The sequence below is a fragment of the Acinetobacter legionensis genome, assembly GCF_048552295.1.
Taxonomy (GTDB): domain Bacteria; phylum Pseudomonadota; class Gammaproteobacteria; order Pseudomonadales; family Moraxellaceae; genus Acinetobacter.
In genome coordinates this window covers 1-115,343 of the sequence record NZ_JBIMCW010000011.1, presented here as the reverse complement: position 1 = coordinate 115,343, position 115,343 = coordinate 1, and the positions used below count along the sequence as shown (strand labels likewise).

Here is a 115,343-nt window from a genome sequence, read left to right as displayed (position 1 = left end):
AATGCGGTGAGATAAGGCAGATTCTCGACATGGTTGCGAATTAACCGAATCAAACCATCAGGATATTCTGAAAAGCTTTTTGCACGTTCGTCTAGACGAGTTAATGCTTGTTCCATTAAGGCGATGACCAACTCACGGCGATCTTGAAAATTTCGATAAAAGGTTGCTCGTCCAACACCAGCTTCATCAATCACAAGCTGTAATGGCGCACGAATCCCTTGTTTACGGAATATTTTCAGTGCAGCATTGAGCAAATCTTCGCGATTTTGTGCCGCTTGTTTTTGACGTATACGCATAGGGGAAATTGCATTAAATTTTATTATGATATTTAACGGACATTTTTGTCCGTTGTAAATTACTAACTCTGTGGATTTTTGTAAATAGCAGCTTTAAAGTGAATGAGATTGGTTAGAATGACTTATGGCAATGATTAATAAATCGTATAAATAGGTTTAGATTTCTAAATATTTACCCTTTAAAATAAAACAATAAGTGTGCTGAAATTGTGAAAATTTTTAAAAATATTGTTATTTCGATCTGCTGCATCGGTGTATTAGTTTTCAATGCCTGTACGCCATCTGAGAAAAAAGCAGATCAGGCCACATCTTCAAGAAAATCATCAGATCAACAGATTGAACAACAATTCAAGCTTTGGAAGGCGCAACAAGACCCCCAATTATTGGCAGATTATTATCAGTTTATGTCGCAGTATTTAAAACACCCGCCTAGTCTGATGGAGCTGACAACCAGCCGAAACTATATGCCAGAACAGTGTTACTCAAAACGTTTTGCCATTCCACCTAAAGCCTTTTGGAAAAATGTGGTGAGTAGTTTACAATTGGTAGAAAAATTAAATCGAAATGACTATTTTAAAACATATACGATTTCAGCGATCTATCGTGCCCCTGAATTAAATAAATGCATAGGTGGGGCTGAAAAAAGTAAGCATTTAAGTAATTATGCAGTTGATTTTCATGTGCTATCTCCCAAAGAAACGATTAAAAAAGATCGCGAAGTATTACTTAAAAAAATGTGTCATTTTTGGCAAGTGGAAGGCAAAAGTTATAAAATGGGTTTAGGCGTTTATGGTAATAATCGCTATCATATTGATACTCAAGGATATCGTACTTGGGGTAAGGACTTTAAATCGAAAAGTTCGCCGTGTGTAAAAAGTTAAAATTGTATTTTTTGAGCAAGAATTGAACTTGCATCTATATTAAAAAATGTTGAGATATCGGGAACGTTATTTATGTTGAAAATAATAAAGAGTTGTTTATTTGCTCTGCCTTTTTTGAGTAGCTGTTCTGCTTTTGCGCAAGCTGATACTGCTGTCGAAGTTGATTCTGAATACGAAGTATTGGGGCGTGCAGGAAAACTGAAAATTCAAAAAGAGTCGTGTACTCAGTATGGTTCTAGTTGTGACTATGTGCTCTATGATGCGAAAGGAAAGAAGCAGGTATTAATGGAAAAATGGAGTAAAACCGCAAACGTTTATCAATTTAATCCAAATTTAATGGGTTTTTTGTTGGGGGTAACAGGAAGTGAGTATAATCTCACTGTGATTAACGATAAAAACCAACAAAAAGATTATGGCAGTTTTCTTGCGATGAATGCGCAGCAAAGTTGTTTTACAACTTTTGAATCGAATTTAAAAAATATGCCAAATTCATTGGTATTTTATAGCATTCCTGATTTTCGGGTACGTTTAGTGCTCAATAACAAAGTGCCGCAATTTAAAAAACTGAACTATCCTACAACGGCGAATTTTGAGGATAATGGTGATTTTTCATTTAACTATAATATCAAGATCGGAAACGAGATGGGGGTACAGGATGTCATCATTCAAAACCCGTGTCAGTCTGATTATCGGGTGATCATGAGCTAACAATAAAATAAAGTTATTAATTTTATTAAAATTCATTATTTTTATTTTTAAATTGAGTTGTCTATTGTAGTTTTATTCAACAAGAAGGACACGATAATGACCACTCAACAGCAAGTTAATCAGTCACAATATCAAAATAAATCAGAAGCCTACTTAAATAGCCAAGTACATGCACAAGGCATTGAGTTTGAAAAAATGCAAAATTTAATCCAACAGCATCTATTAAAGCGAGTTTTGGATCTTGGCTGTGGCGGTGGGCATGTGACTTATCAGATTGCAGCATTGACTGAGCAAGTGATTGCTTATGATATTACGCCTGAAATGGTCAATCTTGTGACTGCGCAATCTCAAAACAAGGGATTCAATCATGTCATAGGGCAGGTTGGTGCGGCAGAACAATTGGACTTTCCTGTTGAGCATTTTGATTGTGTGATCAGTCGTTATTCTGCGCATCATTGGCAAAGTATCACTCAAGCGATTCATGAAATTTACCGTGTATTACGCGCTGATGGTAAAGTAATCTTGTTTGATATTATTGGTAATTCTAACCCTATTTTAGATACCTTTATTCAGACTATAGAAACCATTCGTGATCCAAGCCATGTTCGAAATTATAGTTTGGCGGAATGGGTAACAATCGTTGAACAAGCGGGCTTTAAGGTAGAAACCATTGAAAAGCAAAGTTTACAGTTAAATTTTCAAAGTTGGGTAGAGCGTATGCAAACACCCTTAGAGGGGATCAATACCATTCGCTATTTACAGTCCAAAGCCGCTGATCAAGTACAACAGTATTATCAGATTCAGCAAGATGGTACATTTACCAGTGAGGCTGTATATTTGGTATTGAGTAAAACTTGATTAGAAGTCTGATGCCAAAAAAAATAATCAATACAATATTTCCGATATTATTAAGCATGATGGCTTATACAAGCAGTAGTTATGCTGAGCAGATTCATCGCACAGTGGCGAAGATAGGACAATTTTCAGTCATTCAGCAAACATGCGATGAAGATGCAAATTATCATTGTGATTTTGTACTCTATGAAGGTGATGATTATAGATTGCCCTTGGTCATGGATTGGGAGCGTGGTTTAAATGTCGAAAACCAAACCGAGGATTTCTTGCATTTAAGCTATGGCTATACTTTTAATGTTCATCATAGTCTTTTCATTTCGAAGGTGGGGATTGTTCAGGCTTTAGACAACGTTGTTGCTGTGGATGAAAACACCGGATGTATCGCTCGATTTGAATTAAAAGATGCGCCTATGATTATTTTCCAAAAAGCATTTACCGCGAAAATTTTAAACAAAATTCAACTTCAGCCAGAGCAACACCCTAAAATTGAGTCTGTAAGTGTAGATGCTTTTCAATATTTTAGTGACATGGAGTTTGATGGAAATGGTGGCTTTCACTATCGTTACAAAAATAAAAATGGTGAAGATCAAGCTGTTTTAATGATACATTCTTGTGATGTATAGCTACTTTCTATAGATAGACACCTTTTGAAATAAAAAATAGCTGTATTTTTAATCAGAACTGTTATGCTCGAACTATAAATAAAACAAAAAATGGAGGAGATACTATGAAAAAGCTAGCCATCAGTGTGAGTGTAATACTTGCAGTATTTTTGGTTGGGTGTGAAAAGAAACCACCTACACCAACAAAAACTGAAGTTCGTTCAATCCATATTGCAGGTATGCCTGTGTATGAAAAAGATTATCGTCTCAGTGCTCGTTCAGTGGATTCACAACCTTGATTTGTATTCAAAATATAAAAACGAGTGCATGAAAAGAGGATGCACTCGTTTGGTTTTAATTCTATTTAACTCAGTTGATTTTAAATGAATTAATGAAAAACAGTTTCTAAAGCTTTTAATCCGACTTTAGGATCAAGTAATCCATTATAGATCTCAGGAATTTTACGTTCTACGCCAAAGAACTCATAAATTGCAATCATGGCACCACGAACAGAATATTCAACAGTAAAAACCACATCATCTTCAATTTCAACAAATTGGCCCAAGAATGCGAAGTTTTTTGCACCTTGTGGAATAACCTGTGGGCGGTCACCAGGCTTACGACAGGCAAATAACGCCGATGCATAAGGCATCATTGCAGTTGTTACAATGGTATTTGCTAGAACATGCTCAAGAATGTCATCAAAACCGAGTTGTAGAATTAGTTCAGTAAGTATTTCATTACCTGTTGCTTGTGACATTGGTTTTTTGATGTAGTCACCAGTTTGATCAATTTGAAAACCATAACCCCAGAGGGTAAATGTGCCTTTTGGCAAATTTGCAAAATGAGGTTGAGCAGGTACTACAATTGATAAATGCCAGCCCGATTCAAACCAAGTCATCAGTGCCCCAGTACCTGGCTGGTTGCCTGTGTAATCAATGATGCGATTTAACAGAACATCATCTTTCATGGTGAGGGTAAAAGACTCCCATTTATGTTCATCAATGTTGCCATAAAAGGTCATTGGTCGACCAAAGTCAGGTGCTTTTTTCGCAAGGGTTTCCCATAGCGTCCAACCATGATCAAGTCGATCACGAATAAGCGCTGGAACATCATCATTCCCTGCATAACGAGAATCTGCTGTAATTGAACCTAAAGTAAATATGGCTAGATCATTCTCTTGAAGGTCAATTTGCTCTGTACCTTCAGGAAGGTTGACATACAAGCGTGTTGCACGACGCTCTAGGGTTGCTTCATCGGTTTGAAAGTCTGCATCTGTCACATAATTGCTAAAACGAACGTCTACGCCTTGTGCAATCAACCAACGTTGTAGCGGCAAAATCATTGAATCATATTGGTTGTATTTAGTTCTTTTTACTCCAGCTAGGGTATGAATGCGTGGTAACTCTTGGATAAAACGTAAGAAATAGCGACGAAGTTCTGCAGCACTGTGCCATTTTTGGAAGGCAAATGTAGTGCGCCACATACGCCAAAAGTTCGTTTCAAAGAAGGTCTCATCAAAAAACTCATCAATACGACGACTGCCAATTTTTTCTTCTTTCGCTGCCAATAAGCGTAGCATCTGCGCACGATGGCGTGTATTTAAACCCAGTTTAGCGGCGTCTGAAATCACATGTTGCGCATCAATTAAACGGGCTTGTGCATGAGTTTTGACTTGTTCATTGAACTCACGACATTCTTCACGAACAGAAATTTCAGGATTTTCTAAGGATGGAATACTCGAAAATAAGTCCCAAAGGCATAAATATGTTTCATCTGTTAGCATCCGCCCACCACGGGTAACCCATGCTTGCGCAGCATGTGGTGTATGACCGCCATCCATTGAACCACCTGAGACATCTAACTCTTCGAGAATGTGGATATTTTTAGCGGGTACTTTAGCATCACGTATGGCAAATGCGGCAGCTGCCATTCCTGCAATTCCACCACCAATGATCCATAGATGTGCTTGGTTTGCATCTAAACGATTCGTTTTGTTGTTGTGCATTTTTTACCCCTAAGTATAAATATTGATTTTGGATAATTTAAAACCATAGTTTTATTATGGTTTTTTATAGCCTATAAATACATGAAAATGGAAGTTAATTTTTGTGATTAAAATGGTCGATTTCATAATTTTTTAGGATGTTTTATATACGTTGATGATTTTATTGATATAATTAAAATATTGAAAAATAAAATTTTATTGAGTTTTTGCTCTAAAATAATTTATTTGCTCTGTGCATAATAATACACAAGTGTATTTAAATTCATGATTGAGACTTTAATGAATTTGCATTGAATAAAAGCGTGGTCGCGAAATAATAAAGATTTTTATATCTTCAAAAATCGGTTGTAGCGTAAAATATCTATTCTTAAAAATAGTTTGGGTTGGGGTGTCTCTTGGAATCATTATTGATTTTAGGTTCAATTGCATTGGCATTAATGCTAGGCGCAATTAGCCCTGGTCCTACATTTGTTTATGTGGCTAAAAATTCAATTGCGATTTCTCGTAAACATGGTCTGTTTACCGCTTTAGGGACTGGCACGGGCGCAGCTTTATTTGGTTTTTTAGCTGTAATGGGGTTACAAGCAATTTTATTGGCTGTACCTTCTGCATATTTAGCTTTAAAAATTTGTGGTGGTCTGTATTTACTTTGGCTGGCCTATAAAATCATTAAACATGCTAAAGATCCAATGGCACAAGCATCTGACTCATCCACGGTGATGAGTTATCAACAAGCGTTTCGTCTAGGTTTAATTACTCAATTAAGTAATCCTAAAATTGCGATTATTTTAGCCAGTATTTTTACTGCGCTTTTACCCAAAGAAATTCCAACGTATTTTTATTTTGTTTTGCCTATCTTGTGCTTCTTTATCGATGCAGGCTGGTATTCACTGGTTGCTGTTGCGCTTTCAGCGGAAAAACCGCGTCGTGTTTATTTAAAGTTTAAAAAAGTCTTCGATCGAATCGCGGGTGGTGTTATGACATTACTTGGTTTAAAGCTAATTTTTGGTGTGAAATGATTGTTTTTACTAACAAAAATAGTTATGCATTTTATCAGTAAATTCTATTTGTTAAAAATTAATTAATGGTATGTTTATTTTTTTATTATATATTTATTCATTATAATGGTTCAAACCTTAGAGAGATGTAATTTTGAAAAAAATATTATTGATTGCTGCCTTAAATGGCTTGGTACTTACAGCTTGTTCTACCACTGAAAGTTCTAAAACCATCCAAGCACCCCAAGTGGCTGTAGCGACTTCAGCGGTTAAATATTCAGGTGTGAAAACAGCAGTTTCGATTGGTAAGTTTGATAACCGCTCAAGTTATATGCGTGGAATTTTCTCTGATAATGTAGATCGTTTAGGCGGTCAAGCAAAAACGATTTTAGAAACACACTTGCAACAAACAGGTTATTTTTCAGTCTTAAATCGAGACAACTTATCTGAACTGCAACAAGAGGCTGGTTTTGGTAAAGCATCTCAATCAATTAAGGGCGCACGTTATGTGCTTACTGGGGATGTGTCTGAATTTGGGCGCAAAGAAGTGGGCGACCATCAATTGTTTGGGCTATTAGGGCGTGGTAAAACTCAAATTGCCTATGCAAAAGTCAATATTAATGTTGTTGATGTAAATACAGCAGAAGTTGTCCATTCTGTGCAGGGTGCAGGTGAATACGCGCTCAGTGAACGTGAAATTTTAGGTTTTGGTTCTACAGCATCTTATGACTCAACTTTAAATGGTAAGGTTCTAGATCTGGCTGTACGCGAAGCGGTTAATCACCTTGTCACAGATATTCAAACAAACAAGTGGTCCGTACAATAGGTTTGAATAAATGAAACGGGTTTTATTATTCTTAAGTTTTTTTACTACGTTAACTTTAGTTGGGTGTGCATCTGGAACACAGTCTTTATATAGTTGGGGCGGATATCCACAGCAGACTTATTTAATGCTGGCGGTTCCTGAAAAAACTTCACCTCAGCAACAAATTTTAGCGCTCGAAAAAGATGTTGAGAAAGCAAAAGCAAAAAATGCTGCAGTGCCGCCAGGTTTATATGCACATCTGGGGCTGTTAAATCTTAATATTCAAAATGGCCCACGTGCAATTCAGTATTTTGAGTTAGAGCGCCAAATTTATCCTGAGTCAACTGTATTGATGGATCGTTTATTGAAGAAAATGACCACTCAATCGACTGAGGTAAATTCCAAATGAAAAATATGAAACAATTATTCATCCTTGGTTTACTGATGATGCTTTTTACAGGTTGTGCGGTGTCACCTAAACAAAATCGTGATTTAGCAGCATATCGTGAGCATATCCCTAAGTCGATTTTGGTACTTCCTCCAATCAATGAGTCTCCTGATACCCGTGCAACCTATGGATACTGGTCAACAGTAACATTGCCTGTGGCTGAGGCTGGTTATTATGTATTTCCAATTTCGGTTGTTGATATAATGTTTAAAGAGAATGGGGTGACCAATGGATTTGATGCTCAAGCAATCCCACCTCAAAAGTTAAAAGAAATTTTCGGTGCTGATGCTGCGTTATATATTAAAGTTAAAGAGTATGGTTCTAAATATCAGGTGATTCAATCTGTAGCAGCAGTTGCAGTAGAAGCCAAACTTATAGATTTGCAAACTGGCACATTACTTTGGCAAGGTGAGCAGAGACTTCAGCAAGCCAATGATAATAGTAATGCTGGTTTGATTGGCGCATTGGTGGGTGCTTTAGTTGATCAAATATCTAATCATCTGTCAGACAAAGCCTATACTTTATCCAATACTGTAAGTTCGCAACTATATTCACCGAGTATAAATCAGCAAAAAGGTCTGTTATATGGACCACGATCTCCAAACTTTAGCCAAAATGCGGCGAAACCTTAATTACTGGTATTGTTTGTAGGTATTAAATAAAAACCCCAATTAAAAATTGGGGTTTTTATGTTTAATGCATATTGCTGATTAGTGCACCATAGAAATCTTGTCTAAGAAGAATTTGGTTCTTTCGTGACGCTCATCAGGCTTATTAAAAAAGTCATCTGTTGCACAGTCTTCCAAAATCTTACCTTGATCCATGAAAATAACCCGGCTTGAGACTTTACGGGCAAAGCCCATCTCATGAGTTACACACATCATGGTCATGCCTTCTTTTGCCAATTGACTCATTACTTCAAGCACTTCACCCACCATTTCAGGGTCTAATGCAGAAGTAGGTTCATCAAATAACATGCACACAGGATCCATACACAGACCGCGAGCAATTGCAACACGTTGTTGCTGACCACCAGACAGTTGTCCTGGGAACTTGTTTTTGTGGGCTGCCAAACCAACGCGATCTAAATATTGCAACGCTTTTTTCTCAGCCTCTGCTTTAGAACGATTTAATACCTTAAGTTGTCCAATGGTTAAATTATCCAAAACAGTCATATGAGGGAATAATTCAAAATGTTGGAAGACCATTCCCACACGAGAACGGAATTTAGCCAGATCAGTTTTTGAGTCTTTTAACGCAGTTCCATCAACGACAATATTACCTTCTTGGAATGGTTCTAATGCATTCACAGTTTTAATCAGGGTAGATTTACCCGAACCTGAAGGCCCACACACCACCACAACTTCACCCTTTTCAATTGAAGTAGTGCAATCTGTAAGAACTTGAAAATCTCCATACCATTTTGAGATATGTTGTATTTCTATCATTGGCATATTGATTCTCCAATTATCGAATTATTGCTATTTTTTGATGTAAACGCTTCACAAGTCGTGAAAGCGCAAAGGAGATACAGAAGTAAACAACGGCTACAATCAGGTAGAAAGTTGCTTTGGTTTCAGCACCGTAGGTATTTGCTAAGGTATTGGCATTACCCAAGAAGTCTGGCGCACTAATCACGTAAACTAATGATACGTCTTGGAAAAGTACGATAGATTGAGTCAGAATTACAGGGAGCATGTTTCTGAAAGCCTGCGGTAACACCACATTAGACATGGTTTGTCCATAAGTGAAACCAAGTGCATAGCCTGCATTGACTTGACCTTTAGAGACAGACTGAATGCCTGACCGGACGATTTCTGAAAAGAATGCGGCTTCAAAAATTGCAAAGGTCACCACACTTGAAAACAGTGGGCCATAATAAGTATCCGACTGAAATTCAAAAATCTTTGGCAATAAAAAATAAAAAATGAAGATGACTTGAATCAGTGGCACACCACGGAAGAAATCGACATAAACTTTAGCAAAATTACTAGCGACTTTATTGTTAGATAAACGCATCATGGCCAAAGGTGTGCCAATCAGAATTCCACCAATAATGGATAAAATCGTCACAGTAACTGTAAATTTAAACCCTGCGAGTAGCGTTTGAATGACATCTTGATTTTGTAAAATACTAAAATCCATGACTATTTACCCCCCGAGCCTAGGCCAGGAACAGCCATACGTTTTTCAACCCAAGCCATGATCAATTTAATGGTATAGGTAATGACTAAGTAAACTGGTGTCGAAAGAATAAGAATAACAATATCTTGAGATGTTTCTTCACGCATGGTTTTAGTATAAGCAAAGAAGTTCAAAACACTGAGCGCATAAAGCACCGCAGAGTTTTTGAAAATATTCATTGCTTCAGAAGTGAGCGTTGGCCAAACAATACGATAAGCGACAGGGAGAATGACATAGCGATAACTTTGGCTTTGATTTAAACCAATTGCAAAAGCTGCATTTTTTTGTCCATTTGAAACCGTATTAATGCCAGAGCGTACTTGTTCAGCAATACGTGCAGCGGTATACAGACCGAGTGCAAATACCCCAACCACTGCGGGATTGTCATTGAGAATATTTTGCCACCATCCACCATGAACCATCTCACCACTACCCGTACTTAAGCTGAGTGGGAGTAATTGCGGGAATACGAATGCCCAGAAAAACAGTTGTACGATCAAGGGAATATTTCGGAAAAGTTCGACATAGCAGGTACCAATAAATGAAAGCGGTTTATTGGGTAATGTGCGTAAAATCCCGATCAGAGAACCAAGAAGAAATGCAATGAAAAATGCAGCAATCGCGGTCCACACCATTGTCCAAACACCTGAACCTAGGAGTTGTAACCATGTTGGTGCATCTGCAACCGGGGAATAACTTTCACCACCAATTGCTTTACAGACAGATTCAGCCCATGCAGCTTTATCAAGACTATATTCATTCGAGGGGAGACAATAAGCTGTCCAGTTAAGTGAGCCTACGGACATGTGTGCTCCTTGTATTTTTAATTTTATAAAAATTTATAGACCAGACTTTAAATATAATCTGATCTATAAACCATTGTTTTAAACTACGTTTTTAGTTAATACCAGCATCCGTAGGATTCGCTTTAAGTTTTAAATATGATGAGCTCATTGGCATATTTAAATTGACATTTTTAGGTGCAATTGGTGATTGGAACCATTTTTTATATAGCGCCGCCATTTGACCATTTTTCCACATCGTCGTTACAGTTTTATCAGCAATTGCTTTATATGCTGCATCGCCTTTAGGTAACATAATGCCGTATGGTTCTGAAGAAAGTACTGGACCTACAATTTTAAAATCTTTTGGATTTGATGATTTTGCGATTAACCCTGCAAGAATATTATCATCCATCACAAATGCAGCAGCACGCCCAGAAGCCACCATTGCAAATGAGTCTGAGTGATCTTTACCATAAACATTGTTTACGTTAACTTTTTCGCCTTTCTCACCCATTTTGATATATTTGTCAGATGTTGTACCTTGTGTGGTAACTACCGCTTTACCATTTAAATCTGCAATCGTTTTAATTGGTGCACTCGCTTTAACTGCCATGCGTACTTCTGTTGCATAATAGTTTGTAGAGAAGCTTACTTGTTGTTGGCGTTGAATAGAGTTTGTCGTTGTACCACACTCCATATCAATGTTACCTGCTAACATTTCCGGAATACGCGTAGAAGAAGTGACAGCTTTATATTCAACTTTAAGATTTGGCATTTTGAGCGTTTTTTTCAGCTCATTGGCAAAGTTATTACAAATATCGACTGCATATCCCATTGGTTTACCACCAATAACATAGGAAATTGGATCAGATGACTCACGATATCCAATAATCACTTTTCCTGATTGCTTGATCTTTGCTAATGTGTCTGCTGCTTGAACCTGTGAAAAAGCACCGCCAGCCATAAGTACACCAAGCGCTGTGGTTAAAACTTTTTTTGATAGTGTTTTTGTAGATAGTGTCATTTTGAGTTCTCCATTACATGATTTTTTTGGCAGTTTAAGCCGCTCGTTTCTAAAATTAAGCAGTTATCGTGCCAAACCTTTTCCTTGAAACTACGATTCATCATATTTCTTTATATCATTATTTTTATACTCACTATTCCAATAAGTAAAGGATAAAAATAATAAATTTCAAAAACTAGAAATGTGACTGTTCTCACAAAGTGGAAACTATTTTATTTAAATATTTTGAAATAAATAGCCCTAAAGCCATTTATTTTTGCTTATAAGTTTTAAATCACTATTTATATAATTGATGACTATTTCAGCGCACCTAGAACTGATGATTTTTAAAAAAACTGAATAAAAAAACGACATAATTATAATTTATCTTTAATTGATAAATAACAAACATTTTTATGTAACGTATTCATTTTTTTTACTAGTCCTAATCTATTTCCTGTGATATAAAAAATGAGTAGGCATGAATTTTGCATTGCTTATTCACATAAGATGAAATGAAATAATACAGTGTGGGAACTATGGGTATGAAGTTATCGGTTGGATTAAAAGTTGCAAATTCGTTGTCGCTTACGCCACAACTGCAACAAGCCATTCGATTACTGCAATTATCGAGTTTGGAGCTTGAACAAGAAATTCAAATTCAACTTGATAGTAATCCTTTGCTTGAAAAGGTTGAAGAAGAGACACATGAAAGCCCTGAAAATGTAAAACAAGAACAACAAGAGTATGAACTTTCAGATTCTTTAAATGCCAATCACTTACCTGATGAGTTGCCTGTAGATACGGATTGGGATGATGTCTATACCCATCAAACAACAGCTATGGAGCGCCCTGAGTTTGAAGATCGTGAAGATAATCGTCATTCAGAAGCATCATTAAAAGAGCATATGTTAGGGCAAGTTAATTTATTGCATTTTTCTCCAGTCGATAAATTGATTGCATATTGTATTGTGGATGCTCTAGATGAAAAAGGATTTTTGGCTGCCGATATTGAAGAAATAGTGAGCTCTGTACAACATCTACTACAACAAATGGATTATGACATTGACGTTGAAGAGGATGAGGTTTTGGTGGTTTTAAAACATATCCAACGCTTAGAACCTCTTGGTATTGGTGCTCGTAGTCTTGCAGAATGTCTTTTTGTACAAATTGAGGCTTTACCTACAACTACATTGTTTAGGAAAGAAGCGCTGATGTTGTTGAAACATTATGAGCTTTTGGTGAGTAATGACTTAAATAAATTGATTAAGCAAACGGGTTTAAATGCTGAGTTATTAAAATCAGCAATTGATTTATTGAAAACACTTAAACCTTATCCGGGTGCTGAATTCGACCAAAAAGAATCAGATTATCAAATTCCAGATGTGGTTGTGTCTAAGAAAAATGACCATTGGTATGTCCAACTTAACCCTGATATTTTACCAAAACTTCGAATTAACTCATTTTATTCAGGCATGATTAAACGTGCTGATCAAAGTGATGATAATCAATATTTACGCAATCAAATGCTTGAAGCTAAAAACTTTATCAAAAGTGTCGATGAGCGTCACAAAACTTTATTAAAAGTTGCAAGTTGCATTGTGCAACATCAACGTGAGTTTTTGGAAATCGGCGCTGAAGGAATGAAACCCTTGGTATTGCGCGATGTTGCAGAAGAAGTTGAATTACATGAGTCCACGGTTTCTCGTGTCACCACAAATAAGTTTTTGTTGACACCACGTGGCTTATTTGAGCTGAAATATTTCTTTTCTAGCCATGTGGGAACAACTACTGGGGGAGAGGCATCGTCGACTGCCATTCGAGCAAAAATCAAAAAACTTGTTGCCGATGAAAACCCACGTAAGCCATTGTCAGACAATACAATTGCCAATTTATTAAAAGAAGAGGGAATTGATGTGGCAAGAAGGACAGTCGCAAAATATCGTGAATCGTTACATATTCCGTCTTCATCTGACCGAAAAGTGTTGATCTAAATTTTAAAGTGTGGCTATTCTAATTGTTCATTATGACGAAATAATGAATCGCTTTTTGTCTTTTGGAGTAACTTAAATGATTGCATGATATAGAGCAAAGTTTTCCTTAGCGAAGGCTGTCATGAGATCGTTTGGGTTATGACTTTCATATTCCTATATAAGGAGAGGGATAAAGCTATGCAAATTACAATCCGTGGACATCATTTAAGTATTACACCCGCAATAGAAGAAAACATTCGAGATCGATTTACCCAAATGACCAAGCATATTGATCAGGTGAACAGTATGCAGGTCAAACTCAGTAAAGATCATCAATTGGATAAAAGATCAAAAAAAGGCAGTGCAAATCATATTGCAGAGGCAATTGTTCGTTTGCCAGGTATAGAGCTTTTTGCTCAAGCCACAGCAGATGATATGTATAATGCGATTACAAAATTGACTGACAAATTAAAAAGGCAATTACACAAGCATCGTAAAATGCAGTTGGATTATCAACCTGTAGAGATTTTAGCGACGTAAAATTGATATTTTTAAAAAGAGGTTGCAAAGACCTCTTTTTTTTATCTATATTTTTTGTACGAGTTAATGAATTATTTCGGTGAGTTATAGTAAAATAGCCAGTTTTTACACTGTCAGTCCTATAAGAGGTCGATGCAATGAATAGTGAACAGCTCACTGAAATCTTAAAAGCAGCTTTTCCTGATGCTGAAGTTGCTGTCAGTGGACAAGCAGGTAAATTTGACCTCCGTATTGTCGACAATCAGTTTGAAGGGAAACGTCCAGTTCCTCGTCAACAAGCTGTTTATGCGCCACTTAACTCTTATATTGCCAGTGGTGAGGTACATGCGGTAACTATTCGTGCAATGACTAAAGAAGAATGGCGCAAAGCCAGTATGTTTGGAGCTTAAGCGTCAATGGATAAATTTGTCATTCAAGGTGGTGTAAAACTCGAAGGTGAAGTTCGTATTTCTGGTGCAAAAAATGCGGCTTTACCTTTATTGGCTGCAATGATTCTTGCAGATACCCCGATTACATTAAAAAATGTTCCAGATCTTAAAGACGTTCGTACTTTAGTCAAGTTGATTGGTGGTTTAGGCATCACCATGAGTTATGAGGGGGACACGGTTGTCGCAGATACATCTACACTGGATAATCAATTTGCTCCCTATGAACTGGTTAAAACCATGCGTGCATCTATTTTGGTGCTTGGTCCACTCTTGGCGCGCTATGGTAGTGCAAAAGTTTCACTTCCTGGTGGATGTGCGATTGGCTCACGCCCTGTTGATCAGCATTTAAAGGCTTTAGAGGCTTTGGGTGCACAAATTGAGGTCGAAGCAGGCTATGTACATGCCAAAGTGGATGGCCGTTTAAAAGGTGGCGAAGTCATCTTTGATATGGTGACTGTAGGTGGGACTGAAAATATTTTAACTGCAGCAGTATTGGCAGATGGTGTTACTACCATCCGCAATGCAGCCCGTGAACCTGAAATCACAGACCTTGCACTTATGCTCATTAAAATGGGTGCAAAAATTGAGGGTTTAGATACAGATACATTAGTAGTAACTGGTGTGGAAAGTCTACATGGTTGTGAATATTCTGTGGTTGCTGACCGTATTGAAACGGGCTCATATTTAGCCGCCGCAGCCATAACGGGTGGTAAGGTAAAAACCACACATACTGACCCAAATCTTCTTGAATCTGTTTTAGATAAATTTGAAGAAATGGGTGCAGAAGTCACACGTGGTGAAGACTGGATCGAATTGGATATGCTGGGGAAACGTCCGAAAGCAGTTAGCTTCCGTACCTTGCCCCATCCAGAATTCCCAACGGATATGCAAGCACAAATCATGGCGGTAAATGCCATTGGACGTGGTTTTGCAACAATTTCTGAAACGATTTTTGAAAATCGTTTTATGCATGTACCTGAGTTAGCTCGTATGGGCGCAAATATTCAGGTTGAAGGTAATGATGCTGTTGTAACAGGTGTGGAAAAACTATCTGCTGCGCCTGTTATGGCAACTGACCTACGTGCTTCGTTTTCTTTAGTTTTGGCTGCTTTAGCTGCTGAAGGGGAAACCATCATCGATCGTATTTATCATATTGATCGTGGTTATGAAGATATCGAAGCAAAGTTACAAGGTCTAGGTGCCCAAATTAAGCGAGTGAGCGAGTAAGTTAATGAGCGATATGAGAAACGATGATCCAAACTTTGACGTAATGGGCAATTTTGATCATGGTTTAACTTTGGCATTGAGTAAAGGGCGTATTTTAAAAGAAACGTTGCCTTTACTTGAAACTGCTGGAATTAACTTATTGGAAGATCCTGATAAATCTCGTAAGTTGATTTTTCCAACCACACATAAATCCGTTCGTATTTTAATCTTGCGTGCTTCTGATGTACCAACTTATGTGGAAAATGGTGCAGCGGACATAGGTGTAGCGGGCAAAGATGTGTTGATGGAACATGGCGCTCAAAATGTCTATGAACCATTGGATTTAAAGATTGCCAACTGTAAATTAATGACAGCTGGTAAAGTAGGCATGGTTCGTCCTAAAGGGCGTTTAAAAATTGCCACTAAGTATGTAAATTTAACTCGTCAATATTATGCAAGCTTAGGTGAGCAAGTTGATGTGATTAAACTTTACGGCTCAATGGAATTAGCCCCATTGGTTGGTTTGGGCGATTATATTGTTGATGTGGTGGATACTGGGAACACTTTGCGTGCCAATGGTCTAGAGCCTTTGGAAGAAATTTGTAAAGTCTCTTCACGTTTAATTGTGAATAAAGCGAGCTTTAAGCGTAAGCAAACTTTATTAAATCCAATTCTTACTCAGCTTGAAAAAGCAGTAGAAGAGCGTCAAAAAAACAATTAATCCATTCATGTTTGTTCAATAAAGATGCCGTCTAATTTTAGGCGGTTTTTTATGTAATTTATGTTAAAAAATAACCATGCATGAATCAAAAAAGAGCTTATGAAAACACCTCAACAACGCAAAGAACAGTCTATTTTAAAACTTAAAAATTATTCAATTCCTTATATTGACTGGTTACCTGTGATTGAATCTGCAGAAGATGTTCAAGCACGCAGTGCAGAACAAATTGCAAAACGCGCGATTGCTTGTTTATGGGTGATTCAGGTCGCATGTGACCTGAATAATGATCAATATGATGATGAAACAAAGATATTTATATTTGATGTTTTAAAAAAAATGCAAGTTTTTGATGCTTTAACAGAAAAAGAACAGGCAATTTTAAATCGTGATGCTTCCGCACAAGATGTCATCAATATGGTGTGGAAATATGAAGCATATTGGGTGCTGTTATGGGCTTTGGGTATTGTGGATGATTTGAGTTATCCGGTAGATATCGTTGATTGTGATTTTGCAATTCAAGCCGTTTCATCATGCGATACATTTGCTGCATTTATGGAAAAAGTCCAATTACGAGATATTGAAGAAATCTTAGATCAGGCTGATTTAATTTATCGTTATGATTGGGCATGTGTAAATGCGCGTTTAAAGCAACAGGATGCACCTGAAAATTTAAATTCATCTGTTGTTGTGGAACGGCATGGCGCCTTGAACTGGCTGATTCAGACTGATAGTGACTGGGATTATCCTGATGTGAGTACCTAAATAAAAATTTGCTATATCAAAAGTCATTTGCAATCAAACTTTCCTCTGAAAGTAAATTGAAATGTTGCGGTGATGTTGCCCACAAGATACTTAAAACAAGGTAAACTAAATCTTTCTTAAACAACCTTGTGGGTAAATTGATGCGACGTTTATCGACTCAAGAGCAGAACTTTAAACAAGTCTTTGCTGACTTGTTAGCTTTTGAAACAGTGAGTGATCCTGAGCTTTTAAAAACAGTAGACCAAATTATTGCAGATGTGCGCCTACATGGGGATGCACATGTACTTAAACTCACTCAACAGTTCGATCGACATCCAGCGCATCAATTTTCAGATTTAGAACTGACACAAGAGCAACTTAAAGTTGCATTTGAAGGTTTAACTTCAGAAGTACGTGAAGCTTTGGAAATGGCGGCCAATCGTGTTCGCTCATTCCATCAGGCTCAAAAACAAGACGGTTGGTCCTATGTGGATGAATTAGGAAATACCCTTGGTCAAAAAGTTACCCCTTTAGACCGTGTGGGTATTTACGTTCCAGGTGGTTTGGCTTCTTATCCATCCTCTGTGCTGATGAATGCTCTACCCGCGCACGTGGCTGGGGTAGCAGAAATTATTATGGTGGTGCCTGCGCCAAATGGTGATTTAAATCCTTTGGTATTGGCGGCTGCTTATTTAGCGGGTGTAAGTCGTGTGTTTACGATTGGCGGTGCGCAAGCAGTTGCCGCACTTGCTTATGGAACAGAAACGATTCCTGCGGTAGATAAAATTACAGGACCGGGTAACCGTTTCGTTGCTGCCGCAAAACGTGCTGTTTTTGGTCAAGTTGGTATTGACATGATTGCAGGACCTTCTGAAATTTTGGTTTATGCAGAAGGTCATAATGACGCTAAATGGTTGGCGATGGATGTTTTGTCACAAGCTGAACATGATACGGTTGCGCAAGCGATTTTTATTACGCCTGATGAACAGCTGTTAAATGATGTCGAGCAAGCCATTGAAGAACATTTGGCTACATTACCCAAAGCTGAAATTGCACGAACTTCGATTGCAAATCGAGGTGCTTTGGTCTTGGTTAAAGATCGCCAAGAAGCCATTGATTTGATTAATCAAGTTGCGCCTGAGCATTTGGAATTGTGCTTAGATGATGCTGAGCAGATGTCAGAAAGTATTCGCCATGCAGGTGCAATCTTTATGGGGCGCTATACACCAGAAGCGATTGGTGATTATTGTGCGGGACCTAACCATGTCCTACCTACTTCTGGTACAGCACGTTTTTCATCACCTTTAGGTGTTTATGATTTTCAAAAACGTTCAAGTTTGATCATGTGTTCTGAGCAAGGAGTTAAATCGCTTGCTAAGGCCGCAGATATTCTTGCTCAACAAGAAAATTTAGATGCGCATGCCCGATCAGCTAGATATCGTTATCAATAATTTACCAATGGCCCAGTATCCGTACAAATCCTTCTCCCTTAGGGATAAGGTGAGGATGAGGGCGTAAAAATTTAACTGACTTACGTTTGGGGATTCTATTGAAATGCCCAAACCCTCTCCTAGAGTGAGAGCGCTTATATAAAGTAAGTCATGTGAGAAAAAATACGAGATAAAAATGCCAAATATTAGCCCTGAGCAAATGCGTTTTTGGAGTCCTGAAGTACGTGAGTTAGAACCGTATGTCCCAGGTGAGCAGCCTAAAATCCAAAACTTATTAAAACTGAATACCAATGAAAACCCATATCCACCATCGCCAAAAGTGGTTGCAGCAGTTCAGTCTGTACTTATAGATTCAGCAGATGTATTGCGCCTATATCCAGATCCAGATGCATCAGCACTCAAACAAGCGATTGCTAAGCAACAGCATGTAGCAGTAAAAAATGTCTTTGTTGGTAATGGTTCGGATGAAGTTTTAGCACATATTTTTAAAGCATTTTTTGTTCAAGAAAAGCCAATTCTATACCCAGATATTACCTATAGCTTTTATCCTGTTTATAGTCAGTTTTTTGGAATTTCAACCCAAACTAAAATCTTGCCTTTAAATGAGAATTTTGAAATTGATGTGGCTGATTATAAACAGCCGAATGGTGGGATTATCATTACCAATCCCAATGCACCAACCAGTATTGCATTAGAGATATCTGCAATTGAACAAGTCTTGCAAGCCAATCCAGATTCTGTAGTTGTGATTGATGAAGCGTATGTAGATTTTGGTGCTGAGTCAGCCGTGAATCTGGTGGAAAAATACGAAAACTTAGTCGTTTGTCAAACCACTTCAAAATCTCGCTCTTTAGCTGGTTTACGAGTTGGCTTTGCAATTGCGCAGCCACATTTGATCGCCGCATTGGAAGCTGTAAAAAATAGCTTTAACTCCTATCCAATTGATCGTTTTGCAATTGCAGCAGCTGTCGCATCATTTGAAGATCAAGAATACTTTGCAGCACAATGTCAAAAAGTGATTGTAAGTCGTGACAAACTTGTTGCAGATCTAGAGTTGCTAGGATTTAAAGTATTACCATCCTCAGCCAACTTTATTTTTGCTTGTTTACCCTCAAAAGATGCTGGTGAATTGGCAAAAGCATTACGTGAACATGGCATTATTGTTCGATATTTTAATAAGCCACGGATTGATCAATTCTTACGTATCACTATTGGTACAGATGAACAAAATCAACGCCTTGTTGATACGCTAAAGCATGACATTTTAGTCTAGGATTCATTTTGAGGTTGATGCCATGTGTTGAGTAAATCTAGCATGGCAGAAACTTTATCAAAACATTCTTGATATTCTGCATTACAATCTGAAGCAATGGTGATCCCACCACCTGCCCACAATGAAACTTCATCTTGATATTTTTGAATTGAACGAATCAAAATATTCCAAGAACCAGTTCCATCAAAATTAAAATACCCCAGTGAGCCGCAATAAGCACCTCTTGGTGCACTTTCGAGTTCTTCAATAATTTGCATCGCGCGAATTTTGGGTGCGCCGGTAATTGAACCGCCTGGTAGTGCGGTGAATAAAACCTCAAATGGATTTACATCCGATTTTAAGGTCGCAGTGACTTCACTTACCATATGATGTACCTGCTTAAAAGATTCAATATTAAACAGTTTTGGGGTTTTTACTGAACCTGTTTCAGCATATACACTTAAATCATTGCGTAATAAGTCCACAATCATGACATTTTCAGCCTGATCTTTTTCAGAGTGAATCAAGGTATTTTTTGACTGCTCATCTAAAATTGGATCGTCATAACGAGGCATTGTCCCTTTAATGGGTTTGGTGGTGATTTTACGATCAGTCTCGAAATCAATAAATAACTCAGGTGAACAACTGAGTAACTCAAAATCATCAATTTTTAAATAACCTGAATAAGGGGCATCAGTGAGTTTCCAAAAATTTTCGGCTGTATCTAACAGTGAACCGTTTGCTTTTCCTATGAATTCTTGAGTTAAATTAATCTGATAACAATCACCAGCTTTAATATATTTTTGAATTTGTGCAAATGCTTGATCATATTGTGATTTTGTCCAAGTCGCACTACATTTTGATAAAAGTTTAAATTTTTGATTATTTAAGGATTGTGTTGCTAATAACTGTTGTATAAATTTAAAAAATGCTTCTGCGCAAGCTTCTAAACTATAAAAAAATAATTGCCCTTTTTCTTGTTTAATAAAGGTTTTATAAATCCCCACATAAAAATTGGGTTGAGATTTTGTATTAGCGTCAATGTGTTGCCGACTGGCATAGTTGTAATCAATAAAACCCATATATCCCCCCTGAAAAGTATGCTGTGTTTTTGGGGCAGATTGAGTTGTGAAATTAAAAAAGTGATTCAAAGAAGGATTGGTTTTGTCTTTTTGATAATGTGTAAAATGATTTCTTGAATAGCTAAAAAGTTGTTGCTGGATTGAAATGCAATATTGTTCAGGTGAAAAAGCAATAATGTCTTCACCTGAGTTTTTTAAATAGATACAACCGAATAATGAATCAAGTCGGTGTAATAAATCTGCAATGCCATTTGATGGAAAATCTAATAACTTCCGAAACATAGGGAGGTTTAACTCGAGCGCGAAAAGGGTTTGTAAAGCATTATTCTACCTGAAAATAGGACTTATAAAAGTGTTTACCGTTTATCGGTTTAATTGGCTTTTTGATAAACAGCAGTTGAACAAAAAGTAACATACAGTTAATTTAAAAGGGCAAAACGGACTACTCAAGGATTGGTGTTCTAAGTTGTAAAACAACTAAAACAACAGGGAACTACGGAGAGTGGTTAAAAATGAAAAAAAATGCTCTTGGGAGAGTACAGGTTATGAAATTATTTACTAAACTTGCTTTGGTTTCAGCTATCGCTATCAGTTCAAATGCAATGGCAATGCAAGCAATGGATGATGCAGCACTCAGTGCAACAACTGGTCAAGATGGTATTTCTATTGGAATTGGTATTTCAAAAGTTGAAATTGATAAAGTTCATGTGTTTGATGGTGATGGTTTATCTGCAACAGCTAAATTGGCGGATGGTGTAAATGGTACTACCGATGGGACAGCTATCACGGGTGGTACGGCAACAGCTGGTGCAATAACAATTAATAATATTGTATTAACTGCAAATACTGCATCTTTATTACAAAGCCATAATTTGGCAGATATTACTATTGATACTGATGGTAATGCGGGTAGTCCATTCCTAAATATTGGTGCTGCGGTTTCAGGTTTAAATATTTCTTTGGGTAAAATTGAAGTTAATGATGTAGATGCAACGACTACTACAAGCCCTTATAAAGTGGGTACTGGTACTGCAACTATTTTAAATGGTTTAACTTTGACTACGGGTAAAACTGCTGCAAATATCCAATTGGGTAACACTCCACAAGGTGCGATGATTAAATTGGCTGGTAGCATGACTGGTGGTTTAACAATTAGTAATCTTTCATTGCATGATGCATCAACTGGTGGTGGTGGTGATATTGTTCTTGGATCAATTAAATTGACAGATACAGGTTCTAATAACTTATCTACTGATGCAGCTATTGCTGTACGAGCAACAGGTGTGAGCGGTGCTACTGCAGATGGTCTTCAAATTACAGCGATGACTAAACCGACTGATATTTATATTCAAAAAATTCAACTGGGTAGTGCGTCAGCAGCTTCAATTGGTGATATTGCGATTAGTGGTTTGAAAGTTTATAACGGTAGTGCTGGTACAACTCCAGGTGCTGTGATCACAATTTCTGGTCACTAAGTTTAGTTATTAGAAAATGAAAGACGCATGCAACGCATGCGTCTTTTTTTTACAAAAAAGCTGAGTAAAAGCGACAAAAGTTGAAAAAAAAACTGTTTTTTTTTTCAAAAAACGTTATCTTCTAATCACAGGGAAGTAGAGTGTTCACTCTAAAAATAAAATCAGCACTTTAGGCAAAATATTGCCGATACTTGATAGTTAAAATTATGTTAGAAATTACTTTAGGTTCGGCATTAATGTATTATTTTGCCAACCATGCCCTAGATGTGAAACCCAAGCCAAAGGATGCAATTTACTATACTGAGCTTGCGGATTCCAGAGATAAATCGTTTACACGTAACCATCGTGAAATGGTACATGTTAAACCCGCCTTGGAAAATCAATTCCGTGGCATTGTACGTCAAGCATATGACTATAGCTGTGGTTCTGCTGCATTAACAACACTGTTAAATGGTTATGTTGGGACAAATTTAACTGAACAGCAAACCATGGAAGGCTTATTACGCTTTGGAGAATACAATCGTATTATTGAGCGTCGAAGTTTCTCATTGCTGGATATGAAGCGTTTTGTTGCTGCAATTGGATATGAGAGTGGTGGTTATAAGGGGGAGTTCACCGATTTAATCAACCAAAATCAACCCGTAATTGTTCCGATTTCTTATGCTGGTTTTAAACATTTTGTTGTATTTAAAGCATATAAAGATGGCCGAGTTTATGTCGCGGATCCTGCATTGGGGAATATTAGTTTTGATCAAGAGCGATTTAAGGACGTTTGGGAAAACAACACATTATTTGTGATCAATGCTCCTAAAGATCAACAACGGAATATGTTGGCCTTACAGGATGCCGATATGCGCCATGTGGATGATGCAACTATTAACCGCTATGCTTTAGTTGAAGCACAATATTCAACCGATTATACCAATAAATTAGCCGATAAGGCTTCTACGATGCGTAAGGTGATTGACCAAGATACCAAGTCTGCGACATACAATCAGCCAATTACATCCTATATGCGACTCTATTATAAACGTAAGTAAAGATGGATTAAAAATTACATAACTGAATTGGATTTTTGGAATAGGAATAATATGAATAATCAATGGATGAAAAGAACTTTACTTGCAATGAGTATTCAGTTTGCAATTGGAAGTTTATATGCAGCGGAGACAGATACAAGTGCTGAGGTTGCAGTAGATCAGGCTACAAGCACAGACAATAACAGTTCTGAAAACACGAGCCAAACAGTTCCTGTTACAGATGTTAAAGAAGATGTAATAATTAATAAAGATGAAACAAAATCTTTAGCACCTAAGCCTGGTACGCAAGCGGCAGAAGCATTACAGAAAAAAGAAGGCGATGCCTCACAAGAAACTAATTTACAAGAAGTTTTTACATCTAATGAGCGTCAATACTCTTTAATTAAAAAGGGTGAAATCTCAACTTTTTATGATTTAGATTATTCATACTATCGTGATTCACAGTTAAATTTAGGGATTAATGAAGGAACAGCCTACCAGCTCCGTGTTGATGAGGATGCTAGCCATACCATCAGTAATACTTTTACTGCGCAGTATGGGGTACGGGATAATTTAACCTTTACCGCATCTATCCCTTTTATTGCCAAATCAGATAGCTTGAAAGATGCCACGGCTGCAGGTTTGGGGGATATTAATTTAGGTGCTCGTTGGGAACCTTTCCCACTGAAAGCAGGACGATTACCTTTAATTTTATTTGGTAGCTTATCGACCAAAACTGGTGACAGTCCATATGAAATAAACCCTGAAAAAGACCTTTCAACAGGTAAAGGGTATTATTCAGTAGGAGTCGGTGCAAGTACCCGTAAATATATCGATCCAGTCGTACTCTTTGCCTCTGTTTCTGCTAATTATGGATTTAAAGAAACTGGCTTGAATCAAGTCCGTGGTGGAGGTAATGCTAATGGGCAAGGTGGGGATCAGACTTATCAACGCGTTTTAGAAGAGTTTGATCCTGGTATGACAGGTGGTTTCTCTTTTGGTTTTGCATATTCATTTAACTATGATGTTTCGATGACTATGTCATACCAACAATCATTTAATATGAATACTTCATTTAAATATAAACCAACAGAGGGACTTGCAGATTCATATAAAGCAGCTGACCAATCTAGTGGAATGTTTTCAATTGCTTTAGGGGTTCGTGTTAATCCAGATACGATTGTAAATGGAACATTGGGTATTGGTTTAACTGAAGATTCACCAGATATTTCACTTGGCTTGTCTTTCCCATTGGACATCTTAGGCTTCGGTAAGAAGAAAGCTCACTAAAGGAGTGTAAAGTATGAAAAACATACGTTTGCGCCCATTAGTTACAGCGATTTTATTAACAGGGTGTTCGACTCAAGTATTTGCACATTTAGGACTTAACCTATCTGTAGATATACGCTCATTAACAATGGGGAATGCGGTAACTGCAGACCCACCGGGGATCAGTGCGATTCATTTTAACCCTGCCGGGTTAACTAAACTCAAAGGTTTGCAAACTGATGTACAGGGAATTATTGCAAACTTTGATGTACAGCGTGAATTTTCAGCCCCTCCTGGTTATAACGTGTTTGGGTATTCTGATGATCCTCTCATCTGTAATGATACGCCAGATAATCCTTCAAGTCTTTGTACAGATTATAAGGATTCAGTGCGTGGGGACGTGGAATACGCAAGTTTATATATTCCTATTCTAAAGAAAGTGGTGGATTTGGGGCCCGGTTGGCCAGTTTTAGCACCAACGGGTGGTATTTCTTATAATCCCCCTGGCTCAAAATTGACCTATGCAACAGCTGCATATGCTCCAATGGTTGCAGGCTTTGGTTCGGAAGATGGCAATCCTGGTAATTTTATGGGGCAACAAGTTGCGATTGAAAGGATAACCTACTTATCTCCATCTGTTGCCTACCAAGTCAGTGATGAACTGTCTATTGGTGCTTCAATAGGAATGTCATATAACGCAATGGCATTAAAAACCGATTTAAGATTTCCGAATGAAATGATCGGCGTTTTACGAATGATTGATGAGTCTGTTTGTGGTCCTTTCCGAAATAATTCAAATGTGATTACTGACCTCCTGCTATTTGGTATTTGTAATGCCGATGAAGGAATGAATCCTTTTGGCCAATTCGGAAAAATGCAGGTTAGTCTGGAGCAGAGTTTAAGTCCAAGTTATAACTTAGGCTTAATGTGGGAACCTACAGAGAATTTTGGTTTTGGTATGGTTTATCAAAGCTCAGCTAAAATGCGTATGAAAGGTAAATACTTTATCGACAATGCTAATGCACCACGAGAGCTGATAAAAGGTTTGAACTCTTCGGCAACAGGGCAAATTCTTGCTGCGATTTTAGGTTTTCCTGGTTATATCCCACCAACTGAATCTGGTTTGATTTCAATGGATTTGGAATATCCAGCTCACTTCCAAGCGGGGATAAAATATAAGGTTTTACCTGATTTACAGGTAAACTTTGACGTGGGCTGGACAGATTTTAAAGCATGGGAAAAGTTTCAGTTCGAATTCGATCGGCAAATTTCAGCATTAAAAATTGCAAAATTATTATCTAATCAAGTTACAGATACATCATTGGCTTTTCCATTGGGCTTTAAGTCTCCATGGAGTTGGGGTATCGGTGTTGAGTATTCTGCAAATGATCGCTTAAAGCTTCGTGCAGGTTATGAACCTCGTGCTAGTGCAATCCCAGATGATAAGCGTAATACCATGGTTCCGATTAACAATGCGCAATTATTTGGTTTAGGTTTGGGCTATCGTTTTGATGAAGATACGGATATTGACTTGTCTGTGGGTTTCCTGCGTAGTCGAGATAATATTCCTGCAAACACAAGTAGTTTGGCAAACAAAACAGGGGTAGATAACTTGCTACTGAACCCTTATGCTGGTTTAAATGTAAAAACCAATACAAAAGTTACAATTCTAGGGATTAACTACAGAACGAGATGGTAATGCGTTTAAACCTTGAAAAAAAAACTGTCGTAACCTCTTTGTGGCTAGCTTTAAGTTTTAGCTCAGCCACATCTGTTTCTTATGCTGCCAATTTTTATACCATTATTGGCCCTGATGGGCATCCAATGATTGTTCAGAAGCCTGAAACTAGTCCCAAAGGGGAAGTAAAGCAAAAAAACAAACAAATACAAGAAACTAAACAAATACAAGAAACTAAAGTTATAAAGCCAAATGTGCAAGGGATAGAAACCCTACCTGTAGTTAAACATAATCAGAAAGAGATTGAGCCGAAGAGTGCTTCATTGACTGTTCCGACTTCTCAGCCTGCCAGCCAACCTCCTTTAATGGATAACAACAAAGCTAAAGCTCAAATGAATCCTGTTCCGGCAACAGATCAGTCTTCATCGTCAGTATCACGAAAAACAACTCCTCAACTTGTCGTCGAACAGTCTTCACGGAAGCCCATTAGTACTGTTCAACAAAAAAATAAAGTCGAAAAACTAGCGAAAGAGAGTACACCACGCCAAGATGAAGTAAAGATCAATCAAGAGGTTGTGCTGAAAAATACTCAACCTGTAGAAGATCAGCATTTTACTGTCATTGATGGTGAAAAATATGTAAATAATGAGTATTTAGAAGATCGCGAATTCAATTTAGAAGGTAAAAAAAGATTTTATATGACGCCAGAAATTGGCGCAGTTCATGGGCGATATGAAACTATTGAACGACAAAAAGGGCTTAGTGCGAGTCTTTTAAACCGTATTCGTGGGAATTCAGAATCTGAAGAAAAGAAGCCCGTTGTTTTATCTTCTACCTATTTTCGTTTAGCTAAAGATGAGGTTGTTCAAAATTTAGAACAATCATGTTTCTCTGGAAAAAAATTAGTTAAAGCGAAAGATTTATCAATAAAAAATCAAGAAATTGGGCTTTGGCCAGTCGCACCAATTAAAGAAAGTTTTGCCTATGAAGTGGTGAAATTAGACCCTAAAGTGCAAAATGTATTATTAACATCGTATGCATCTTCTTCAAAGATCCAAAGTTATTATTGGCCATTAGTTGTATTTTTAGATGGACAAGGTTGTGTCCTTGAAGGTGTGAGTGGTTTTAAAAATGATGAATCTCACGACAATAATTTACAATACGCAGCGATGGAAGGCGTTTTAAGAAAACCTGATCAGGCAGTATATCTATTTTTAACACCATTATCCTCAGCATTAGATGTGGAAAATAAACAGTTAACAAATCATGGACAAATTAAGCTGAGTGTTATTCAGTAAGGATGAAAATATGAAAAAAAGATTATTAGCCCCTTTCGTTTTAACGAGTTTAGGCTTAGCACTCGCAGGTTGTGGCGGTGAAAGTTCGACAGTGAATGAAGATCCTTATAAAGGCATTAAAACGTATTCAAATGGTTGTGATGCTGATACTACAGAAAAATGTTTAGGTTTTTATGTTGACTATCCTGTTGATGGTTTAAATTTTGATTGTAGTACCGATACGAAAAATCATTATGTAACTAAACTTGAGGGTGGGTTAGCACTTGGTGGTTGTTTAATTGGAGATAAAGCGAAGTTCTTTATCCAAGGTTCTGAATCGGAAAGAAAAATCATTTTAGGTGATGTTGATCTTGCAAAAATTCGTCCGTTGAAAGTTCGTGGTCAACCTGCTGCTATTGGCTTGATTGATATTGCAAGTGCCATGACAGGTAAACAACCAGAAAGTATGACCATGAGTGATGATACGTTCAAGGTGATGGTTGGGTTGGTCCGAGTTTTCCAAGCGATAGGATTGGAACAGGATGCCAATCAAATAGGGGATGTACAACCAATTGAATTATCAGATAATATTAAAAATAATTTAAAAGCAGTTGATGCCAATATTGTCGTAACTGATTTTATTAATGGCAGTTATGTTGCAAAACTAAAACCATGGATCAATGTAGAAGCTGTTAATGAGGCTTCGGCAATTGCGACTGCGCAACGTTTGGTTCAACAGTCACTGGTTAATATTTATTCGACAAATTTCCTTATATTTAGTGGTGCGAACGTTGATATTCAAGGCTTTACAGGTAAAAGTGATTTAAGTACCAAGAATGAATCTATTGCCAACATGTATGTTGTTACTGACCGTCAAGGCTATACCTCAGGATATGCTATGCAATGGGTTGGCGTACCTCAAAAAGTGGAAGAGAGTACAATTGCTGACTCACTGTTAAAATTTTTACTGCTAAATCAAGTTGTTCCACAAAAACTTAATGTAAATGCCCAACAAGGTTGGATTAACCCACTCACACGTAAAATTACATCTCCACTTGTGTTTAAAAAAGATCAAAGTTCAACGGATAAACTTGAAATTTATCAGGGAGCTTTGCTGAATAATACCAATGTTGCTGGCACAGAGTATATGTATAAGCGAGCAACAGGCGCAACAACAGCACCTACCGATCCAACAGTATACGGGAAATGGCGTCAAACTTTAAATGGTGATCAGCTTTCTGGGGGGATTGATATTTATAAAACTAATCCTGCTAATTACTTAGATCGCAAAGTTTTCCTGACTAAAAATACAGTAAAAACTGGTGAAAAATATTACTTCCCACTGTATGCAAATATTACATTTACGTTTGATAACAAAGAAGTTTCTCCAAATACGCAAACACTCGGTATTGTGATTGATGAAAATGGAGATATACGTACCAATTTAGGTAAAAATAGTGCTCTAAATTCAGATACATGTGCTGATGTAGATCCAAGCACTTATATTGACAAAGAAACAGGGGTACAACAATATCGTATTGGAACCACAGGTACAGCCTATATTAATGGGAATGTTGAAAAGTCGATTACAATGCGTATGATTTTAGCAAATCCTGTATTTGGCAGCCTTGATGGTGCATTAGCAGGTTTAAATGAAACATTAGTGATTACACCAACTAGCGGTTCATCTAATGATGATTTAGCCAAAGCATCTGTATCTTCTGGTGGTATACGTTTAAATCTTCAGAGATTAATCAATGAACAAAACACATCCAGTGGTGTAAATATTACCAGTTGGAATGGGGATCAAACGATTACTGCAACATGGGTAAATCTACAGGCAGTTTATCAATCAATCTATAACAATGTTGAAGCAAATAAAGAGAAAGTTACAGCTGAGCAAAAAGAGTTAGCGAAACGTTTATCGGGGACATTAACTGTAAGTTTACCGCAGTGTTATAGCATTAAAACCAAGTAATTTATGTCGATTAAAAAGCCTCAATTCAAGTGATTAGAATTGAGGCTTTTTTACTCATATTTTTAATACTGGGCAGTTGATCAAAGGAATATCTATTCGATATTATCCTGTTTGGTCTAATCGAGTGCCCAAAGTTTCAAGATGCATTGGAAATGTATTGGTTTTACGGTCTTCAAAATAATGTCTTAAGGTGCGTTCTACACTTGGAAAAGCTAAATCGTTCCAAGGAATTTCATGTTCATCAAATAAACGACTTTCAATGGTTTCTTCACCAGCACCAAATACACCATCTTTTATTTGTGTTTTAAATAAAACATAAACTTGCCCAATCCGTGGAATATTATACATGCAGTAAAGCTGTTCAATCTCAACCTCAGCTTCAGATTCTTCACGTGTTTCACGAGCTGCGCCTTGTTCCATGGTTTCAAATAGTTCCATATAACCAGCAGGCAAAGTCCATAGTCCATAACGTGGTTCAATAGCACGCCGACAGAGTAAAACTTTATTTTCCCAGATCGCCAGTGCACCACAAATAACTTTGGGGTTAATATAATGAATGGTGCCACAGTGTGTACAAACTTTACGGATTTTTTGATCACCTAAAGGAATTTTTTCTATGGTTGTATGACCACATGCACTGCAAAAACTCATAAGCTTCATTAAAAATGTGAGATAACTCAGCATAACTGAAAAATTCTACTTTCGCATCATTTATAGCCTTATCGATAAAATTTCCTATATGATAGAACAAGAACAAAAAGATAGAGTGAGATCAATGAAGGATGATGAGCTAACCCAAGTATTGCAAAATAGATTACGTTTTGGCAAAAGAACCTATCCAGCCAATGCCGCAGTGCTCATTGCTATTACTCAAGAAGCTGATCCTAAAATTTTGCTGACAAGACGTTCTGCTTACTTATCAAATCATGCTGGAGAAGTTTCCTTTCCTGGTGGTAAACGCGATCCAAATGATACCAGTAATATCGTTGTGGCTTTGCGAGAAGCATGGGAAGAAACCGCACTCAATCCATTTGATGTCAAGCTGATTGGTGATTTACCCATGGAGCGGGCAAAAAGTGGAATAACGGTAAAACCTGTGGTGGGATTAATCCCGCCTGACATTCAGTTGATTGCTCAGCCAAGTGAAATTGATCGTATATTCTATGCCCCGATTAAAAAAATGATGGAATCACAGCCTATTCCTTATGAAGTACGTTTGGCACATCAATCGGTGTATTTTCCCAGTTTAAGAATTGAAAATGAAATCATTTGGGGTTTAACCGCTCGAATTCTGATTTCATTATTTAAATATGGTTTGGATTATCAAAAAAACTGGCCGTTTTTATTGAACTCTCCATCTTTTAAGTCACAAATATTCAATAAGAAGTAATGCTAAAAAGTTATGATCAAAGTCAATGGTCTCAAAATATCTCAAAGGAATGTAATACCATGATGTATAAATTTAAAGGTTTTGCACCACAAGCTTTACATGCACCTTTTGATGGTTGGATTGCGGATAATGCTACAGTGATTGGCCAAGTGGAACTCGGGCAACAAGTCAGTGTATGGTTTGGTGCAGTCATTCGTGCGGACAACGCTAAAATTCATATTGGGAATTTTAGTAATGTTCAAGAAAATGCCGTTTTACATACAGATACAGGGATTGAATTAATCGTTGGCGATTATGTGACCATCGGGCATCAAGCCATGTTGCATGGTTGTACGATAGGCGATAATAGTTTAATTGGTATTAACGCTGTAGTTTTAAATCATGCTGTGATTGGTAAAAATTGTATCATAGGTGCAAATAGTTTGATTCCAGAAGGTAAAGTTATTCCTGATAATTCCTTGGTGGTGGGTTCGCCGGGTAAAGTCGTGAGAACTTTGGATGAGAATGCGGAGAACTTATTAAAAATGAGTGCTTTGCATTATGCCTCCCATTACAAGAATTTTATTGATTTAGAAGAGTTTAAATTTGAATAAATGATTAGTTTTAAAATTTGTCACTTAAATGCCAAGCACAATGTCTTGGCATTTTTATAGATTATTTTGATCTAATGGATTTTATCTGACAGGCTTTATCTCTAAGCTCTCGCGCTATTGAAATGAGTGGAGTATCATAGGCAACATTTTTAACATGGTAAGGTTGTGCATGAAATTGCTGGCATTGGAAACTGCCAATGAGCAGTGTTCCGTTTCGATTGTTGATGAAACTCAAACACTCTATTTTCAACTTGATACGCGAGCAAAAGCACAAACTCAAACCATTTTGCCGATGATTGAGCAAGGTTTTGAGCAAAATAAAATTTCCAATAAAGACTTGACTGCAATTGCATTTAGTCGTGGACCAGGCTCTTTTAGTGGTGTACGTATCAATGCAGCTGTGACTCAAGCTTTGGCATGGGCAAATGATATTCCTGTGATTCCAGTTTCAACCTTGCAAGCGCTGGCTCAAGCTGCTTATCGTCAGGCCCAATTGACTGAAGTGACCGCTGTTTTAGATGCGCGTATGCAGGAAGTCTATATGGCAAGTTTTAAGCTTGACCAAAATAACATTATGCAACTTGTAGACGAAGAAAAATTATTGGACTATCAACACGCTGCGGAATATCAAAAATATATCTTGATCGGTTCAGGTTCAGCTTTGGTGAATGTTGAGGCAATAGCGTTTCAACAAATTGCTGCTTCCGCTGATGATATTGCCACAATTGCGCGTCAAAATGCACTGCAAAAGCAATGGTTCAGTGCAGAGCAGGCCTTACCTGTATATTTACGTGATAATGCATGGAAGAAAATTCCAGAACAAGGTAAACCATAATCGTTTTTCGCTTTAATTTTTAGGATTTCACAATGGATCTTTTACTGCTACTCAAAGCAGCCATTATGGGTATTGTTGAAGGTATTACCGAATTCTTACCTATTTCAAGTACAGGGCATTTAATTCTTGCATCCGAGCTAATGAATTTCTGGACCAAAGAAAAGAGTGATTTATTTGTTGTTGCCATTCAAATGGGCGCGATCGCTGCAGTGATTTATGAGTATTGGAGCAAGCTTTGGGGCGCAGCAACTGGTTTGTTTTCAGGTGAACCGAGAGGCCGTCATCTTGGGATCAGTATTATTGCGGCCTCTATTCCAATTATGCTTGTTGGCTTGACATTTGGGGATATCGTAAAAGAGCTGCTGTTTAATGATATTTCTGTTGCGATTGGTTTGATTGTCGGTGGTTTAATCATTTGGTGGGTTGAAAAAAATCCTCCAAAAGTCAATGCAGTTGAAGTGGATAATATTTCTATTAAAGAAGCCATTTATATTGGTTTAATCCAAGTATTGGCGCTTATTCCGGGAACTTCACGCTCAGGTGCAACCATTATTGGTGGCATGATGTTGGGTGTATCCCGTAAGGCTGCGACTGAATTTTCATTTTTCCTTGGCATACCTGTAATTGTCGGCGCAGGTTTATTAGATCTTTTTAAGAATTACCATATTTATGAAACGACACAAGATTGGACTGTATTCTTTGTGGGTCTTATCGTTTCTTTTGTTTCTGCTTTAATTTTGATCCGTATTTTGGTGGCTTATGTTTCTAAGCGTGATTTCATGGTCTTTGCTTGGTATCGTATTGCTTCAGGTTTGTTGATTTTATTGTTTGCATTAACAGGTTGGAAATTATGGTAAGCGAAATTCGCTTATTTACTGAATCCACATTTTTTGAGAAAGCACAGTCCTACCAAACTGTGCTTTCTTTACGTGGTGTCATAGTAAACATTGCAACAATTGAAAACCTCAATGCACGGTTTTTAAGGCTGAACCCTGAACTTGCCTTGTGTGTCGATGAACAAGGTTTAAGCCTGTGCGCCAATGGCATGAAAATGCAACCTGACTGGAAAGCTGAAATCCCACGTTTAAAACGTGCCAGTTTAAAATCTGAAATGATTGCACGGGCATGTAGTATTTCAGAAAAACCAAACTTAATTGATGCAACTGCGGGTCTAGGACATGACGCATTATTGATGGCACATTTAGGGGCAAAAATAACCCTGATCGAACGTCATCCAATTTTATTTACTTTACTGGAAGATTCAAAAAAACAGCTAGAAAACGATCCATTTTTAGCCAAAGTTGTTGAGCGTATTGATTTGGTTTTTTCTGATTCAGCTGAATATTTACAACAATTGATAATCACGCATCAAACTGTTGATGTTGTTTATTTAGATCCGATGTTTCCGCAACGGGATCAAAATCAGCAAGCCATAAAAAAACAGGCTCAAGTCAAAAAGCAAATGCAGCTATTACACATGCTTTTACCAGAAGATGGTGAAATGGATTTAGGCGATCATCTTTTAGTCCTAGCACGGCAAATTGCGAAGCGAGTTGTGGTAAAACGTCCTAGACTGGCTGTATTTTTAAATGATCAGGCAACCGATCATCAATGGCAAGGTGATGCTTGTCGTTTTGATGCCTATTTTAACAGCAAACTTATTGAGTAATTTGGTAACTGTTTCAATAATAGTCGAATTATTGATATATAGTTAAATCAAAGATTGATAATTTTTTAGCCAAGCCTAAACTAGATAGGCTGATTGAAGCCACTGCCTTAACAGAATCTTTATGATAGATCTTAAACCCTCGATTAACTTTTGGCATGATTTGAAAAGTAACCAACGTGCAGGGATTTGGTTATTCTTAGGTTCGCGAAAGTCTTTACAAATTGTTCGTCCATCTATTCTTCAACTGATTTTTTGGGGACTGTTGGGTGCAGGTGCCAATACACTGTTTAGCTGGTTAGTTGCTGGTGATGGTGGTGTTTTTAATCGACAGGGTCTTGTCAGCTATGCATTGTGGCCTTTTATTGCCTTGATTGTGGGGATTTTCCTATCACAACGTACCAATAATCCACGCTTGATGTTGGTTCCAGCACTGTTATGGTTAGTGCTTGATACGCATATCATGTTGTTTCAATGTTTGCTTCAATATTTGGGCAACCAAGATCTACTGCCTTATTTCACTTATGATGTGATCCCATTGCTATTTTTTGCTTTGTTTATTTGGCAAAGCCTTGCTGTAGTATGGGTTTTTTCAAGAGAATTACAATGGCCATGGTGGGAACGTGCCTTAATCATGTTTGCTACAATAGCCACTTTGTTCACTTGGCAGGTTTCGATCAAGGAACAGCCAATTTGGAAAGTAGAAGAAGTTCCTCCAAGTCTCAGTGAAAGTGCTTTTTATGCACAAAGTCATTTGCTCAATAAAGCATTGGAACAGGTGCAGTTTGGTGAGTTTGCTCAAACACATTGGTACTTTTTGGGTGTTGCGGGTGCTAGTTATCAAGACGTGTTTAAATTTGAAATTGATCGAATTAAAGAACAATTTGATACCCGTTTTGGAACTTTTGGACGCTCTGTTGAGTTGGTTAATAACCCACAAAGCATTAAAGACACTCCTATTGCATCTAAAACCAGTATCGACCTTGCTTTACGCCGTATTGGTCAACAGATGAATCGCGAAAGTGATGTATTGTTTCTTTATATGACTTCTCATGGCTTACCTAATCGTTTTGAACTAGAAAATGAACCGATTAATTTGGATGATGTCGATCCAAAATGGTTAAGAGAAACCCTAGACAAATCGGGTATTCGTTGGAAAGTGATTGTGATTTCAGCCTGTTATTCAGGTAGCTTTGTTTCAGCACTCCAATCACCAGATACTTTGATTATTACTGCTTCTGCAGCAGACCGTGCTTCATTTGGTTGTTCAAATGAAGCTGATTATACTTATTTTGGTCGAGCTTTCTTTGATCAGGCAATGCGTGAACAAGGCTCTCTCAAAGCTGCATTTAAAGAAGCGACTGAAACAGTTGCGAAATGGGAAAATGCACAAGGCTTTGATCCATCTGAACCGCAATGGGTGATTGGGAAAAATATGGAAATGATGTTACCGCAATTGGAACAACATTTATTTCCACAACAAGGGGCTATTACTAGTGCTCAAACTCAAAATGTAAAACTGAATACACAACAAAAGCCATGATAAATAGCGGCGCTTTAAATGCGAAAGCAAAAGCGCTTTTAATTTATATTTAGGTTGATTGTATTGATGCTTTAAGACTGTAGTTCTAAACAATTTAAAGATCGAAATATGGAGCGATACGCGAATGGAACTTTTAAGTAAAAATATCTGTTTTGATGGTGAACAAAGAATTTACCAAATTCAGTCAAATTATTTAAAAGGGGCAACGAAGTTTGCGACATATCTTCCGCCTCAAGCATTAAAAGGACAGAAATGTCCTGCATTATTCTATTTAGCAGGACTGACTTGTACGGAAGAAACCTTTATTATTAAAGCACATGCGCAACGGTTGGCATCTCAGCTTGGCTTGATCTTGATTACACCAGATACATCGCCTCGTGGTGAACAGGTTGCGCAAGGTGATTCATGGGATTTGGGACAGGGTGCCGGATTTTATATTAATGCAACTCAAGCACCTTGGGCTGAGCATTTTCAGATGGAAAGTTATATTGTAGATGAACTTTATCCATTACTGATAAAAACTTTTCCAATTCAATCTGAGGCAGTGGGAATATTTGGTCACAGCATGGGCGGGCATGGCGCATTAACACTTGCTTGGAAACATCCAAATTATTTTAAATCAGTGTCCGCATTTGCCCCGATTTGTGCGCCTACTGAATGCCCTTGGGGTGAGAAGGCTTTTTCTCATTATTTAGGATCGAATAATCGTTCAGAATGGGCAAAGCATGATGCAACCCAGTTACTGCTTTCTAAAGGTCAGTTATTTGACGAAATACTTATCGATCAAGGCTTAAAAGATCAGTTTTTTAGTCAATTGAATCCTGAGAAATACCAGAAAGCCTGTAATAAAGTAGGGCAAAAAATCACATTAAGATTTCATGAAGGCTATGATCATGGTTATTATTTCATTCAAAGCTTTATTGATGACCATTTACAGTTTCATGCTTTGCAATTGCAAAAATAGTTGGGTCACCTAACAAAAAATTAAATTTTGAGTAAAAGTAAACTATAGTTTACTTTTACTCTATTTCTTTCAGCTTAGAAAAAATATAAACTACTTTTTGAGGTTTTATTTCATATCATTTTAGATTGTCATTAAATAATTTAAATAAAGAGAAGAATATGCAAGAACAAATACCGCCTCCATTTCCAAGTCATTTGAATTTGGAAAAGGGCGCTACACCACCAGAAATACAGCAACCCATAGACCAGCAGTATCCTAAAATTCATCGTTTTAAATTTCACGGTGATGCGATGGAATATTTTGGTATATGGATTGTGAATATCCTATTGACCATCATCACCTTAAGTTTGTATGCACCTTGGGCGAAAGTGCGTCGTTTACGTTATTTTTATGGCAATACTGAATTCTTTAAAAGACGTTTTGACTTCACGGGTATTCCAACCAAGATTTTAGTTGGACGATTGATTGCATTGGGTATTTATGCAGCCTTTTCAATTTCCTCGCAGTATTCCATGATTGCAACGGTAGTTGGTCTAGTTGTGCTATATGCAGCAGTACCTTGGCTTATTCGAGCAACAATGCGCTTTACTGCAAGAAATAGTAAGTTTGGAAATAGTCGTTTTTATTTTGCGGGAACCACAAAAGAATCCTATAAAGTCTTTTTTCTTAGTATTTTAATTTATATTTTTAGTTTAGGTATATTTTCTCCTGTTGCGATCTGGTTGTATAAAAAATACTACATTGATCATTTATATGCAGGTCAGTTGGATTTTAAATTGAATGCCGATTGGTCAGCTTATATGGGTGCAGTCTACATTCCAATTTTTATGTCTTTTGGAATCATGCTTGTATTTGGCATTATCTATTTTGGTATTATCGGTTTTATTGCTGGGTATACACCAAACTTTTTTATCTTTGGTGTCTTTGCAATGTATGCTGTGGCAGGTTTGTTTATTTATCCATTGATCGCAGCACGTATTTTTATTACTACATGGAACAATACAACGGTGGGGAGTAGCCAATTTAAAACAGATTGTAATCAATGGCGTTATGCATGGATTGTGGCATCAAATTGGCTGGTTAAAATTCTAAGCATTGGTTTAATGTCTGCATGGGCGGCAATTCGTATTCACAAATATCAAGTTGATTCGATGAGTTTAATTTTGCATGATGATCCAGATCAAATGATGAATCTTGCACAGCAAGAGCAAAGTGCTTTAGCTGAAGAAATTAGTGACATCTTCGACATTGATATTTCTTTATAATGATATGAGTTGAATAATTTATGTCACGACCAATAGAAGTCATTTTCTATGATGGTGTGGTGTCTAAACCACACCATGCCCAACTTTCTGCTCAATCTGAGTTCGAAGTGCTGATTCAGTATGGTGAGCGTTTAGAGCATCAACGCCGTTATGCATATCGCGATATGGAATTAATTGGCGCACTGGGGCAATTAAATCCTGCGATTGAGCTTAAAGATGACGCTAGGATTGAGTTTCAGGGGGCTTTACCAGAATGGTTTAATTTTGGGACTAAAAATGTTCAGCATTCAATTTGGAAATTAGAACGTTCTCCAAGTTTAATTGTATTCAGTATCGTCTTTGTCGCGGTTTTTGTTTTTGCTTTAGTGAAATGGGGTGTTCCAGCAGCATCACATTATGTTGCTTTTCAGCTGCCTGAAAATAGTTTGAATAAATTAGGTGATGAAGCGGAAAAATATGTATTGAATAATTGGACTAACCCCAGTCATTTGGCACAAGGTCAAAAAGATCTAATTTCCAAGCAATATCTAAATACCATCGCTGAAGGAAAACCTGCAAAATTGGTCTTCCGTGAAGGTGGGCAATTGGGTGCCAATGCAGTGGCTTTACCCAACAATACCATTATTATCACTGATGAGTTGATTGAAATGGCGCATAGTGATCAAGAGATTTTAGGTGTATTGGCTCATGAGCAAGGGCATTTGGTTGAACGGCATAGTTTACAACAAGGCTTGACCAGTCTGGGGTTGAGTGTGTTGTATATTGCCATGACGGGTGATAGTTCAGACCTATTGACCTCGTTACCTGCCGCGATGATCGGTGCAAATTATTCACGTAAATTTGAAGCTGAGGCGGATATGTATGCGCTGAAATTGATGGATCGTAAAGGCATTGAAGTGTCTCATTTTGCGAATTTCTTACAACGCTTAAGTGATGAAACTGCACTGGAAGAAAAACCAAAGCAATCAGGTAAAACAGCAGAAGCTGATAAAAAAGCGGATCCAAATAAAAAACAACCTCAAAATGAATCTAGTGAAAAAGAAAGCTCTCTAGAGATTTTTGATGCCTTATCTTCACATCCTGCAACTGAAGAACGCGTTAAAATGGTTCGTGATTTTGAGAAAAAACAACAGGCTAAACCTTAAGCAGCATAGATAAGCGATGTTTTATCTATAGATTGTGCAAGGTGGTGGTGACTTGATCTAGGGCTTAATGAAGCCCTTTATTTTTTTGTATTTTCTCAAAAGATTAGATTATTCGCTAAAACCCATATCATCAAGTAATAGACAGTCACTCATTCAATCAGATTAATTGCTATGACCTGATAAATGACCAAGATAAGTAAAACTGTTGCTTTTTAAAACAACCCAATAAGGTAAGTTTGTTATAATGGGAAAAATATTTCTCTTTGCCAGGTTGTTTCATGTCCAAGCCATTTCTGATTGCACCTTCAATTTTATCTGCCGATTTTGCCCGTCTGGGTGAAGATGTGGAAAAAGTATTGGCAGCTGGTGCAGATGTTGTCCACTTTGATGTCATGGATAACCACTATGTTCCAAACCTAACTTTTGGTGCGGGTATATGTAAGGCATTAAAGAAATATGGGATCAAAGCCCCGATTGATGTGCATCTTATGGTTTCACCTGTGGATCGTATGATTGGTGATTTCTTAGAAGCAGGCGCAGATATTATTACTTTTCATCCTGAAGCAACACATCATATTGACCGTTCATTACAATTGATTAAAGATGGTGGTGCTAAAGCAGGTTTGGTATTTAATCCAGCAACACCTTTGCATTATCTCGACTATGTTTTAGATAAAGTGGATCAAGTGCTTTTAATGAGTGTAAACCCTGGTTTTGGCGGCCAAAAATTTATTCCAACGACTTTGGATAAATTACGCGAAGCGCGTAAAATTATTGATGCTTCAGGTCGTGACATTCGGTTAGAAATTGATGGCGGTGTTGGCCCAGCAAATATCCGTGAAATTGCTGAAGCAGGAGCTGATATGTTTGTTGCTGGTTCGGCGATTTTTAGTAAACCTGATTATCAAGCTGTGATTAACGAAATGCGTGCTGAATTAGCAAAAGTTGGACAAGTTTCGGCTTAAACTTTTCCACAAGTGTATTGTGTGAATTGTGGATAACTCTGATGATAACTATATGGATAACCATGTTGATAAGCATATGGATAAGCTGGGTATAGATTAATCAAAGGGTGATCAATCGTTTATCATGTATGCAATTTCTGTTTAAAAAGAGCCCAAATGGGCTCTTTTGTTATAAAAATTATCTGCTCTTCATCAATTTGATTATTCATTTTTTATTCAAAGTAGAATTGATGCTAAATTATTCAGTGATATTGGCAATCTTTCCACATGATATTTGCCAAAATCGTTATTATTGGCTATGCTCTTAGCTTCATTATGGATTAAAACATAGGTTTTAGTTTTGTTTAGACAACTGCACAAACAGCTTTGGTTTGTTTGTCTTATGGTTTTTGCCATAGGTTGGAGCAGTGTGTCTATTGCATCTGTAAATATGATGCAACATGCGCAAATGATGAATGCATCACTTTTAGATGAACATCAATCGATGATGAAAAACAGTACTGTAAAAGAAATGAAACAACACTGTTTAGACATACAACAAAAACAAAATGATCAAAAATTGCGTCTCAATCATGAGCAGCAGGTGCAAAATTTAAAAGATTGCCATAATCTACAGGTTCAATCTCAAGATACGCAGCAGAGCAAATGCCTAGACTGTGCTGCATTATCATGCCAATCTTCAGTGGTTTGGTTCAATCCTGATATTCCCAAATTGATTGCACCCGATCATCTGCACAACACTCAAGCCTATCAAATCAATTACCAAGCTCAGCACCTCGCAGGGCATTGGCAAGAAATCCTACGTCCTCCAAAAGCTTAATCTGATTTTAGACACTTTTTTATTCAAAATTGCTTGTTAAAATTTAGGTTAAGTTATGTTTATTCAGTTATCTCAAAAGCGATTAGCTCAAAGCTTGGTTGCGACATTGTGCTTGGTCTCCTCAACTTGGGGAATTGCCGCAATCAAAGAATATCAACTCAGCATTGATGAAGGAATCGTCAATGTAACAGGTAAACCGGTAAAACGAATTACTGTAAATGGCCAGTTTCCCGCACCACTTTTAGAATTTGAAGAAGGTGATGAAGCGGTGATTCGTGTTAAAAATAATTTAAAGAATCAGGATTCATCGATCCACTGGCATGGCCTATTATTGCCCGGCATTATGGATGGTGTACCTGGCTTTAATGGTTATAACGGGATCAAACCCAACGAAGAATTTGTCTATAAGTTCAAAGTTCGTCAGAGTGGAACCTATTGGTATCATGCCCATTCGAAAGGCCAAGAACAAGATGGTTTATATGGTTCTTTAGTGATTTATCCAAAGAATAAAAAACCGCTGGCAGCGCATGAACGCACAGATCGTGATTATGTGGTGATGTTGTCGGATTTCCATGAGCAAACCAGTGACCAGATCCAAAAAAATCTAAAGGTTTCCGCAGAATATTATCAAAATCGACGTGAAACATTAGGGGATGTTTGGAAACAGTTACAACGTGATGGTTTAAAAGCAACATGGTCTGATCGCAAAATGTGGAATCAGATGCGTATGTTAAAAACAGATATGTCTGATGTGACGGGTTACACCTTTCTTGTAAACGGGAAAACGCCTGAACAAAATTGGACAGGTCAGTTTAAGCCAAATGAAAAAGTTCGACTCCGCTTTGTGAATGCATCGGCAATGTCGTTCTTTGATGTACGCATCCCTCAGCTAAAAATGACAGTGGTCAGTGCCGATGGTCAACCAGTAAAACCTGTGAGTGTGGATGAGTTTCGTATTGGTACAGCAGAAACCTATGATGTGATTGTTGAACCTAAAATCAGTCATTATCAGATCGAAGCAGAGTCTATTGACCGTTCAGGATTTGCGATTGGAACACTCCACAATGAATTAACAGCAAAAAGTGCTGCTATTCATATGCCTGCTGCTCGTCCACGTGCTCTGCTAACTATGGATGATATGGGAGGTCATGGTGGCGGAGGGATGGATCACTCCAAGATGAGTATGGGTGATATGTCAGGCATGGACCATTCAAAAATGAGTGCTGACGATATGCAAGGCATGGACCATTCAAAAATGAGTGCTGACGATATGCAAGGCATGAACCATTCAAAAATGAATACTGATGCTATGCAAGGCATGGATCACTCGAAAATGAGTGCGAATGATATGCAGGGCATGGACCATTCAAAAATGAGTGCTGATGCTATGCAAGGTATGGGCCATTCAGAAATGAATGCGAATGATACGCAAGCTATGGATCATTCACAGGATAGCAATTCATCGGCAGCTCAAAAAAATGACCAAGTGGTTTATGGTTGGGCAAATGCATCGACGCCGCAAGGAGATAAAGCACTGCAATACAGTGATTTAAAATCACTAACCCCTCAACCTGATACTCGTGATGCCACCAGTGAATTGGTGATTCGCTTAGGCGGAACCATGGAGCGTTATGTTTGGACGATCAATGGTAAAAAATTCAGTGATGCTGAACCACTCAAAGTGAAATATGGCGAACGTATCCGAATTAAATTTATCAATGACAGTATGATGGCGCATCCAATGCATTTACATGGCATGTTTATGCAACTGGAAAATGGTCAGCCTGCTGTGGATATGCCCAATAAACACACCATTGTTGTACCACCTGCAAAAACAGTTACAGCATTATTAACCGCTGATGAATTGGGTGAATGGGCAATCCATTGTCATTTGCTCTACCACATGAGTGCAGGGATGATGAATAAATTGATTGTTGCCAATGTGAGTGATGGCAAAGTGTCCACCCAGCCAGTTCAAACAACAAATACCACTCAAAAGGCTGAAGTGAAAGGGGACGAACATGCAAATCATTAATCTTTTTTCTAAATCAGCTCTGGCAAGTTCATTACTTATGCTGAGTGGTTTGGCTTTGGCCCATGAAGGGCATCAGATGCAAAGTGATGAGAGTATTGCGACTGAATCAACTGTAGTGACTGATTATTCAAGCATGGATCATTCAAAAATGAATCAGTTGGATAAGCAAAGCAATGTTGTAGATCATACACAGCATCAAGCGATTACAACCACTAAGGGGGCGGAAAGCGTAGCTTCGCATAGTACCCATGATCATGGTAAAGAACATGGTGCGCAGGTTTATCAGCGAGTGACTATTGATAATGCTTGGATGCTGGATGAAGATGGAAAAGGTACTTTAGATTCATCTTTAGAGTTACGCATAGGTACTGATGAAAATAAGTTATTCATTAAAGGGAGCTCCAGTAAGGCTGAATCAGACAAAATAGAATATGATCTAAGTGCCCTCTATAGCCGTAACATTGCTGATTTTTGGGATGTACAGGCGGGTGTGCGTTACAGTGATAATCCTGAGCGAACCACTGATCAGGAACGTGTAGATGCGGCTTTGGGTTTACACGGCTTGGCGCAGTACTTTTTTGAAACAGATGCTTATCTGTATTTCGGACAGGACAGTCAGGTTGCATTTAGCCTAGAAACTGAACGTGATTTATTATTGACACAAAAGCTGATTTTAAAGCCTTATTTAGATTTAAATGTGGTATTTAGCGATGATTCACGCTATGCCCAAAAAACAGGCCTAAACAGTATTAAAACAGGTTTAGAAACCCGTTATGAAATTACAAAAAAGGTGATGCCTTATGTGAGTGTGGCCTATACATATTCTAAAGGTAAAAAAGAGACAGCATGGCAAACTGCAACTAAGTCCGAATCAGGTTGGTTATATGGTGCAGGTCTGCGTTTTAGATTCTAAGCTTTAGTTTTTTGTATAAAGCAAAAGGTCACTTCTTTAGGAGTGACCTTTTACGTTTCTGCAATGCCAGCGACACATTCAAGCTGATTATTTACAAACTTAAATTCCATTCCATGCTCTGTATCTAAATCATAGTGAATAGAGAGGGTTAAGCTATCGGGTGCGCTCACACGCAAATTTAACATGGTCTGAATATAAGGATTATGGGATTCCACATCCTGAATATTCAATGCAGCCTTACCGGATTTTTCTGGATTTTCATAATAATGTGCATAAAGCTTTTGATAGCGTTCAAAAGCATGTTGCTGAATGGTCTGAATATGTTGTTCAATACTGTTGATAAATAATTGGTAGGTTTTTGCAAAAGCGTTGAGTTGATCAAGATTGGGTGCTTCTTCGATCTCTTCGCCATCTTCATCAAACTCTTCCCCTAAGAAAATCTCCCGATCAGCATTTTGATTAAAAAAACAATGTGAAAAAAATGTTTCTGAACTAAACCCAGCCCAGCTCGGGTGGATATCACCCCAATAATCATGTTTCATGGTTTTGATTCCTGATTTTTATATTTAGCATGCTTGATCATAAAGTAAGCCTCACGAAAAAAAATTATTCGAAATGTAAAAAAGGTCAAATTTTGTAAATTTTAATAAACTCCTCAACATGAGTTGATATAATTAGCGTTCTTCAGGAGGAACGACCTCCCTCAATTTGAGAAAAATCGTCAGGACGGCCTGATTCTAATTTAAATTTGGAGCTGGTCATGGCTTGGGTTTTTCTTATTTTCGCAGGTATCTTTGAAATCGTTTGGGCATATAGCATGAAATTGTCCGAAGGTTTTACAAAGCTTACACCAAGTATTGTCACCTTATTTTTCATGATTTTAAGCTTTGGTCTATTGGCATATGCGATGCGTACTTTGCCATTGGGAACTGCTTATACCATTTGGACTGGGATTGGAGCGATAGGCTCATTCTTGGTTGGTATTTTTATTTTAGGCGAACCTGCAACAGCAATGCGTATGTTCGCTGCTGTACTGATTGTTTCTGGCTTAGTTTTAATGAAACTTTCTTCGTCTTAATTTATTTAAATATTTAAGTGCTATTTCTGTAGGAGGTAGCACTTTTTTTATGTGTAGTTCATGGTGTAATCAATATTGGAAACACCCAATAGAAAATGGTGAATATATAATGGCATGGGTTTTATTGGCAGTTGCTGGTTTGTTTGAAGTGGTTTGGGCATATTTTATGAAGGTGTCTGATGGGTTTACTAAATTGACACCTAGTATTTTGACCATCATCTTTATGATCGCAAGTTTTGCTTTACTTTCTTATGCAATGAAAACATTACCACTTGGTACCGCTTATACGGTGTGGACAGGGATTGGTGCGATTGGTTCATTTGCCGTCGGAATTTTCTTTTTAGGTGAACCAGCCTCAGCGATGCGGATGTTGGCTGCTGTATTGATTATTTCAGGTCTTATTTTGATGAAATTATCTTCAAGCTAAGTTAAGCTGTTGCTGAGTTGGAAAGGGAATAAGGACATGCAACTTGCATTTATGGAAATGAGTTCCCCAGTCGGGATATTAAAATTAGTCGCCCATGATCATGCCTTGGTTGCAGTACTTTGGGAAAATGAAAATCCTAAACGGGTTCGTCTGGCTGAATTAATTAAAAACAATACGCATCCAGTTTTGTTGGAGACGGCGAAACAATTGAATGAATATTTTCAAGGAAAAAGAACCCAGTTTGATTTACCGCTAGATTTTGCGGGGACTGAGTTTCAGCAAAAAGTTTGGCAAGCTTTATTGACGATTCCATTTGGTGAAACGCGTAGCTATAAAGAGATCGCAGAACAGATTGGAAATGTCAAAGCGGTTCGGGCAGTGGGTGCAGCGAATGGTAAAAATCCCATCTCTATTATTGCACCATGTCATCGTGTGGTCGGGGCAGATGGTAAATTAGTGGGTTTTGCGGGTGGGTTGGATAATAAGGATATTCTTTTAAAAATTGAACAAGTGCCATAGACTCAACGCTATTTATTATTACATTACAATTTAAAATGCTTGCTCAAATTTTTACATCATTCTTATCAAATCTAGGTTGGATCGTTTTACTTTTCGTTGCGATTACGCTAGTTAAATTATTTAAGCCCTTTTTAAAAGGGAAAATAGGTGAATTTGCTGTCAGTACCCATGTAAAAGTCTATTTAGATAAAGAAAATTATATTTTATTAAATGATTGTACTCTGCCTGATGCGCAAAATCAGACCACCCAAATAGATCATATTTTATTAAGTCTTTATGGTGTTTTTGTCATTGAAACAAAGAATTATAAAGGTTGGATATTTGGTGGCGAGCGTCAAAAGATTTGGACACAAAAGATTTATAAAAAGAGCTATAAGTTCCAAAACCCATTACATCAAAATTATAAGCATCAAAAAGTTTTAGAAAGTGTGCTCACAGATATTGTTGATTCCACTCAGATCCATTCAATCGTGGTTTTTATGTCTGATTGCGAATTTAAAACCAAAATGCCAAACAATGTCTTTCGTGGTGCAGGTTGGACAGATTATGTAAAACAATTTAAGCAAATCAACATTCCTCCAATGAAATTAAAACGTATTCAGTATCGTCTAGAGAAAGAAATTTTAGAAAATTCGTGGAAAACCAATCGCCAACATATACAAAGTCTTAAAGATAAATATACTGAGAAATGAACATATTACGCATAATCAACATTCTACAGATTAAATTATATTTTTTGTATGATTGGATGCTTATATTATATCTATGGCATTAAGTTCAGTAGAGGATGAAGCGAAAATTCATTCATCCTCCACTTTAGACTTTAACCATTTCCATTGCCCATTTTTAAATTGATACGTGTCGACCCACCATCTTGCGCCACCTCGACATGAGCTGGTCATTTGTTTCTTGTGGGTAATCAGTTTGAGATCCGTCAATCCAGAACACTGTGCATGACTAAAATCAATTTTTCCTTGGTTCAACACTTGATAGTCTTTACTTTTAGGTTGATAGAGAAAAATATCAAAAATTGAATAAACCCCCATTCCCATATCAGGTGTAGACACAGCAATATCGGTAAATCCATCAAAATTGTAGTCTTGAAAATGAATTTGTCTTTTACGTTCAAATGGTAATTCTGCAAGATCAAATGCTTGCTGTTTAGCCGGTGTTTGAATGATGAGTTGACCTGATTCGTCATCGCCATCTTTAAAAATAAAATGGGTTTTTTGCCCATTCACTACATCGTTAATATTGCGACTTACAGTTTGTTGTTGAGGTTGGGCAAATGCGAATGGGGTTAAAAGTAAACTTGATAGCATTATTGTCGTGAGTGTTTTATGCATTGTTATTCTCGTTGTCATTCCCATTGTTTTAGGGGATTTCCAAGTTTCAGCTGTTTATTGAAACTTGGATGCTATTTTCAAAAGTGCAGAGTAATATTCAACATTTAAAAGCGCTTTGGAATTTTTTGGCCACCTTCAATCGGCGTTTCGGCATTTTTTAATACACCAAATAACCATGTTTCAGCATGTTGTACCGCGATTTTAAGCGGATCTCCTAGTGCTAAACGTCCTGCAATAAAGCTTGCCAATGAACAACCTGAACCATGGTATTCACCTTCTAAACGGGGACATTTAGATTCAGCGATCATTTCACCGTTCACATATAAGGCATTACGAATATAGTTTGGGGTATCTTCATGACCACCTTTTACCAGAACAGCTTGTGCGCCCATTTCAAATAGCTTGGCTGTGGCTTTTTCTATGTCCTGTTCTGCTGTTAATGCACGTAATTCTACCGTATTTGGGGTAATGATTGTTGCTAGAGGAATCAGTTCGATAAAGGCTTTAACCAAGGTCTCTTGATTACCCAGTGAACCACCACTATTTGCCACTAAAACAGGATCAAGTACATATAGATAATCTGGATGTTCACGTAAAAACTCAGCCAGTGCAGCAATATTATCTGTCGTCCCCAACATCCCCGATTTGATGGCTTTAATGGGTAAATCACCAACAACTGCATTGGCCTGAGCAAGCAGTAGTTCTTTGGAGCTGGCTTTAAAACCAAAAACTTGTTGAGAGTTTTGAATGGTTAATGCTGTACAAGCAATTGCCGCATGTGCGCCACTTTGACCAATCGCTTCAATATCAGCCTGTATACCAGCACCACCAGAAGGGTCTAGACCTGAAAAACAAAGTACAGTAGGGCGCACGATGATGTCCTTAATTCACAAATTTACGTTAGTATAGGCAAGTTTGCGAGAACACTCGATAGTAATTTGATAATTGTTTCAAACACAGATTTAAAGGATTGGATGGTGATAAAGAATATTTTAATTGATCTCGATGGCACATTAACCGACCCAAAAGTAGGCATTACGACATCTGCACGTTATGGACTTGCAAAGGTTGGGCATCCGATTCCTGACAGTGAAAATATCGACTGGATTATTGGTCCACCGTTAAAGGCATCATTGGCAAAGCTACTCAAAGTTGAAGCAAATGATATTTTAGCTGAGCAAGCTTTATTAGGTTATCGTGAACGTTTTGCTGTAACTGGCCTATTTGAAAACCATGTTTTTGATGATGTAGTACAAACCTTGGAAGCCTTAAAAAGTAAGGGCTATCGACTGTTTTTAGCCACTGCAAAACCTGAAGTCTATGCACGGCAAATCTTAGATCATTTTGATTTATTAAAATATTTTGATTATCCGTATGGCAGTGAGTTAAATGGCGAGCGCACCAATAAAGGTGAGTTAATCACTTATATCCTTGAAAAAGAAAAGTTAAATCCAAAAGAGTGTTTGATGGTGGGAGACCGGGAACATGATATTTTTGGTGCACGTAAAAATGGCATTGAAACCATTGCGGTAGAATATGGATATGGTTCAAAACAAGAGTTGGACGAAGCAGTGCCGAAAGCAAGAATTGCAAAGTTTTCTGAATTGTTAAATCTGGTTTAAATCTAGGTTATTGGAGTAATTCGAATCAAATTAATCATCCCCAACACATCGATAAGATATTCTCGGTTGGGGATTTTACTTGTAATCACATAGTGAGTAGCAATCACACATTTAAACACGGACTGAATCCCCCGATAATCTTTTAATGTCATTCACTCAATTGGGTAGAGATACCGCATGATGGGGAAGCGTTAAACTCTTAAGTCCATCACCGCTCAATTTAAGATCTACTTGCAGTAAAATTTGGATCTAATGTGGAGAGATATTCAAATCTGCAATGCACCACATCAATCCATCTAAAAATAAAAAATGATGGATTAGCGAACGTCCAAATACAATGATTCCTTAATTTCTTCCATTACAATATAGCTGTGTGAAGAAGCAGAGGAGGGAAGTTTTTTTAGTAAATCACCCAGTAAGCGTCGGTAAGCACTCATTTCTTTTAATCGGGCTTTGACTAAATAATCAAAATCTCCCGAAATAAGATGGCACTCTTGTACTTCTGGTATTTCCATTAAGTCCTTGGCCACTTGTTCAAACACGTCACCAGACTTTGCTGATAAGCTAATTTCTAGAAAAACCAATAAGTTGCGATCAAGATGTTTCGGATTTAGTCGTGCATGATAGCCCATAATGATGCCATCTCGCTCCAAACGTTTGACGCGTTCAGAACAAGGTGTGGTCGATAAACTGACCCGTGAAGCCAACTCGCTGATGGCAATTCGACCCTCATTTTGAAGAATATCTAAAATCATTCGATCTATACGGTCTAATTTACGCATCAATTATTCCCTTTTTTTTAATCATTTTTCACGACAAAAAATTAAAACACCTAAATTTTAGCATTAAAAATAGTGAAATAAACTATTGAACCAAAAATATACTAGTGAAATAAACTAGTAAATGCATAAAGGATAAGAAATGCGTGTAATAGTATTAGGTAGTGGTGTGATTGGCGTAGCAAGTGCATATTACCTCGCGCAGCAAGGAGCACAAGTTACAGTTTTAGACCGTCAAGCAGGTCCAGCTGAAGAAACCAGCTTTGGTAATGCAGGTCAAATTTCTCCAGGATATTCGACACCGTGGGCTGCACCCGGTATTCCGTTTAAAGCGGTTAAGTGGATGTTTCAACATCATGCACCACTTGCGATTAATATCGATGGCAGTATGTGGCAGTTACAGTGGATGGCGCAAATGCTTAAAAACTGTAACTCAGAAAGTTATGCGATTAACAAAGAACGTATGACACGTGTTGCAGAATATAGCCGTGACTGTTTAAGAGAACTGCGTAAAGATACTGGCATTGAATACGAAAACCGTTCAAAAGGCACGTTGCAAGTTTTCCGTAATGAAGCTCAATTAGAAATGGTTCAGCGTGATATTGCTGTACTCAAAGAATGTGGTGTTCCACATGAGTTATTGCTTAAAGATGATCTTGCTAAAGTAGAACCAGCACTAGAACATGCCAAAGATAAATTGGTCGGTGGTTTACATCTTCCAAATGATGAAACAGGCGACTGCTATTTATTTACCAATGCTTTAGCCAATTTAGCCAAAGGTTTAGGTGTCGAGTTTAAATTCAACCAAAATGTTGAAAGATTGGTGGTTGAAGGTGATCAAATCAAAGGTGTAGTGGTTAATGGTGACGTGTTAACTGCTGATCGCTATGTATTGGCTTTTGGTAGCTATTCACGTGATTTCTTAAAGCCGCTGGAATTGAATTTACCAGTTTACCCAGTGAAAGGTTATTCTTTAACGATCCCGATTGTTGATCCAACATTTGCACCACAATCTACAGTTTTGGATGAAACCTATAAAATTGCGATTACTCGTTTTGATCAACGTATTCGTGTTGGTGGAATGGCAGAATTAAGCGGTTTTAATCATGGTTTAAATGCTGATCGTCGTGGCACGTTGGAAATGGTGACCCAAGATTTATTCCCGGGTGGTGATTTGGCACAAGCGTCATTTTGGACCGGTCTTCGCCCAATGACCCCAGACAGCACACCAATTATTGGCGCAACACGTTTTAAAAATTTATTCCTTAATACAGGGCATGGCACTTTAGGCTGGACCATGGCATGTGGTTCAGGAAAATTAATCAGCGATCTAGTACTTAATCATCAAACTGATATTAGTACCGAAGGCTTATCTATTCAGCGTTATCCACACGCTGCTTAAGTCAGCCACATTGTTAAAACAGTAATCAATAAATTGTTTAGCGATAAATAATTTACAACGCCAATCCATATTCAGGGATGAATAAAATGCCTAGACCAATTACTGCTGTCATTCATCAGGATGCTTTGTTGCATAACTTGAATGTCGCCCGTCAATTTATGCCACAAAGTAAAGTTTTTACCGTGGTCAAGGCCAATGCTTATGGACACGGTATTGAGCGTGTCTATGATGCATTCAAATCCGCAGATGGTTTTGCTTTGTTAGATATCGATGAAGCAAAACGCCTAAGAACATCGGGATGGACAGGTCCAATTCTGCTCTTAGAAGGTATTTTTTCAGCAGATGATTTATTGGACTGTGAAAAGTATCAATTAAGTTTTAGCCTACATAATGAAGAACAAGTGAATTGGCTAGAACAATTTCAAAGCCAATCTCTCAAAGACAATCCAGCACAGACTCAATTCGATGTATTTTTAAAAATGAATACAGGAATGAATCGCCTTGGTTTTAAAGCTGATGCGTATCGCGCAATGTGGCAAAGATTAAAGCAATTCGAGGTGGTGAAATCTATCACGCATATGATGCATTTTTCAGATGCAGATGGTGAGCGTTTGGGGCAATCTGGGATTGCCTACCAGCAGGCTATTTTTGAACAAACCATTCAAGATTTAGACGGAGAGCGTTCAGTTTCAAATAGTGCGGCCATTCTCCGACATTCACAAGATTTACGTTCAGATTATATTCGCAGTGGGATTATGCTGTATGGCAGTTCTCCTGACTATCCAACACACTCAATTCAAGACTGGAATCTTAAACCAAGCATGAGTTTACGCAGTGAAATCATCGCAATTCAAGATTTACAGCCGAGTGAAACAGTGGGTTATGGATCTAAATTTACTGCAACCCAAGCCATGAAAATCGGAATCGTGGCATGTGGTTATGCAGATGGTTACCAACGTATTTCGATGGATGCACCAGTATTGGTCAATTCTGTACGAACACAAACTATTGGTCGTGTCAGTATGGATATGTTGGCGGTTGATTTAACTCATATCCCAGATGCGCGAGTTGGAAGCGAAGTGGTACTTTGGGGACAGTCTTCAAATGGAACTGTACTGCCGATTGATGAAGTTGCAGCAAGTTCTGGAACCGTAGGTTATGAGCTCATGTGTGGTGTAACTGCACGGGTAAATTTTAAAATTTCAAAATAAGGACATCAACATGTCAAACAACGTTCAACACCCAGACATTCAAAAACTCAACAGCAATCAAGTAATGAGTGCAGTCACCATTTTCAATAAAGTGGTTTATTTGTCAGGCCAAGTTCCTAAAAACACCCAACAGGATATTATTGGTCAAACTCAAGAAATCTTAGCAACGATTGATCAATTATTGCTTGAGGCAAATACCGATAAATCACGTTTATTGTCTGCGCATGTCTACATCAAAAATTTAGATGATTTTGCAACTTTTAACACCATTTGGATTGATTGGTTAGAAGGTTGTGTTGCTCCATCTCGCGCAACAATTCAAGCTGATTTGGTTAATCCAGATTGGTTGATTGAGATCGCAGTTATTGCGGCGCAGGCATAAATTAACCGCTTGTCATAAAGTAGAATTGATTATTGTCAACAATTAAAGCAGTATTTGCCCCGAATTAAAGCTGGTCACATGTAAACCATGTGGCCCAGTTCGCGTTAGGTAGAACAATAGAACGGGAATGTTCTTATGCCACAAGCGGGTTTTACCTCCAAAAAATTGTCAAAAAGGATATTTTTATGACAACTTCAAGCCATTCAGATGACGTACCATCGTCGCCAAATGAGCTACAACGGAAATTATCCAATCGTCACCTACAATTAATTGCGATTGGTGGTGCAATTGGTACTGGCTTATTTATGGGTTCAGGGAAAACCATTTCCCTTGCAGGCCCTTCAATTCTGATCATTTATATGATCATTGGTGCAATGTTCTTTTTCCTGATGCGCGCATTGGGTGAAATTTTACTTTCAAATCTGCACTACAAATCCTTTATTGATATGGCACATGACTTAATTGGTCCGGGTGCTGGCTATTATATTGGCTGGTCATACTGGCTCGGTTGGATCTTAGTGGGTATTGCGGATTTAGCTGCAATTATTAATTATCTCAATTTTTGGCTTCCTGACGGAACCGCCTTTACCCCCATGGGACAAGCCTTAATTAGTGCTGGATGCGTACTCTTGGTATTGGGAATTAATCTCCTCACAGTAAAGTTGTTTGGTGAAATTGAGTTTTGGTTTGCTTTGATCAAAATTTTAGCCATTGTTGGATTGATTCTTATTGGTGGCTATATGGTGTTGAGCCATTTCCAAGCACCGACAGGTTCAGTTGCAAGCTTTAGCAATGTCTGGTCGCATGGTGGCATGTTCCCGAAAGGCGCAAGTGGCTTTTTAGCAGGTTTCCAAATTGCCTTGTTTGCTTTTGTCGGTGTCGAGCTGATTGGTACTATGGCGGCAGAAACCAAAGATCCTGAAAAGAACTTACCTAAAGCGGTCAATGCGATTCCGACCCGTATTATTTTGTTCTATGTATTGGCACTCTTTATCGTGATGTCGGTAACCCCTTGGAATGAAATTCCTGCGGATCAAAGCCCATTTGTCACATTGTTCCTACATGCTGGTATTGGTGCAGCAGCTGTGATTATGAACTTGGTGGTTTTATCCTCGGTAATGTCATCGATGAACAGTGGTGTATTTTCAACCAGTCGTATGTTGTTTGGATTGGCTAAAGAAGGGCAAGCACCGACTAAGTTGGCTGAGCTGTCTAAACGCGCCGTTCCTGCAAAAGGTTTGTTGTTCTCTTGTGGCTTTATTATGGCAGGTGCAGCACTACAATATTTTGTTCCAAATACCGTCGAAGCATTTACCTTAGCCAGTTCTTTATGTGTGATTTTATTCATTAGTATCTGGAGTATTATTATGGTGTGTTATATACGCTACCGTAAATTACGCCCAGAATTACATGAGAAATCAAACTTTAAAATGCCAGGTGGTGTATGGATGTCTTATCTTGTTTTGATCTTCCTTGCCTTTACTTTGGTGATTTTAAGTCTTGAGCCTGATACTTTAAAAGCTTTAATCATCAGCCCGTTGTGGGTGATTATTTTAGCGGTGACCTATCAAATGATGTATAAACCGCGTATGAAAAAACGTAATCAACAGCTTTAATGTTGAATATTCAATTGATCAGGAGATGGTGTTAGATCATCTCCTGAATAACTATGATATGAAAAATTTTAATATAAATTAACTCTAAAAATTAAACGCTTAGATTAAATATAAAATGCTCAAGTTTTTGGTTTTATCCGTGATTGATTACATAGATTAAATGTAGAATTTAACAAATTATTCAAAATAAAATACTGAAATAAAAATAAAAAACACGTTTAATAGCATCATTTATGATAAGCAATAGCAGATATGCGCAATAACAAGATCGATCTCTTACGTGGAATTTCAATTTTATTGGTCCTTCTCCACCATTTTAATATTCCTTATAAACTGCATGACACATTTCTAGGTATACAGATCTTTGGAGAAAGCTTAAGTACTTTAATTGCCCGCAATGGTAATTATGGAGTGACTTTATTTTTTGTGATTTCGGGTTTTTTAATCACTCAACATACTTTACAAAGAAGTGGGACACTTGCACAGATTAAACTCAAAGATTTCTATATTCGCCGTATTGCCCGAATTATGCCTTGTTTGGTCCTACTGGTGGTGCTGGTCACAGTACTGGGTGCAATGGGGTTAAAACCCTTTCTCAATCAAGCGCCAAACGGTATTGAAGTTTCTTACGGCTTAACTGTATTTTCTGCTTTTACCTTTTGGATGAATATCCTAATCATTGAAAATGGCTGGGTGAATTATGCGCTAGGCGTGCTATGGTCTTTATCTGTTGAGGAAGTCTTCTACTTAGCATTTCCAATTTTGTGTGTTGTATTAGGCCGTGGTAAAGGGTTTATTATATTTTTATTGGCAATCATCATTTATGCACCTTATTTCCGTTCATTGCATTTTGCTGAGGAAAGCGGGGCTTATCTTTATCATTACTTCTCAAGTTTTGACGGAATTGCGATTGGTTGCTTAACTGCTTTAATGAATCAGCGGATGGGACAAAAAATTCAGGTTTCCAAAATCGTGGTTCCAATCATTGTCGTGTTGATAGCTGCTGTTTATTTATATGCACCAATCAAAGAGGTTAGTACGTGGGGAATCAGCATTTTTGCCATATTGTCAGCAATGCTGATCTTCTGTTTTGCTCAGAACCCACACACTGAATCTCGCTCTATATTGTCAAAAGGTGTAGCGTGGATTGGGCAACGTAGTTATGAAATGTACTTATTTCATTTGATTATCTTGGGTTTATTTAAAGTTTTTTATTTTCCTCAAGAAACCTTAGCTGTTGAAAAATTAATGCTATTGCCAATTTATTTTATTGCTGTTTTTGTATTGAGTTGGGCCATTGAAAAGTATTATTCAACACCGATGAATGCAAAAATTAGAAATTGGCTAATTAAGAGCCATTGAAAGAAATCCTATATATATTGAGTTTGCACAAGCAAATGATTATTCCGGAACAGATCTAATGGACTGATGTTGAGCGCAATAGAGTGATTGTGCAGTGTTTAAGGTAATAACAACTACTTTTTACATTATTGAATCGTGCATGCGCAAGGTTTGCTGTCCCCTACGAAAAATGGGGCATTGCCAGCACAAATGAAATTAAACCTTGTATCTAAGATGTGACAGTGAAGCCTCTATAAAGGCATGTATTAAGTGTTTTTAATGATATTGTTGATTAAGTTTTTATAATTTCATGTTGCTGAATTTATTAAAAAATTATTTAGGTGGGCCTGTAAATTACATACAATCAATAAAAAACCTCCATTTAGGAGGTTTCTATCTACAATTTAAAATGTGGGTTTAACCACCACTAAAATCACCACTGCAAATAAAATCAGGGTTGGCATCTCATTGAAAAATCGCCAAAACTTATGCGATTTATAATGTGCATTGCCAATCAGTTTTTTACGGTAATAACCGCAGACAAAGTGGTAAATCACCAAAAGACCAACTAAACCGACTTTTAGATAAAACCATAAAGCTTCATGGTAATGACGTGTTGCATCACCCCAGTCTACGAGAAAATGTGCGGTGATCAAAGTTGCGATCATCGATGGCCACATAATGCCCCGATATAATTTACGCTCCATGATCTCGAAACGCTGATGACTTAGATTATCATCGCTCATGGCATGGTAGACAAACAAACGCGGGAGATAAAACAGTGCTGCAAACCAACACACGACTGCAATGATATGTAAAGCTTTTACCCAAAGGAAAGCTTCTGAAGGAGCATCCATCAATTTACCCTTTTAAGGGCAGTGTGGGAGATGCCGATCATCCAAACTTATTATAAATTTGAATGATCAACAATTCTTTGTTTAGCCTTCCCATTTTTTAAAAATGAGACAAGCATTGACACCGCCAAAACCGAAACTGTTACTCATCACAGTATTCAATTTTGTATCACGTTTTTCAAGTACGATGTCATAACCTTTTGTGCCTTCATCTAGTTCTGTGACATTGATGTTTGGCGCGATAAAGTCATTTTGCATCATCAATACAGAATAAATGGCTTCTTGAACACCAGCAGCCCCCAGACTGTGACCTGTCATAGACTTGGTTGAGCTTAATGGTGGAACATTACCTTCACCAAATGCACGACCCATCGCAAGAAGTTCAGTCACGTCACCAGCAGGTGTTGAAGTACCATGGGTATTGACGTAGTCAATCTGATCCACGCCATGTTGTTTTGCTTCTTCTAAAGCCATCAAAATACAACGGGTAGCACCTTCACCTGATGGTGCAACCATATCCGCACCATCCGAATTTGCAGCATAAGCAACAACTTCTGCAAGAATATTTGCACCACGTGCTTGAGCATGTTCAAGTGATTCAAGTACAACAAAACCACCACCACCTGCAATCACAAAACCGTCACGGTCAGCTGAGTATGGGCGTGATGCTGTTTCTGGAGCATCATTATATTTAGAACATAGTGCGCCCATCGCATCAAACAATAAGCTTTGTGACCAGTGATCTTCTTCACCGCCACCCGCCAACATTAAATCTTGTTTACCTAATTGAATCAGGTTGTAAGCATAACCAATTGCATCAGCTGAAGTTGCACAAGCACTGGTGATTGAATGAGCAACACCTTGTAATTTGAATGCAACACCGACATTGGCAGTAATGGTGTTAGACATATTACGTGGTACGAAGAACGGGCCAATTTTACGTGCACCTTTTTCTTCTAAAAGTTTAACCATCTCTGTAACAGATGCAGTTGAGTTCCCACCTGAACCCCCTGCAATACCGTAACGAGGATTACCGCCCAGTTGCTCTGGTGTTAGGCCAGCATGTTCTACAGCTGCAAGTGCTGAATTGTAGGCATACATTGCACATACGCCCATGAAGCGTTTAAGTTTACGGTCAATACCATCAAAATCTTGTTCAGCTGCGGCACTGACATGACTTTTAAAATTAAGTTCTTCGTACGTTGAATTATGACGTGTCCCTGAAATACCATTTTCCAAAGAGTGCTTAACAGCTTCCAATGTATTACCGATACATGAGTTAATACCCATACCAGTGATGACAACACGACGGTTCATGCAAAGTCCTTTATTTTAGAATACAGAATGAATGTTTACATTTAAACGCGTTTACTTTTTTAGTTCAATGGCGAAAGATATTGATTCTTGTGCATCATTAAAAACCTTATATTGTATGCTTAAAAGTTAATTAAGTGGCTGAAAATAAATATATTTATTATTTTTATAATAATATGAATTCATGATGGATATTTACATCAATTAGGCAAAACCATCCATAAGCAGGACTAATTATAGAGGGTTTGAAGCAGTAATTTTTGAAATAAATTTTAAATACTGGAATGAGCATGGTGTTTTATTGCCTATTGTAGAACGATGTCTGTATTTACATGCTGAATCGAATTACCCATATAACCGATATGATGACTATCAACAGTCATCATATCGGTTGCAATACAGCTGACATCCCCTGTAGCAAGTCTAAACAAAAATTCTTAGTCTTTATGAATTACCAAGGCGTTTTCTTTTCCCACTCTGGATCAAAACCTGATGTCGATGCAGCAACTTTTAAATAGTCTGCATAGCTCTCAGCCAATAAAATTGGTGGGATCTGTTTAAGTGGAAGTTCATTGTTATTCCAAGATCGACTGGCTTTTTTGCTAAAGGTGAGTTCATAAAGTACAGCTGGAATATTTTCCTCTGGTACATAACTTCCACTAAATGTAATTTCTACATCTATACCCAACTGTTTATAAGGTTTGGTATAGCGGTCAAATGAGCCACCATCTTCAATGCTGGCACGTTGATAGCCTAATTTGGTTACAACACCACGTAGGGTAAATGTGTCTGTAAGCCAGCCGTTATGATCCTTGATTTCAGTGACATTATCATCTTCAAGCTTTGGCAGGTGATGGGTCATCTGTTCAAATAAGAATTTGACTTTATAGTCTTTAAAATGTGCAATCCAATCTTTCGCTTCCTTTTCACCGACCAAAACCGCATGAGAAATTTGAATTTTACTGTCTGTGCAAAGCTCGATTTCATCATCGTCTAAATTCAGTAATGCACCATCATCACTTGGTCTAAAACTGATTTTTTCACCATTGGTTTTGATCTCAAGCCAAATCAGTTTTTGGATTAAGCGTCTCATGATTGGGTGGGCAAAGATATATTCTTGCCACTCAGCAACATTCCACTGACGTTCGCTACACATTGCCTCGTACAAACGACCTGTTTGCATATCAACGACTTGTTTAAACTCTTTTTTACTGGTACTAAACAGTGCTTTGGCTTCTTTGATCAGGCTTTCATCATCATTTTGGCGGGCAGCAGGTAGCGCTTTAACTTCTTTACCTTCTTCATTTTTAAGAATGAATTTATCTTTATCATCAACAATTGCACTAAAGTTACGTGAACCATATTGTAGCTGTAACACTCCATTTTCATCTAAACCTGCTGTTGGAATAGTGCGATCGGCCAACTCATCACTTGTCCATTGATTACGTTCAGCAATTTCAGCAACCAATGTGTTTGCAAGTGTTTGCACCGAAGCGGTACGGTAACGACGTGAAAGTGAAAGCAACAGTTGGATGATTAATGGATCATTACTGATCGATAATGCACTAATCATGGCTTCAATTTGTGAGCGACGAGGGTAGTGTTGCTTCATATAGTTCTGCAATTGTTTTACTGCGAAACTTCCTTGCGCATTGGCCGTCAGTGAAAGCATACCTTTACTTTTGATCGCGGAACCCAGATAAAGTCCTAAACGTTCGCGTTTAATCTCTTCAATCACTTCTTCTAAGGTGATGGTGCCGTATTTGGCATAATGTTCAGGATATTTTTCACCATAACGTTTGTATGAATCACGATAAGAACTCAGACGGCCAGGTGCTTCTGTGGTTGCATATTGTGTTGCTTCATCCAATGGTGTTTGTAAGGTATCTTGATGAATAAAACTGTGTAATAAATGATTGGCAAGTTGTACCTGATCTTTTTGATCGAGTAAGCCACTATAGCGTTGCAATAGGGCATTGGCTCTAGGCTCTTTCAATTTTTCAGCCAATATCACCCACCATTTGACAATTCTAGGGTCAACCTCTTTGCCATTCTGCCATTTCACTTTTGGCAATGTTTCAAAATCAAACCATGTAAAACTGCTTGAAAGTTTGCCTTTCAAACCGTCTTCTGCTTCTTTCAACAGCACTTCTGGTTTGAGATAAGCATTAATATCTTGCCCAAGCTTTTCCAATGCAGTTAAAAGTGCAGCTCGAACAATTTCTTTTTTCTCTTTTTTAAGTAAAGCATTCAGAGGTTTTACTGCATCCTGATTTTGTAGACGTGCCAACCATTCAATTGCGGTGATTCGAATGTCTTGTTTACCTGACTCTAAGGCCTCTATGGCACGTTGATGAATGTCAGGAAGATGTTGTAAGGTTTCTTGCGCTTCATAACGCAAACGCTTATTTTCACCCAATGCAAATTCGAGTAAACGCGGAATAAACTGTACTGGCAAGGATGGGAAGCATTTAAGTACAAAGATGGCATCTGATGGATTAAAGCTTTGGTATTCATTTTGTTCTAAAGATGGAGAAAGTCCCAATGCTTCAGTTAAATACTCTTGATTTTCCGCAAAAAATGGCCAAATTTTATCTTTCTCATAAATATGATCTTGTAAACTTTGATAATAGGATGATCCCGCTAGAATCCCTTGAGCAACTCGACGTTTTGGATTATTAAATTTTGCCGCATCCAAGGCCTGAACGATATGGCGAAGTTCATAATTGGCATATTCTTCAGGTTTAAGCATTTCAAATAAATTAGGCCAATAGATCCAATTCCGATTGCGTATCGCAATGATTCTCATGGCATGATTAATGGAAAATTCAGGATATTTTTTATATTTATTTTTATGGGTAATAATATTTTCAACTTGGTGTACATTTTTAAAAGATGCATCACCGTTCAGTTGGTCAACAATCGACGTTAAAGTTTGATGATTGATTTTTTTAAGTTGCTTTAAATGATCTTGAGCCCAAGTTCTTTTATAACTTGCTGTTTTATTCTCTTCAATTTCATCGGCAGCATTCTGTTCAGCTTTTGCCAAAATTTCTTGATAATTTTCTAAAATAACCTCGGTAAAACTTGCTGGAATTTTTTGTTCAACAAACGGTTGAAAGATTGGTGCTTCAAAATCTTGTTGTAATTGCGCAGTATCAACAGATCTTAAGCGTTGAATCGCCATTTGTAAGATTTGTTGTACAGATTTTTGTTTTTCCAGTTCAAATGCTTGTTCTAGTACAGTCAGGTTGTCAGCACCTAAACGTGCCAATAGATCTGCAGAGAAACCTCGTTCCTGACTTGAACCTTCCAATAGATTTTGATTTAAATATTTTTGGCTATCTTCTGGATTTAAATTCGTCAATAGACTGGTGGCTTTAGTACGAATAGTTTTAGATTTCCCTACAGAAAGTTTTACAATCAAGTCAGGGATTTGTTTGATCAATATTGTTTGTTTGGCGATATAGTCTAAAAAGTTTTCTTGTCCAATGATACTCAGTGTTGGAATAAGTTTTCTGAGTTGATCTAATCGGGCTGAAATGAAATCTTGGGTGTCCTTGAGTAATAATATTTTATCTAATTTACTAGAATGATAACTGTCGATATTTTGGCGTTCAAATAGATAAGGTAGCAGTTCATCGCCTAAACCCTGTTGATCACTTTCAAGTAAATCAAATAGTTTTTGTTGGGTCCAATTTTGCTTTAACAATTTATTCGGATCTGCTTCGCTAAAATGCTGGCTATCAAAAGCGGTAATAAATGTGTCTACTGTGAGATAAATAAACCAAGTGGGTACTTTTTCATAAATATTGGTAAAATTTTTCTGTTGTGTTGCAGCTTCAAGCACTTTGGCAAAACGAATGATTTGTTCAAACTCTAATTCTTCAAAGATCTCACCATAATAACGACGGCGTAGTTTTAGTGCTGCTTCAGCAAGCTTATTTTCTTTTTTATCCAGTGATTGATTGTTTTGAGGCCAGTACCAGCTATAGGTACCCGGCTTTCCCAGTAAAAGTAGTGCTTTTTCATTAGGGTATTGCTGTAATTTAAGTAATATTTCCGGATTTTCTCCATCCAAAATAAACAAAACCACATTTTGATCAAGTTGCTCTTCAATGACGGCCAAAGGCTGGAAAATATGGTAGAGCTTTTCAACTTTATTTTTTAGATCTTCATTATATTTTTGAATATGGTCATGATCATTGGTTGAGTTTGCTTGTTGTGCTTTAACCGCCTTATCCTCAGGCTTTAAAAACATCGACTCAATTTTTGAAAAAAGTTTATTTAACATCTGTATTCCTTTTGAGCAAATCGCTGTTGCTTTTCTATAGGCGCTAATACTTTAGGCTTTAATACTGTGCTTGGTAGTTCACTAAAATTATAGAAAAATATCATCAATTTAAATAGCAAGCTTAATTTATCACGACGTAACTTGTCCTTCTAAAGCGATTCTATGATTTAGGCGTTGTAGTTGTAATAAAACATGTCGCCATTTTAAAAGCTGACTGGCTAAACTGTGCTGGGTGGAATCTGATTTGAGTGAGTTTTGAATAAAGCTTAAACCCAAATCTGCAAACTTTTCAGCAAAATCATCTAGTTTAACCAAATCATCCGTATCCAATTTTGAACGACCTGTATTCGCATAGAATTCAAACAAGGCTTGTGACTCCAAGATCAAAAGGTCTAATACAGATAAATGTTGCTGCTGTTTCCACTGCTTTTTTTGTTCGAGCAGTTTTTCAATACGACCCGTAATCAGCTCAACCAAGCTACTTTTCTTCTGTACAGGATGGTCATAATCCAGACTGAATATTTTTAAACCTTTTGGCGTTGTTAAAAATACACTACATGGAATGAATTGAATTTGTTGCTGTGTTGTTTCGATACGCACCAACGTTGCGATAATTTTTTCATTATGAATTAGTTGGGTGAGATGTTTAATTCGTGCACGGTATTCAGGTTCTATCGGAATGACCAGTTTGAGTGCTCTATTTTCATCGTCAGTGATACGGTATTCAAAATATTGCTCTAGCTCGTTGAGTTCAGGTGCTGTGATACTTTTATGGCGAAGCAGTACATAACGTGATTTAAGCTGTTCTAGGCTTGAATGCGGAAGAAGCATTTGCTGTAAAGATTGCCATGTTGAAATGCCAATATTCATTTGTTCTAAATCGGATTGGCTAAGTGCATTCAACATGCCTTTTGGTAAAAAACGAGTATCTGTGCTGGCACTAAGTTGTGTCTCTGAACTGGATTTTGCATGGGTTAATTCAAGTTGATGTTGCAGTAAAAAGCTGAGAGAACTCCCCCAGATCCCAGTATTGGCTGCACTGTGCATATCAAAGGTGCGATCTAAATGATTGGCACGTGCCTGAGTCACTTCTTTGAGTTGTTGCTCTTTTACATCCCAGAAGCATACTGTTAGACCATGTGCACCACTCTCTGTATTCCACCATTCACAACCAAGAGGGATCAGATGCGCTATGCTTTCTTGTTGATAGTCACGTTGTACAGCACCTCGAAGTTGTCGCAATGCTTCGGCTTGAACATCTGGATTTAAATGCTCGATTTCTGACAGTGCAGCCAAATAGGCATACAAATGTGCCAATTGATTAAAAATCTGTTGCTCATCAACCTGTATATCTGCTTCTAAAAACTGCTTCATTGAACCATGTAAAGCACGCAATAAGCTCCCTAAACGTGGTAAGTTTTGTGCGCGTGCTTGCATATTTAAAATATGCAGTGACATGACCATTTCTTTGGCCAAATGTGACAAACCTTGCTGAATAAAGTTTTGACAAATGATTTTAAGTTCTTGGATCAATACCCGATCATCAGGTGAAAGTTGTTGTGTAGGATGGTGTTGTTGCGCTGTTATATCAATTGACCATTGCCATTTTTTAGGGACATTTTTGAGAAATAAATAAGCAATACATGCCAAATGCCCAGCAACTTTTTGTTTGTCTGCGATTTCTGACAACATGCCTTCAAACCCTGTTGCGGGGTAGAGAACAACTGGATTGGGACTTAAATCGGTTTGAAAAATGATTTTATATTCTTGAATACCAATTTGACAATGTTCAGATTGAAGCAACCAATTTTGTACAAATTCATAGGCCAAACGAATATTGGCTTTGCCTGCTTGTTTTTGGATTTTACTTAGATCAAATTCTAAAACAGTTTCAAGGGCCGATGTTGTAGCTTGTTTAGATGTCTCAGTATGTTGAGATGCTTCCTGTTGAGCGAGCAGTACTGTATCTTCTCGATTATTGTTAGGGCTATTTTCACTTGGGGTATTTGCTGTCGTCAGGAGTGTTTCATGTTCCTGAACCCATAAAATACTGCTGAGAATGTGTTTACAACAACCTTGTGCTGAACAACTACACAATGCTTTGGTGATGCCTTCAAAGGGCAGTTTAACTTCACATTCTTCGACTTTAAATACCAGTTGATCGTGCTCTTGTTGCAGTAGTTCAACAGCATCTAAGGCTTTACGGGCACGACGTAGAAGACCAGCATTGCTGTGCATGGTTAGGCTGTCTTCATCGTATTGAGTATAAATATGCCAACTCATTGCATCACCTCTGCAAACCATGTCGCCAAATGTTCGGGGGTCATTGCAGCGATTTGCATACCGCGTTCTTGGAGTTTTTGTGCCATATTGATGTCATAAACAGGATTGGCTGCTTGATCCAGCGCCGCAAGCCCAAGTAGTTTGCAGCCTTGTTGGTTGAGTTGACTGGTGGTGTTGAGCATTTGTTGAACGGATGCACCTTCTTCAAAGTCACTGATCAAGACTAAAATACTGCGATTGGGTTGTTTAATCTTTTTTTGACAGTATTGCAAAGCTTGACCAATGTTGGTTCCGCCACCGAGTTGAATGGTCAGTAAGACTTCAACTGGGTCATGTGCCAAATGGCTTAAATCAACAATTTGAGTGTCAAATAGGACTAGACTAATATTGACCGCAGGCAGAGCTGCCAAAATACTGGCACATACTGCTGCATACATGATCGAATCCATCATCGAGCCACTTTGGTCGACACACAGTACAATTTCCCATGGCAAATGCTTCTGTACACGGGCATTAAAATAAGGGGTTTGGATAATCAGTTTTTGTAAATCAGGCTGATAATTTTTGAGATTGGCTTGAATGGTCCGTTTCCAATCAAAGTTTTGTGCCTGTTTAAGATGTGAACGCTTAAAACGATTACGGCGACCTTGTAACGCTTTTAAAAATTGTGTGCGGATTTTTTGTAAGAGCTCTTCCACGACTTTTTGAATTAATTCTCGAATCGCATCTTTCATTTCATTACTTAAACGACCGCGCATACTCAGCAAAGCTTTGGCAACCGCAGGGTTGGGTTCAAGTTGTCTTACATGCTCTGGGTTTTTAAATAATTCAGTTAACTCATAACGTTCTATGGCTTGTTTTTGCATACGTTCAAAGGTCGATTTTGGGAACAGTTTTCGACTTTGGTTGAGCCAGTTAATCGCGTTAAGTTGAGAGGCTTCTAAACCGCCATGGCGGTTTTTCCCTTGTTGGATGCCCCGACGCTTATATTCATTTTGGTAGAGATAATCGAGATTGTGTTCAAGTTTAAGTTGATCGCCTGACAATGCCGCTGTTGATAAATTCTGGTCGGCATATCGACCGAGCATCAAGCGCCAACGGCGTGCTTGATCCATGGCATCAAGAGAAGCAGGGGGATCGGAGTTTTCATCAAGATTTGGTTCAGGAGGTAATTGACTCATTTATTCACTCCTTGTTGTTCTGATTGCTGTTCAAGCTGTTGTTCTTGATTAGAGCGATTGATTGCCCAGCGATCTAAGTGATCATATTCAAATATTTTTTGCAGTAGTTGGTTAAGTTGTATGCCCTGGAATACATCCTGTTCCCCAATATGACTAAGCACTTGATCGAGAATGACATTCTCTCCTAGTCCTGTGGTTTTAGCGATAATTTTAGATACTTTGGTGCTTTGCTTTGGGGTGAGCTGACTAAAGATATAGCGTAAATCAGGTAAAATCCGAATAAAGGTGTCTTCCGTCCAATGACTGACCAATTGGTGAAGTGCATCAATTGCAACATTGGATTGCACAAAGATTTCAGGCGCAATAAAAAACATGCCATGTAGGTATTGCACAGCGTTTTCAGGATCGCTTCCCACTGCAAAAGCCAGTTGTAATTGTTGTTGAAGTTGATTTTGCTCAATTTGATGATCTAAAAATTGCAAAGTATTTAGCGCGCCTTTGAGTGAGCTAAGATGAAATTCATCAATTTTTGCCAGATCAATTTGGCTATACATCAGTTCCAGTAAATCCACAGCTTGTGCATTCACGACTGCATGTTGTAGTGAAGAATTCCGTTGCTTGATATTTAAAATCAGTTCATGCAAGGTTTTTAAGTTGCTAAGATTTTGTTCAATTTTTTCTTCATGGGTATCGTAAATTTGATCAAGTAAAAAACAGGCCTGATAGACGGCAAAACTTAAACTTTGTATCACGATTTTTTCGGGTAAATTTAACAGTTTGTGACCATGCCATAAATAATACAATTGCTGTGCTGCACCAATCACCGATGCAAGGTTTTGATCGCTTTCTAAAAAAGTATCGAGTTGTTGACTGAGCAATTCTAAATGTTGCTTTAATCCTAAGCGGCACGCCAAAGCTAGCAATTTGGCAGTTTCAAAGGCAGATTGCCCGACACCTTTTGCTTCATTTCCTTGCTGTAGTTGAATAATTTTAAGCAGTGCAATTTGTTCGAGTTGGTTGCCCATTTCTGCCAGTTCAATCAAACGTGCTTCAACACTTGGTGTCCATGCATAGCGCCATTCCTCAAACAACAAATCCAGACTGGCACCCTGTACAAAATCTGGACCTGAAATACGTTGGGCAAAATTACAGCCTACAAATTCCAGTAAATGCAAATATTGGCTAATGTTCTGATGTAAAGGTTTTCGATAAATATCGAGTTTTCGATTGCGTATAATGGTGTCATTTAAATTAAAACGATAGGCTTTAATCTGTTGATAGGTATTTTGTAATAATGCAGGACTGTGCTGATTTTGAGCAACCTTACCAAGTTGTTGTCCACTTAAAAACTGAAAAATTAGGGTAAATAAATGCTGTTGTCCATCATCCATTTCCCCTTTGATGAGTGCTGATTGCAAAGCATCGAGTAAATCATAACGGCTTGGTTGATGATGTCCACGAAGGCAAGCCAATTGCCAAGCAAGTTCAGCGGTATTTTTTAGTGCGATATAAGGCGTTACATCCAGTGCATTTTCTTGGTTTAAAAAATGGCACAACTTATTTAAATATTGAAAAAATTGCAGTTGTGTCTGTTCAACTGTTGGATTGTTTGCAGATTTTAAATTTTGCCAATGTTGTTGATAATATGCAGGTGAGGGCATACCTGAAGCATAGCCATTTAAAGCATCTAAACGATCGAAACTATAGCGAATCAGCCAAGCTTGCTCTTGCCAGTTTTGCTTTTGATCTTGGACAATAAAACGTTCTGCTTGCTGTGGGGCTACTAGATTTTCAATTAAGGCAAGACTATGAAAGCCACCCGTGATCACCAAAATTTTATGCTTGGGATCAATACTGTCTTGGATGCAATTCCACATCACATCTTCACGATGTAATGAAGCATCTTGCAAAAGTACCTCACGCTCATAATCCAAACGTGCTAATGAACACCAAGCAAAAACATCATCAAAAAATGTTTGAGCATGTTGCAGTTGTTCAACATTTTGCAGCTCGAATAAATGATCCCAAAGTTCATCATGATTTCGGCAATGCATCGTTTCAGCAAGTTTTTGGATATATTGGCTATGTGCAAAATAACGTTCAGACAGCAGACTTTTTTGTTGCCAGTCCAAATCAGACTGTTGCGTTTTTAAGGCACTTTGTTTTGCCCAATCCAAGTCAATAAATTTAACGTCTGCTCGAATGTGTTTTGCCTGTTGGATAGCGACCCATTCAGGGGAGTATTCACAAAAAGGGAAGTAGGCAGAAAAGATTTCTGGTTGAACTTCTGCATTACTTTCATGTGCTTCGTCAGCACCATTTCTATTTGCAGCGCCTTTTTGGGGGGAGGTTTTATTTGAAGAACGTTGCGCTTGTGCAAATATTGCCACAGGAGGCTGAGTGGCTTGGTTCTGTAAGCTTTCAATTAAGAATTCAAAACTTGTTAGTGCTTCGATTAAAATGTGTGTGGGCTTAAGTTCATCGATATATTGCTTGAGCGCGTATGCACAAGCGGGGCTATGATGGCGGATTGGCGCAAAAAAAACGTTTTGTTTTGCCAGTTGCTGTTTCAGTTGAAATGCCTGTTTTAAGCGTGCAGGCATTTCCCCTCTCTCTATATTTCGATCCAGCAGCTGCATGATTAAAACTCTCGGCTGGCTTCATAGAAACTTTTCCAATCAGCATCCTTACGTGCACGCTCTTTCACCACAGTATCAAGATAGTAACGCAGGCGTTTAGCATCATCTGGATTATCTTTAAACACAACCCCAATCAATTGTTGTGCGAGGTGTTCTGCTTTTAATTTTCCATCACTGAGATAAATGGCTTGTAGACCTGCCGCATGGGCAATATTGACTGCTTCAGCAGTAGACATAACAGCATCAGGCGTTTTAAGTGTTGCGCCTTGCAGACTTTGTCCTGTTCTAAGCTCATTGAAAATGGTCACCAAGAGTTCGATGACTTCTGGGCGAACTTGGATTTCACTGTATAAATCAGCAAGCTGGTTCTTAAGTTGTAATCCCACCAGTTCGATTTCAAATTTTTGGTCACGAATCGGTTTTACCGTTTCAAAGTTAAAGCGACGCTTTAATGCTGCTGACATTTCATGTACGCCACGATCACGCAAGTTTGCTGTTGCGATGATGTTAAATCCTTGTGTTGCTTGCAAACTAAAATCTTGTCCCATTTCAGGGATCATCATTTGCTTTTCAGACAGTAAAGACACCAATACATCCTGAATTTCAGGTGGGCAACGTGTGATTTCTTCAAAGCGGGCAATTTGTCCATTTTTCATAGCATAGAAGAGCGGGGAGGGAATTAATGATTTATCTGTTGGTCCTTCCGATAAAAGTAATGCGTAGTTCCAAGAATATTTAATATGGTCTTCGGTCGTCCCCGCTGTTCCTTGAATCGTGAGCTGAGAATTGGCTGAAATTGCAGCACTAAATAGCTCTGAAAGCATTGATTTTGCTGTACCTGGTTCACCCACCAGCATCAAACCCTGATTGCCCATCAAGGTAACCAAGGCACGGTCAACTAAAGCATCGTCACCATAAAATTTTTTTTGAATATCAAGTTTGGCATCACCCAAAATAAATGAGCGAACAGCGTAGGCAGAAAGTTGCCAACCTGCTGGCTTTCTATGTTGATCTTGTTCTTTTAAGCGTTCTAGTTCTGCTTGATATTTTTGTTCTGAACTGTGTTTAATTTGATTTTGAAAATTTTGCTTCATAATGATTCTGTATATTTTATCCAATGAATCTATCATAACTGGCAAAGACTAAGATGACCACTAGTACGTAAGTCGCCCGCGACAAATTATGACATCTGTTTGTTATAGAAAGTATTTTTAAGTAAATTGAGTACTGTAATTGCAAGTGAACTAGGGTTAGATTGTTTATAATTGTATAGTATGATGATCTGTATTGAAATTTTGTGAAATAGTGATTGTATTGATTCGCAAATCAGTACATTAATGTAAGCGTTGAGAAACTATTTAATACAAGCTTTAGTGTTTGAAAAACCACAGTTACGAGGGTGCACATGGCAAATTCTAATAAAAAACAATCCGGCGGATTTATTTCAAATGCTTTTGGCGTAGCCAAAAAGCTAAGCGAAACAGGTTTAAGTGTGGTCAATCATGTTGCTCCTGGTACGGTGAGTAAATTGAGCCACAGTCCTAAAGTTGAATCCGTTGTGCAAGGTACTGCTCAAGAAAGAAGTGCTTTTGAGCGTAAACAATATGAAAATCCTCAACAGATGCTACGAGAACATCTACCGAATGTAACGGGACAGCTTTTGGGGAAACATTTTAAAAAAATCAATAATGTCGCTTCGTTTATTTCGCCAGATTTAAACGATAAATTGTCTGATTTTATTTTTGATAAGCTCAATGAGTTTGTTTCAGAATTGACGTCTGTAGATGCTGTTCTAAAAGAAGTGGGTGCAAAAAGCTTGGCAGAATTGGCTAAGGATACTGAACGTTCACAACGAATCAGTATTGCATTGGCAAATCAGAATAAAATTATAGCTGCAATTCAAGGTGCGGTTACTGGTGCGTTTGGTGGCGTAGGTGCAATTCTTGATGTACCTAGTTCACTGGCTTTGGCACTTCGAAGTGTTTATCACACTGGAAGAGCGCATGGTTTTGAGTTGAATGCAAAAGATCATGCCGTTGTTGAATACATCTTTAAACAAATTGATCTAGGCACTGTTGCTGAAAAACACGCATTAATGGCGGCAATACGAACTTTTGCAGGGGTGTTGCAAACTCACAATGTGAGTCAATTGCAACAGCTTTTAGGTTCAAGCAATGATATAGAGCTGTTAAAAAAATGGGTGGCAAATGAGGATGGTACATTTAAGTTGCCGTGGATGAATAATCTTCCACATTTTAGCTTGCTGACACGACTTACACCCCTAGCTACGATGGGAATCAGTGCTGTATATAGCTGGAAGTTAGTCGATGATGCAACTGATAAAGCTCAAATCGTATTTTCAGGTGCAAGGCAATATTTGTTACAGCATTCTGATGAAAAAATTGATGTATTAGAGGCTTATGAAAAATTTAGTCAATTGATCTCAGATGCGCATCCCTTGCTTTTAGACGACAGTAAAGCACAAACACTTACAGAGAAAGCAGAGCCTCAGGTTGAAAATGAAGCAATTACTCATGTTGAAGTGAAAGAAAAAACCAGTGAAACTGTTGAAGAGCCCAATGCTGAGGAAAAAGTTGGGCAGGGGATTCAAAAACTGGCTGAAACTCACATTGAAGATAAACATGCGACTCAACTGGAAAATAAAGCGACACCAGTAAAACCTCAACGCACTGGGCAAAAGAAAGCAGTAACAGTGAATGCTTCTACAGAGAAAGCAAAAGAAGTAGCGAAAACATCGGCATCTGCGAAAACTGTAACAAAAAAGCGCACCCCTATAAAAGCTAAAGCGACTGCAGAAAATGTGGTAAAATTAACTGAAAAATCGCAAGAAGTTACTGAAACAAAATCAGAAAATAAGCCTGATTAGGTTGAATCATCTATTCAGCCAAAGCTTGAAATGGTCAATATTTGACACCATGTTGAATGTTGACCATTTTTACTTCTTGGCTTACAATTGCATGCCCTCAAAAAGTGGTAATTTTTTGAGGCTTTTTATTAACGGGAGAATTGCCATATGGCAACAACAAATCAGTTGATCCGTAAGGGTCGCACAACTTTGATTGAAAAATCAAAAGTTCCTGCGTTGAAGGCTTGTCCACAACGTCGTGGTGTTTGTACACGTGTTTATACAACTACACCTAAAAAACCTAACTCAGCAATGCGTAAAGTTTGCCGTGTTCGCTTAACTTCAGGTTTCGAAGTTTCTAGCTATATCGGTGGTGAAGGCCATAACCTACAAGAGCACAGTGTTGTTCTTATCCGTGGTGGTCGTGTTAAAGACTTACCAGGTGTACGTTACCATACCGTTCGTGGTTCTTTGGACTGTGCTGGTGTTAAAGATCGTAACCAGTCTCGTTCAAAATACGGTACTAAACGTCCTAAGAAATAATCTTTTAAAGATTAGCTTCTTAAGAAGATAGAGCCGCAATCCTTTAGCGTCTCGCTTGTCTGATTTCTGCATTAATTTTGTGAAATTCAAGCGACGTGTAGTAAGGCCAGTGAATAGCACACGACACTTTGTGCTGATGCTGGATAAACCTGAAGTGTCATATTTATAGGTAGATTAAAATGCCAAGACGTCGCGTAGTCGCTGCTCGTGAAATCCTTCCGGATCCTAAGTTCAGTAGCCAAACAATCGCTAAATTCATGAACCACGTAATGCAAGATGGTAAAAAGTCTATTGCTGAAAGTATCGTTTACGGTGCTTTAGACCGCGTTCAAGAAAAAAACAAAGTAGACCCAGTTGAATTTTTTGAGACTACTCTTGAAAAAGTTCGTCCTATGGTCGAAGTAAAAGCACGCCGTGTTGGTGGTGCTACTTATCAAGTACCTATGGAAGTACGCCCATCCCGTCGTACTGCCTTAGCTATGCGTTGGTTGGTAGATGCTGCTGCTAAGCGTTCTGAAAAAACTATGGCGTTACGTCTTGCTGGTGAGTTGCTTGATGCAGCTGAAGGTAAAGGCGCAGCGATCAAAAAACGTGAAGATGTGCATCGTATGGCTGAAGCTAACAAAGCCTTCTCTCACTACCGCTTCTAAGCGGCTAAAACAGTCCCTAATCAGGAGAATACTCATGCGTACTGCAGCACGATTTAACATCGCCCTCTACCAAAGTGGGGGATTTGCGGGTATTTAAGTTGCCCATTACGTATTGAGTATCCGTACGCATCAATGCTTCATTGATGCGTCCTGTTTTAAACAACAAAATTTAGGAATGCAAGAAATCATGGCTCGTCAAACCCCAATTTCTCGTTATCGTAACATTGGTATTTCTGCGCACATTGATGCGGGTAAAACTACAACTACTGAACGTATTTTGTTCTACACTGGTGTATCTCACAAAATTGGTGAAGTACATGACGGTGCAGCAACAATGGACTGGATGGAACAAGAGCAAGAACGTGGTATTACAATCACTTCAGCTGCTACGACGTGTTTCTGGTCTGGTATGGGTAAGCAGTTCCCTGAACACCGTATCAACGTAATTGATACACCGGGACACGTAGACTTCACAATTGAAGTTGAACGTTCTATGCGTGTTCTTGACGGTGCGTGCATGGTTTACTGTGCTGTAGGTGGTGTTCAACCTCAGTCAGAAACTGTATGGCGTCAAGCAAATAAATATAAAGTGCCTCGTTTAGCATTCGTGAACAAGATGGACCGTACTGGTGCAAACTTCTTCCGTGTTGTTGAACAAATGCGTACTCGTTTAGGTGCTCATCCTGTACCTGTAGTGATTCCGATTGGTGCTGAAGAAAATTTCCAAGGTGTTGTTGACCTGATCGAAATGAAAGCAATCATTTGGGATGAAGCTTCTCAAGGTATGCAGTTCGAATATGGTGATATTCCTGCTGATCTTCAAGCATCTGCTGAAGAATGGCGCACCAATATGGTTGAAGCTGCTGCAGAAGCATCTGAAGAGTTGATGGACAAGTACCTTGAAGAAGGCGATCTTTCTAAAGAAGACATCGTTGCGGGTATTCGTGCGCAAACTTTGGCTGGCGAAATCCAACCAATGCTTTGTGGTACAGCATTCAAAAACAAAGGTGTTCAACGTATGTTGGACGCTGTAATTGAATTCTTACCATCGCCTACTGAAGTTAAGCCTATCGAAGGTATTCTTGACGACAAAGCTGAAACTAAAGCGATTCGTGAAGCATCTGATGAAGCGCCATTCTCTGCATTAGCGTTCAAAATCATGAACGATAAGTTCGTAGGTAACTTGACTTTCGTACGTGTTTATTCTGGTGTTCTTAAACAAGGTGACCCAGTATATAACCCAGTTAAGTCTAAACGTGAACGTATTGGTCGTATCGTACAAATGCACGCAAATGATCGTCAAGACGTTGAAGAAATTCGCGCTGGTGACATCGCTGCATGTGTAGGTCTTAAAGACGTGACAACTGGTGATACGTTGTGTGATGAGAAAAACATCATTACGCTAGAGCGTATGGAATTCCCAGAGCCAGTAATTTCTCTTGCTGTTGAGCCAAAAACTAAGGCTGACCAAGAAAAAATGTCTATCGCTCTTGGTCGTTTGGCTAAAGAAGATCCATCGTTCCGTGTACGCACAGACGAAGAATCTGGTCAAACGATTATTGCGGGTATGGGTGAGCTTCACCTTGACATCCTTGTTGATCGTATGAAGCGTGAATTTAACGTTGAAGCGAACATTGGTAAACCAATGGTTGCTTACCGCGAAACAATCAAAAAGACTGTTGAGCAAGAAGGTAAATTCGTACGTCAAACAGGTGGTAAAGGTAAATTCGGTCATGTATATGTTCGTTTAGAGCCTATGGATGTTGAAGAAGCTGGTAAAGAATACCAATTCGCTGAAGAAGTTGTAGGTGGTGTAGTACCTAAAGAATTCTTCGGTGCGGTTGACAAAGGTATTCAAGAACGTATGAAGAATGGTGTATTGGCTGGTTACCCTGTTGTGGGTATCAAAGCGACATTATTTGATGGTTCTTACCATGATGTCGATTCTGACGAATTATCGTTCAAAATGGCAGGTTCTTACGCATTCCGTGATGGTTTCATGAAAGCAGATCCTATCTTGCTTGAACCAATCATGAAAGTTGAAGTAGAAACTCCAGAAGACTACATGGGCGATATCATGGGTGACTTAAACCGTCGTCGTGGTATGGTTCAGGGTATGGACGACTTACCTGGCGGTACTAAAGCAATTCGTGCTGAAGTTCCACTTGCTGAGATGTTTGGTTACGCGACTCAAATGCGTTCTATGTCTCAAGGTCGTGCGACATATTCTATGGAATTTGCTAAATATGCTGAAACTCCACGTAACGTGGCTGAAGGCATCATTTCTAAATTCCAGTCTGGCGGTAAAAAAGGTGACGACGAGTAATCTTTCGATTACTATAAGCCCAAACTAATTCATAGTTAAAAACCAAGTGCTCATGCAGTGACCCTGCATGAGTAGTTTAAAAAGGAAGCTCTCATGGCTAAGGCTAAGTTTGAACGTAATAAGCCACACGTAAACGTGGGTACAATTGGTCACGTCGACCATGGTAAAACAACTTTAACTGCTGCAATTGCAACAATTTGTGCAAAAACTTACGGCGGTGAAGCTAAAGACTACGCAGCAATCGATTCTGCACCAGAAGAAAAAGCACGTGGTATTACAATTAATACTTCACACGTAGAATACGATTCTCCAATTCGTCACTACGCTCACGTAGACTGCCCAGGTCACGCCGATTATGTTAAAAACATGATCACTGGTGCTGCTCAGATGGATGGTGCGATCCTTGTATGTGCTGCGACTGATGGTCCAATGCCACAAACTCGTGAACACATCCTTCTTTCTCGCCAAGTAGGCGTACCTTATATTCTTGTATTCCTTAACAAGTGTGACCTTGTTGATGATGAAGAATTACTTGAATTGGTAGAAATGGAAGTTCGTGAACTTCTATCTACTTATGACTTCCCAGGTGATGACACGCCTATCATCCGTGGTTCAGCACTTGCTGCACTTAATGGTGATGCTGGTCAATATGGCGAATCAGCTGTACTTTCACTTGTTGAAGCGCTTGACTCTTATATCCCAGAACCAGAACGTGCTATCGATAAAGCATTCTTGATGCCAATCGAAGATGTATTCTCTATTTCTGGTCGTGGTACAGTGGTAACAGGTCGTGTAGAGTCTGGTATCGTTAAAGTCGGCGAAGAAGTTGAAATCGTTGGTATTAAAGATACAGTTAAAACAACTGTAACTGGCGTAGAAATGTTCCGTAAACTTCTTGACGAAGGTCGTGCGGGCGAGAACTGTGGTGTTCTTTTACGTGGTACTAAGCGTGAAGACGTACAACGTGGTCAAGTACTTGCTAAACCAGGTACAATCAAGCCGCACACTAAATTCGATGCAGAAGTATATGTACTTTCTAAAGAAGAAGGTGGTCGCCATACTCCGTTCCTTAACGGTTACCGTCCACAGTTCTACTTCCGTACAACTGATGTAACTGGTGCAATCCAATTACAAGACGGCGTTGAAATGGTTATGCCAGGTGACAACGTTGAAATGTCAGTAGAACTTATCCACCCAATCGCAATGGACCCAGGTCTACGTTTTGCGATCCGTGAAGGTGGTCGTACAGTTGGTGCTGGTGTAGTTGCTAAAGTAACTGCATAATCGCTGATTGTGTAAAAAGAGCGCTCCTTTGGAGCGCTTTTTTTATCGATAAAATAAACCCAGCTATAAATTGTTAGACAATACCTATCAAAAGCTGTCCTTAACTGATATTTGTGTGACCTAATCTGCAATTATTAAACTTTCATAAAAACGTAATATAAAGAAAGAGAAAAACAAACATAAAGAATTTAAGTGAATCTCACTTAATAGGAGGAATCGCAATGAATGCAAAAGTGAATATTTCAAACCGTGCTGGTGCATCTTTCCCTGTACGTCGTATGGATTTTAATTTTGATGACGTACCTGAATATTGGGCAAGTGGTTCGGCGGGTATTACACATTTCATGACTGCATTGTCAGCATTGTTCCCAGATGGCGAAAAACTTTTCATCGACTCAGTACGTGCGGTGCGTTATCACCCTGCGATTAAGGACAATGAAGCATTACAAAAAGAGATTAGTGCTTTCATTGGTCAAGAAGCCATGCATACCAAAGAGCATGAAAACTTTAATGCTTCAGCAAAAAAGTTTGGTCATGATGTTGAGAAATACGAGCGTGAAACAGGTGTGTTAATTCAGGGTGCACGTAAATGGTTTGCACGTGCAGTCAAACCATTTGGTATGACTCAAGAAATGGTGGATTTAACCGCGACGACTGCATTAGAGCATTTTACTGCAACAATTGCTTCGCAACTGTTAGTCAATGGACATATCCAAAAGTTAATGACTGATCCAACCATGTCGTATATGTGGTATTGGCATGCTGTGGAAGAAAATGAACATAAAGCAGTAGCTTATGATGTTTATGAAGCTGTATTTGGTAAAGGTATCAAAGCTTATGGTTTACGTACCACAGCTTTAGTTTTTGCAATGGTACTGATCTTTATGGCGCAATCATCTTTTGTAGTGCGTTTATTAAAAGAGGATGGAAAGCTCAACCTAAAAGAGCTCGGTATTATTTATAAATATGCTTATAGCCCATCTAAAGGCATTATCACAGGAATGACCAAAGAAATGTTGGCATACTTTAAACCAGGTTTCCATCCAAATGACCTAGATACTGTAAGTTTGCTCGAGACATGGAAAGCGAAACTGGGTCTGTAAGGCTTTTAAAGTGAGTATTTAAATTAAGGAGCAACAATTGTTGCTCTTTTTATTAGACTTATTGGTTTAATTTCTTATAATTCATTTTTTATATTGAGTTGATAAACGCAGATGATTCGTTTAATGCAATCTTCAGATCTGCACACTGTTTCTCAAATTGAAGACTTGGTACAAAGTCATCCTTGGAAAAAAAGTCAATTTGAAGAGTCCATAACAAGTTATCTAAGTACGGTGATTGAACAAGACCATCAAGTGGTGGGTTTTTGTATTCTGCAACCTGTTTTAGATGAAGCGAATTTATTACTCATGGCGATTCATCCGAGCCAGCAAGGTAAAGGGCTAGGCTATCAACTGTTAGATGAATCAATTGCATTATTAAAAAATAATCCAGTACAAATCTTTCTTGAAGTGCGTGAGTCAAATAAAGCTGCGATTGCGCTTTATGAAAAAGCCAACTTTCATCAAATTGATTTAAGAAAAAATTATTATCCAAATCAACAGGGTGGCCGTGAACATGCAATTATTATGGTCAAATCCTGTAGTGATGATTTTTCAAAGTTATTTAAATAAGTTCTAATAATTTATAGAATGTTTACAGTGAAAGCCGATTATTTAATAATCGGCTCATTCCATTCTGAAGGCAGGGTGGTCATCAGCATATCGCCCAATTCTTCAATTTCTTTAGCCTCCAAATGACGATTGATCCGTCGCCATTGCCCATCTAATAATAATTCAAATGGTGCATATTGAGATTTGTAATTCATTTTTTCAGCATGTGGAACCCAATACCCGAGGTAAACAAAATCTAAATCCAACGATTTTACATATTCAATTTGTTTGAGAATCGCAAAAACCCCCAGTGAGCGCTTACTTTCATTTGGATCAAAGAAGGTATACACCGCAGAGACCCCATCATCCAATTGATCGCAGGTAGAGACACTAATTAAACGATCATCTTTCCATAGTTCAAGGAAAAAGCTGTTGGTACAGCTATGGATCAGGAATTTTTCAAATTGGTCATAGCTGGGTGGGAACATATCACCATCAGCATGTCTTTCAATAATATAGCGCTCATATAAATGGTAATGCGTTTGTGTCGCCTCTTGGGTCGAAATAATTTTAACGGTTAAATCTTGATTGCGTTTCCATGCTTTTTTTTGAGCACTGCTCATTTTAAATTCAGCAACTGGCACCCGACAAGATAAACATTGACGGCAAAGATGACATTCAGGGCGATAAACAAAGTCACCACTGCGTCTAAAACCTACACGCGATAATTCGGAAAGTGTGACAACATCAATACGATGTACAGGATCGAGAAACACCATACGTGCAGATTTATTTTCTAGATAACTGCAATCATGTGGTGGCGTAATATAGTATTGTAAGTCGTTTAATAGGGACTTAGGATGATAAGAATTCATAAATCATGTCCCTCCTTTTATTTTCATTCCATTAAGCGCGATAAAATCGCTATTGTTTTACTTGAAAATACACGCTCTTGATAATTTTTCCAATCTATTGAGGGTTGTTTTATTACATCTTGTAACGATTTAAGGTATTCATGGCGAGAAAGTGTACAAGCACCGAGGCTGAGTAAGTGATCATTGACCAACTGACAGTCAATCCACGGTAAGTTATTTTCTCGGCCCAATAACATCAGTGTGTAAAAAGCCATTTTAGAAACATCGGTTTGAGTGCTAAACATCGACTCACCAAAACAACCATGCCCAATCGTCACACCATACAATCCACCTACAATTTTATCTTGATCCCAGACTTCAACGCTATAGGCATAGCCAGCCTCAAACAGTTGGCAATAACCGTGAATAATCTCTTCAGAAATCCAGGTTTCATCCGCATAGCTACGTGGGAGTGAACAGGAACGGATGACCTGTTCAAAAGCATGATTGATGGTAATTTTATAATCAAACTTTTTCATATTTCGCAGTAGTGATTTACTTGGATGATAATCCTGAGGGCGAATGATGCAACGAGGTTCTGGACACCACCAACATATTGGCTCACCTTCGGAAAACCATGGAAATAAGCCATGTGTATAGGCTTCATATAATGTAGAAGGTGCTAAGTCTGCGCCTATACAAATCAAGCCTTGTTCATCTGGATCAGCTTCTATTGGATCTGGAAAAATAAATTGTGAAGGGGAGATTTGATTCACGAGAATTCATCAATAAAAAAGATCAGCTTTATCTTAGCTGATCATGTGATTAAATGTCTAAACAGACCCTATGCAAAAAGTTTCAAATGTTTTGCAATTTTGAGTTTATCACTATCTAGAAAGAATTGAGCTTTCTCTTGAATGACTTCAAGGCTGGTTTTTGGATCTGAAACAGTATTGCCTTGTTGATCTAATACTAACCAGCCTAATTGGGTTAGCACATCCCAAACATATTGTGCAAATTGTGCGGCAGAGTCTAAACCATCGATAAAATGAGCGCGGTAGAAGAGTTGGGTAAACTGATCGGCTGGAATACCAATCCCGGTTAGTGGACAGGCCAAGACTTGATAATTGGTATGATAGCTAGCTTGCTCAAGGAAATAACGATTTAATTTCTGAGCATGTTCAACCATATCTTGATTTGAAGCTGCCTGACACGGTTGTGCTAAACCTAAGTGGCATAAAATCACCAAGGCATTGAGCAACTTAGAATAGGTAATATCAGGGATGGCTTGTTCAAGTTCTGCAATCGTCTGTGGCTTATAGTCACATTGTTTAAAATAGGCACCGAGTGGTTGATAAATCTCTTGGATTAAATCGAACTCACCTAAGTATCCTGAAATTGTTTTTGGTAATTTTTCTGGAGCTGTTAATAAGACAAAGGCTGTGTTTCTCAAGCGATGTTGAATTTCTAATGCGGTTAAGGTGTTTTTCCCGCGTATATATAAATCTTTTCTAAATTGTGTATTGGCAAAATAATCACGGCATTGCTCTTTAAAAACAGGGTGTTCAATGGTATTTAAAAATTGCTGATGTTGTTCACTGAAATTAATATTATCTAGATGCGAATTTAAATCTGTTGAACCTGCGTAGGTCAGTTTAATTTCTTCTAAAATTCTTACCACTTGTTGAAAAGAGAAACACTGCCAGTCTTGATTCAGGTATTCATGAATCAAATAGTTTGGATTTTGTTTTTTTAAGTCTTGCACTTTGTTGAGTGCATTTGGATTTCTCTGAGCAAATAGGGGATTTTGCGCTAACAGCTCTTCACTAAAGTTAAGTGAATCATTTACTTTTTGTAGCGGGTTGGTACTGGTGCTATTAAATTTAAAATGACTGTGAAATAACTCGCGGATTGGCATATTGGCAGCCCAACCTGTCAGGCAGTTATAGCTAATATAGACAATCCCATTGGGGCTTAAAAATTTTCGGATAAATTGCAAAATAATATGCTGGTTTTCGTGGCTAATCCAACTCCAGATCCCGTGTAAACTAATCGAGTCAAACATCGGTAAGCCTTTGTTGAGTAACTCTTCAAAACTTGCGTCATAAAAGTGATGTGGGACTTGATTTTGTTCAGCCAAGACATTGGCATGGGCAGCATGAGCAGGGTTAAAGTCTGTACCGAAAAATAAACCAAAACTGGATGCAGCATGAATATTTAGACTGACACCTTGACCAAAGCCGAGTTCACAATGTTTGTGGCGTTCATTGGTAGGTGGACAATCAACCCCATTGAGTAACAAGCAAAACTTTTGGTAATTCGGGCTTAAGTCTCTATAGTAACCATAGGTGTAATTTACTTCGGTCTGATAGCCATCTGTCCATGCTGTTGTCATGTTTTTTCCTATAATTTGTATTCATTTAAAGTCATTGGTCTTGTTTATTTATAAATCAAAAATAAACAAACCGCCATGTAGGCGGTTTGTTTTTACACAAAATAAATCAATTATTCTAAGCCATCTAAATAGCGGTCAGCGTCAAGTGCAGCCATACAGCCTGAACCTGCAGATGTGATTGCTTGGCGATAAACATCGTCAGCAACATCACCCGCAGCAAATACACCTGCTACAGATGTCGCTGTGGCATTGCCAGCAGTACCGCTACGTACTTGAATATAGCCATTACGCAATTCAAGTTGATTTTCAAACATTGCTGTATTTGGTTTGTGACCAATCGCTACAAACATACCCGATACGTCAACATCTTGAGTTGAATCATCTTGGGTAGACTTAATACGTACAGAAGTTACACCAGAGTTACTATCACCTAAAACTTCATCAACTTGATGGTTCCAAATGATTGAAATTTTACCTTCTTTAACTTTTTCATTGAGATGGTCTTGAAGAATTTTTTCAGAACGTAATTTGTCACGACGGTGTACCAAGGTCACGTGTGAGGCGATGTTCGAAAGATATAATGCTTCTTCAACAGCAGTGTTACCACCACCCACAACCATGACTTTTTGGTTTTTATAGAAGAAACCATCACAAGTAGCACAAGCACTTACACCTTGACCCATATAAGCCTGTTCAGACTCAAGTCCTAGATATTGCGCTGTTGCACCTGTTGCAATAATTAATGCATCACAAGTGTACTCATCCATATCGCCTTTAAGCACGAAAGGGCGAACCTGAAGATCAACTTCATTGATATGATCATATAAAATTTCAGTACCAAAACGTTCAGCATGCGCTTGCATACGATCCATTAATGCAGGACCTGTTAAACCTTCAGCATCACCAGGCCAGTTCTCAACATCAGTCGTGGTGGTTAATTGACCGCCGAGTTGCATACCAGCAATTAAAGTTGGTTTTAAATTTGCACGCGCTGCATAAACAGCAGCACTATAACCAGCAGGTCCAGAACCTAAAATAATTAACCGAGAGTGGCGAGCGCTCATGAGTCATCCTTTTTTATGAAAAATATAGAAATTGTTTGAATTATACGTGAAACTTTATCAAAGTTGTGTGGCTTCAATGTCGATAATATTGATCATCTAAATCGAATTGAGCTATATAGAATAATCAAATAATACTGTTTAGCATTTTTATCGAAATAAAAGCTTAAATTTCTAACAATGCTTTACAACACAAGTAAATAATAGTGCATCTTTTTTTTAAGAACAGGTGCATAATATAAAAATTTCTTCTCTCAAGAAAGCTGATCAAGCTTCAGAAAAGAGTAATTTGAACAATTGGTTACAGGATAGTATATGACTGCGGTGTCAAATGTTTATGCACAGCGCTTTTTAACAACAATATTCTTGATTTCATTTGGGATATATCTGTTCCTTGCAACAGTGACATATACTCCATTTGATCCAGGCTGGATGCATATTTCGAGTGATACACAACAGGTTTCAAATGCCAGTGGTGTAGCGGGTGCTTGGATTGCTGATTTGTTGTTTGGTTTTTTAGGTTGGGCAAGCTTACTCATTCCTGTATTTATTTTTATAGAAGCAGTCCAAGTGTGGTGGCCAAGAAGTTTTGTGAGTCGCCCGTTTCGTTACGCTGCTCAATTTTTTATTTTGCTTGCGAGCTCAAGCCTATTGTATTTGCTTTGGAATGTACCAGCAGACACATTAGCCAATGCTTCTGGTGGAATCATTGGTTATGAGCTCGGTGAAAGCCTATCCCAACTGATGAGTATTTATGGCGCAGTTGTATTTATTTTGCTCTTGCTCATTGTTCTATTTACCTTAGCATTTGGTATTCAATGGAACAGAACGTGGACAACACTCAAAGCCATACCTGCTTATTTACAAGATTTGTTTTATAAAAATGTTCCTGAAAGTGAATCTGCTTTTGATTTGACATCCCCTCAAAAAAATAAAAATCATGCGCATACGCATAAGGTTGAACCAATAACAGCTCAAGCTGAATTCGTTGAAGCTGATGATCAGGTATCAGTAAAAGAGCATTTGATTGTTAAAAATACTAAACATAATCAAACAGCTGAACGCTTATTTGATGACATGATTGAACAAGAAAATAAAACTCAACATCATGTTCAATTTGATCAAGATGATATTGATGATTTGGAATTTGAGCGGACTTTAGAAAAAGCACATCGTCTAGAACAAGACAGTCAACGTACTGTTTCATCTGGTGAAGTATGGAAAGCCTTGCATCAAGATCAAGACCATAATCGTGATATTGATGCCTTGATCAAAGCTTCAGAAGATCAAACTGAAGAAAAATATGCAGATCATTTACCACGCGAGCATCAACATGTTGTTGATCATAGGCAGATCAATAAAAAATCTTCGCTTGATTGGGATGATGATCAAGTGTTTGATGAGTTGCTGTCAGTTGTGCCAAATGGACAAACAGCCACAGATATCCATACCCCATTTAATACTCCTACGGCGCAGACTCAAGTGGAATCTGGTTATGTAGATACTGCTGTTCATGGTGGAGTAAGCTTTGCGAGTGGGGTGGCTGCAGCAACAAGTTCAGGGGTGGCAATACAAAATTTAGCCAATGAATTAGATGAGCTTGCATCGCTTGCAGATGAAGAGCTTACTGAAAGCCCAACTGCGTACCAACAAAATCAGCAATCTGCAGAAGTTCGCACAACCAGTAATTATGCTCAATCTACACCATTTACTCGTGCCAATATTCAAACTAATCTAAATAGTTCGACCTTGGTCAGTGAAGAAGAAAAGTCTTTAATTGTTGCAGATAAAGATGCATTTAGAGATGCTTGGCAAGAAACTGCAGGAAAACCGCTTGATGAGTCAGAAAATGAATTGGCAGCGCTGGATGATGAGTTTGACTTAGATGCACCATTAACAGATGCATTTGGTCGTCCGATGTCACGTGCAATGCAAGTTGCAAATAAGCGTCGAGACTTACCAACATTGCCAGGTTATGAATTGTTGGATAAAGTCGATCCAAATAAAAAAGTTAACTTTACCGCAGAACAACTGTCACGTTTATCAGAACTGTTAGAAATTAAACTTCAAGAATTTAATGTCAAAGCCAAAGTCATCGAAGCCCAACCTGGGCCGGTGGTTACACGTTTTGAGTTAGATTTGGCGCCCGGTGTAAAAGCCTCGAAAGTAACCAATATTTCCCGAGATTTAGCACGTTCTATGTCGATGGCATCTGTGCGTGTGGTTGAAGTGATTCCTGGGAAGCCTTATATCGGGATTGAAGTACCGAATAGCAGCCGTGAAATGGTACGCCTGATTGAACTGCTAGAAACTCCTGTTTTTAAAGATCCAAATGGATTGCTTTCAATGGCAATGGGTAAGGATATTTCGGGTAATCCTGTAATTACTGACTTAGGTAAAGCCCCGCATATGTTGGTTGCAGGGACGACAGGTTCAGGTAAATCAGTTGCTGTAAACTCAATGATCTTGTCGATGTTGTTGAAATATACACCTGATCAATTGCGTTTGATTCTGATCGATCCAAAACAATTGGAATTAGCGAACTACAACGATATTCCTCATTTATTGACACCTGTTGTAACCGACATGAAAGATGCTGTCAGTGCATTGAATTGGTGTGTCAATGAAATGGAACGTCGTTATAAGCTGATGTCTTTTTTAAAGATCCGTAAATTAGCAGACTATAACCGTAAAGTGGAAGAAGCCATTGCAAATGGTGAGGATCTCATTGATCCAACTTGGAAGCCAAGTGATTCTGCGACACAAGATAGAGCGCCGCGTTTGCAACCATTGCCTTCGATTGTGATTGTAGCTGATGAATTTGCAGATATGATCATGCAAGTGGGTAAAAAGGCAGAGGAAATGATTACCCGTCTGGCACAAAAATCGCGTGCAGCAGGAATTCATTTACTTTTAGCGACGCAACGTCCATCGGTAGATGTCATTACTGGTTTGATCAAAGCCAATATTCCGACTCGTGTGGCGTTACGTGTAAACAGCAAAATTGATTCTCGTACTATTCTGGATGGTGGTGGTGCAGAAGATCTCTTGGGTCATGGAGATATGTTATTCCTAGGTCCGGGTAAAATTGATCCTGAGCGTGTACATGGTGCATTTATTTCCGATGATGAAGTCAACCGTATTTGTGACGCATGGCGTGAACGTGGTGAACCGAATTATGTTGATGAAATTCTTACGCCGTTTGATGAAGAACCGGCCACACGTGGTTTTGAAGATGGTGATGGTGATCCGAACCGTGATGCACTCTATGATCAATGTGTTTCATTTGTCTTAGAAACACGTAAAGTGTCTGTATCCTCACTGCAACGTAAGTTTAGCTTAGGTTATAACCGTGCCGCCCGTATTGTTGATCAAATGCAGGAGCAGGGTATTGTCAGTGAACAAGGACCAAATGGTAAGCGAGATATTTTGGTCTAATTTAAACAGCTTGCAATGAGCTTAGGCTCATTGCAATGATGTAGGTTTGAGAAATAGGTCGATTAAATACAAGAGCCAAAAATAGAAAATAACATGATAAGTACCATTTGGGCTTTACTAAATTGCTTTTGTTCAATGACCATAAATTGATTGGCTTGCTGTTTGGCAAAACTGAGAGTTTTAAAGGCAGGTAGAGAAAATGAAATTCAATACAGTAATCGGGTCATAAGATTCAGGTAGTTTAATCAGTACTGAAAAAACAATAAATCCTATAGACATCAAGTCTTATGAGAAATTTTCTGTATATCCTTGTTGCTTGGTATAGTTGTTTAATTATCAAAAGTTTGTCATGTTAAACTTTATATCCAAAGTTTAAATACCTTTGTGTAGGCGATGCCTCACTTTTCGTAGGGGATGCCAAACCTTGTGCTGCAAACAAAGCAATGCTTTGTTTTTGCTCATGGGCGAGGGGGACGTGCTGTACTCACGACCAACAGAGAGATTCGTGTCGCCCCGCAGTAGAATAACCATCTATGATTCAAAAGTAAAAAACGAATGAGTAATCAATAATTTCTAAAAGTTCCTACAAAAACATAATCTTCATTGATGATCAATGAATTGATGGAAATTACTTGTATGAATAATTAGGTGGTTTAACTATTGTGATCAGTATAAAGAATTTTATGGATGTACAGATATCGATGGAAAAACATGAATTTTCACACTAATATTAATCTGTCTCACTGAACGGAATCTGGTCCATGTTGATCGCATTATGTACGTTAATCTTTATTCATTTTTGTGCCCTGATTACACCAGGCCCTGATTTCTTTCTGGTCTCGCAAACCGCAATTAGCCGTTCAAGAAAGCAATCAATTTTTGTGGTTTTGGGGATTACCGCAGGGGTGATGTTTTGGGCTTTTTTAGCTTTGGCTGGGTTGAATATCATTTTTGAAAAAATGGCATGGTTAAAGCAAGTAATGTTGGTTGTTGGTGGGATTTATCTGTGCTGGTTAGGCTACCAAATGCTTAGATCTGCTTTGAGTAAGAAAGAGACTGTGTCACAGCATCATTTTGAGTTACCGCAAAGCAATCTGCGTTTCTTTCTTAAAGGTTTCTTAACCAATTTATCAAATCCTAAAGCGGTGATTTATTTCGGTAGTGTATTTTCAGTGTTTTTAGCCAATCCACATTTAGATGGGGTGCATTCATTATTATTTATAATTGTTTCCGTAGAAACGCTGATCTGGTTTAGCTTTGTTGCCTTTGTATTTTCATTACCCAGCTTTAAAGCCGCTTACCAAAATGCCTCAAGATGGATTGATGGTATCTCAGGTGGGATCTTTACGCTCTTTGGTGCATATTTGATTGGCCATCGCTAAAAGCATGCTCCAAAATTTAAAAAAAACCTGCTTGAAGCAGGTTTTATTTGGGTCTGTAGACATTTCATAAATGGCTTGCGTTGTAGGTTAAAATTGAGCAGGCAAGGCATGAAACGAAGAGAATAGCGAGACTATTTTCGAGTTTCATAACGTAGGCTGAGATAATTTTAGCCACAACCCTGAGCAAGGACAAAGCAGTGCTTTGTTTGCAGCGCAAGGCGCAGCGGGGACTAGTGTGTTTTTTGCCGTTACGTCGTTACAAACTACTTATTTAGAATGACTAAATTTCGTATTTCGCGCCTAGTATCGCCTAAAAGACACACGTAGTCGCAAACCTAGACGAATTGTCAACAGACCCTATGCTGTTCTTCGGAAATAATTTAAAAATTATTCCACGTCTTTGGTTAATTGATAAAGTTCAGCATTTGGACCTTCAATCTTTTCACCCGTTGCAAAACTACGTGCTTCTAACATATTTTCGCCAACAAAGTATTTGCGGTTATCTGCATTTTTATCTAGACCGATAATCGATCCAGATTCATCAAAACTAAAATGACCTTGAGTTTTAAATTCTTTGCCTTCACCTTTAACCCCTTCATATTCTTCAGTCAGTTCATAAGTGTGATCTGATTTGAGGATGAGTTTGGTTTTGATTCCTGAGCAATCAGCACACGGAAGTAAGCCTTTGTATTCCCCAGCCCAGTCCAAGCTACTTTGAGCATTGTGTTCTGAATCAATCGTTGGGGTTGCTGCTTCATGCGATGCAGCAGCCTGTGTTTGAGCTGTCGCTTTGATATCCTCTGATGCATTATGAGTCGGCTTAGAACAAGCGCTTAATGACAGCGCTAAAATAGACATGACGAAGAGTGTTTTTTTCATAACATAACCCAAATGAATAAATAATTATATGTGAATGATTTTATCCAGAATATAAATTATCTCCCTGATATGAAATGTGAATTATGTAAGAAATTGCTGAGTAATGTAGTTCGATGTTAAAAAGTTAGGCTGTTATAGAGTTTCTCTTATTGTGCTATTTTAAGTAGTCGAATCTATGTCTCATTTGGCTGAATATGTTGCTCGTATTTACAATGAAAAAAACCACAATCAAAAAAGCAATGATTAAATTAAAATTGAAAATGTCATTTTGCAATGCGAAAAAAATTATGAGCAAGATATAGAGATCATTCAGACTAGCAAAATTTATACATTTTCAGATGGGACACAATTGAAACAAAGCATAGAACAAGACAATCAGTTGTTTGAAGTGGTGTCTTGTCTAGGAAGCAGGATTGAATATCAGGTCCTTCACCAGTTAAATGTGAATATTCAGCCGTAAAAAAATTCATTTTGATAATCATTGTGGTGAATTATATTGGATTAACTATTTTAACCAAACGAAAAATTGATATATGCAAATTCATTGCAGAATTTCATCAAAACTGAATATTTACTGACAAGTTTTTGATGAATTAATTTTATACATTTATATATTAATTGCTGGTTTTTTATACGAAGTGGATTTTTATCTGATCTATTGGTTGCTACAATCCAGCGCAAATTCTTTATATTTTGGTGTGCTGGGTGTTTGAAAAATTAGCTGAACAAAGTTTAGGCTGGATGGGATGGCAAATTGATAACCATTGGGATTTAAACATCGACCAATGTGTCATGATTGCAGCACCGCATACTAGTAATTGGGATGCACTATATGCACGTTTAGCGCTGAAAGCTTTGGGCGTTCATGTACGTATTACCATTAAAGACAGCTATATGAAATTGCCTTTTGGACCTTTTGTGCGTGCTATGGGCGGAATTGGGATTGATCGCCGTCCTAAGCAGGATGGAGAGGAACGTCCAAGTATGGTTCAACTGATGAGTGAGCTGTTTAAGACCCACCCTAAATTGGTGATGCTGGTGACTCCGGAGGGAACGCGTGCAAAGCAAGAACAGTGGAAAACAGGCTTTTATCATGTCGCCACTAATGCTGGTGTACCTATTGCATTGGCGTATATGGATTATAAAAATAAGAAAACTGGGATTGGTAAAATTGTTTATCCAACTGGAAATTATGAACAGGACATGGCTGAAATCATGGGATTTTATGCTCAGATCAATCCGAAACATCCAGATTTATTTAGTATAGATACTCGATTTACTCACGCCTAAAATTAATATGTTATATATCTTTGAGACTGATTTAACACAATGATAGTCACTGTAGTGTGGAAAAGCGGCGAATAGCCTATATGCTTTTTCACATTATTTTTTTTAATACCAAGATATAAAAGCACTATGATTTTAAAACATAATGCTTTGCAATATTCAACAGTAATCGGCTTATTTATTTTTAGCGTTGCTTACTGTTGAGTGTTGTACACCGCCGAGAGATTCACAGGCTGTTTTATAAATATCGTATTGCTGTTGAACAACTTCGTCGAGAGGAATTTTAAATAGTTCATCTCCAGATTTATAGCGATCGATGTACTCAGTGGCTTTTTCTTTACTCACTGCAAGTGAGCGTTCATGATAAGTATTAATTGAACTATGCGCTAATTCTGCTGTTTCAATATTATTACATTGAAATTGGCTAAGTAGTTTTTCCGCAGTTTGAATTTCACTAGATGTGCCAAGTACACATCCTGTTAAGAGAATACTGGCACTTAACAAAAATGAGTTTTTCATCACAGATATTTAAGAAAAATGAGTGGCGGAATTGTAGGATGAATCGGGTATTAAAAATAGAGCCGCTCGGATATTGTTTGCATTTTAGCAACCAGTTGTTGAATAAATAGCCAGTGAAATTCATTCAATTTTCTCTTTATTTTGCTAAAACAATGATGTTAGCAATAAGAAACAACCTGAGGCGAATAATAAACTCAGCACCAATTGTTTAAATTGTTTTTCTGATATTTTATAAAACATTTGCGCACCAATCAGCGCTGGAATACTCACTGTCAGTATGATGAGTGCAAAATAGGGGAGATGGATCTTATGGATGGTTCCTTGCCACAGATAAATAATAATTGTGAATAATTGAATTGCAAAATTAAAATGTCTTAAAATATAACGTTGTTGTTGTTTGGGTAGGTTTTTAAGCATGACCCAAGCTGATGGTGCTGCACCACAAAAACCGCCGAGACCACCTAAAATACCACCAATAAAACCAATGCTTCCATCTGCAACTTTACCCAATGCTTGAATACGAGTAAACACAGGTGCAAAGAACATGGTTGGACACCAAATCACTAAAAATAACCCAAGAATGGTCTTAAAGGTATTTCCATCAATGAGGTGTAAAAGATAGGTACCGAGAGGTACACCGATCAATCCTGCAATAATATAGGGGAGAACAAGGGAAAACGGGAGTTGATGTTTTTGTTCTTTTCCTAATGCAATGATATGACTCCATAGCGAAGCAAACACCACCAATGGTGCTGCCAACTGTGGTGGTAATACCCAAATCCAAAAAGACATCGCAATTAAAGCAAAGGCAAAACCGGTTAGACCTTGAACAAATCCGGCAATCATGGCACCGAGAATAAAAATAAACCAAGTCATTTTAAACAAAATTGGATAGAGTTAGAGCATAGCATTGAGATGAGTAATCTTGGTTGAATCAGCCAATTTTAAAAGAAATCATGGGTTTCCATCATGACTTATTTTGATAAGCATATCTGTATCGTTAACATGTATACCATTAAAAACGATCAGATCATGAATAAAAATTTATGTAATAAAAAGCCCCTGATGACAGAGGCTGGTAATTAATTAAATAGGAGATGAGCTGTATTAGTCATTGCTTGGTTTTAACGATTGCGTTAAACCATTAATATCTCCGCCTTTAATGCCTAACTCATTCATTAAGCTATCAATCAGTGGGGCTTGAGAACGATAGCGCAGCGCACTATTGACCACTTGATCAGACAAAGCAATTTGATTTTGTTCAACAGATTCACCTGTTGCATTTGAACCTGCCATACCGCCTAAACCATTGACCTGAAGAATCTTGATATCATCAATATTCTCCATTGGTTTAACACTTTCACGAATGATTTCAGGTAAGTATTTCAATAAGGCTAAACGGATTTGCATCTCAACTTGTTCTGTTGATAGCACGTTGTTGGCTTCATTGACTGCACGCGTACCTTCAGCGTCGACTTGATATTGCTTTTCTTGTGCCGCAGCAAGCAACATTTTTGCATCTGCTTCACCTTTGGCTTTTAAACGTATTTTTTCAGCATCCGCTTGTGCTGCAATACGGACTGCTTCAGCATCATCTGCAGCTGCCTGTTTAGCGGCCTCTGCTGCTACAGTAATCGCAATCGCATCTGTTTCAGCAACTTGCTTTGCAGCCACCAATTCAACGGCTTTTAAACGCTCTGCACGCTGAGTTTCACGAACAGTTGTCACTTCTTCTTCCGCTTTTACAGCTTGTGCACGTGCTTGGTCAGCCAATGCTTTAGCTTCAGATTCAGCACGTGATTTTTCAGCAATCGCAATTGCACGATCTTGTTCGGCCAATTCAATGGTTTTCTTCTGTTCAACTTGGGCTTTTTGGATCAGCTGTGCTTTTTGAATATTTTCATTTTCAACATCACGTGCAGACGCAATACGCTTTAATTCGACTTCACGTTCAGCGGCAATCTGAGCTTCTTCTGCTTCGCGTTTTTTTGCGGCTTCTTGTGTTGCAATTTCTGCCGATTGCTCAGCTTTACGAATGGCGATTTCACGTTCTTGCTGAAGTTTTGCATATTCCTCTTCACGTAGAATTTGCAAGCGTGCTTGTTCTGTTTCTAAGTTTTTTGCTTTAATGGCTAAGTCATTGTCTTGTTCAATGTCATTGCGTTTTTTACGGCGGTCTTCAATTGTTTCAGTTAGTTTAGTTAAACCTTCTGCATCGAAAGCATTTTGAGGATTAAAATATTCAAAACTGGTTTGGTCTAAACCGGTCAGTGAAACCGTTTCTAATTCTAAGCCATTTTTAAACAGATCTTCAGAAACAACTTGCTGAACTTTTTGAACAAAATCAACCCGTTTTTCATGTAATTCCTCCATTGCCATTTCAGCGGCAACAGCACGCAGTGAGTCTACAAATTTACCTTCCACCAAATCTTTGAGTTCTTGTGGTGACATCGTTTTTTTACCCAAGGTTTGGGCAGCTGTCGCAATAGATTCAGCGGTTGGTTTAACACGTACATAAAATTCAGCCATCACATCCACACGCATACGATCACGAGTAATCAACGCTTGATCTGTGGCACGTTTGACTTCAAGACGAAGGGTGTTCATATTGACGGGAATCACTTCATGTAAAACTGGCAATACAATTGCGCCACCATTTAAAATGACTTTTTCACCGCCAAAACCAGTACGGACAAAAGAAACTTCTTTACTTGAGCGTTTATATAGGCGGGCGATAATAACCCCGATGACAATCAGTGCCACCAATATAATGCCTGCTAAAACAAGGATTTGATATAAATTTGAATTCAACATTTTATTATACCTAGGTTTGTTATTGAAAAATTAAAGTGGAGTTGCTTGAAAGCCTAGTTTTGTTCTTTGTGTCAAAATCACACTTTGACCTTGTTGGAAGATTTCATTTAATTCTGGTTCAACCAAAATATAATGTGTCTGTCCAAATTGATCGATAACTTTGGCTTGTGCAGGATAGTTTTGTTTTGCTTCGCCTAAAATAATCTGAGCTGTACGACCAATCAATTCGTCACTGTGAATTGCAGTGGTTTCATCTTTTGGTAAAATTTTTGCAATGAGTGCTGCACACACTCGCACAATCGGCATAGATAAAAAAAGACTGGCTGGCGCAATAATCCAAATTGAAAAATAATTTCCAGTGAAATTGAAAAAAATACTTTGCGCAATAAAACCAAATAACGCATAAACAGTTAGAAAAATGATCAACCAAACCAAGACGGGGACACGGCCAAGATAGAGCCAATCTAACAGCTGAACCAAAAGATTGTGATCTGTATGAATGTCTACATCTGCATGATGAGTTTCTAAGAGTTGATCTGGAATAAACTGGTCTAAGAAACCTTGTGAGGTTGAACCAATAATAAGGAGTAAACACTCCACAATACCCAATAAAAACATCAGGCAAAGACTCACGCTAAACAGTAAGTTGGATGAGTGTGTAAATAATTCCCACATATTGTTCTACTCTAAATTATTGTCGCGCGTTTTTATAAATAAAATTTTTAATTTGAACTGAATAATTAAATGATCATCAGTTAATTCAATTAATAAATTAAGTTTATCGGTTTTGTCGTATTGTTGCAACAAAATATTTTATGATATTAATTAAAATCAATATCTTATAATTTAATATATTGTTTCATATTATGAGAATTGGTTGAAAAGTAATGCTTGCATTTTAGCCAACTATTCCTTATAACTGATTGAGTTTACAGAGGGTACTGAAGACAAAAAAATACGCAATGATTGGGGTGATCACTGCGTAGAACAACGAATCTGCTTTCACAGTTCGGTTAAGGAGAAATGTTATGAACATTGGGGATTGTTCATAACTTAAGTTTGATAGTAGAGGTTCCCCTCTGTAAATTCATTGGTATTCACGTAAACAAGTGTTAAATCTCGTAAAGATGATTAAAATGTGATCGACATCAACTAAAAATAATACCTTAATAAATGTTTTTAAACATATTATTGACTGGAAATATGCTCTGTTGCGCTTTTTTTTAATCAGTTATTTATGTGATTTTTAAATGTAAACAGACAGTTTCTATGCGCTATTAGGTTGATTTTTCCATATTTCAAATCTTAAATTGCATATTTCAAAAGAGATGATCAATTCGTCGTGGAGGACTGATTTATCTATTTGGTATCATCTTTAAAGAGGTACCATTTAAAAAATTATATTCGCAAATTGTAATTTAAAGACAATTCTATATTTTTTAATGAATTCTTCTTATTGCCGTAGCCATTAAAATAAACGCAAAACAATAACGTTTTTTGGGAATTTTGATTCAAAAATTATATTTCAGATCCTCATCTCAATTTTAGTGTTCGTTTTGCTTGCAATCATCCTGTATTTTTTCATAATAGCCTTAACTCTCATTATTAGCTTTTTACCATGTCACCATTAGAAATATTTGCGGTTATTATCAGTATTATTGGTGTCACATTGACGATTAAGCGAAATATGTGGTGTTGGGTATTTAATTTCTTTGCCTTTGTTTTATATGCCTATTTATTCTTTGAATTTAAATTATATGGTGAGACAATCTTACAATTGTTCTTTATGGTGGTGAATTTTTATGGCTTTTATCACTGGCTAAAAGGCAAGCAGCAAGATCATGAGATTCGAATAGAGCCGATTGCCGTACAAACCGTAATTCTACAAATGATCATCGCTGCTGTTGGAGGGGGAGTATTTGGGTTATCGTTGCACTATTTTACTGATGCAGCTTTGCCTATGTTAGATTCCCAATTGGCTGCATTTAGTTTACTGGCAACCTATTGGACCAGCCGTAAACATATTGCGACTTGGGTGCTTTGGGTCTTTGTTGATATTGTCTATGTCGGCATGTTTATGTATAAAGAATTATTCCTAACAGCTGCTTTGTATGCAGCGTTTGTCGGACTGGCTGCATTTGGATGGTGGCAATGGGAACAGGTCAAAAAGAAACAAACGAGTAGCATGTATAATGGAATTTAACATCATTTAAGGGGCTGCCATGATTATTGATTTTGTTCAATTACAAAAACAAAATTTTGAACAACTTGTTGAAAAAATCATGGCTCAACCTGAGCATTATCTTGACTTTGATTCAGTCTCTGATTTTTACAAAGCCCAATGGTTAGATCAATTTCCACAGGGTACAATTTGGAATACTTCTGGTTTGGATGATGGCGCAGAAGAATTTTGTATTCAGATCAAATTTAGAGAGCTGATTTTTAATATAGAAATTCAATCAACTTCTATCGTTTTAAAATTTAACAGTAAAAATATTAGAGTTTATAAAAAAATATAAAGCCAAGTATGTTTGTTAAGTGTTTGAAAAAAATATTTTTATTTGATTTTTACTTCAATTGTATTTTAGTAATTTTGGAGAGATGATGATAAAGTGATGTATGTACTGAATTTAAATAAAAGTAGTGATGGCTTGTTGTTTTAAAACAGTATGATGATTAATACTCAGGTACCAGATCAAGACTAGCCTAATTGGATATTTCAATTTTTGACACGGCTGAAATTAACTTTTAGAAAGTTAAAATATAAAATAAAAATAAATTAGAGTAAATTAACAATAAAAATGATAAAGGCGGAAAATCTTATTTTAAAAAGTGCTTGTATCCAACTCAACGTATATGTCCAAATAGGCTAAAGGTTGACAAATAAAGCTATTAAAAAATAGTTGAATTCGGTCAAAGTGGGTAAGTGAAAATAACTTTACTCATTGAAATTTTAGGAAAACTTAAAATCTAAATTGATAAAATAAACGTAATAAAATGATAGTTCTTTAGGAAATATTTGCAAGGAATATGAAGGTTAATATCCTAACCTTAAGGTTTATTTAGAATAAAAATCTATGTTTTGAAATACATTTACATAAAATAGCTAGAATTTTATATTTAAGTGATAGATACAGATAAATAAAACAACGGATAGAAATTTACAAATTTATGGATTAGTTATTATATGAAACAAAAAAATAGAGTGGCAATACAGTGCTCAACGGAACACTTCATGCATGATGTCATGATTATGAATTGGAGTAATCTTAAGAAGTGTACTCTTGTGCTCCTCTTGGGAGGTGTTGCTGTTTTATCATGGATTGTCTGGTGGTTTTTTAGCAACGCTCAAGTTGAGCTACAAGCTTGGATTAATCAGGATTTTTATCCAACCTACATCAGATTATTGTCTTTTTCAGCATTGGGTTTTTTTACGCTTATTTTTATTATTCGTGCTTTAAATAAAATTTCTATTTTTGAAATAATAATACCGTATATAACAATCGCATATTTTGGTCTTATCTTTGTTTTTGGTGCACATTGCATCGGAGTTTTTAGTCCAGCATCAAGTGCAGGTTATGTCAGCTTAGTCACGGTGGCACTGGTATTATTTGAACGAAAAGTGGTGTATCTCATCATCATTCCAATCACTGGTTTTATGTTGATCAGCCTTGGATTAAGCCTAATGAATAAAATGACTTATGCACCAATTTTTAGTGAACACTTACAATCGATGTCGCTATATAAAAATACATTTTGGGTGTTTTGCATGTTGTATTTTTATATTCCGATTTTTTTTGCAAGTCTAGTTTTATTCGAGGTTCTCTTAATTCAATGGCGCAAAAGAGAGCAAATGATTCAGCGAATTAGCGTTCTAGATCCACTTACAGGTATTTATAACAGAAGGAGGATTGGTGAGAATATTGATTTATTAAAACAGCAGCAAAGCTCTTTTGCGATTGTGTTATTAGATTTAGATTATTTTAAGAGTGTTAATGATCAGTATGGACACGATATTGGGGATGCAGTTTTAAAACAGGTTGCAAAAATTTTGACTGAAAATATTCGTGAACAGGATGTTGTTGGACGATTTGGGGGAGAAGAGTTTATTATTCTCTTGAGCAATGGTGCATTAGAAAATGCGCTGAGACTGGCTGAGAGATGCCGTCAAGCAATTGAAAAAGAAGAAATACGATTAGATCATCAACAGACGCTCAAAGTGACAGCTAGTTTTGGTGTCGCAGTATCAACGAATCCTTTTTTAACAACAAAAGAGGAGTTGATTCGTCAGGCTGATCAGGCCTATATTTGGCAAAAAATAAGGGGCGCAATCAGGTTTGTCATTTCTTTGAAGTAGAACTTCCGCATTCATTTGAATATAAACAACGCCGTTAAACTGTTTCAAATTTTTTACGATAAACTAGACTTGTGATAAGGGTGATTAGACAAAGCACAACAATATAGTACACAGCACCAATATCACGATATAAACTTATCCATTGGACTAATGGCAGGGTCAGGCCACCTGCAATCGCGTATGCAACATTGTATGAAAATGATATTCCTGAAAAGCGAATTGAGGCGGGAAACATCTTGACCAAGCTATAGGAAACCACACCGACTGTGCCAGAAAATAGCCCAAGTAACATGTACAATCCGAAGATCGTTGAATGAGCGCTATGACCTAAGCTGTAATAAAAAATACTTGCGGTGATTGCCACACTGAGCGATCCCAAACAAATAACGCGCCCTGAACCAAAACGGTCAGCGAGCAAACCTGCCAATATACAACCCAGCATTTGCATGAGAATCGCCATGCTTTGCATCTGAAATGCGTCTGCACGTTGAAAGTTAAATGTGGTGGTCAGTAAATTTGGAGTAGATAGGATAATCACTACAACACAACCAGTTAAGAACCAAGTGAACAACATCCCAATTAAAACAGCAGATTTATGTGATGCCAAAACTTGCTTGATGGGTAGATCTTTTGAGAGTTCTTTACGCGCCTCCATCGCTTTAAATACAGGAGTTTCTTTAAGATAACTTCTTAGATATAAGGCAATTAATCCAAAAACTCCGCCGACTATAAACGGGAGACGCCAAGCCCAAGCATGGATTTCTGCTTCACTAAACTTAAGTGAAATAAACAGCGACATCACAGCGCCTAATAAGATCCCCAGTGACAAACCCGCGGTAAGCAAACCATTGGCAAAACCAATTTTCTTTGTCGGTACATGCTCTGAAACAAATGTCCATGCCGCAGGAATTTCTCCACCAATTGCAATGCCTTGAACCACGCGCATTAACAACAATAACAGCGGGGCAGCTAAACCAATGTCTGCATATGTTGGCATTATACCGATGAACAAAGTAGGGAGTGCCATCAGTAAAATGGATAAGCTAAACAGTCTCTTACGTCCTACGAGGTCACCAAAATGCGCCATGATCACGCCACCTAACGGACGGAAGAAATATCCTGCCGCAAAAATTCCATAAGTATTCAGCATTGCCCAAAATGGACTTAAAGAGCTGGGGAAAAATAGTTCAGCAATGATTTTTGCGTAAAATACATAAATAACGAAATCATAAAATTCGAGCGCACCGCCCAAAGAAGACAACGCAAGCGTTCTTTTCGCTTCCTTATTGAGGCCCAATTTTTCGTCCATGATGATGCAATGCCTTAAAATAGAGATTGAATGTAATCATTTTAATTGACTATTTTTTACTTAAAAAATCAATATTTATTTTTATACATCCTACTTATTTTTATATGTGATCGAGGTTATTTAAAAATCATTTTTCTTTAAAAGGATTGTACTAAGCTAAATTTCAATCGGGTTGAATATTGATCATTTACATGCGAATTAACCACGGAATAAGACTCAGAATAATACCGCATACAGACATAATCATTGTATTTTCAATAAAATAAGGAAAAATCATCAAAGTCATGCCACAGATAAAAGGTATATTCATTCTCTGTCTTTTTCCATAAATAAAATAGCCTAAGCCAATTGAGCTAAAGATCAAGCCTAAAAATAGGGATGCTGTATTCATTATTTTCAACGATAGACTGGACGTTTGTTATTTACACGATCATGATTAAAAACGGCTTAAAAGACAAGCTGTCATTTGGTTTGGATAAATAGAAACTCATTTGTACATAATCACATACTTTTGCACAATAATTGAATTGGAAATCGCATTTCAAATGCTAAACTCATATTTATTCGATTTACATTTGATCAAGGTACAAGATAATGAGTGCCATGCTACCTGTCGCCCAACGTGGCGAAGACGTTTTAAAATTAATCGCAGTGCCTGTGGCTGAAGCTGAGTTTTCAAGTACTTGGTTAAACGAATTATCCAAGGCCTTACAGGCCACCATGTTAGAGCGTAATGGTGTTGGGATCGCAGCACCACAAGTGTATGTTTCTAAACGGGTGATTATTGTTGCTTCAAGAGCGAATCCACGTTATCCAGATGCTCCTGAAATGGATGCAATTACAATGATTAATCCTGAAATCTTAGAAAAATCTGAACAGACTATCTTGGGTGAGGAAGGATGTTTAAGTGTGCCCAATGAAAGAGGGCAAGTGGCTCGTGCTGAAGCAGTTACTGTACAATTTTTTACCCTCACTGGCGAAAAGATTATTCAGCAATTTCATGGTTTTCCTGCACGTATTGTGCAACATGAAATCGACCATTTAAATGGGGTACTGTTTGTTGAAAGACTTTAAACTGAGCAAGCTTGGCTAAAATTTCATCTTGAATTTTATCTTTCACTTTAGCCAAGCTTTTCTAAGCAGAATTGTTAATTGGACTTTGCACGCTGCAACGCACCATTCCATAAGCTTAAGTGATATTGTCTTTGGTCTGCGCTCATCTTCGGCTCAAAAGCACGATCTAATTGCCAAGATTCGGAAATTTCACTGAGATTATTAAAAACACCTGCCTTTAATCCTGCTAATGCCGCAGCGCCCCAAGCGGTAGATTCTAAAAGTTTAGGGCGTAGCACAGGTACATTTAAAATATCTGCCTGAAATTGCATTAGCATATCATTTTGACTTGCACCACCATCCACACGTAATTGTTTTAAGGGGTGGGCGATATCTGATTGCATTGCAGTTAAAACGTCTGAAACTTGAAAAGCAATTGATTCTAAGGCAGCTCTGGCAATATGTGATTTATTGGTTCCACGTGACATTCCACAGAGTAAAGCGCGTGCTTCACTATCCCAATGTGGTGCTCCTAGACCTGTAAATGCAGGAACCAGAACGACACCATCTGTAGTGTCGACTTGGCAAGCTAACTTTTCAACTTCAGCACTATTTTTGATAATTCCTAAACCATCTCTTAACCATTGCACAATCGCCCCAGCCATAAATACACTGCCTTCTAAGGCATAATGCGATTGGTCCTGGCATTTCCATGCTAAGGTGGTGAGTAATTTATTTTTGCTATATTGAATATCAGTTCCTGTATTGAACAGCATAAAGCAGCCTGTCCCATAAGTATTTTTGGCTGTTCCAGCTTCAAAGCATGATTGCCCAAAGAGTGCAGACTGTTGATCCCCTAATACACCACAAATTGGAATTTCCGCACCAAGAAGCCCTGTGGCTGTATTGGCAATATAACAATCGGATTGAATGATTTTAGGTAGAACACTCACCGGGATATTAAAAAATTCAATTAATTCAGCATCCCATTGCTGTGTTTTTAAATTCATCAGCATGGTGCGTGAAGCATTACTTGCTTCGATGACATGCTCTGAACCTTGGGTTAAATTCCAAATTAACCAGCTGTCGACTGTCCCGAATGCCACATGATTTTGTTCAGCAAGCGCTCTTAAGCCTTGTATATTTTCCAATAACCAAACCAGTTTTCCAGCACTAAAATAAGGATCTATTCTTAATCCGGTTTTTTTGTGTATTTTTTCAGATAAATTGTTTTGAACTAACTGATTGCACCAGTCTGTAGCGCGTCGGTCTTGCCATACAATGGCAGGAGCAAGTGGTTTTCCTGTTCTCTTATCCCAAACCACCGTAGTTTCACGTTGGTTGGTTAAACCAAGTGCTTTAATGTCTTTGGCCAATAGTCTTGCCGATGCGATTGCTTGCTGTACGACGGTGATTTGTGTTGTCCAAATCTCCATCGCATCTTGTTCAACCCATCCAGAATGCGGGGTTTTAATTTGGGTTTCGCGTTGAGCAGAGGCATATACCTTTCCACGCTCATCGAAGATAATTGCTCTGCTAGAGGTCGTTCCTTGATCAAGTGAGAGTAAATAGCTCATCTTTTTTATATTTGTCCCTTGAAAAATAGTGATAGTAGCGCAATTATAGAACTAGGCGCATCATTTGATATAAATGTAGTGAATTATCTGCTTAATTTGCAACAATTATGTTATGATAGCTGTGTTATCTGGGGATGTTATTGGCTTCGACGCCGATGATGAAGCTCATAGATGCATGCCGAGAGCGCATTTTCTCTCGTAAATCAAATTTGCATATTTTAGTCGCAAACGACGAATCTTACGCTCTAGCTGCCTAAGGGCAGCTTGTCCGCTTCACTGAATACTTGTGGTCAGTGGACCCGACTGTAGCGCACGCACACAAGTCCGTATAAAGTCAAGCCTCGGGGCTTTATACTAAACTTAGAGGATCGCGTTTTGTACCCTGTTCGTCGGGTCACTTAATGTTAAAATAATTGACGATATCTAAGCATGTAGTATTCTCGAGTGTAGTGTTGGCGGACGCGGGTTCAACTCCCGCCATCTCCACCAAAATATCAAAATCATATAGTGTTACATAACTTTATATGAGTACGAAAGCCTTAAACCACAACGGTTTAGGGCTTTTTTATTGCTTCAAACAAATATACTTAACTTCATATAATACGAGGTATATTGTATCCCTACTTGTAGCCCATTATGATAATTGAAACTGGGGATACAGGATAGACAATGAAAAGATCGGAAGTTAAGAAAGGAAAACGCCTATCAGATACGGTTTTAGATAACTTAGAGCCTGATCATGTGGATTACCGCATTTTAGATGGCGATAATCTTTATTTTCGTGTCAAAACAAATGGCACTAAATCTTGGCAATTAAGATATAAGACACTGGATAACAAATGGGCTTGGCGTGGACTTGGCTCATATCCTAGTGTATCTGGTGTAAAAGCTAGAAAACTAGCTTTTGAATTATTGAATGCTTCATACAACGGCACACCTATACAAACTCAAAAAGAAAAACGTATTGCTGAGATCGAAAAGGTAAATTCTACATTTGAACAAATTGCACAAGAATGGCTAGACACTAAAAAGCAAAGATGGACTGAGGGTACATGGACTAGAAATGTCGGGGCATTAGAAAAACATATCTATCCTACCTTTGGAAAATCTGACTTTAAAAGTATCATGCCTAAAGATTGGTTTGAGCATCTTCTAGGAATACAAAGAGAGCTGGGAATTAATGAGCAAGTCAAGCGGATGGCTTCATTATGTCGAGAGATATATGACCTTGCAAAAGTGAAAGGGAAAATACAATACAATCCTTTAGATGGGGTTAATAAGTTTTTAGACCCAGCAGAATCTAAAAATATGAAGCATGTATCCCTAGAGGAATTACCCAGACTTTTACAGGTTATTAATAATTATCCAACTCCAGATGTAAGAATAGGACTGCAATTGTTAGTAATGCTTTTTCCCCGACCATCCGAATTGAGGGAAGCGAAATGGGACGAGTTTAATTTAAAAAAGGCTATGTGGATAAGACCAGCAGAAAGAATGAAAACTCGTATTGAGCATGCAATCCCATTACCTAAACAAGCGATTGAGCTTTTAAAGGAATTAAAAAAATATAGTGGTGATTCTGAGTTTTTATTCCCTGGTCGAACAAATTTAGATAAGCCTAGATCAGATACTATCTTTATTATGGCTCTACGCCGTTTGGGATATGGTGAAAAACAAAGTCCACATGGCTTTAGACATATTGCAAGTTCTGCATGGAATAGAAAATATCCTACTATGGGGCAAGTTGTAGAATCAGCATTAGCACACTTAAAAAAAGGTGTGAAAGGTATTTATGATAAAGAAGCTCACTTTGAGGACCGAATAGAGATGCAGCAATGGTGGGCTGATGAATTAGATTTGATGATGAGTAAAACTCACTTAAATATTAATTATTAATTTAAGGAATTATTGTGAAAAAATATTTTACATTGGAAGAGTCGCTTAGCTTTTTAAATAAAGATATAAGCGAATATGAAAAATTAACTCTTAGAGACTTGCTTTTTTTGTGTGCAAAAAAATACATTCAACCATGTTTTTTTTATAGGGGTGAGGCTCTTTGGCGAGAGACTAATGAATATGGAAACAAAGATAAAATATATGAAGTAAATGAGTTATGTATTTATGCTTCATTTGGTGGGATTGGACAAAGATTATTAGAATCTTTCGATATGAATAAAAATTATTTTTTTACTAGATGGGTTTATGAAGTAGAGTTCTTGGTATCAGAAATTCCTGAACATATCACTCAAATTCGATTATATAATCGAGAAGAAGATGAAAAGGAATTAGAGACTGAGCTATTAAACTTAATTAAAGATAAAGATACTAGTTATTATGGGCTTAATCCAGATTTATCAGATCCTGAAACATATCGTGAGTTTCTTGAGCTAGCGTATATTTCATGCCCTGCTGTCAAAGTTGATTTTAAAAATGTTTACTTTGAAAAGAAAGAATTAATTAAAATTTTAGAAAATAAAAATATATTTGAGACATATTCAAATGAGCCAATTCAAGATAAGGAAAATCAGGATAAAGAATTAGGAACTAAGGAAAGCAATAATGTTTCATTAATAATTGGGGCTATGGCAGAGTTATTAAAATTTGATCTAACAAAACCTTTTGGAGATTCTAACAAAGAAATTAAAGAGACTATTGAGCGAATGGGAGGAAAACTAGGCAAGGACACTATTGGACGGTGGTTAGGAAAAGCAAGAGATAATTATAAGTAATTCTAGTTAGAACTAAAGAAATTCTAGTTAGAACAAAATAGAAATGAATAAAAACATAATTCCATACATCAACTGTATGGAGTTATGTAAATGCTTAAAAAGTTTAATGAAGTTTGTGATCTATTGAGTGTTACTCGTGACGGTTTACGAAAAATAATGCTCAAGGACAAAGATTTTCCAAAGCCAATCAAATTAGGAGATACAAAACAAGCCCCAGTCTATTTCGATATAAAAGAGATCGAACAGTGGGTAGAAATTAAAAAAGCTGCACGTAATGAGGTGACAGCATGAAAAATATTAGTTATAGTAATTCTGCTTTGAGCAAAATCTCAAAGTTAGCTTTGACAGGCTATAACAGTGAAGGCGCATACAGTCCGCTTCGGGCTTTTTTTATGCGTAATATCTCTATGCGTTCGCATGTTATGGTGAAGCTGGAGAGGGACATCTTCGGATGTGCTGGTTACCTTCATTGCCAGTCTGTCAACCCTTTTCAGCTTTGCCACCATTATTTGACAGTAATCGGCAAGGCTCTATTCATAATGAAGGAGCGCATTAATCATGCCTAATCAATATTATAACTTAGCAATTGAAGATGGGTCTTCACCTTTTGGCTATAGAGTTATTTTGAATAATCTCCATTTCAGCACAAAAGACCAAGCAAAACGACAAATAGAATTATTAGAAGAACACGCACCTGAAAACGTAAATTTTTTGATTGTACGAGTAGTGGCTGATACTTGGGGGATAAATGAATATTAAACCCTCTTGGGATTCTACTGGAGATATGTTTGAGGAAATAGACCCAAAACAAAAGCCTATTTTCTCACATACTCATGGCTACACTAAAAATGTAGTACACAGTTATTCAATTCAAGATTTTGATTTAAATGTATTGGTTCAGAATGAAGATAAGGGAAATTTTAGAACTGTAGCTGATGAAACGACCTTTAATAAAAGAGATATTTCAGGCTATAAGGCAATCCCTTTATTCGATTTGGAAAGTAGTCAATTAACTGGTTATCAATTGCTGAATACAAATAAGAAATCCCAGCCGATTAAGGTCGGAGCTGGGATTCCAGTTTGTAACTTCAGCAAATGTAATTCATCAAGTTTCATTGCTACAGATAATTTAAGCTTATTTTTTAGATTATCGCAACTGAATTATATTGCTGTATTTCATAGTCAGATCCATACAGCTTTTGAATTGGTGAATAACTATTTTGATGATCAGAAACCAAGAATTATTGCGACCAATAAATCACTAGATTACAACAGTGATTTAAAAGTTCATTTTGATTCTGATGTTTCTAATTTAACTGATCAACAAATTGAATCTGCTTTGTCAGGTAAAGCTATAGAAATTCAACCTAGTGAAGTGAAACACAATACAGCAATTCAAATTGTGAATATGAGTGATATTCAAGCCCAGCCAATTACATGGCTTTGGGATGGATGGCTACCACTTGGAAAGATGACTATTTTGGCTGGTGCTGGTGGATGTGGAAAAACAAACTTATCACTTGCTTTGATTGCAACCATTACAACTGGAGGTGTATTTCCTGATGGCTCACCATGTAGCAATGTTGGTAAAGTTTTAATTTATTCAACAGAGGATGACCCAGCAGATACTTTAAAACCTAGATTGATTGCCAATGGTGCAGATATTAGTAAGGTATCTATCATTTCTGGTCGAACCAATGAGAAAGGAGAATTAGAGCCTTTTGACCCAGCACAAGATTTCCCTAAAATTGAGGAATACATCAAATTAAATCCTGATGTAAAACTTTTAATGATAGACCCGATTATTTCGGCAGTCAGTGGGGATATGAACAAGGCAAACGATGTAAGACGATCTTTACAGCCTTTAGTAGATTTAGCCAATGAATATAAATTTTCAGTGCTGGGGATTACCCATTTCGCTAAAGGTACATCGGGAAGTAGTCCAGCAGATCGGATTATAGGTTCACAAGCATTTACCGCCCTTGCTCGTATGGCTTGGAGCGCTGCTAAACGAGAAGATGAGGGAGATTGTATTTTAGTTCGTGCCAAAAGTAATAATTCAATTTTAGAGGGAGGCATACGTTATCAAATCGAATCTGAAACTGTTTTAGATCATATTGAAACAACTAAAACAGTATGGCTTGGAACAATTGAGGGTACAGCCAAAGAATTATTGAATGAGGCTGAATCGACAGAAAACAATAGTTCAACTGTGGATTTGGCTAAAGAGTTCTTAATTGATCTTTTAAGTTCAGTTGAAAAAATGCCAGCGTCAGAAGTACAGGAGGAAGCAAAAAATGCTGGTTATAGTGTGGCATCAATTAGACGTGCAAAAGACAATTTAAACATAAAACCTTTTAAAGATGGTTCGGCTTGGTACTGGAAATTACCATCAATCTTTAAAGATGTTCCACAGGTACTACCCGAACATAAACAACGCTACTAACCAATGAGCACCTTGAGCATCTTGAGCACCTTAGATATAAGTTGTTGAATTATATTAAGAATGAAGATGCTCAAAGGAAAAATACTTGAGCACCTTCATGAGCATCTTCATTTCTAATGAAAATCATATAGTTACAGGGAAGATGCTCAACATGCTCAAGATGCTCAAGGTATATAGAGGAGAAAATATAGAAAAATAGCTTTAGTAAATTAAAGATAATTTCGTGGAACATTTTTGAAATTTGAATATAAAAAACCCCCAGTGATTCATTGAAGAATTTGGGGGCTAAAAAGACCAATCGGAACAGAGCAACCTAGTTGATGTATGGATTAGTTTTTATGCTCTTGTTTCGTAAAACAAGCATGAGATAGATGTTAAACAAATCTATGTTATTTGGCAAATTTTATATAGATTTATATGAATTTAAGACTATGATTTTTGTATTCATATTATGATATTTAGGCTGTATCTTGATCAGGATACAGAGAAATGACCTTAACTGAATTAATTGAAAAACGTTCTAACACTGTAAATCAAATGAAAACCATTGCTGATAAGGCAACGGCAGAAAACCGAGATTTAACAGCAGAAGAATCTACCCAGTTCGACACTTTAAAAAATGAAGAACGAAGCATCCAGAAACAAATTGACCGTACTGAATATTTACGCAGTCTTGAACGATCAGCACCAGCCGACCATATCGGTGATGGGCAAAATAAAGACTTTGAACAATTAAAGCGTTCAGTATCAGTATCCAATATCATCCGTTCACAAATGAATGGACAAGGTTTATCTGGTGCAGAATTAGAATATAACCAAGAAGCAGAAAAACGCAGCGGACGAAAAGCACAAGGTGCATTCATTCCATTTGATGCACTGGAAACACGAGCAAATACCACCACAACTGCAAAACCAATAATCGGCACTGATTACCGACCACAAGATTTTATTGGGGCATTACGAGCTTCAAATATTGTCCGATCTATGGGCGTTCGTACATTGACTGGATTATCTGGTGATGTGGTTATCCCTAAATTTGGTACAGGTTTATCGCTTGGCTGGATTTCTGAGGGTGAAGCAGTCCCAGAAGATGAAATGTCTTTTGATGCTATTACCTTAAAGCCAAAACATACAGGCGGTAAGACCGAAATGTCACGCCAGTTAATTCAACAATCAAGTCCAGATATTGAAAGCCTTGTTCGTGAGGACTTGAGCTATTTAGTCGGTCAGAATATTGATAAAGCAATTTTGGCTGGTACAGGCGTTAAAGACCCACTAGGGATTTTAAATACTGTAGGCGTTTTGACTGGAACAATCCCAGCAACATGGCAAGAAGTTTTAGCTTTGATTCAAAAAATTGAAGATGAAAATATCACTAATCTAAAATGGTTAGGGACAAGCACCACTAAAACCACATTGGCAGGGATTGAAAAGTCTACAGGTACAGGACAGTTCCTATATTCAGGCGGTCAAGTTGGTGAATTACCTTTCAATGTTTCAGCCAATATGCCAGCAGATAAATTGATTCTAGGGGACTTTAGTCAAGTATTACTTGGTGTATGGTCAGAGATCGACATTCTAGTCAATCCTTATGCAGAACCAGCCTATAGCCGTGGTGGTATCCAAGTTCGAGCAATGGCGACTTGTGATGTAGCAGTCCGACACCCTAAAGCATTCTTGGTAGCAGGTGCATAAATGGAAAAGCGTTCTTTTAGTATTGAATCTAAGGGGCGCACCTTATCAGGGTATGCAGCCGTATTCGACAGCCCAACCATGATAGGGAATATCCAAGAAGTAATTAGAAAGGGGGCGTTTACACGTTCCCTTTCCTCTTTGGATGCCCCAAAAATTAAAGCGATTTATGAGCATGACACCAGCCAATTGTTAGGGCGTTTAGGTTCAAACACATTGCGACTTTCAGAAGATGAAAAAGGCTTGAGATTTGAACTTGATTTACCTAATACCACACTGGGGAATGATGTAGCTGAATTGGTCAAACGTGGTGATTTATCAGGTTGTAGTTTTGGTTTTATTGTTCGGTCAGAAAATTGGACAGATACCAGTCGGGAACTCTTGGATGTTGATCTATTTGAAATCACTCTAACCAGCGATCCAGCTTATGAAGCGACAAGTGTAGATTTACGATCAAAGCGTAAAACCACAAAACTAAGCCATGCTAAAAAATATCTGGAATGTTTACGATGAATAGACGACAAAGAAAGAAATTTGAGCAAAGAAATAATACTCCAGCATATGACACTTATTTCGCTAATGTACTAAACACACCTTTAGTCAATGCCAAAACAGCCGAGAGCATTAGCACTGTTTATGCTTGTATATCTGCAATATCTGAAACGATAGCCAGTCTACCTTTTGAAGTCTATAAACGGACTGATATTGGTAGAGAAAAAGCCAAGCAACATCCGTTATATAAATTAATCCATGACAAGCCAAACGGATGGCAAACATCACTTGAATTTAGAGAGATGCTACAGCGTCATGTTTTACTACGTGGCAATGGCTATGCTGAAATTGTGAGAGATAACCGGGGAATTAAAGCATTAATCCCACTACATCCAGACAGTGTGACTGTCCTACTCAATCATAATGGGAATTTGGTATATGACATTGTTTTACATGATGGTAGCACTAAACGACTACTACAAGATGAAGTCCTACATTTACGTTACCACCCAAGTGACAGCACACCATACTTAGGACGAAGCCCGATACAGGTAGCACAGGACACAATAGCCCTTTCATTATCTGAGCAACAGCACGGAACGAATACCTTTAATAACGGGACTTCAATGAATGGGGTAATTGAAACACTACCCACCACCACAAAAGATCAGGCACAAAACATTTCTGATAGCTGGAAGAAGAACTATTCAGGTGTGAAGAATCATGGGACTACACCAGTCCTACCAAGTGGGGCAAGTTTTAAACCAGTCAGTATGAGTTTGATTGATAGCCAATGGCTAGAGAGTAGACAGTTCAGTGTATTGGAAGTATGCAGACTATTTCGTATTCAGCCCACAATTGTAGGTGTACTGGATAATGCTAACTATTCCAACAGTGTGGAATTGGCTAGACAGTTTGTGACCCTAACATTGAAACGTCATTTACTGATGTGGGAACAGGCAATTAATAACACATGCCTTACATCACAGTTCTATTGTGAACATAACTTAGATGGCTTGTTACGTGGTGACAATGCCAACCGTGCAGCGTTCTACCAGTCAGCACTACAGAATAAATGGATGACCATTGATGAAGTGCGAGAGCTGGAGAATCTACCCATCGGAATAAATACAGAGCAAACAAATAATGAAGAAACACAGCCTTTACAAGCCTAAAGAACGAGTTATCCCACTCAATAGCCGACTATGGAAGAAGATTAGAGAAATGGTTATAGCCAGAGATCAAGGACTATGCCAGATATGCCTTAAACGTGGACTTACTGTAGCTGGGACAGATGTAGACCATGTGAACAATGATGGTAATGACAATGACCTAACTAACCTTATGTTGCTATGCCATGAATGCCACAGCTTAAAGACAGCACAAGACATGGGTAAGTCAGTCAATTGGGGATGTGATGCACAAGGCAGACCATTAGACCCTAACCATGAGTGGAATAAGCCAAACCCATTAGTTCGATGGTATGAGAAGCCAGAGCATTGGGACAACAAGTTTGCTCGAATCTGCCGAGGGGAAACGCTGAAAAATCACGAAAAACTTTCGGATGAAAGACCGCCCGTTCAATCACATTTTTATGACCGCAGTTGAGGGATTTTGAAATATGGGAAATCCAAGAAAACCAACAGAGTTAAAACGCCTTGCTGGGAATGTTGGAAAACGTCCATTGAATGATGATGAACCTGAATTTTTACCAGCAGAAACAATTGCACCAGATTGGTTGATTGGTGAGGGTTTAGTTCAGTGGAATAAGTTAGCACCACAAATGGCTTTAAATAATATGCTCAATGTGACCACTATAGAACCATTGGCGACTTATTGTGATTTATTGGGTGCATATATTGAAAGTCGTAGATCGGGAGAGTTGCCAGACATGCGAGTATTTAACGCATTGCGGTTAATGGCAAAAGAGTTTGGATTCACCCCATCGAGTAAAGGTGGAATAGTTGCACCAGAAAAAGGAAAGAAAAATGACAAGTCCCGATTCTTTAGCTAACTATTATTTTGATGAAAATGAAGCCGATAAAGTTATCGACTTCTTTTCTGAATGTCTTACTCACAGTACAGGTCAATGGCGTGGCAAACCATTTGAACTGCTTGAATGGCAAATAAAATATTTAAGAGAATTGTTCGGCTGGAGAAGATCGGATAATGGCAAAAGACGTTATAGGCAATCAGCTTTATTTATCAGTCGTAAGCAAGGGAAAACCGAACTTGCAGCAGCCATAGCCCTATATTGCCTACACTGTGAAAATGAACCAGCAGCACAATGTTTTAATGTCGCAGCCGACACAGATCAGGCAGCACTTTGTTTTAATGCTGCAAAGGCAATGACTGAAAATGAAATTGAATTAAGCACCAGATCAGAGATTTATAAGCGTTCTATTGTTGTCCCGAATACCGGGAGTGTTTATCGAGTTTTATCCAGTTCAGCAAGTACCAAGCATGGATTGAATGTCCATTATTGTGGCATTGATGAATTGCACTGTATTGATGATCGAGAGCTTGTAGACGTTTTCACCACTGGAACATTGGCACGAAATAACAGCCTTATTTTATATACCAGTACAGCAGGGTTCGACAAAAACTCTATTTGTTTTGAGATTTGGGACTATGCTTTAAAAGTTCAGGACGGAATTATAGATGACCCTACATTCCTACCTTGTATTTATTCAGCCCCAGACGATGCTGATTGGACAGACCCAGAAGTATGGAAAGCAGCTTGTCCAAGTATGGGACACACTGTAGACCAAAGTTTTTATGAACAAGAATGTTTGAAAGCCCAGCAAGTCCCAGCATATGAAAACACTTTTAGACGATTGTATTTAAATCAGTGGACAGAATCCGATTCTCGTTGGTTGAGTTCTTCAGTATGGGAAGACTGTAAAAATGAACATTACCCAGACTTTGCTGGATTGCCATGTTATATCGGTTTAGACCTTTCATCCGTTCAGGACATTACCGCCCTTGTTTTGGGTTTTCCGATTGATGGTAAATTTTATGTAGTTCCTTATTTCTTTGTCCCACAAGTTCAAATATGGGAAAGATCGAGAAAGGATAAAGTTCCATATCCGCAATGGGTAGAGAATGGATATTTAATTGCAACAGATTCTAAAGCAGTCGATCAGCAAGCTATTCGATTAAAAATTCATGAACTGGGTGAGAAGTACCAGATTAAAGAAATTGCCATAGATAGATGGAATGCCAGCCAATTGATGACAGACCTAGAAGCAGATGGATTTGAGGTTGTTGGCTTTGGTCAAGGATACGGCAGTATGTCAGCCCCATCAAAACAGCTTGAAACAATGTTAATTAATGGTGACTTTCAACATCCGAACAACCCAGTTTTAAATTGGATGTGTGCCAATACTGTTGTCGAAATTGATGCAGCAGGCAACACCAAACCAAGTAAAAAGAAATCAAGTGAAAAAATAGACGGCATTGTAGCCACAATCATGGCATTAGGGCGAGCAATGGCAAACATCGAGTTAGACGTAAATGACGAGGTAATATTTTAATGGCATTAGTTCAATTATCAGAAATGAAACAGCATCTTAGAATCTTGCATGATTTTGATGATACAACGATTCAAATTTATCTGGACAGTGCAGAACAGCACATTAAAAACTTTCTAGGTTCGGATTGGGACAAGGTGACAGATGCACCAGCCCCGATTAAATCAGCAATTCTTTTACTGGGTGCAGACCTTTATTTAAACCGATCTATGCAAGCAGATCAGGCATTAAACAACAATCGTGCATTTGATTTGTTATTGAATCCATATATCACCAAAGAGGTTTTTTAGATGAATCTTGGAACGATGAATAAACTTTGTATTATTGAAAAAAAGATTATCCCAGTAGATGAATACAACAATGAACTTGAACCTATTTGGCAGGAATTTACAAAATTGTATGGAAGTTTTCAGCCATTAAGTAGCAAGGATTTAATTGCAGCACAAGCAGCAGGGGTAAATACTAAAGCTCGATTAGTTACCCATTTTGTAGATGGCATTGATTCAACTATGAGAATTTCTATTCATGGCTTATCTTCAGTAGTTCAAACATTCTCAATTGATGGTGACCCCCAGTCAGATTTGAAATCAAATAGGGAGTATTTAACTTTTAACTTGGTGAGTGATTAGGTAGCCAGTTCAGTGGATATTTTGGAAGTTGAACTCACATTATGATATTCTCTTAAAGCTATATAAATACATATAAAATATAGATATTTGTATCCCTGTGTGTATCCCTGTTGGATTTATTGAATTTAATACTATTTAAATCAATTAATTATAATTATGTTCAATTGTCGCCATCCCACCAAATTTGTAAATCATGATCTATCACTTAGTTATACGATGTATCATTAAACTTAATAAAGCCTTGAAATTTAACAGTTTCAGGGCTTTTTTAATGCTTGAATTTCTATCATGGACATATACAAGCACAATTTGAAAATCACGCACTATCACTATATGATGTTACACAGGTGTGACACGCGTGTAACAAGTAAACTATGCTTTCAGACTCACAAGTAAAAGCTTTAAAACCAAAAGAAAAAAGATATTCACTTGCAGATGGTGAGGGCTTGTCAGTTGATGTATTTCCTACACGTAAAAAGAAATGGATCGTTTCATACCGGGTAAATGGGAAACAGACTAGAAAGAATTTAGGTGAATACCCAGAGCTAGGATGCAAAGATGCCCGCCAGTTAGCTCAAATGAATTAGATGCTTATGCAACTAGAAAAGCAAATCAAAGAAATATGCCTAAAAGTGTAGTATTTCAAGATGGTGAATTGAATATCACAGTACTTGTGAAAAGCTGGGCTGAAGTTATAGCTGATGCGCGTTCAAAATTACAATTTATTAATAGACATCTTGAGTACGAGGTTAATCAAGAAAGTTCTCAAAAATATTTAAAAGAAGTGCATGAAAAGTATATTCCTAAAGTTTAAAAATGATTTCAATTTAGGATTTTAATATATCTTTAAAGCAAAGCACCCTAAGCTGCTTTTTCAGCAACGCTATACTATTAAACAAACCTCCCTCGGGAGGTTTTTTATTGCGTCAAGTAAAGACGTATGTCCTGTAAGTTGTATTGTCTGTCGAGCGGATTAACGCAACTATATATCAAACAATCAAAAGAGATGAATAATTATGAGTATTACCAAAATAGATGCTGTAGATGTGTGGGATGGCGATCTTAATCAAAATCAAATTAATGATAATTTTAAATTATTGCCAAGAAATTTTGTAACACCTGAAATGTTTGGCGCAGTTGCAAACGATATAACATTCGATAATACAGTAGCTTTAAATGATGCATTTGCTACTGGTTGTGATGTCTATAGCACACCAGATAAAATATATAGCGTAACTAAAAACCTTAGAACGAAAGGGCAGCGATTAATTGGAGGATGGAAAATTCATTCTAAGAAAAATACATCACGAGAACATTTTTGGGAGAAAACAGTATCAACTGTTGATGATCCTAATGTAAATACTGATGTTATTAGAATGATATATGTGGCTAATGCATATGATCTTTCAGAGTTTTTATACATAAAATCATTAGGATTCAATACACTGCAACATTACTCAGGTATGTCAATTCAAGGTTGGGATAATGACGGTAATGTTCACAATATGCTTGATAATGCTAAGAGTGCTGGACTAAAAGTTATTGTTGGAACACAAAATGATCCATTAGCAATCTCAAATTTAAGCGCATTTGTTTCAAGTATTGATTCACACACAGCAGTTATTGGATATAGCGCAAATGATGAGCCAGTGTGGAATGGTAAAAGTATAGCAGAACAAGATGAACGTATATCAATTATTAAAGCGATTTCAAATAAACTGATAACTGCTGTTGAATTTACAATAGACCCTTTAACAAAGAGAATGTCTGATAATTATGACATCATATTTTTAGATATTTATAATGATAAAAATCAGAATATGTCAGAGGCTGATGCTATGCAAGCTGATCTTTATAAAATGAGAGCTAGTCTTGGTTTATATAGCAGACAATACAAATGCACAATTATTCCAGTAGTCATGGGCTTTAAGTATGTAGATGGTGCGCCACTATCTAGAATTATTAATACCTCTAAAATATTTGCAAAATCATGTGGTGGGAATTTTGGTACATTTGTTTGGGATGGTGATGCAGAAGGCTCAATTGAAACTTCGATTCGAAATTCTTCTTCTTTAGATAAAATGTGTAGAGATATATGTGCTTATAGAAATTTAAAACACAGCATTCCTACGACTTTATTATGGGGATATATAAATAACACCACACAAACAAATTGGGGATTAAAAGATGTATTTGAACATCAAATTCGTATAGACCCAAATTCAACTGATGATTTTAATGGGCTAAACTCTTATCCTACTCAAGTTTCAGGAAGTAACTCTACAAACTCAGATCATTATTCAACCAGCATGTCTGGAGGGACAGGAATGTTGGCTATATGGTTTAAAAAATGGTCTGGGGCATATTGTTCTGATATACCGATGAAAAAATACAATTATATGCACGTTCATTCTGGAACAATTGATTCAACCTTAAAAACTTATTTAAATGTTGTCGGTTCATCAACAGGTGGCTATGGTTTAGGCTTATCACTAGTCTCAATACCAGTAAACGGAACAGTGAATACGGTAACTTTTACCAATACTGCAGAAGCTGATTTATTTTGCATTAAGTATGATGCTACAACAGATATCCCTTATTACAGAACATATATAAGAGGACTTTATGTAACATCTGATTGGTAGAAATGAGTAAAGCTTAAAGCAATTAATAATTGAATTGAAAACCTCCCTAGGGAGGTTTTTTATTGCGCCATACACTGTCGCAAGTCCCTTAACTTCCATTGTTTCTGAACTATAAATAGATCAAAATACTCTAACGTAATTATTAAAAATATTTATAAAACATATAGATAAAACCTAATTGCGTAAAATTAATTATAAAAGGAAAATTTAATGAGCACTATAACAACAGTAGAAAGTATTGCTGAATTATTAGCTATTCAAAGCCCTGAAAATGGCCAAACAATTTTTGTAAAATCTTATAATTCAGGACAAGGTAGAGGTGGTGGTTGGTTTGCTTATGATTTAAGTCAATTGGCTGTGAATGATGGTGGTTTAATGATAAATGGATGGATTCGTCAAGATTATTCAGTATTAAAACCAGAATTCTTTGGAGCAGATCCTAACAATGGTGAGGATTGTAGCTCAGCATTTAACAAATGTTTTGTTGCAGCAAAAGGTTTAGCGATTGAGCTAAATGGCCATTACAAATTCGTAAATCCTATTATTGTTGACTATGCTAATAGTGGTAGCTTGAAAATGTATGGACAGGGAAGTTCATTACATAATGGACAAAATGGTACACAAAGAACTGTATTAGACTTTGATGCTTTATCTCCAGCTGCTACAGCTATCACATTTAAACGTATACGAGGTTTATTCTTATCCGATTTTCACATAACACACAGTACAGCTTTTGATGATGCATCAACAAAGAGGTGGATCAGGAAATTTGAACAACACTTATAAGTGATATTTTGCTCCCCAAATGATGTTATAAACATCAATATATGGAGTATTTTATGGCAC

General features: G+C 37.7%; 109 protein-coding genes, 1 other RNA gene and 1 pseudogene (1 of these 111 running past the window's edge). 79 read left to right on the top strand and 32 right to left on the bottom strand.

The genetic code is table 11. The features are described 5' to 3' along the window. Positions 1–296 carry the 5' portion of a TetR/AcrR family transcriptional regulator gene (locus tag ACG916_RS10850; RefSeq protein WP_419328191.1) on the bottom strand. It extends 253 nt beyond the left edge of the window, so 296 of the gene's 549 nt are visible here — the first part of the coding sequence; it begins with the start codon at positions 294–296; its stop codon lies beyond the left edge, outside the window. Between the two features lie 209 nt (positions 297–505). Between ACG916_RS10850 and ACG916_RS10845 the strand changes: the two genes are divergently transcribed. The 5 genes from ACG916_RS10845 (at position 506) to ACG916_RS10825 (ending at position 3,641) form a co-directional block, all read left to right on the top strand. Next, the gene (locus tag ACG916_RS10845; RefSeq protein ID WP_419328192.1) at positions 506–1,177 is read left to right on the top strand and encodes a D-Ala-D-Ala carboxypeptidase family metallohydrolase; all 672 of its coding nucleotides are present in this window, start codon (positions 506–508) and stop codon (positions 1,175–1,177) included. 72 nt (positions 1,178–1,249) lie between these two features. Beyond that, entirely contained in the window at positions 1,250–1,885 is a 636-nt protein-coding gene (locus ACG916_RS10840; RefSeq protein ID WP_336952110.1) for a hypothetical protein, read from the top strand. A gap of 96 nt (positions 1,886–1,981) precedes the next feature. After that, on the top strand, positions 1,982–2,743 hold the full coding sequence (locus ACG916_RS10835) for a class I SAM-dependent methyltransferase (protein ID WP_419328193.1): 762 nt from the start codon (positions 1,982–1,984) through the stop codon (positions 2,741–2,743). Between the two features lie 59 nt (positions 2,744–2,802). Further along, positions 2,803–3,363: a hypothetical protein gene (locus ACG916_RS10830; protein ID WP_419328235.1), complete on the top strand. Its 561-nt coding sequence runs from the start codon at positions 2,803–2,805 to the stop codon at positions 3,361–3,363. A gap of 104 nt (positions 3,364–3,467) precedes the next feature. Beyond that, positions 3,468–3,641 (top strand): NF038215 family lipoprotein, encoded by a 174-nt coding sequence (locus ACG916_RS10825; RefSeq protein WP_336952108.1) that lies wholly within the window; start codon positions 3,468–3,470, stop codon positions 3,639–3,641. A gap of 89 nt (positions 3,642–3,730) precedes the next feature. Here ACG916_RS10825 and ACG916_RS10820 read toward each other — a convergent pair whose 3' ends face one another. Beyond that, positions 3,731–5,350 (bottom strand): oleate hydratase, encoded by a 1,620-nt coding sequence (locus ACG916_RS10820; protein WP_419328194.1) that lies wholly within the window; start codon positions 5,348–5,350, stop codon positions 3,731–3,733. Between the two features lie 395 nt (positions 5,351–5,745). On the opposite strand from ACG916_RS10820, the gene ACG916_RS10815 reads away from it, so the two are divergent. The 4 genes from ACG916_RS10815 (at position 5,746) to ACG916_RS10800 (ending at position 8,233) form a co-directional block, all read left to right on the top strand. Further along, positions 5,746–6,369 (top strand): LysE family translocator, encoded by a 624-nt coding sequence (locus ACG916_RS10815; RefSeq protein WP_419328195.1) that lies wholly within the window; start codon positions 5,746–5,748, stop codon positions 6,367–6,369. Between the two features lie 133 nt (positions 6,370–6,502). After that, positions 6,503–7,174, top strand: a complete 672-nt coding sequence (locus ACG916_RS10810; protein ID WP_336952105.1) for a CsgG/HfaB family protein — start codon at positions 6,503–6,505, stop codon at positions 7,172–7,174. Positions 7,175–7,184: 10 nt separating this feature from the next. Beyond that, on the top strand, positions 7,185–7,562 hold the full coding sequence (locus tag ACG916_RS10805) for a DUF4810 domain-containing protein (protein ID WP_419328196.1): 378 nt from the start codon (positions 7,185–7,187) through the stop codon (positions 7,560–7,562). Further along, positions 7,559–8,233, top strand: coding sequence for a DUF799 domain-containing protein (locus ACG916_RS10800; RefSeq protein WP_336952103.1), 675 nt, complete (start codon positions 7,559–7,561; stop codon positions 8,231–8,233). Before ACG916_RS10805 ends, ACG916_RS10800 begins: the two co-directional genes overlap by 4 nt. 78 nt (positions 8,234–8,311) lie before the next feature. Here the strand turns inward: ACG916_RS10800 and ACG916_RS10795 are convergent, their stop codons facing one another. The 4 genes from ACG916_RS10795 to ACG916_RS10780 all read right to left on the bottom strand — a co-directional run bounded on the left by ACG916_RS10795 (position 8,312) and on the right by ACG916_RS10780 (position 11,594). Then, the gene (locus ACG916_RS10795) at positions 8,312–9,055 is read right to left on the bottom strand and encodes an amino acid ABC transporter ATP-binding protein (protein ID WP_004723740.1); all 744 of its coding nucleotides are present in this window, start codon (positions 9,053–9,055) and stop codon (positions 8,312–8,314) included. Between the two features lie 13 nt (positions 9,056–9,068). Next, on the bottom strand, positions 9,069–9,746 hold the full coding sequence (locus ACG916_RS10790) for an amino acid ABC transporter permease (protein WP_336952102.1): 678 nt from the start codon (positions 9,744–9,746) through the stop codon (positions 9,069–9,071). 2 nt (positions 9,747–9,748) lie between these two features. Beyond that, complete coding sequence (locus ACG916_RS10785; protein WP_336952101.1) at positions 9,749–10,591, bottom strand: amino acid ABC transporter permease; 843 nt, start codon at positions 10,589–10,591, stop codon at positions 9,749–9,751. Positions 10,592–10,682: 91 nt separating this feature from the next. Next, positions 10,683–11,594, bottom strand: coding sequence for an amino acid ABC transporter substrate-binding protein (locus ACG916_RS10780; RefSeq protein ID WP_004723734.1), 912 nt, complete (start codon positions 11,592–11,594; stop codon positions 10,683–10,685). Positions 11,595–12,118: 524 nt separating this feature from the next. Here ACG916_RS10780 and ACG916_RS10775 point away from each other — a divergent pair. From ACG916_RS10775 to hisC, 8 genes are all read left to right on the top strand, one after another. Then, entirely contained in the window at positions 12,119–13,567 is a 1,449-nt protein-coding gene (locus ACG916_RS10775) for an RNA polymerase factor sigma-54 (RefSeq protein ID WP_419328197.1), read from the top strand. 177 nt (positions 13,568–13,744) lie between these two features. Beyond that, positions 13,745–14,086: a ribosome hibernation-promoting factor, HPF/YfiA family gene (gene hpf, locus ACG916_RS10770; protein WP_336952098.1), complete on the top strand. Its 342-nt coding sequence runs from the start codon at positions 13,745–13,747 to the stop codon at positions 14,084–14,086. Between the two features lie 137 nt (positions 14,087–14,223). Continuing rightward, positions 14,224–14,475 (top strand): BolA family iron metabolism protein IbaG, encoded by a 252-nt coding sequence (ibaG, locus tag ACG916_RS10765; RefSeq protein WP_004723729.1) that lies wholly within the window; start codon positions 14,224–14,226, stop codon positions 14,473–14,475. Between the two features lie 6 nt (positions 14,476–14,481). After that, positions 14,482–15,741: a UDP-N-acetylglucosamine 1-carboxyvinyltransferase gene (gene murA / locus ACG916_RS10760; RefSeq protein ID WP_419328199.1), complete on the top strand. Its 1,260-nt coding sequence runs from the start codon at positions 14,482–14,484 to the stop codon at positions 15,739–15,741. Between the two features lie 4 nt (positions 15,742–15,745). Further along, complete coding sequence (gene hisG / locus ACG916_RS10755; protein ID WP_056515646.1) at positions 15,746–16,441, top strand: ATP phosphoribosyltransferase; 696 nt, start codon at positions 15,746–15,748, stop codon at positions 16,439–16,441. A gap of 99 nt (positions 16,442–16,540) precedes the next feature. Then, on the top strand, positions 16,541–17,203 hold the full coding sequence (locus tag ACG916_RS10750) for a DUF4272 domain-containing protein (RefSeq protein WP_336952096.1): 663 nt from the start codon (positions 16,541–16,543) through the stop codon (positions 17,201–17,203). Positions 17,204–17,331: 128 nt separating this feature from the next. After that, positions 17,332–18,633 carry a histidinol dehydrogenase gene (hisD, locus tag ACG916_RS10745; RefSeq protein ID WP_336952095.1) on the top strand — a complete coding sequence of 434 codons (1,302 nt, stop codon included), beginning with the start codon at positions 17,332–17,334 and terminating at the stop codon, positions 18,631–18,633. A gap of 175 nt (positions 18,634–18,808) precedes the next feature. Then, a complete protein-coding gene (hisC, locus tag ACG916_RS10740; RefSeq protein ID WP_419328201.1) occupies positions 18,809–19,906 on the top strand; it encodes a histidinol-phosphate transaminase in 1,098 nt (365 codons plus the stop codon). Here the strand turns inward: hisC and ACG916_RS10735 are convergent. Next, positions 19,903–21,249: an anthranilate synthase component I family protein gene (locus ACG916_RS10735; protein WP_419330486.1), complete on the bottom strand. Its 1,347-nt coding sequence runs from the start codon at positions 21,247–21,249 to the stop codon at positions 19,903–19,905. The two genes, hisC and ACG916_RS10735, sit on opposite strands and share 4 nt — an antisense overlap. A 263-nt stretch (positions 21,250–21,512) precedes the next feature. Here ACG916_RS10735 and filA point away from each other — a divergent pair, with 263 nt between their 5' ends. The 6 genes from filA to filF all read left to right on the top strand — a co-directional run bounded on the left by filA (position 21,513) and on the right by filF (position 29,663). After that, positions 21,513–22,442, top strand: a complete 930-nt coding sequence (gene filA, locus ACG916_RS10730) for a putative pilus system protein FilA (RefSeq protein ID WP_336952091.1) — start codon at positions 21,513–21,515, stop codon at positions 22,440–22,442. Between the two features lie 206 nt (positions 22,443–22,648). After that, positions 22,649–23,482 carry a putative pilus system C39 family peptidase FilB gene (gene filB / locus ACG916_RS10725; protein ID WP_336952090.1) on the top strand — a complete coding sequence of 278 codons (834 nt, stop codon included), beginning with the start codon at positions 22,649–22,651 and terminating at the stop codon, positions 23,480–23,482. Between the two features lie 51 nt (positions 23,483–23,533). Further along, positions 23,534–24,751: a putative pilus system protein FilC gene (gene filC / locus ACG916_RS10720; RefSeq protein WP_336952089.1), complete on the top strand. Its 1,218-nt coding sequence runs from the start codon at positions 23,534–23,536 to the stop codon at positions 24,749–24,751. 13 nt (positions 24,752–24,764) lie between these two features. Further along, entirely contained in the window at positions 24,765–26,429 is a 1,665-nt protein-coding gene (gene filD / locus ACG916_RS10715; protein WP_336952088.1) for a putative pilus system OmpP1/FadL family transporter FilD, read from the top strand. After that, on the top strand, positions 26,429–27,706 hold the full coding sequence (filE, locus tag ACG916_RS10710) for a putative pilus assembly protein FilE (protein WP_419328203.1): 1,278 nt from the start codon (positions 26,429–26,431) through the stop codon (positions 27,704–27,706). The genes filD and filE overlap by 1 nt, the downstream gene beginning before the upstream one ends. Before the next feature lie 10 nt (positions 27,707–27,716). Beyond that, positions 27,717–29,663: a putative pilus system protein FilF gene (gene filF, locus ACG916_RS10705; protein WP_419328204.1), complete on the top strand. Its 1,947-nt coding sequence runs from the start codon at positions 27,717–27,719 to the stop codon at positions 29,661–29,663. Between the two features lie 102 nt (positions 29,664–29,765). On the opposite strand, the gene ACG916_RS10700 is transcribed toward filF, so the two are convergent. Beyond that, a complete protein-coding gene (locus ACG916_RS10700) occupies positions 29,766–30,314 on the bottom strand; it encodes an NUDIX hydrolase (protein WP_336952085.1) in 549 nt (182 codons plus the stop codon). A 124-nt stretch (positions 30,315–30,438) separates the two neighbouring features. Between ACG916_RS10700 and ACG916_RS10695 the strand changes: the two genes are divergently transcribed. The 13 genes from ACG916_RS10695 to ACG916_RS10635 all read left to right on the top strand — a co-directional run bounded on the left by ACG916_RS10695 (position 30,439) and on the right by ACG916_RS10635 (position 43,797). Next, positions 30,439–31,053 (top strand): CoA pyrophosphatase, encoded by a 615-nt coding sequence (locus ACG916_RS10695; RefSeq protein WP_336952084.1) that lies wholly within the window; start codon positions 30,439–30,441, stop codon positions 31,051–31,053. Between the two features lie 59 nt (positions 31,054–31,112). After that, the gene (locus tag ACG916_RS10690) at positions 31,113–31,646 is read left to right on the top strand and encodes a gamma carbonic anhydrase family protein (RefSeq protein WP_336952083.1); all 534 of its coding nucleotides are present in this window, start codon (positions 31,113–31,115) and stop codon (positions 31,644–31,646) included. Between the two features lie 169 nt (positions 31,647–31,815). After that, positions 31,816–32,481: a tRNA (adenosine(37)-N6)-threonylcarbamoyltransferase complex dimerization subunit type 1 TsaB gene (gene tsaB / locus ACG916_RS10685; protein WP_419328205.1), complete on the top strand. Its 666-nt coding sequence runs from the start codon at positions 31,816–31,818 to the stop codon at positions 32,479–32,481. A 32-nt stretch (positions 32,482–32,513) separates the two neighbouring features. Further along, positions 32,514–33,338: an undecaprenyl-diphosphate phosphatase gene (locus tag ACG916_RS10680; protein WP_419328206.1), complete on the top strand. Its 825-nt coding sequence runs from the start codon at positions 32,514–32,516 to the stop codon at positions 33,336–33,338. Continuing rightward, on the top strand, positions 33,332–34,150 hold the full coding sequence (locus tag ACG916_RS10675; RefSeq protein ID WP_419328207.1) for a class I SAM-dependent methyltransferase: 819 nt from the start codon (positions 33,332–33,334) through the stop codon (positions 34,148–34,150). Before ACG916_RS10680 ends, ACG916_RS10675 begins: the two co-directional genes overlap by 7 nt. A gap of 121 nt (positions 34,151–34,271) precedes the next feature. Continuing rightward, the gene (locus tag ACG916_RS10670; RefSeq protein ID WP_419328208.1) at positions 34,272–35,690 is read left to right on the top strand and encodes a C13 family peptidase; all 1,419 of its coding nucleotides are present in this window, start codon (positions 34,272–34,274) and stop codon (positions 35,688–35,690) included. A 124-nt stretch (positions 35,691–35,814) separates the two neighbouring features. Continuing rightward, positions 35,815–36,654, top strand: a complete 840-nt coding sequence (fghA, locus tag ACG916_RS10665) for an S-formylglutathione hydrolase (protein ID WP_336952079.1) — start codon at positions 35,815–35,817, stop codon at positions 36,652–36,654. A gap of 158 nt (positions 36,655–36,812) precedes the next feature. Beyond that, entirely contained in the window at positions 36,813–37,919 is a 1,107-nt protein-coding gene (locus ACG916_RS10660) for a YjgN family protein (protein WP_336952078.1), read from the top strand. Positions 37,920–37,939: 20 nt separating this feature from the next. After that, complete coding sequence (locus ACG916_RS10655; RefSeq protein WP_336952077.1) at positions 37,940–39,064, top strand: M48 family metallopeptidase; 1,125 nt, start codon at positions 37,940–37,942, stop codon at positions 39,062–39,064. A gap of 278 nt (positions 39,065–39,342) precedes the next feature. After that, positions 39,343–40,029 (top strand): ribulose-phosphate 3-epimerase, encoded by a 687-nt coding sequence (gene rpe, locus ACG916_RS10650; RefSeq protein WP_419330484.1) that lies wholly within the window; start codon positions 39,343–39,345, stop codon positions 40,027–40,029. A 409-nt stretch (positions 40,030–40,438) separates the two neighbouring features. Further along, positions 40,439–40,849 carry a hypothetical protein gene (locus ACG916_RS10645; protein ID WP_336952075.1) on the top strand — a complete coding sequence of 137 codons (411 nt, stop codon included), beginning with the start codon at positions 40,439–40,441 and terminating at the stop codon, positions 40,847–40,849. 55 nt (positions 40,850–40,904) lie between these two features. Then, positions 40,905–42,884: a multicopper oxidase domain-containing protein gene (locus tag ACG916_RS10640; protein ID WP_419328211.1), complete on the top strand. Its 1,980-nt coding sequence runs from the start codon at positions 40,905–40,907 to the stop codon at positions 42,882–42,884. Then, entirely contained in the window at positions 42,871–43,797 is a 927-nt protein-coding gene (locus ACG916_RS10635; RefSeq protein ID WP_419328212.1) for a copper resistance protein B, read from the top strand. The genes ACG916_RS10640 and ACG916_RS10635 overlap by 14 nt, the downstream gene beginning before the upstream one ends. A gap of 50 nt (positions 43,798–43,847) precedes the next feature. On the opposite strand, the gene ACG916_RS10630 is transcribed toward ACG916_RS10635, so the two are convergent. Then, a complete protein-coding gene (locus ACG916_RS10630) occupies positions 43,848–44,339 on the bottom strand; it encodes a DUF6985 domain-containing protein (RefSeq protein ID WP_419328213.1) in 492 nt (163 codons plus the stop codon). A 218-nt stretch (positions 44,340–44,557) separates the two neighbouring features. Between ACG916_RS10630 and ACG916_RS10625 the strand changes: the two genes are divergently transcribed. The 4 genes from ACG916_RS10625 to ACG916_RS10610 all read left to right on the top strand — a co-directional run bounded on the left by ACG916_RS10625 (position 44,558) and on the right by ACG916_RS10610 (position 46,513). Continuing rightward, positions 44,558–44,875, top strand: a complete 318-nt coding sequence (locus tag ACG916_RS10625) for a DMT family transporter (protein ID WP_004723678.1) — start codon at positions 44,558–44,560, stop codon at positions 44,873–44,875. Positions 44,876–44,984: 109 nt separating this feature from the next. Beyond that, on the top strand, positions 44,985–45,302 hold the full coding sequence (locus tag ACG916_RS10620) for a DMT family transporter (RefSeq protein ID WP_336952070.1): 318 nt from the start codon (positions 44,985–44,987) through the stop codon (positions 45,300–45,302). 36 nt (positions 45,303–45,338) lie between these two features. Further along, positions 45,339–45,821, top strand: coding sequence for a methylated-DNA--[protein]-cysteine S-methyltransferase (locus ACG916_RS10615; RefSeq protein ID WP_336952069.1), 483 nt, complete (start codon positions 45,339–45,341; stop codon positions 45,819–45,821). A 35-nt stretch (positions 45,822–45,856) separates the two neighbouring features. Then, the gene (locus ACG916_RS10610) at positions 45,857–46,513 is read left to right on the top strand and encodes a nuclease-related domain-containing protein (RefSeq protein ID WP_419328214.1); all 657 of its coding nucleotides are present in this window, start codon (positions 45,857–45,859) and stop codon (positions 46,511–46,513) included. Between the two features lie 108 nt (positions 46,514–46,621). Here the strand turns inward: ACG916_RS10610 and ACG916_RS10605 are convergent, their stop codons facing one another. Continuing rightward, the gene (locus ACG916_RS10605; RefSeq protein ID WP_336952067.1) at positions 46,622–47,167 is read right to left on the bottom strand and encodes an XAC2610-related protein; all 546 of its coding nucleotides are present in this window, start codon (positions 47,165–47,167) and stop codon (positions 46,622–46,624) included. Positions 47,168–47,271: 104 nt separating this feature from the next. Beyond that, positions 47,272–48,039: a hydroxymethylpyrimidine/phosphomethylpyrimidine kinase gene (locus tag ACG916_RS10600; RefSeq protein ID WP_336952066.1), complete on the bottom strand. Its 768-nt coding sequence runs from the start codon at positions 48,037–48,039 to the stop codon at positions 47,272–47,274. A gap of 102 nt (positions 48,040–48,141) precedes the next feature. Here ACG916_RS10600 and ACG916_RS10595 point away from each other — a divergent pair, with 102 nt between their 5' ends. Next, on the top strand, positions 48,142–48,789 hold the full coding sequence (locus tag ACG916_RS10595) for an HAD-IA family hydrolase (RefSeq protein ID WP_419328215.1): 648 nt from the start codon (positions 48,142–48,144) through the stop codon (positions 48,787–48,789). 317 nt (positions 48,790–49,106) lie between these two features. On the opposite strand, the gene ACG916_RS10590 is transcribed toward ACG916_RS10595, so the two are convergent. After that, positions 49,107–49,571 (bottom strand): Lrp/AsnC ligand binding domain-containing protein, encoded by a 465-nt coding sequence (locus ACG916_RS10590; protein WP_004723670.1) that lies wholly within the window; start codon positions 49,569–49,571, stop codon positions 49,107–49,109. 139 nt (positions 49,572–49,710) lie between these two features. Between ACG916_RS10590 and ACG916_RS10585 the strand changes: the two genes are divergently transcribed. From ACG916_RS10585 to ACG916_RS10565, 5 genes are all read left to right on the top strand, one after another. Then, positions 49,711–50,970: a D-amino acid dehydrogenase gene (locus ACG916_RS10585; RefSeq protein ID WP_336952064.1), complete on the top strand. Its 1,260-nt coding sequence runs from the start codon at positions 49,711–49,713 to the stop codon at positions 50,968–50,970. A gap of 86 nt (positions 50,971–51,056) precedes the next feature. After that, positions 51,057–52,181 carry an alanine racemase gene (gene alr / locus ACG916_RS10580; protein WP_336952063.1) on the top strand — a complete coding sequence of 375 codons (1,125 nt, stop codon included), beginning with the start codon at positions 51,057–51,059 and terminating at the stop codon, positions 52,179–52,181. 10 nt (positions 52,182–52,191) lie between these two features. Next, positions 52,192–52,563 (top strand): RidA family protein, encoded by a 372-nt coding sequence (locus tag ACG916_RS10575; RefSeq protein ID WP_336952061.1) that lies wholly within the window; start codon positions 52,192–52,194, stop codon positions 52,561–52,563. A 185-nt stretch (positions 52,564–52,748) separates the two neighbouring features. Beyond that, positions 52,749–54,179, top strand: coding sequence for an amino acid permease (locus ACG916_RS10570; RefSeq protein WP_004723666.1), 1,431 nt, complete (start codon positions 52,749–52,751; stop codon positions 54,177–54,179). 252 nt (positions 54,180–54,431) lie between these two features. Beyond that, positions 54,432–55,541 (top strand): acyltransferase family protein, encoded by a 1,110-nt coding sequence (locus ACG916_RS10565; RefSeq protein WP_336952060.1) that lies wholly within the window; start codon positions 54,432–54,434, stop codon positions 55,539–55,541. Positions 55,542–55,924: 383 nt separating this feature from the next. Here the strand turns inward: ACG916_RS10565 and hemJ are convergent, their stop codons facing one another. From hemJ to ACG916_RS10525, 8 genes are all read right to left on the bottom strand, one after another. Further along, positions 55,925–56,377: a protoporphyrinogen oxidase HemJ gene (gene hemJ, locus ACG916_RS10560; protein ID WP_004723664.1), complete on the bottom strand. Its 453-nt coding sequence runs from the start codon at positions 56,375–56,377 to the stop codon at positions 55,925–55,927. An 81-nt stretch (positions 56,378–56,458) separates the two neighbouring features. Next, the gene (locus ACG916_RS10555) at positions 56,459–57,691 is read right to left on the bottom strand and encodes a beta-ketoacyl synthase N-terminal-like domain-containing protein (protein WP_336952059.1); all 1,233 of its coding nucleotides are present in this window, start codon (positions 57,689–57,691) and stop codon (positions 56,459–56,461) included. Between the two features lie 302 nt (positions 57,692–57,993). After that, positions 57,994–58,119 carry a hypothetical protein gene (locus ACG916_RS10550; protein ID WP_336952058.1) on the bottom strand — a complete coding sequence of 42 codons (126 nt, stop codon included), beginning with the start codon at positions 58,117–58,119 and terminating at the stop codon, positions 57,994–57,996. A 20-nt stretch (positions 58,120–58,139) separates the two neighbouring features. Then, positions 58,140–61,982, bottom strand: coding sequence for a DUF4132 domain-containing protein (locus ACG916_RS10545; protein WP_419328216.1), 3,843 nt, complete (start codon positions 61,980–61,982; stop codon positions 58,140–58,142). Positions 61,983–62,111: 129 nt separating this feature from the next. Beyond that, complete coding sequence (locus ACG916_RS10540) at positions 62,112–64,265, bottom strand: hypothetical protein (protein WP_419328217.1); 2,154 nt, start codon at positions 64,263–64,265, stop codon at positions 62,112–62,114. Beyond that, positions 64,262–65,446: a VWA domain-containing protein gene (locus ACG916_RS10535; RefSeq protein ID WP_336952055.1), complete on the bottom strand. Its 1,185-nt coding sequence runs from the start codon at positions 65,444–65,446 to the stop codon at positions 64,262–64,264. The genes ACG916_RS10540 and ACG916_RS10535 overlap by 4 nt, the downstream gene beginning before the upstream one ends. Then, positions 65,443–68,049 (bottom strand): DUF5682 family protein, encoded by a 2,607-nt coding sequence (locus ACG916_RS10530; RefSeq protein ID WP_419368186.1) that lies wholly within the window; start codon positions 68,047–68,049, stop codon positions 65,443–65,445. The genes ACG916_RS10535 and ACG916_RS10530 overlap by 4 nt, the downstream gene beginning before the upstream one ends. A 38-nt stretch (positions 68,050–68,087) precedes the next feature. After that, positions 68,088–69,179: an ATP-binding protein gene (locus ACG916_RS10525; RefSeq protein WP_336952053.1), complete on the bottom strand. Its 1,092-nt coding sequence runs from the start codon at positions 69,177–69,179 to the stop codon at positions 68,088–68,090. Between the two features lie 311 nt (positions 69,180–69,490). Between ACG916_RS10525 and ACG916_RS10520 the strand changes: the two genes are divergently transcribed. The 7 genes from ACG916_RS10520 (at position 69,491) to rimI (ending at position 77,427) form a co-directional block, all read left to right on the top strand. Continuing rightward, positions 69,491–70,972: an EcsC family protein gene (locus ACG916_RS10520; RefSeq protein WP_419328219.1), complete on the top strand. Its 1,482-nt coding sequence runs from the start codon at positions 69,491–69,493 to the stop codon at positions 70,970–70,972. Between the two features lie 147 nt (positions 70,973–71,119). Beyond that, the gene (rpsL, locus tag ACG916_RS10515; RefSeq protein ID WP_004648013.1) at positions 71,120–71,494 is read left to right on the top strand and encodes a 30S ribosomal protein S12; all 375 of its coding nucleotides are present in this window, start codon (positions 71,120–71,122) and stop codon (positions 71,492–71,494) included. A gap of 179 nt (positions 71,495–71,673) precedes the next feature. Continuing rightward, positions 71,674–72,144 (top strand): 30S ribosomal protein S7, encoded by a 471-nt coding sequence (rpsG, locus tag ACG916_RS10510; protein ID WP_004655203.1) that lies wholly within the window; start codon positions 71,674–71,676, stop codon positions 72,142–72,144. A gap of 187 nt (positions 72,145–72,331) precedes the next feature. Further along, positions 72,332–74,470 (top strand): elongation factor G, encoded by a 2,139-nt coding sequence (gene fusA / locus ACG916_RS10505; RefSeq protein WP_336952051.1) that lies wholly within the window; start codon positions 72,332–72,334, stop codon positions 74,468–74,470. A 93-nt stretch (positions 74,471–74,563) separates the two neighbouring features. After that, a complete protein-coding gene (tuf, locus tag ACG916_RS10500) occupies positions 74,564–75,754 on the top strand; it encodes an elongation factor Tu (RefSeq protein ID WP_004723653.1) in 1,191 nt (396 codons plus the stop codon). Positions 75,755–75,975: 221 nt separating this feature from the next. Next, complete coding sequence (locus ACG916_RS10495) at positions 75,976–76,857, top strand: metal-dependent hydrolase (RefSeq protein WP_096735010.1); 882 nt, start codon at positions 75,976–75,978, stop codon at positions 76,855–76,857. A 111-nt stretch (positions 76,858–76,968) separates the two neighbouring features. Further along, a complete protein-coding gene (rimI, locus tag ACG916_RS10490; RefSeq protein ID WP_336952050.1) occupies positions 76,969–77,427 on the top strand; it encodes a ribosomal protein S18-alanine N-acetyltransferase in 459 nt (152 codons plus the stop codon). A gap of 38 nt (positions 77,428–77,465) precedes the next feature. Here rimI and ACG916_RS10485 read toward each other — a convergent pair whose 3' ends face one another. The 4 genes from ACG916_RS10485 to trxB all read right to left on the bottom strand — a co-directional run bounded on the left by ACG916_RS10485 (position 77,466) and on the right by trxB (position 81,719). Continuing rightward, on the bottom strand, positions 77,466–78,281 hold the full coding sequence (locus ACG916_RS10485; RefSeq protein ID WP_336952049.1) for an arginyltransferase: 816 nt from the start codon (positions 78,279–78,281) through the stop codon (positions 77,466–77,468). Positions 78,282–78,304: 23 nt separating this feature from the next. Further along, the gene (aat, locus tag ACG916_RS10480) at positions 78,305–79,036 is read right to left on the bottom strand and encodes a leucyl/phenylalanyl-tRNA--protein transferase (protein ID WP_336952048.1); all 732 of its coding nucleotides are present in this window, start codon (positions 79,034–79,036) and stop codon (positions 78,305–78,307) included. Positions 79,037–79,104: 68 nt separating this feature from the next. Further along, positions 79,105–80,655, bottom strand: coding sequence for a methyltransferase regulatory domain-containing protein (locus ACG916_RS10475; RefSeq protein WP_419328220.1), 1,551 nt, complete (start codon positions 80,653–80,655; stop codon positions 79,105–79,107). Between the two features lie 110 nt (positions 80,656–80,765). Then, on the bottom strand, positions 80,766–81,719 hold the full coding sequence (trxB, locus tag ACG916_RS10470) for a thioredoxin-disulfide reductase (RefSeq protein WP_004723647.1): 954 nt from the start codon (positions 81,717–81,719) through the stop codon (positions 80,766–80,768). 312 nt (positions 81,720–82,031) lie between these two features. Between trxB and ACG916_RS10465 the strand changes: the two genes are divergently transcribed. Both ACG916_RS10465 and rhtC read left to right on the top strand, forming a co-directional pair. Then, positions 82,032–85,154, top strand: coding sequence for a DNA translocase FtsK (locus ACG916_RS10465; protein ID WP_336952046.1), 3,123 nt, complete (start codon positions 82,032–82,034; stop codon positions 85,152–85,154). Between the two features lie 761 nt (positions 85,155–85,915). After that, positions 85,916–86,536: a threonine export protein RhtC gene (gene rhtC / locus ACG916_RS10460; protein WP_151957848.1), complete on the top strand. Its 621-nt coding sequence runs from the start codon at positions 85,916–85,918 to the stop codon at positions 86,534–86,536. A 387-nt stretch (positions 86,537–86,923) separates the two neighbouring features. On the opposite strand, the gene ACG916_RS10455 is transcribed toward rhtC, so the two are convergent. After that, on the bottom strand, positions 86,924–87,415 hold the full coding sequence (locus ACG916_RS10455) for a copper resistance protein NlpE (RefSeq protein ID WP_336952045.1): 492 nt from the start codon (positions 87,413–87,415) through the stop codon (positions 86,924–86,926). Positions 87,416–88,120: 705 nt separating this feature from the next. On the opposite strand from ACG916_RS10455, the gene ACG916_RS10450 reads away from it, so the two are divergent. Next, a complete protein-coding gene (locus tag ACG916_RS10450) occupies positions 88,121–88,705 on the top strand; it encodes a 1-acyl-sn-glycerol-3-phosphate acyltransferase (protein ID WP_419328221.1) in 585 nt (194 codons plus the stop codon). Positions 88,706–88,876: 171 nt separating this feature from the next. Here ACG916_RS10450 and ACG916_RS10445 read toward each other — a convergent pair whose 3' ends face one another. From ACG916_RS10445 to ACG916_RS10430, 4 genes are all read right to left on the bottom strand, one after another. Then, positions 88,877–89,221 carry a hypothetical protein gene (locus ACG916_RS10445; protein ID WP_419328222.1) on the bottom strand — a complete coding sequence of 115 codons (345 nt, stop codon included), beginning with the start codon at positions 89,219–89,221 and terminating at the stop codon, positions 88,877–88,879. A 144-nt stretch (positions 89,222–89,365) separates the two neighbouring features. Then, on the bottom strand, positions 89,366–90,097 hold the full coding sequence (locus ACG916_RS10440) for a sulfite exporter TauE/SafE family protein (RefSeq protein ID WP_419328223.1): 732 nt from the start codon (positions 90,095–90,097) through the stop codon (positions 89,366–89,368). A 231-nt stretch (positions 90,098–90,328) separates the two neighbouring features. Beyond that, the gene (locus ACG916_RS10435) at positions 90,329–92,035 is read right to left on the bottom strand and encodes a flotillin family protein (RefSeq protein ID WP_419328224.1); all 1,707 of its coding nucleotides are present in this window, start codon (positions 92,033–92,035) and stop codon (positions 90,329–90,331) included. 30 nt (positions 92,036–92,065) lie between these two features. Beyond that, positions 92,066–92,710 (bottom strand): YqiJ family protein, encoded by a 645-nt coding sequence (locus ACG916_RS10430; RefSeq protein ID WP_419328225.1) that lies wholly within the window; start codon positions 92,708–92,710, stop codon positions 92,066–92,068. Between the two features lie 943 nt (positions 92,711–93,653). On the opposite strand from ACG916_RS10430, the gene pnuC reads away from it, so the two are divergent. The 3 genes from pnuC (at position 93,654) to ACG916_RS10415 (ending at position 96,392) form a co-directional block, all read left to right on the top strand. Next, complete coding sequence (gene pnuC / locus ACG916_RS10425) at positions 93,654–94,238, top strand: nicotinamide riboside transporter PnuC (RefSeq protein ID WP_336952038.1); 585 nt, start codon at positions 93,654–93,656, stop codon at positions 94,236–94,238. A gap of 19 nt (positions 94,239–94,257) precedes the next feature. Further along, entirely contained in the window at positions 94,258–94,554 is a 297-nt protein-coding gene (locus ACG916_RS10420; RefSeq protein ID WP_336952037.1) for a hypothetical protein, read from the top strand. A 668-nt stretch (positions 94,555–95,222) separates the two neighbouring features. After that, positions 95,223–96,392 (top strand): GGDEF domain-containing protein, encoded by a 1,170-nt coding sequence (locus ACG916_RS10415; RefSeq protein WP_419328226.1) that lies wholly within the window; start codon positions 95,223–95,225, stop codon positions 96,390–96,392. Positions 96,393–96,426: 34 nt separating this feature from the next. Here the strand turns inward: ACG916_RS10415 and ACG916_RS10410 are convergent, their stop codons facing one another. Both ACG916_RS10410 and ACG916_RS10405 read right to left on the bottom strand, forming a co-directional pair. Beyond that, entirely contained in the window at positions 96,427–97,701 is a 1,275-nt protein-coding gene (locus tag ACG916_RS10410) for an MFS transporter (protein ID WP_419328227.1), read from the bottom strand. Between the two features lie 187 nt (positions 97,702–97,888). Then, a complete protein-coding gene (locus tag ACG916_RS10405; protein WP_419328228.1) occupies positions 97,889–98,092 on the bottom strand; it encodes an amino acid transport protein in 204 nt (67 codons plus the stop codon). A gap of 203 nt (positions 98,093–98,295) precedes the next feature. On the opposite strand from ACG916_RS10405, the gene def reads away from it, so the two are divergent. Further along, complete coding sequence (def, locus tag ACG916_RS10400; protein WP_336952032.1) at positions 98,296–98,775, top strand: peptide deformylase; 480 nt, start codon at positions 98,296–98,298, stop codon at positions 98,773–98,775. 74 nt (positions 98,776–98,849) lie between these two features. Here the strand turns inward: def and glpK are convergent, their stop codons facing one another. Continuing rightward, positions 98,850–100,331, bottom strand: coding sequence for a glycerol kinase GlpK (glpK, locus tag ACG916_RS10395; protein ID WP_419328229.1), 1,482 nt, complete (start codon positions 100,329–100,331; stop codon positions 98,850–98,852). Positions 100,332–100,461: 130 nt separating this feature from the next. On the opposite strand from glpK, the gene ssrA reads away from it, so the two are divergent. From ssrA to ACG916_RS10300, 19 genes and pseudogenes are all read left to right on the top strand, one after another. Continuing rightward, positions 100,462–100,820, top strand: a transfer-messenger RNA (tmRNA) gene (gene ssrA, locus ACG916_RS10390). Between the two features lie 180 nt (positions 100,821–101,000). Then, positions 101,001–102,227 carry a tyrosine-type recombinase/integrase gene (locus tag ACG916_RS10385; RefSeq protein ID WP_419368187.1) on the top strand — a complete coding sequence of 409 codons (1,227 nt, stop codon included), beginning with the start codon at positions 101,001–101,003 and terminating at the stop codon, positions 102,225–102,227. A gap of 14 nt (positions 102,228–102,241) precedes the next feature. After that, entirely contained in the window at positions 102,242–103,060 is an 819-nt protein-coding gene (locus ACG916_RS10380; RefSeq protein WP_419368188.1) for a hypothetical protein, read from the top strand. Between the two features lie 90 nt (positions 103,061–103,150). Beyond that, positions 103,151–103,351 (top strand): helix-turn-helix transcriptional regulator, encoded by a 201-nt coding sequence (locus ACG916_RS10375; RefSeq protein WP_032048006.1) that lies wholly within the window; start codon positions 103,151–103,153, stop codon positions 103,349–103,351. Beyond that, positions 103,348–103,626, top strand: coding sequence for a hypothetical protein (locus tag ACG916_RS10370; protein ID WP_419328232.1), 279 nt, complete (start codon positions 103,348–103,350; stop codon positions 103,624–103,626). The genes ACG916_RS10375 and ACG916_RS10370 overlap by 4 nt, the downstream gene beginning before the upstream one ends. Then, on the top strand, positions 103,619–103,819 hold the full coding sequence (locus tag ACG916_RS10365; protein WP_419368189.1) for a hypothetical protein: 201 nt from the start codon (positions 103,619–103,621) through the stop codon (positions 103,817–103,819). The genes ACG916_RS10370 and ACG916_RS10365 overlap by 8 nt, the downstream gene beginning before the upstream one ends. Continuing rightward, positions 103,809–105,506 (top strand): AAA family ATPase, encoded by a 1,698-nt coding sequence (locus ACG916_RS10360; protein ID WP_419368190.1) that lies wholly within the window; start codon positions 103,809–103,811, stop codon positions 105,504–105,506. The genes ACG916_RS10365 and ACG916_RS10360 overlap by 11 nt, the downstream gene beginning before the upstream one ends. A gap of 489 nt (positions 105,507–105,995) precedes the next feature. Next, on the top strand, positions 105,996–107,201 hold the full coding sequence (locus ACG916_RS10355; protein WP_419368191.1) for a phage major capsid protein: 1,206 nt from the start codon (positions 105,996–105,998) through the stop codon (positions 107,199–107,201). Beyond that, on the top strand, positions 107,202–107,711 hold the full coding sequence (locus ACG916_RS10350; protein WP_419299696.1) for an HK97 family phage prohead protease: 510 nt from the start codon (positions 107,202–107,204) through the stop codon (positions 107,709–107,711). After that, positions 107,708–108,865 carry a phage portal protein gene (locus ACG916_RS10345; RefSeq protein WP_419329285.1) on the top strand — a complete coding sequence of 386 codons (1,158 nt, stop codon included), beginning with the start codon at positions 107,708–107,710 and terminating at the stop codon, positions 108,863–108,865. Before ACG916_RS10350 ends, ACG916_RS10345 begins: the two co-directional genes overlap by 4 nt. Further along, positions 108,837–109,298 carry an HNH endonuclease gene (locus ACG916_RS10340; RefSeq protein ID WP_419368192.1) on the top strand — a complete coding sequence of 154 codons (462 nt, stop codon included), beginning with the start codon at positions 108,837–108,839 and terminating at the stop codon, positions 109,296–109,298. Before ACG916_RS10345 ends, ACG916_RS10340 begins: the two co-directional genes overlap by 29 nt. A 13-nt stretch (positions 109,299–109,311) precedes the next feature. Beyond that, the gene (locus ACG916_RS10335; RefSeq protein WP_419300031.1) at positions 109,312–109,704 is read left to right on the top strand and encodes a hypothetical protein; all 393 of its coding nucleotides are present in this window, start codon (positions 109,312–109,314) and stop codon (positions 109,702–109,704) included. Further along, on the top strand, positions 109,679–111,226 hold the full coding sequence (locus ACG916_RS10330; protein WP_419368193.1) for a terminase large subunit: 1,548 nt from the start codon (positions 109,679–109,681) through the stop codon (positions 111,224–111,226). Before ACG916_RS10335 ends, ACG916_RS10330 begins: the two co-directional genes overlap by 26 nt. Then, on the top strand, positions 111,226–111,513 hold the full coding sequence (locus tag ACG916_RS10325; RefSeq protein WP_419368194.1) for a head-tail connector protein: 288 nt from the start codon (positions 111,226–111,228) through the stop codon (positions 111,511–111,513). Before ACG916_RS10330 ends, ACG916_RS10325 begins: the two co-directional genes overlap by 1 nt. Continuing rightward, positions 111,514–111,852, top strand: a complete 339-nt coding sequence (locus ACG916_RS10320; RefSeq protein ID WP_419368195.1) for a phage head closure protein — start codon at positions 111,514–111,516, stop codon at positions 111,850–111,852. 374 nt (positions 111,853–112,226) lie between these two features. Further along, a pseudogene (locus ACG916_RS10315) lies at positions 112,227–112,430 on the top strand (Arm DNA-binding domain-containing protein); the annotation flags it as partial. Further along, on the top strand, positions 112,403–112,666 hold the full coding sequence (locus ACG916_RS10310) for a hypothetical protein (protein ID WP_419329168.1): 264 nt from the start codon (positions 112,403–112,405) through the stop codon (positions 112,664–112,666). The pseudogene ACG916_RS10315 and the gene ACG916_RS10310, both read left to right, overlap by 28 nt. 202 nt (positions 112,667–112,868) lie before the next feature. Next, positions 112,869–114,497, top strand: coding sequence for a hypothetical protein (locus ACG916_RS10305; protein WP_419329166.1), 1,629 nt, complete (start codon positions 112,869–112,871; stop codon positions 114,495–114,497). A 210-nt stretch (positions 114,498–114,707) separates the two neighbouring features. After that, positions 114,708–115,283 carry a putative phage tail protein gene (locus ACG916_RS10300; protein ID WP_419368196.1) on the top strand — a complete coding sequence of 192 codons (576 nt, stop codon included), beginning with the start codon at positions 114,708–114,710 and terminating at the stop codon, positions 115,281–115,283. The last annotated feature ends 60 nt before the right edge of the window (positions 115,284–115,343 follow it).

Bases quoted from the DNA above. Each gene is read 5' to 3' on its own strand.
- ACG916_RS10570 (WP_004723666.1), top strand. From the start codon at position 52,749: ATGACAACTTCAAGCCATTCAGATGACGTACCATCGTCGCCAAATGAG.
- ACG916_RS10360 (WP_419368190.1), top strand. From the start codon at position 103,809: ATGAATATTAAACCCTCTTGGGATTCTACTGGAGATATGTTTGAGGAA.
- ACG916_RS10535 (WP_336952055.1), bottom strand. From the start codon at position 65,446: ATGAGTCAATTACCTCCTGAACCAAATCTTGATGAAAACTCCGATCCC.
- fghA (WP_336952079.1), top strand. From the start codon at position 35,815: ATGGAACTTTTAAGTAAAAATATCTGTTTTGATGGTGAACAAAGAATT.
- hemJ (WP_004723664.1), bottom strand. From the start codon at position 56,377: ATGGATGCTCCTTCAGAAGCTTTCCTTTGGGTAAAAGCTTTACATATC.
- ACG916_RS10625 (WP_004723678.1), top strand. From the start codon at position 44,558: ATGGCTTGGGTTTTTCTTATTTTCGCAGGTATCTTTGAAATCGTTTGG.
- ACG916_RS10340 (WP_419368192.1), top strand. From the start codon at position 108,837: ATGAAGAAACACAGCCTTTACAAGCCTAAAGAACGAGTTATCCCACTC.
- ACG916_RS10675 (WP_419328207.1), top strand. From the start codon at position 33,332: ATGGTAAGCGAAATTCGCTTATTTACTGAATCCACATTTTTTGAGAAA.
- ACG916_RS10335 (WP_419300031.1), top strand. From the start codon at position 109,312: ATGGGAAATCCAAGAAAACCAACAGAGTTAAAACGCCTTGCTGGGAAT.
- ACG916_RS10330 (WP_419368193.1), top strand. From the start codon at position 109,679: ATGACAAGTCCCGATTCTTTAGCTAACTATTATTTTGATGAAAATGAA.
- ACG916_RS10615 (WP_336952069.1), top strand. From the start codon at position 45,339: ATGCAACTTGCATTTATGGAAATGAGTTCCCCAGTCGGGATATTAAAA.
- hisC (WP_419328201.1), top strand. From the start codon at position 18,809: ATGCCAAATATTAGCCCTGAGCAAATGCGTTTTTGGAGTCCTGAAGTA.
- trxB (WP_004723647.1), bottom strand. From the start codon at position 81,719: ATGAGCGCTCGCCACTCTCGGTTAATTATTTTAGGTTCTGGACCTGCT.
- filE (WP_419328203.1), top strand. From the start codon at position 26,429: ATGCGTTTAAACCTTGAAAAAAAAACTGTCGTAACCTCTTTGTGGCTA.
- ACG916_RS10610 (WP_419328214.1), top strand. From the start codon at position 45,857: ATGCTTGCTCAAATTTTTACATCATTCTTATCAAATCTAGGTTGGATC.
- ACG916_RS10355 (WP_419368191.1), top strand. From the start codon at position 105,996: ATGACCTTAACTGAATTAATTGAAAAACGTTCTAACACTGTAAATCAA.
- rpe (WP_419330484.1), top strand. From the start codon at position 39,343: ATGTCCAAGCCATTTCTGATTGCACCTTCAATTTTATCTGCCGATTTT.
- tuf (WP_004723653.1), top strand. From the start codon at position 74,564: ATGGCTAAGGCTAAGTTTGAACGTAATAAGCCACACGTAAACGTGGGT.
- ACG916_RS10545 (WP_419328216.1), bottom strand. From the start codon at position 61,982: ATGTTAAATAAACTTTTTTCAAAAATTGAGTCGATGTTTTTAAAGCCT.
- ACG916_RS10620 (WP_336952070.1), top strand. From the start codon at position 44,985: ATGGCATGGGTTTTATTGGCAGTTGCTGGTTTGTTTGAAGTGGTTTGG.
- ACG916_RS10525 (WP_336952053.1), bottom strand. From the start codon at position 69,179: ATGAAGCAAAATTTTCAAAATCAAATTAAACACAGTTCAGAACAAAAA.
- ACG916_RS10735 (WP_419330486.1), bottom strand. From the start codon at position 21,249: ATGTTTCGGAAGTTATTAGATTTTCCATCAAATGGCATTGCAGATTTA.
- ACG916_RS10565 (WP_336952060.1), top strand. From the start codon at position 54,432: ATGCGCAATAACAAGATCGATCTCTTACGTGGAATTTCAATTTTATTG.
- glpK (WP_419328229.1), bottom strand. From the start codon at position 100,331: ATGAGCTATTTACTCTCACTTGATCAAGGAACGACCTCTAGCAGAGCA.
- ACG916_RS10530 (WP_419368186.1), bottom strand. From the start codon at position 68,049: ATGCCTGCACGCTTAAAACAGGCATTTCAACTGAAACAGCAACTGGCA.
- ACG916_RS10590 (WP_004723670.1), bottom strand. From the start codon at position 49,571: ATGCGTAAATTAGACCGTATAGATCGAATGATTTTAGATATTCTTCAA.
- ACG916_RS10445 (WP_419328222.1), bottom strand. From the start codon at position 89,221: ATGAAAAACTCATTTTTGTTAAGTGCCAGTATTCTCTTAACAGGATGT.
- ACG916_RS10310 (WP_419329168.1), top strand. From the start codon at position 112,403: ATGCAAAGATGCCCGCCAGTTAGCTCAAATGAATTAGATGCTTATGCA.
- ACG916_RS10785 (WP_336952101.1), bottom strand. From the start codon at position 10,591: ATGTCCGTAGGCTCACTTAACTGGACAGCTTATTGTCTCCCCTCGAAT.
- ACG916_RS10485 (WP_336952049.1), bottom strand. From the start codon at position 78,281: ATGAATTCTTATCATCCTAAGTCCCTATTAAACGACTTACAATACTAT.
- ACG916_RS10385 (WP_419368187.1), top strand. From the start codon at position 101,001: ATGAAAAGATCGGAAGTTAAGAAAGGAAAACGCCTATCAGATACGGTT.
- filD (WP_336952088.1), top strand. From the start codon at position 24,765: ATGAAAAACATACGTTTGCGCCCATTAGTTACAGCGATTTTATTAACA.
- ACG916_RS10520 (WP_419328219.1), top strand. From the start codon at position 69,491: ATGGCAAATTCTAATAAAAAACAATCCGGCGGATTTATTTCAAATGCT.
- alr (WP_336952063.1), top strand. From the start codon at position 51,057: ATGCCTAGACCAATTACTGCTGTCATTCATCAGGATGCTTTGTTGCAT.
- hisG (WP_056515646.1), top strand. From the start codon at position 15,746: ATGAGCGATATGAGAAACGATGATCCAAACTTTGACGTAATGGGCAAT.
- def (WP_336952032.1), top strand. From the start codon at position 98,296: ATGAGTGCCATGCTACCTGTCGCCCAACGTGGCGAAGACGTTTTAAAA.
- ACG916_RS10605 (WP_336952067.1), bottom strand. From the start codon at position 47,167: ATGCATAAAACACTCACGACAATAATGCTATCAAGTTTACTTTTAACC.
- tsaB (WP_419328205.1), top strand. From the start codon at position 31,816: ATGAAATTGCTGGCATTGGAAACTGCCAATGAGCAGTGTTCCGTTTCG.
- ACG916_RS10495 (WP_096735010.1), top strand. From the start codon at position 75,976: ATGAATGCAAAAGTGAATATTTCAAACCGTGCTGGTGCATCTTTCCCT.
- rimI (WP_336952050.1), top strand. From the start codon at position 76,969: ATGATTCGTTTAATGCAATCTTCAGATCTGCACACTGTTTCTCAAATT.
- fusA (WP_336952051.1), top strand. From the start codon at position 72,332: ATGGCTCGTCAAACCCCAATTTCTCGTTATCGTAACATTGGTATTTCT.
- ACG916_RS10585 (WP_336952064.1), top strand. From the start codon at position 49,711: ATGCGTGTAATAGTATTAGGTAGTGGTGTGATTGGCGTAGCAAGTGCA.
- ACG916_RS10325 (WP_419368194.1), top strand. From the start codon at position 111,226: ATGGCATTAGTTCAATTATCAGAAATGAAACAGCATCTTAGAATCTTG.
- ACG916_RS10670 (WP_419328208.1), top strand. From the start codon at position 34,272: ATGATAGATCTTAAACCCTCGATTAACTTTTGGCATGATTTGAAAAGT.
- ACG916_RS10630 (WP_419328213.1), bottom strand. From the start codon at position 44,339: ATGAAACATGATTATTGGGGTGATATCCACCCGAGCTGGGCTGGGTTT.
- ACG916_RS10595 (WP_419328215.1), top strand. From the start codon at position 48,142: ATGGTGATAAAGAATATTTTAATTGATCTCGATGGCACATTAACCGAC.
- ACG916_RS10345 (WP_419329285.1), top strand. From the start codon at position 107,708: ATGAATAGACGACAAAGAAAGAAATTTGAGCAAAGAAATAATACTCCA.
- ACG916_RS10840 (WP_336952110.1), top strand. From the start codon at position 1,250: ATGTTGAAAATAATAAAGAGTTGTTTATTTGCTCTGCCTTTTTTGAGT.
- ACG916_RS10640 (WP_419328211.1), top strand. From the start codon at position 40,905: ATGTTTATTCAGTTATCTCAAAAGCGATTAGCTCAAAGCTTGGTTGCG.
- ACG916_RS10430 (WP_419328225.1), bottom strand. From the start codon at position 92,710: ATGTGGGAATTATTTACACACTCATCCAACTTACTGTTTAGCGTGAGT.
- ACG916_RS10690 (WP_336952083.1), top strand. From the start codon at position 31,113: ATGATGTATAAATTTAAAGGTTTTGCACCACAAGCTTTACATGCACCT.
- ACG916_RS10455 (WP_336952045.1), bottom strand. From the start codon at position 87,415: ATGAAAAAAACACTCTTCGTCATGTCTATTTTAGCGCTGTCATTAAGC.
- ACG916_RS10820 (WP_419328194.1), bottom strand. From the start codon at position 5,350: ATGCACAACAACAAAACGAATCGTTTAGATGCAAACCAAGCACATCTA.
- ACG916_RS10790 (WP_336952102.1), bottom strand. From the start codon at position 9,746: ATGGATTTTAGTATTTTACAAAATCAAGATGTCATTCAAACGCTACTC.
- filB (WP_336952090.1), top strand. From the start codon at position 22,649: ATGTTAGAAATTACTTTAGGTTCGGCATTAATGTATTATTTTGCCAAC.
- ACG916_RS10660 (WP_336952078.1), top strand. From the start codon at position 36,813: ATGCAAGAACAAATACCGCCTCCATTTCCAAGTCATTTGAATTTGGAA.
- ACG916_RS10680 (WP_419328206.1), top strand. From the start codon at position 32,514: ATGGATCTTTTACTGCTACTCAAAGCAGCCATTATGGGTATTGTTGAA.
- ACG916_RS10540 (WP_419328217.1), bottom strand. From the start codon at position 64,265: ATGAGTTGGCATATTTATACTCAATACGATGAAGACAGCCTAACCATG.
- ACG916_RS10320 (WP_419368195.1), top strand. From the start codon at position 111,514: ATGAATCTTGGAACGATGAATAAACTTTGTATTATTGAAAAAAAGATT.
- rpsG (WP_004655203.1), top strand. From the start codon at position 71,674: ATGCCAAGACGTCGCGTAGTCGCTGCTCGTGAAATCCTTCCGGATCCT.
- hpf (WP_336952098.1), top strand. From the start codon at position 13,745: ATGCAAATTACAATCCGTGGACATCATTTAAGTATTACACCCGCAATA.
- ACG916_RS10555 (WP_336952059.1), bottom strand. From the start codon at position 57,691: ATGAACCGTCGTGTTGTCATCACTGGTATGGGTATTAACTCATGTATC.
- ACG916_RS10695 (WP_336952084.1), top strand. From the start codon at position 30,439: ATGAAGGATGATGAGCTAACCCAAGTATTGCAAAATAGATTACGTTTT.
- ACG916_RS10300 (WP_419368196.1), top strand. From the start codon at position 114,708: ATGAGCACTATAACAACAGTAGAAAGTATTGCTGAATTATTAGCTATT.
- ACG916_RS10410 (WP_419328227.1), bottom strand. From the start codon at position 97,701: ATGGACGAAAAATTGGGCCTCAATAAGGAAGCGAAAAGAACGCTTGCG.
- ACG916_RS10365 (WP_419368189.1), top strand. From the start codon at position 103,619: ATGCCTAATCAATATTATAACTTAGCAATTGAAGATGGGTCTTCACCT.
- ACG916_RS10440 (WP_419328223.1), bottom strand. From the start codon at position 90,097: ATGACTTGGTTTATTTTTATTCTCGGTGCCATGATTGCCGGATTTGTT.
- ibaG (WP_004723729.1), top strand. From the start codon at position 14,224: ATGAATAGTGAACAGCTCACTGAAATCTTAAAAGCAGCTTTTCCTGAT.
- filF (WP_419328204.1), top strand. From the start codon at position 27,717: ATGAAAAAAAGATTATTAGCCCCTTTCGTTTTAACGAGTTTAGGCTTA.
- rhtC (WP_151957848.1), top strand. From the start codon at position 85,916: ATGTTGATCGCATTATGTACGTTAATCTTTATTCATTTTTGTGCCCTG.
- ACG916_RS10405 (WP_419328228.1), bottom strand. From the start codon at position 98,092: ATGAATACAGCATCCCTATTTTTAGGCTTGATCTTTAGCTCAATTGGC.
- ACG916_RS10375 (WP_032048006.1), top strand. From the start codon at position 103,151: ATGCTTAAAAAGTTTAATGAAGTTTGTGATCTATTGAGTGTTACTCGT.
- ACG916_RS10435 (WP_419328224.1), bottom strand. From the start codon at position 92,035: ATGTTGAATTCAAATTTATATCAAATCCTTGTTTTAGCAGGCATTATA.
- ACG916_RS10575 (WP_336952061.1), top strand. From the start codon at position 52,192: ATGTCAAACAACGTTCAACACCCAGACATTCAAAAACTCAACAGCAAT.
- ACG916_RS10750 (WP_336952096.1), top strand. From the start codon at position 16,541: ATGAAAACACCTCAACAACGCAAAGAACAGTCTATTTTAAAACTTAAA.
- rpsL (WP_004648013.1), top strand. From the start codon at position 71,120: ATGGCAACAACAAATCAGTTGATCCGTAAGGGTCGCACAACTTTGATT.
- ACG916_RS10800 (WP_336952103.1), top strand. From the start codon at position 7,559: ATGAAAAATATGAAACAATTATTCATCCTTGGTTTACTGATGATGCTT.
- ACG916_RS10635 (WP_419328212.1), top strand. From the start codon at position 42,871: ATGCAAATCATTAATCTTTTTTCTAAATCAGCTCTGGCAAGTTCATTA.
- ACG916_RS10780 (WP_004723734.1), bottom strand. From the start codon at position 11,594: ATGACACTATCTACAAAAACACTATCAAAAAAAGTTTTAACCACAGCG.
- ACG916_RS10775 (WP_419328197.1), top strand. From the start codon at position 12,119: ATGAAGTTATCGGTTGGATTAAAAGTTGCAAATTCGTTGTCGCTTACG.
- ACG916_RS10465 (WP_336952046.1), top strand. From the start codon at position 82,032: ATGACTGCGGTGTCAAATGTTTATGCACAGCGCTTTTTAACAACAATA.
- ACG916_RS10795 (WP_004723740.1), bottom strand. From the start codon at position 9,055: ATGCCAATGATAGAAATACAACATATCTCAAAATGGTATGGAGATTTT.
- ACG916_RS10830 (WP_419328235.1), top strand. From the start codon at position 2,803: ATGGCTTATACAAGCAGTAGTTATGCTGAGCAGATTCATCGCACAGTG.
- ACG916_RS10420 (WP_336952037.1), top strand. From the start codon at position 94,258: ATGATTATTGATTTTGTTCAATTACAAAAACAAAATTTTGAACAACTT.
- ACG916_RS10835 (WP_419328193.1), top strand. From the start codon at position 1,982: ATGACCACTCAACAGCAAGTTAATCAGTCACAATATCAAAATAAATCA.
- ACG916_RS10305 (WP_419329166.1), top strand. From the start codon at position 112,869: ATGAGTATTACCAAAATAGATGCTGTAGATGTGTGGGATGGCGATCTT.
- pnuC (WP_336952038.1), top strand. From the start codon at position 93,654: ATGTCACCATTAGAAATATTTGCGGTTATTATCAGTATTATTGGTGTC.
- filA (WP_336952091.1), top strand. From the start codon at position 21,513: ATGAAATTATTTACTAAACTTGCTTTGGTTTCAGCTATCGCTATCAGT.
- ACG916_RS10415 (WP_419328226.1), top strand. From the start codon at position 95,223: ATGAAACAAAAAAATAGAGTGGCAATACAGTGCTCAACGGAACACTTC.
- murA (WP_419328199.1), top strand. From the start codon at position 14,482: ATGGATAAATTTGTCATTCAAGGTGGTGTAAAACTCGAAGGTGAAGTT.
- ACG916_RS10805 (WP_419328196.1), top strand. From the start codon at position 7,185: ATGAAACGGGTTTTATTATTCTTAAGTTTTTTTACTACGTTAACTTTA.
- ACG916_RS10350 (WP_419299696.1), top strand. From the start codon at position 107,202: ATGGAAAAGCGTTCTTTTAGTATTGAATCTAAGGGGCGCACCTTATCA.
- ACG916_RS10825 (WP_336952108.1), top strand. From the start codon at position 3,468: ATGAAAAAGCTAGCCATCAGTGTGAGTGTAATACTTGCAGTATTTTTG.
- ACG916_RS10700 (WP_336952085.1), bottom strand. From the start codon at position 30,314: ATGAGTTTTTGCAGTGCATGTGGTCATACAACCATAGAAAAAATTCCT.
- ACG916_RS10475 (WP_419328220.1), bottom strand. From the start codon at position 80,655: ATGACAACAGCATGGACAGATGGCTATCAGACCGAAGTAAATTACACC.
- ACG916_RS10370 (WP_419328232.1), top strand. From the start codon at position 103,348: ATGAAAAATATTAGTTATAGTAATTCTGCTTTGAGCAAAATCTCAAAG.
- filC (WP_336952089.1), top strand. From the start codon at position 23,534: ATGAATAATCAATGGATGAAAAGAACTTTACTTGCAATGAGTATTCAG.
- ACG916_RS10655 (WP_336952077.1), top strand. From the start codon at position 37,940: ATGTCACGACCAATAGAAGTCATTTTCTATGATGGTGTGGTGTCTAAA.